The sequence below is a fragment of the Actinoplanes sp. TFC3 genome (assembly GCF_001553785.1).
Taxonomy (GTDB): Bacteria; Actinomycetota; Actinomycetes; order Mycobacteriales; family Micromonosporaceae; genus Actinoplanes.
Genome location: NZ_LOJP01000014.1, coordinates 1 through 113,747, shown reverse-complemented (window position 1 = coordinate 113,747; position 113,747 = coordinate 1). Strand labels below are relative to the sequence as shown.

The window sequence follows — 113,747 nt, the reverse complement described above, 5'->3', positions numbered from 1 at the left end:
CAGGCTTGATCACCCCGCTGTCGCATCGAAGCGTCGAACCGCCAGGTCGCACCCGCCCGCAGCCCCAGCAGCACCCGCAAGAACTTTCAAAGATCCACTTAACAATCTCCCCCGGCAGGCACCGCATGGCGCCGCCGGGCGCCAATTGTGAAGGAATGCATCGCCGGGCAGGCTGGTGCGGGCGACGTGGCCGGCATGCGGCGTGAGGAAACCCGAGGTCCGGCATACCGCGCAGGCGTCAGGCAAGCAGAGCGCAACGCCCCCGCCGATCAAGCCGCCGAAGACCCCACACTCTCCGCGTCCCGCTCCACCTCACTCCCCCGAGCCCCGGCATTGATAGCCGTAGACCCCCGAACCACCAGCTCCGGCGAGAACACGTACTCCGACCGCGGCGCCCCGTGCCCGTTGATCTCATCGACCAGCTGACGAATGGCAGCGTTCCCCATCGCTGCCACCGGTTGCCGCAGCGTCGTCAGCGGCGGGGCGGTGAAGGCGATCAGCGGCGAGTCGTCGAACCCCACCACCGACACGTCCCGCGGCACCGACAATCCCCGGCGGCGGGCCGCTCGGATGGCGCCCAGGGCCATCAGGTCCGATCCGCAGACAAGGCCGGTCACCCCTCGGCCCAGGAGTTGCCCGGCCGCCACCTCGCCGCCCTCCACGCCGAACAAGGTCAGCGCCACCAGCTCGTCGAGTTCGCGGTCGCGCAGGCCGAGTTCGCGGCGCATGGCCGTACGGTAGCCCTCGAGTTTTCTTTGGACGTTGAGGAAACGGTCGGGGCCGGAGACGAAACCGATGCGGCGGTGCCCGAGGGCGACCAGGTGGTTGACCGCGAGCTCGGCGGCCAGGCGGTCGTCGCAGGAGATGAACGGGGCGTCCAGGCCCTCGGCGTAGCCGTTGATGAGCACGATGGGCAGGGGGCGGTCGACGAGCTTCCGGTAGCGCTCATGATCTGCTGTGGTGTCGGCGTGCAGGCCCGACACGAACACGATGCCGGAGACCTGGCGGTCCAGCAGCATCTCCACGTACTCATCCTCGGTGACGCCGCCGGGGGTCTGGGTGCACAGCACCGGGGTGAACCCGGACTGGCTCAGCGCCGACTCGATGGTCTGGGCGAAGGCCGGGAAAATCGGGTTCTCCAGCTCGGGTACGACCAGGCCGACCAGGCCGGCGCTGCGTTTGCGCAAGCGCTCCGGGCGTTCGTAGCCGAGCACGTCGAGCGCCGTCAGCACCGCCTGGCGGGTGTCGGCGGAGACGCCGGGCCGGTCGTTGAGCACGCGCGACACGGTCGCCTCGCTGACCTCGGCCTGGCGCGCGATGTCGGAGAGTCGTGCGCGCATGGGCGTCACTGTAGACCCTGGAAACTCTTGCGGAGAGGTGCAAGGGTCTCCATGGCTTGGAACATCACCGCGACATTGACCGGCTTCAGCGACGGCGATAGCGTTTTCGCCAGCGCCGGGATGCGTACCGGTGTTCGCATCCCGAACATCAGAGAGCATCCCGAAAGACCGTGATCAGGGAGGCTGCGCCATGCCGGTCGACCGTTTCCTGCTCATCGGCGGCGAGGACGTCCCGGCCGCGGACGGGCGCACCACCGAGGATCGCAACCCGCACAACGGCCATCTGCTCGCCCGCGTCGCCGCCGCCGGCCCGCAAGACGTCAAGCGCGCGGTCGACGCCGCCAGCCAAGCATTCCCCATCTGGTCCTCGGCCCCGCCCGCACAGCGCCGCAAGGTCCTCGCCCAGGCCGGCGACCTGCTCGAAGCCCGAGCCACCGAAGCAGCCACGCTGATGGCCGGTGAGACCGGGGGCACGCTGGCCTGGTCGATGTTCAACGTGGGCCTGGCCGCCGCGATGCTGCGCGAGGCCGCCGCCCTGACCACGTTGCCGGTCGGCGAGGTGCTCGCGGGCGACAACCCGGACGCCCTCTCGCTGGCCGTGCGCCAGCCCGCGGGAGTGGTCGCCGCGTTCGCACCCTGGAACGCACCGCTCATCCTCGGCACCCGCGCCATCGCCGCTCCCCTGGCCGCGGGCAACACCGTGGTGGTCAAGGCCAGCGAGGACGCGCCGCTGGCCTGCGCGCTGTTCCTGGCCGACGTGCTGCGCGACGCCGGCCTGCCGCCGGGGGCGCTCAACGTCATCACCAACGACCCGGCCGACGCGGCGCCGGTGGCGCAGGCGCTGATCGCCGATCCGCGCGTACGGCGGGTCAATTTCACGGGTTCGACGACGGTGGGCCGCATCATCGGCGAACTCGCCGCGCGGCACCTGACCCCGGCAGTGCTGGAGCTGGGCGGAAAGAATGCGGTGCTGGTACTCGACGACGCCGACCTGGAGTATGCGGTCGATGCGGTGGCGTTCGGCGCCTACCTCAATTCCGGGCAGATCTGCATGTCGGCCGACCGGGTGCTGGTGGACCGGTCGCTGGCCGCCGAGTTCGCCGCGCGCCTGGCGGACAAGGCCAAGGCGCTACCGTCCGGCGATCCGGCCGATCCGCGTACGGTGATCGGCCCGCTGATCAACCCCGCAGCGGCCGGGCGGGTGGCCGCTCTGGTCGACGACGCGGCAGCCGGCGGCGCCCACGTGCTTTCCGGCGGGGGTACGCCCACAGGTTCCCATTACCCCGCAACAGTCCTGTCCGCCGTCACAGCGGGGATGCGCATCCACACCGAGGAGATCTTCGGCCCGGTCTGCACCGTGCTCAGCGTCGACGGCGATGACGAAGCGGTGGCGGTGGCCAACGACAGCCCGTACGGCCTGACCGCCGGCGTGCTGACCCGCGACCTCTCGCGCGGCCTGGGCGTGGCCCGCCGCCTGCGCACCGGCATCGCCCACGTCAACGACCAGTCCGTGGACGACGATCCCACTGCCCCGTTCGGTGGCGTCGGCGCCTCGGGCTACGGCCGGTTCGGTGGGCGCGCCGGCCTGGAGGCGTTCACCGACCTGCGCTGGATAACCCTTCAGCAGCGCCCCAAGAAGTTCCCGTTCTGAAAGCTCAGTCCATCACCATGGGCGTCCACCGGCCAGGCGCCGCTGGCCGGCCATCCCCTGCGAAACAGAATCTAGGCCCGGTTCTGCCAGGTGCAGATGCATGCCTTGTTGCCGTCGGGGTCGGCGAGCACCCAGAAACTCGGCGCCTCGGCATCGCTGACCAGGGTGCCGCCGGCCGCGAGCGCCGCGTCGATGCGCGGCTGAGCCTGCGCCGGGTCCACCCAGATGTCCGGGTGCCAGTGCTGGCGGGGCTCCTCGGAACCGGACTGCTGGAACCAGAGCGTCGCGACCATGCCGTGCGGGTCGCGTACGTCGTTGCCGTGCGCCTCGCCGCGCAGGATCGCCGCCCAGAACGGGGAGATCGCGGCGTGCGCGGGGGTGTCGAGACCAAATTCGACCTGGGTGAGACCCGCGCACTCGCAGGTGAGGCCGGCCTCGGCGATCAGCGTGGAGATGGTGCGGGCCATGCGGATGTCGCGCCCGGTTACCGCGCCGGTGTCGTGGCTGGTGAGGCGGATGTCCACGTGGGTGTAGCGCAGGTCGAGGTCGGGGTGGTGGTCGGCCCGCTCGGCTGCCTCGCCCAGGGCGTTGACCAGGGCGAGCCCGGCGGCGAAGTCGGGGGTGGGCACGCGGGTGCGCAGGCTGTTCATCAGGTACGCCCACCCGTCCAGTTTTTCGTCGGCTATCTGCTGTGCGCTCAGTCGGGCCATACCGTCATCGTCCCACCGGCGACGATCAGCACCATCCCCAAGGCCACGAACACGACCCGGTTGAAGCGCCCAGCGGGCCGCTCGTTCACGGGCGGCTCAGAGCGCAGTGGGAGGACGCGATGGCGTCATCTGCCCGCACCCTCCCACCACCGGCGGTGATCCGCTCAGCCGAACAGGGCGAACCGCTCCCGGCTGCTCCCGCCCACGGCAGTGAACGCGCCACCGGCGGCGACCTTGCCGTTGCCGGCGGTCAGCACCTGCACGCCGACCTTGCCGTTGAGCCGCGGGTCCCACGCGGTCAGCTTGCCGTTGCTGTCCAGCGCGGCCAGCTTGACCCGGGAGGCGTAGCCGGCCGGGCAGCCAAGCTGCTTGATGGTGCTGGTGGATTTGCAGGCGCGGTCGAAGTGCCCGCCGACGTACGTGGTGGAGCCCAGCACTGCCAGGTTGTGCACGTCGCCGTCGAACAGGTGGGTCCAGCGGACCTTGCCCGTCGCGGTGTAGCCGGCCGCGCGCCCACCCGGGCCGCCGCTGGAGACGCTGATGCCGCTCGGCGAGATGGCGACGTCCATGACGGTGGCCGGGGCGGCGGGCTTGAAGCCCTTGACCAGGCGGCCGTTGGCGGTGGCGACGGCGGCGAGGCGGCGCGCGGGCGAGCCGTTGACCTTGTGGAAGTCGCCGCCCAGGTACAGCCGGGTGCCGGCGGCGGCGAGCGCGCGGATGCGGCTGTCGACCGACGGGTGGAAGGAGCGGTCGAGGGCGCCGGTGGTGTGCCGGAACGCGACCAGGTTGTTGCGGGTGGTGCCGTCCACGGACTTGAACGAGCCGGCGGCGTACACCCGGCCGTTACCGATGGCCAGCGTGCTCACCTCGCCGGAGACCTTGTGCGAGAACGCGGCGAGCTTGCCGGTCGAGGCGTCGAACCGCGCGATCGAGTCGCGGCGCAGGCCGTTGATCTCGTCGAAGTCGCCTGCGGCGTAGATGGCCTGAGGGCCCGAGGAGGTGACGGCCAGCGAGCGCACGGTGCCGTTGGCGGTGGGATTCCAGGGCAACAATGCGCCGGTACGGGCGGAGAACGCGGCCAGTCGTTTGCGCGTGTACGTTTTCCCGTGGGACTTCACCTGCGTGAAAGAGCCCCCGGCATAGATGACATCCCCACGAAAAGCCAGCGCCCACACCGTGGAATTGAATTCCGGGGCGGCGCTGGAGCGCGAAGCAATCGAGGGCGCCGCTGAGGCTGGCGCCGGCAGCAGCGAAACGGCGGCCGTCAGGGCCAGGACGGGAACGGAAAATAGTCGCACGTCTTGATCAACTACTGATGGCGGTATTTGGTTGCGCTCCTTTCGCCGCCTGTATCTGTTCGTAGACCCGCGCCCGCAGAGCGGTGAAGCGCGCATCGGCGCGGGTGTGCAACTGATCGCGCGCGGCGGGCAGGTCCACCAGCAATTCGTCCTGCACCACGGTCGGCGACGCGGACAGCACGAGCACCCGCTGACCCAGGTACACCGCCTCGTCGATGTCGTGGGTGACGAACAGGATCGTCACGCCCAGACGCTGCCACAACGCGCGGACCAGGTCCTCCAGCTCGGCGCGGGTCTGCGCGTCAACAGCGGCGAACGGCTCGTCCATCAGCAGCACGCTGGGCTCGTACGCGACCGCCCGCGCAATGGCCACCCGCTGCTGCATCCCACCGGACAGTTGCCACGGGTTGGACTGCTGCGTGCCGTCCAATCCCACAGCGGTCAACGCCTCGGACACCAATGCGGCCCGCCGCGGCCTGGGCACCCGTTTCTGCCGCAGTGGCAGGTCCACGTTGTCGTGCACGCTCAGCCAGGGAAACAAGCTGCGGCCGTACTCCTGGAAAACGACTGCCATTCCCGGCGGCGGGCCGGTTACCGCATTTCCGGCCAGACGCACTGCTCCCCCGGTGGGGCCGAGCAATCCGGCGACGCAGCGCAGCAATGTGGTTTTCCCGCAGCCCGACGGGCCGACCACGCAGACCAGTTCACCATCGTCCACAGTGAATGTCAGATCGCGTATCGCCTCGACCTCGCGCCGCTGCGAGCGGTACACCTTGCGCAGCCCGCTGACCTCGAGCATGGGTTCCTCCTAGGAGCGTCGCTGCGCCTCGCGGCGACCGTGGTACCAGCCGAGCGCGAACCGTTCGCCGAGCCGGAACAGTTCCGACAGCACGAATCCGAGCAACCCCAGCACGATGATGCCGCTCCACATCTGCGGGATGGCGAAGCTGCGCTGGAACTGCACGATGGTGAAGCCCAGTCCGTTGCTGGCGGCGACCATCTCGCTGATCACCATGAGGATGATCGCCAGCGACAGCGCCTGGCGCAGCCCGGTGATGATCTGCGGTGCGGCACCGGGCAGCAGCAAGTAGCGCAGCCGGGCGAACCCGGTGATGCCGTAGGCCCGGCTCGTGTCGCTGAGCACCGCGTCCACCGCCCGCACGCCCTCGACCGTGTTGAGCAGAATCGGCCACACGCACCCGGACACGATCACGATGACCTTCATGGCGTTCCCGATCCCGGCAAACACCATGATCACCGGTACGAGCACGGGCGGCGGCACCGCGCGGAAGAACTCCAGCACCGGCTCGGCCGCAGCCCGCAACCGCCGGCTCGCCCCCACCGCGATGCCCAGGCCCACACCCAGCAGTGCCGCCAGGAGATAGCCCGCCGCCAGCCGCCCCAGGCTGGGCAGCACGTCGGCTCGCAGGCGCGGCCAGGTCCACGTGTCCCCGAAGGCGACGAGGATGGTCCGCAGCGGCGGGGCATAGAAACTTTCACTGGTGCGGCTGGCGACGTACCAGAAGAGGAAAAGCGTTACCGGCAGCGCAAGAACCGTCAGGAACCGGCGGATCACCCGGCCACCTCCCCGCGCACGGATTGGTGCCAGGACAGCAGCCGGCGTTCGGCCAGCCGGGCGCCGAGGTTGATGGCGACGCCGAGCAGCCCGGTGACCACGATGAGCGCGTCCATGGTGGCGATCGCCCCGGAGCTCTGCGCGACCGCGATGACCGAGCCGAGTCCGGGCGCACCGATGACCAGTTCGGCGGTGACGGCGAGCACGAGCGCGACAGCGGCGGCCAGGCGCAGCCCGGTGAACACGTACGGCAGCGCGGTCGGCCACAGCACGTGCCGCACCCGGGCCCAGGCGCTGAACCGGAAGCTACGCGCGGTTTCCTCGGCAACGGGGTCCACATCGGCCACGCCGTGCAGTACTTGCACGAGTACTTGCCAGAACGCGGCGTACACCACGAGCAGCAGCGTGGATCCGAGCCCGGTGCCGTAGAGCAGCACGGCGAGCGGGATGAGCGCGACGGACGGGATCGGGCGAAGGAACTCGATGGTCGACGCCGTCCATGTCCGCAGGACCGGGACGGCGCCGATCAGCACCCCGGCCGCGACGCCGAGCGTGCAAGCGATGACCAATCCGATCGCCCATGCCGTCAGCGTGTCACCGACCGCTGTCCAGAACGCCGCCGTGCGGGCCTCGGCGGCCAGCGCTGCGACAATGCGGGAGGCCGGTGGCAGATAGTCGTCGTCAACCAGCCCGAGCCGGGGCAGCAGTTCGGCGAGCCCGAGCAGCCCGGCCAGCCCGGACAGGCGCAGCATCACGGCAGGATCTTGGTCAGGTCCGGCGAGGCCGTACCGAAGATGCCGTCCCGCGCGCCCAGATCGGCAAGCGCCTGCACCGACGCCCGGTTGATCTGCGCGGGCCATTCCGGCAGCGTCAGCGTCTCCCGCAGCTTCGGATCGATTTTGGTGTACGTGGCCAGCGCGGCCCGGACCTCGTCGGGATGGGCGCCGGCGTAGGTCAGCGACTCGGTGATCGCCTCGGTGAAGCGTTTGACCAGGCCGGGGTTGTCCGCGGCCAGCTTGGTGGAGGTGAAGTAGGCGGCCACGGTGAGCTCCGGCGCCGCGTCGACGTAGTTCCAGGCGACCACCCGGCCCCCCGCCGCGGTGATCTGCGACAGCGACGGCTCGACCACCCAGGCCGCGTCGACCTGGCCGTTCTGCACCGCGGCGGGCATGTTCGCGAACGGGATCTCCACGAACGAGATGGTGGCCGGGTCACCGCCGGCTTTGCGCACGGACTCCCGTACCGTGGTGTCGCCGATGTTCTTGAGGGTGTTGACAGCTATTTTCTGGCCGGCCAGCCCCGCGGCGTCCTTGATCGGGCTGTCCCCGCGCACCGCCACGCCGCCGAAGTCCTTGCCGGCCTGCCCGGTCGACGCGACCCCGGCCGCCACCGCCTTGACCGGCACGTTCTTGGTCTGCGCGATCAGCAGCGAGGTCAGGTTGCTGAACCCGAACTGGAACTGCCCGCTGACCACGCCGGGCACGATCACCGCGCCGCCCTGGCCGCTCTCCATGCTCAGCTCGATCTTGCGGGAGCCGAAGAAGCCGCGCTGCTGTCCGAGATAGATCGGTGCGACGTCGACGATCGGGATCACGCCGACCTTGACGCGGTCGACGCCGCCGGAGGAATCGGGGCCGGCCGAGGAGCTGCACCCGGCTGCGGCACCGGCGAGGACGAGAACGACCAGCGCGGTCAGCATGCGTCGCATGGGCGACCCTCCTGGAGTTGTGCGCACAACGCACGTAAGTTCACCAAGAGAACGTAAGACTGTGGCGTGGGTCACGTCAATGATCGACTTCGATGGCAGGCCGCGCCGGATCCGGGCCGCGGCGAGGGTTGTGAGCGACCGTGGGAGGACGCCGGTGCCGGGTCGGGAGCCGTACTTCGTGCAGTCGCTGGAACGCGGGCTGGCCGTGATCCGCGCGTTCGACGCCCACCACCGCGAGCTCACGCTCAGCGAGGTCGCCCGGCTGTGCGGGCTGACCCGGGCCGCCGCCCGCCGGTTCCTGCTGACGCTGAGCGACCTGGGGTTCGTACGCACCGATGGCCGGATGTTCTCGCTGACGCCGCGGGTGCTCGAATTGGGGTACGCGTTCCTGTCCAGCCTGTCGCTGCCCGAGGTGGCCCAGCCGCACCTGGAGAGCCTGGCCGCCGACGTGCACGAGTCCTCGTCGCTGTCGGTGCTCGACGGCGACGACATCGTCTACGTGGCCCGGGTGCCCACGCGCCGCATCATGACCGTGGCGATCAACGTGGGGACGCGCTTCCCGGCGTACGCGACGTCCATGGGCCGGGCCTTGATCGCCCACCTGCCCGACGCCGAGGTCGCCGCGTTCCTCGACCGGGTTGCCCTGCACCGGCTCACCGAGCGCACCATCACCTCGGCACCGGCGCTGGCCGCGGAGCTGACCGCCGTGCGCGAGCAGGGCTGGGCCCTGGTCGACCAGGAACTCGAGGAGGGGCTGCGCTCGATGGCGGCGCCGGTGCACGACCGCAGCGGCGCGGTCGTGGCCGCGGTGAACATCTCGGTGCACGCCAGCCGTACTTCGGTGGCCGAGATGCACGCCCTGCTGCCGCGGCTGCTGGCCACCACGGCGGCAATCGACGCCGACCTGCGAGTCACGACCCCGGGCTGAGCCACTCCTCGTGCAGGATGGCAAAGTCCAGCTCGGTGGACCATTCGCCCTTGAACAACTCGTTGCTGACCAGCCGGGCCTCCAGGCGCATCCCGAGCCGGCGCGCCACCTTCGCCGAGGCTTCGTTGCGCTCGTCCAGGCGTGCGATGACCCGGTGCAGGCCCAGCTCGTCGAAGGCCAGCGCGAGCAGCGCCCAGGCCGCCTCGGTGGCGTAGCCCTGACCAGCGAAGCGGGGGTTGAACACGTACCCGAGCTCGCCGCCGCGGTGCTCGCGGCTGCGCCAGAACAGCACCACGTCCCCGGCCAGCTCCCCGGTGGCCGTGATCTCGGCGCCCAGCGTCAGCGCCTGGCCCTCGTCGGTGAGTTCGGTGGTGGCCCACTGGGTGGCCAGCCGGTGCGCGATGACCTCGGCGGTCATCGGCTCGAACGGCACGTACCGGCAGACATCCTCGCGCCCGCGGTACTCCAGCAACGCCTCGGTGTCCGCGCTCGTCAACGGCCGCAGCAGCAACCGCTCAGTCTTGATCATCCCCGGTCCCCCGCTTCCTGAGGTACGCGCGCCGTAGCCCGGCTGCGCGTAGTACGCGAAATTCTCAGTCATCACCTCGTTGGTGTACAACCGGATCTTGTCGCAGCCCTGCCGCGTGGCCTCGGTCTCCGCCCCCGTCATCGCCCCGCCGGTTACCCTGCCGCTCAGCGGTGCGCGGGTTCCGGGGCCGGGGTGCCGGCGGCCGGGCGCGCCTCGCGTTCCAGGGCCGCACCCTCGACGTCGAGCACCGGTAGCCACTGCAGCCACGACGGCAGCCACCAGCCGGAGCGCCCGAGCAGGCTCAGCGCCGCCGGCACCGCGATCATGCGCACGATGAGGGCGTCGAACAGGATGCCGATGGCCAGCGCGAACGCGATCGGCTTGATGGTGTCGTTGCCCTCGGGCACGAAGCCGGCGAAAACCGCGAACATGATGGTCGCCGCGGCCACCACGACCGGGGCGGCCTGGCGGAAGCCGGTGACCACCGCGTCGCGGGGGCTGGCGCCGTGCGCGTGCGCCTCGTGCATCCGCGAGACCAGGAAGACCTGGTAGTCCATGGCCAGGCCGAACAGGATGCCGATGACGATGATCGGCGAGAGGCTCAGCAGCGGCCCGGTGGTCTCGGCGTTCACGATCTGCTGCAGCCAGCCCCACTGGAACACCGCAGTGGTGGCGCCCAGCGCCGAACCGATGGTGAGCAGGAAGCCGAGCACGCCGACCACCGGCACCAGCACCGAGCGGAACACCAGGATGAGCAGCAGCAGCGCCAGCCCGACGACCAGGATCAGGTAGCGCGGCAGGGCGTCGTCCAGCTTCTGCGACACGTCGACGCTGATCGCGGTCTGGCCGGTGACGTACACGCCCCTCTCGCCGTGGAAGGAGTCGCGCATGGCGTGCACGAGGTCGACTGTCTCGGCGCTGTCGGGTTCGGAGGCCGGGATGACGGTGAGCAGCGCGGCCGAGCCGTTCTGGTTGGGCGTGGGCGGGGCCACCACCGCGACGCCGGGCAGCTTCTGCACGCCGGCGGCGATCGTGGTGGCGCGCTGCGGGGCGCCGGTCCCGTCGACCAGCACCAGCAGCGGGCCGGAGAAGCCGGGACCGAAGTGCTTCGCGATCAGGGCGTCCGCCTTGGCCTGGGTGCTGCCGGCGGCGGGCGGCTGGATCAGGGAGGTGCGCATGGAGAAGAACGGAACAGCGATGACCGCGAGTACGGCCACAGCGCCCAGCAGGCTCAGCACCCGGTGCCGGGTGACCGTGGCACCCCAGCCCCGGTAGAAGCCCCGCCCCTCGGTGGCCGGCGCGGCGGCGGCCTCGAGGGCGCCGGGGGCCCGCAACTTGCGGGGCAGCGCGCGGCGGCCGATGAAGCCGAGCACGGCCGGGACCAGCGTGACCGCGACCAGCACGGCCACCACGATGGTGCCGGCGGCGGCCAGACCCATCTCGGTCAGGAACGGGATCCCGGCGATGGCCAGGCCGGCCAGCGCGATCACCACCGTGATGCCCGCGGTGACCACGGCGGAGCCAGCGGTGCCCACAGCCAGCGCGGCGGCGGCTTCGGGCGTACGTCCTTGCCGCAGCTCCTGCCGGTGGCGCGTAACGATGAACAGCGCGTAGTCGATGCCCACGGCCAGCCCGAGCATGACGGCCAGGATCGGGGTGGTGGACTGCAGGTCGACGAAGCCGCTGAGGGTGGTGATGCCCAGCGCGCCGATGCCGACCCCCACGATCGCGGTGATCAGGTTCATCCCGGCAGTCACCAGCGAGCCGTAGGTCAGCGCCAGCACCAGCAGCGCCACGACCACACCGAGAAGCTCGGCCGGCCCCCCGATGTCGGCGGCGTTCTCCTGGCTGGCCTCCCCGCTGACCTCGACGGTCAGCCCGCTCGCCCCGGCCGCGGCGACCGCGTCGTGCAGGGCAGCGCGCTGCTCGTCGGTGATCTGCGCCGCCTCCACCGGGTAGGTCACCGTGCTGTACGCCGCGGCCTGGTCAGCCGACACCGTCGCGGACTTGGGGTCCAGCGGGTTGGAGGCGCCGGCCACGCCGGGCAGCTTGGCGAGCTGAGCGACCAGCGCCGCGACCTTGGCCGCGTTGGCCCGGTCGGTGACTTTGGCGCCGGTCGGGGCGGCCATCACCACCTGGGCGGTAGCGCCGTTGGCGCCGGAGCCGAAGCGCTTGTCGATCAGGGTGAGCGCCGTGCTGGACTCCTGACCCGGGATGCTGAACGAGTTGACCGTCTTGCCGGCCAGCGTCACTGCCCCCACGCCGGTGGCCAGCAGCACCAGGAACCAGACGGCCGTGACCACGATCCGGTGCCGGAACGCCCCCAGCCCGAGTTGGTGCAGAAAGGTAGCCATGACTCAGGTGTGTCCTCTCAGTGCCCGGCCGGGTGCGGATGCCCCAGCGCGTCGTAGCTCACGGTGACAAGGTGCTCGCGCACATTGTCGGGGGGAAGGTTGCGCAGCCCGAGCGCGGTGACCGCCAGCGCTCCGAGCGCGCCGGTCACCCGCGCGAGCCGCAGCACCTCGGGGCGGGTCGGTGCGGGGCGGGCCGGTGCGCTGCCGGTGGGCTGGAGGCCGAACGCGGCGAGCAGCGCGGCCCCGATCTCGTCGAGCAGTGCCGATTCGCCGGGCTCGGTCAGCTGGCTGAATGCACTCAATATCAGCGCGATAAACCCACGGTGGCGCAGCGAGACGTCGGCGAGGGCGCGCAGCACGGCCAGGTCACGCGCCGGGCCGGGCGGAACCGCGGCAGCGGAGGCCGACACCTCACGCACGGTAGCGGTGCAGCGCTCGACCACGGCCGCCCACAGGGCTTCCTTGCTGGCGAAGCGGTGCAGCAGGCCGGTCTTGGAGTAGCCGGTGGCGTCGGCGATGCGTTGCACGGAGGTTTCCTTGTAGCCGTGCCGGGCAAACAGCTCAGCGGCGTGGTCGATGATCGCATCGTCGATTTCCGCTCGGGTGGCCCCGCCGCATACGGACCAAGTTAGTCCTTCGCCGACCATTTTGGTCCGCAAAGGCGCGGAATGGTGGTCACTGCGGTCCCGGGGCTCTACGTGATGGCGTGCGCGCGGCGTTTGGGCGGACAGGTAGTGCCCGGCAGGGCCTCGGCGCTGGTCTTGAGCAAGGCCCGGTTGGCCAGCCCAGTCGGGCAGTCGTGGGTTGCGGCATCCTCGGCCTCGGCCTGGCTGCGGGCCAGCTCGGCGTGCAGCCGGGCGTGCTACCGGCCCGCCACGCCGAGTTGGACACCGCTCCTCGGCCGGCCCTCACCGCCGTCGACCGAGCGCTCGCCGGGTTCCGCCAAGAACTCCAGCGCCGCGCCGCAGTCGTCGAACATGGGGAACAGCCCGTCCACGTGCATGGTGTGCAGCACGGTGATCACCACGCGGGAGGGCGCGGCCAGGCACACCATGCCACCGCGGCGGCGGGCGTTGCGGTGCGCGCGGACCAACTGACCGAGCATCGCGTCGTCGAGCGTGGGCACCTCGGCGAGGTCGACCACCACGTGCGAATGGGTGTCGACGGCGCTGTGCAGTTCCCGGCGCAAGTCGCACCCGGCGCGGGCGCGCACCACCGCGGCACTGCGACCGGCGGCACCGCGGGCGGCGGCTTCAGAGCGGTTCATCGGGCCTCCTCCACCTCGAGGACGTGGTCGACGCGAGCCAGGCCGAGCATTCTGCGGACCCGGTCCACCGGCGCCCGCAGGGTGAGCCGGCCGTCGGTGCGCATCAAGTCGCGGTGCAACTGCAGCAGCAGGCCGATGGCCGCGGCGTCGATGCGCGGGCTGCGGCGCAGGTCCACCACGAGCCGGGCCGGGCGCAGCGCCGCTGCCGCGCTCAGCCGGGGGCGCCACCGTTCCACGGCGGCGCCGTCCAGCGCCTCCGTGACCACGACAGTCGTCTCCTGAGGGTGCACCACCCAAGGGTGGCCGCGCCGTGTGGCAAGCCCTGCGCATCCATGTGACGGTTGCGTGACAAGTGTCCCGGCGACCGGGGCCGGATTCGCCGTTGGCCGTCCCGCCCGGCAAGACTGGGGGCATGTCAGCCGTGCTGGTGATCGAGGACGACGACCGCATCCGGCTCTCCCTGGTGCTAGCGCTGGAGGATGAGGGGTACGCGGCCAGCGGTGCACCCACCGCCGAGGAGGGGCTCGCCGCACAACGCCGCCAGCCGGCCGACACGGTGCTGGTGGACCTGATGCTGCCCGGCGTCGACGGCTTCGAGTGCATCCGGCAGTTGCGCCGCAGCGATGACGTGCCGATCGTGGTGATCAGCGCCCGTGACGACACCCATGACATCGTGGCGGCGCTGGAGGCGGGCGCCGACGACTACCTGGTCAAGCCGGTGGCGGTCAAGGAGCTGACGGCCCGGCTGCGGGCGTTGCGCCGGCGGGCCCGGGTGGCACTGGCCGACGAGCCGCCGGTGCTGCGCTTCGGCGATCTGGAGATCTCGCCCGAGGCCGGCGAGGTGCGGCTGCACGGCGAGGCGGTGGCGGTCACCCGCACCGAATTCCAGCTCCTCTGCGAGTTGGGTGAGCACCCCGGCCGTGTCCTGTCGCGCCAGCAGTTGCTGCAGCGGGTGTGGGGTTACGACGGCGGCGATGAGCGCCTGGTCGACGTGCATGTGGGCCGGCTGCGCCAGAAAATCGAGGACGGCTCGGGGGCACCGAAGCACCTGGTGACCGTCCGCGGCCTCGGCTACAAGCTGCAACGATGAAGAAGGCCGGATTGCGGGTACGGGTCATCGCCGGCTTCGCTGCCGGCGCCCTCGCGCTGTCGGCCACCTTGGCGCTCGTGTCGTTCCAGGTGATCCGGCAGTCGCTGCTCAGCGAGCGGGAACGCACGGCGGTGCGCGCGGCCTACTACGACGCGGCGATCGTGTGGTCCGGGCTCGGTTCGCAGGAGGTCGGCAGCCTGCTGCGCACATTGGACACCGGGGACAGCCGCCGCGCGGTGCTGTACCGCGACGGCGAATGGTATTCGCGCCAGGCCGACACCGGGGTCACCGACGCCATTCCCGTTGCCCTGCAACGCGAGGCGGGCGACGGCATACCCTCGGTGCAACGGGTACGAGCCGAGGGCCGCGCCGCCCTCGTGGTCGCCGTGCCGCTCTCGCCCACCGCGGTGTTCTACGAGGTCGACTCGCTGCAGGAACTCGACCACACGCTCGGGGTGCTGACGGCGGTGCTGACGGCGGTGGGGGTGAGCGTGGCCGCGCTGGGCGCCCTGCTCGGCTGGTACGCGAGCCGCTACGTGCTGCGCCCGCTGACCCGGGTGGCCGACGCGGCGCAGGAGATCGCCGGCGGCGCGGGTAAGTACCGGCTCGACCCGGCCGCCGAGCCCGATCTGGCCCGGCTCACCACCTCGTTCAACCACATGGTCGACGAGCTGCAGGCCCGCCTGGAACGCGACCGCCGCTTCGCCGCCGACGTCAGCCACGAGCTGCGCTCACCGTTGCAGACCCTGGCGAACGCGGCCAGCGTGCTGGAACGCCGCCGCGACCAGCTCGACGCCCGCACGGCCACCGCGGCGGGCCTGATCACCGACGAGATCGCCCGGTTCCAGCACCTGGTGAACGATCTGCTGGAGCTGTCGCGCGGCGACCGCCCGGCCACCCGCGCCCCGGTCGACCTGCCCGAGCTGGCCCGCCGGGTGTGCCGCGACCACCGGATCAGCCCGGACATCGTGACGCTCAGCGGCCCGGCCACGTGGTGCGTGGATCGCGGGCGGGTCGGCCAGCTGATGGGCAACCTGCTGGAGAATGCGCAGGCGTTCGGCGGGGGCGCGGTTGCCGTACGCCTGGCACTGACCGCTTCCACGGGTCGCATCGAGGTGGACGACGAGGGGCCGGGGGTCAGCCCGGACGACAAGCCGGTGATCTTCGACCGGTTCGTGCGGGGGCGCTCGGCGAACGCCCGGGCCGACTCGGCGGGCACCGGGCTGGGGCTGGCCCTGGTCGCCCAGCACGCGGCCGCGCACGGCGGCACCGCCTCGGTGCACGACCGGCCGGGCGGTGGCGCGCGGTTCCGGGTCGAGCTGCCGGAGTGTGCGCCGTGACCCGGCTGGTCGCCGTGCTCGTGGCCGCCGTGCTGGCGCTGGCCGGGTGCGGAGTGCCGCTGGACGACGAGCCCCGCGCCATTGAGACCCCCGGGGTGCTCAACGCCCCGGGCAGCACCGCCCCGGATCAGGCCGGTACGGCGGTGCTGCGGCTCTACCTGGTACGCGACGGCCGGCTTGTGCGCGTACCGCGGAGGGTCCCGGCTCTGCTCGGACCGCACCAGAGCTTGACCGCGCTGCTGGCAGGCCCCACCGCCGATGAGGCCGCGGCCGGTCTGACCAGCGCGTTGTCGACCATGTCGGTGACCGGCCTGCGGCTGGCCGACCACCGGGCGACGGTCAGCATCGCCGATCCGCCCGACCAGTTGGTGCGCAGCGACGACGTGCTCGGCTTCGCCCAGATCGTGTGCACCCTGACCTCGCAGACCGAGGTCGGCACGGTGTCGTTCGAAGCCAACGGTCAGCCCCTGGCCGTACCGCGCGCGGACGGGTCGCTGGCCGACGAGCCGCTCACCATCGCCGACTACAACGGACTGCTATGAACGATCAGTAGTTGCCGTGTGCCTGGAAGTACGACCACGCGCCGCAGGGGGTGCTGTAGCGACCCTTGATGTAGCCCAGGCCCCACTTGATCTGGGTCGCCGGGTTGGTCCGCCAGTCCGAGCCCGCCGAGCTCATCTTGCTGCCCGGCAACGCCTGCGGGATGCCGTACGCCCCGCTCGGGTTCGCGGCCTTGGGGTTCCAGCCGCTCTCCTTGTCCCACAAGTTGCTCAGGCACGGCATCTGGGAGATCCCGAAGCCGCTCTGCAGCACCAGCGCGCAGCCGATCGCCTTGTTGCCGCTGTAGGCGTTGCAGTTGCCCGGGATCTCGACCGTACCGGCCCTCTTCGCGGCAATTTTCCGCTTCTCCGAGGTGCGGGCCTTCTTGGCAGCCGACTGCGCCTCGATCGCCGCCTTCTCGCCCGCCTCGTTCACGGCTTCGCGTTGCAGCGAGCGGGCGGCGGCGTGCTGGTTCTGCCGGGCTCGCAGCAGCACCATCTCGTCAACGTCGGAGCGCAAGGCCAGGGTCGTGGCGTCGCTCACCGGCTGCTGCGGTGGCTCGTCGTGGGCCTGACCGACGTAGAGACCGCCCACCCCACCGGCCACGAGCAGGCCCACCGACGTGGCACGGACGCCGATTTTGCTCCACAGTCGATCCACGCGCGGGCCCCTTCATCGTTGCGACTCGGGCACCTTACAGCACGCCGAGCTGCCCGATCCGGCGCGCGGCCTCGCGGAGACGATCAGGCGCTGCTCACCGGCATCGCCCCGGTGAGCGGCACCGCAGCCCATGGTGTGGGCGGGCATCGTCACGGTGGCGGCCGGGCTGTCGTCCGGGTTGCGCCAGCTATAGTGATGGGCGTCGATTCCAGGGGAGGCACCGATGCGTCCGCTCGCCGCCAGACTCGCCGCTGTTGTCACGCTGGGCGCCGCCGCGTTGCTCGGCACACCGCAGGCCGCGGGGGCCGCTTCCCGGTGCGTCGACAGCTCGCTGCCCGTCACCTATGAGGAGAGCCGGATCGAGACGCCGGCGCTGCCCGGTGGGACGCGGGTGCCCTATGAGCTGGTCGAGCAGGGCGGCTTCACGGCGTACCCCCGGGCTTTGCGTCAGGCTCTGTGTCACGCCCGGTCCGTGAGCGCTGCGGAACGCGTGCTGCAACGGCAGGGAGCGCAGTTGTGGCGCACGGCCGTGGCGCGGGCGCAGGGCCGGATCCAGATGGGCACGATCGAGCGGTACGACGACCGGCCGCTCTACTGGACGAGGTTGCTGGGCACCCGGGACATCCGGCAGTGGGCGCCGCGGTTCGCCGTCACCGGCGCCGAGCGGGCCGGGCTGCTCAAGGCCTACGAGTATGCGGCGCGCGGCATCACCTCCACCGGCTTCGGGCGCGGGGTCACCAAGGTGCTGGTCAGCGGCTTCGACCCGTACCAGCTCAACAATGAGATCCGGCGCTCGAACCCCTCCGGTGCGTCCGCACTGCAGCTCGACGGTCTGACCTACCGCTCGGGCGGGCGCACGGTACGGGTGCAGGCGGTGGTGTTCCCGGTGACCTGGAGCGGCTTCGACGCCGGCGTCGTGGAGGACGCGTTCGGCCCGCACCTGACCCGGCACGCCCGCGAGCGCGCCGATCTGATCATGACGATCAGCCAGGGCAACCGCGGCGTGATGAACATCGAGCAGTGGGCCGGCGCGTGGCGCGGCGGGTCCCCGGACAACAACAACGAGGGTGCGGCCGAGCTGGTCCCGCCGGCGCCGCGCTGGCCGCAGCCGTCGCCGGCCCCGGAGTTCATCGAAACCACGCTGCCCTACCAGGCGATGATCGACGCGGGCACCGGCCCATGGCCGGTCGCGCTCAACCGCCAGATCTGCGAATGGGCCGCCGGTACCCGGCCCACCGGCCCGGTGACGTGCACCGCGAACGGCCCGTCGGCGGGTGGGCAGGCGCAGTCCGGGGGCGGCGGGAACTACCTCTCGAACGAGAGCATGTACCGCTCCAACCGGCTGCGGCTGGAGCTTGGGGCCACCGACATCGCGGGCGGGCACCTGCACATCTCCGCGCTGGTCTATCCGGTCGACCCGCTGGTGCTGATCGACGACGCGTTCGCCGCCGACCGCGCGGCCACCATCGAGCAGACGGTCGCACTGGTCAAAGCGGCGGGTACGGCTGCTTGACGACCCTACGAGATCAGGTCGGGGATGCGCTCGAACAGCTGGGTGGTGTAGGTGACCATCTCGTGCAGCATCCAGTTGCCCGAGAACAGGATGGCGGCGCCCACCCCGGCGGCCTTGGGGACGAACGAGAGCGTCGCTTCCTGAATCTGGGTCACCGACTGGAACAGCGAGATGGCGAAACCGATCACCAGCGCCGTGATGAGCACCGGCGCGCACATCTTGGCCGCGATCGTCATCGCCTGCAGGCCCAGCTCCACGATCTGTGTGTCGGTCATACCCGCCTGTTCGGCCACCCGGCACTCCCGTGGAGTGCAGGACGGTTGCATTCCGGTTCGCAACCGCCGGAATCCTCAAGCCGCGAGTGCACTCCCGTGAGCCCTGCCCGGTAGCGGGGTCGGTGGTGCGCCTGTGACAACCCCTTCGGCGGCCGGGCCGCGAACTTGGGTGCGAAACGGCGGCCTCCGCGCGTGGCCCCTCTCACCGGTGGATCCGGTCAGAAGGCTTCGGGGTGAGGCGACGGGTCAGGTGGCCACGGCGGGGGTCCGTCACCCCGGCACCGCGCCAGCGCGGCAAAAGACCGGTTGCGGGGATCTTGCGGTGTCCTGCCGTATTCGCGGGACCCTCGTTTTCAGGGGCCTCCCGGCCCGATCAGGCGAAGGGGTATCCGCTGCTCAGACAGCATGAAGCGACGCTCGGCCAGCAACCGCGGGCAGCGTGGTGATCGTGGTTGCGGACGCGGGTAGCGTCGGCCGGGCTCTCGCCCCCAAGGAGTTGTCGTCGTGCGCCGTAAACTCGTGGCCCTCACCACGGCCGTCCTGTTCACTTTGACCGGCACCGCCGCGTGCAGCGACGACGACGGTGACGCCAAGGCCGTGCCCACCCGGGGCGGCGACGGCACCGGCAAGGTCGGCGTGATCCTGCCCGACACCACCACCAGCCAGCGCTGGGGCAGCGACGACCCGAAGCTGCTCAAGGCCGCCTTCGACGCCGCCAAGGTCCCGGTGGAGATCGACAACGCGCAGGGCAACCCGGACACCTTCAAAACCATTGGCGACCGCATGATCGCCGACGGTGTGACCGTGTTGATGATCGTAAATCTTGACGCCGGCAGTGGCAAGTACGTTCTCGACAAGGCTCGATCGAACGGTGTGAGGACCATCGATTACGACCGGCTGACCCTCAACGGCGGCGCCGACTACTACGTCAGCTTCAACAACGAAGAGGTCGGTCAGCTACAGGGCAAGGGCCTGGTCTCCTGCCTGAGCGCCGAGGGCGTCAAGACACCGCGCATCGTGTACCTCAACGGCGCGCCCACCGACAACAACGCCTCACAGTACAAGCAGGGCTACGACTCGGTGCTCGGACCCAAGTTCGACGACGGGTCGTACCTCAAGGGACCGGACCAGTCGGTAGCCGGCTGGAAGCGCGAAGAAGCGGTGACGGTCTTCCGCGAGATGTTCAACCAGACCGGCGGCAGGATCGACGGGGTCGTGGCGGCGAACGACACCGTGGCCAGCGCCGCGATCGAGATCCTCAAGGAGCGCAAGCGCAACGGCGAGGTGCCGGTGACCGGGCAGGACGCCGAGGTGCAGGCGCTGCAGAACATCCTGACCGGCGACCAGTGCATGACCGTCTACAAGCCCATCAAGCGCGAGGCCGACGCCGCCGCCAAGCTGGCGATCGGGCTGTTCAGGGGCGACAAGGCCGTCGCCGACGCGCGGGTCAAGGACACCGAGTCCGGGGCCTATGTGCCCGCCGTGCTGGAGTCGCCCATCCAGATCATGAAGAAGGACGTGGCCTCGGTCATCGCCGACGGCTTCGCCACCAGCAAGGCGGTGTGCAGCGGCCGCTTCGCCGTGGCGTGCACCCGGGCGGGGATCGGCTGACGCAACAGATCGATCACGACGAGCACCTCCAGCAAGAGTGTGGCCCCGGGCACTGGTAGCCTTTGCCGCGCTTTCGCCCCTGGAGGAGATCTCGTGCGCCGGAGACTGGTTTCCCTTGTGGCCGCCGGGCTGCTTGCCCTGAGCGGCACTGCAGCCTGCAGTGATGATGGCGGCGACGCCAAGGCCGTGCCCGCGCGCGGCGGCGACGGCACCGGCAAGGTCGGGGTGATCCTGCCCGACACCACCACCAGCCAGCGCTGGGGCACCGACGACCCCAAGCTGCTCAAGGCCGCCTTCGACGCCGCCGACGTCCCGGTGGAGATCGAGAACGCCCAGGGCGACCCGGCGAAGTTCCGCAGCCTCGGCGACAAGATGATCGCGGACGGCGCGACCGTGCTGATCATCGCGGCCCTCGACCCCGACAGCGGCAAGTACGTGCTGGACAAGGCGCGGGCCAATGGCGTCAAGACCATCGACTATGACCGGCTGACGCTCAACGGCGGCGCCGACTACTACGTCAGCTTCGACAACGAGGCGGTCGGCCAGCAGCAGGCAAAGGGTCTCATGCAGTGCCTGAGCAGCAAGAAGGTCAAGACCCCACGGATCGTCTACCTCAACGGCTCGACCACCGACAACAACGCGACGCTGTTCAAGGACGGCGCGGACACGGTCCTCGGTCCCAAGTTCGACGACGGCTCCTACCTCAAGGGTCCCGACCAGGCGGTGGCCGGCTGGAAGCGCGAGGAAGCGGTCACCGTGTTCCGCGAGATGTACGTCCAGACCGGCGGCAGAATCGACGCCGTGCTGGCGGCCAACGACACCATCGCCAGCGCGGCCATCGAGATCCTCAAGGAGCGCAAGCGTAACGGCAAGGTGCCGGTGACCGGGCAGGACGCCGAGGTCCAGGGGCTGCAGAACATCCTGGCGGGCGACCAGTGCATGACCGTCTACAAGCCGATCCGCAAGGAGGCGGACGCCGCCGCCAAACTCGCGATCGGACTGTTCAAGGGCGAGAAGGTCACCGCCGACGACCGGGTCAAGGACCCCGAGTCCGGGGCCTACGTGCCGGCCAAGCTCGAGTCGCCGATCCAGGTCATGAAGAAGGACGTCGCGTCGGTGATCAAGGACGGCTTCGTCACCAAGAAGGCGCTGTGCACCGGCCGCTTCGCGCAGGACTGCAAGTCGGCGGGCATCCTCTGAGCCTGCCGGGCGAGCGGGTCATGACCCTCGGCCGGGCCGGCGCCGCCCTGCTCGCGGGCGTGACGCTGGCGGTCGCCGGGTGCGCACCGACCGGCCCGGCGGGCGCCCCGGCCTGGCACACCGCCGCACCGGCACCCTCGGTCCCCGCGTCGAAGGCACCCGAGGCGGGCAAGAAGCCACGCATCCAGTCCGGCAACGGCGTCAAGGGCCCACTCGGCGAGGTCATCGACCTGGGTGGGTTGAAGGACGGCACCGGCGACCGGTACGTCATCTACGCCGTGACCGGCGGCGCCGTCAACGACACCAGCGACTTCGGCTTCGCCATCGGGGTGCGCCGCCCGGGTAACGTGGTCACCGAGGACCTGACGATCAGCGAATACCAGGGCACCGCCACCACGCCCGGTTTCCACCCGATGCAGGCGCAGATGGATCTGGGGGCCAAGTCGGTGCAGCCCGCGTTCGGCTACTACTCCGGCACGCCGGCGTCGATCACCGTACGCGACACCGGGCGCACGCTCACCGCCCACCTGGCCCGTTGGAGCGAGGACCCGGGCACCACGGTGTTCTGGTTCGACCCGGCCGACGTGCACGACAGCAGCCAATGGTCGGACCTGGGTGCCTATGACGCCTCCGGGGCCCGCCTGCCCGACGGGCACATCGAGCTGTCGACGTTCTGATGCGCCCGCTCGCCGCTCTCGTCCCGATGCTGCTCGCGCTGGCCGCGTGCACCGGCCCCGCCCCGGACAGCACCGGCACCGCGTCTGCGGCGCCGTCGTCCAGCGCGGCCACCGGCGAGTTGCAGCCGGTGTTTCCCGCGCTGACCGGGGACGTGGTCACCAGCGCCAAGCTGCTCACCTTCGACCCGGGCAACCGGGCGGCGATCGTCGAGCCCATCGTGTTCGCGCAGGCCCAGCAGTACTGCGCAAAGATGCACATCGACCCGGTGGACAACCGCTGCGCGCAGGAGCTGATCATCGTCAACAGCAACACCCGGGTGACGCTGGCGATGCGCGCCGGCGTCGAGCTGCGGGGCATGGGTGACGGCACCGGCGACTGCCTCGGCGACATGGACAAGGGCGCCACCTGCAAGGTCACGTCCGCCTACGTGCGCACCCTGGCGCAGAACGATGCCGCAGTGGTGATCACGCTGCGTGACGGCACCCTGGCGCGCATCGCCGAGCTGTATCAGCCCTGACGCGATCAGCCCTGACGCGACCGCCACGACGCCGGCGACAGCAGGCCGTGCTCGGCGAGGCGGTCCCAGAACTTATCCGGTGTGCCGCCCAGCTCGGCCGCGTCCGCCCACGCCTGCTCCCACACCCCGGTGGTCAAGGTGGACCGGCTCGGTGGCTGCCAGATCTGGCCGCGGGCCCGCACCGCCTTGACCGCGGCGCCGGGTAGGCCACCCCAGCTGGTGACGGCGATCTCGGCGGCCCGCAGCAGCCGGTCGTCGGGGTTGGTGGTCATGGCGCGGGCCAGTTCGGGGGCGTCGGCTCGCAGCAGCCGGCCGAGGGCTGATCGCAGCCGCAGCGCCGCCAACTGCGCCGTGCGGGCGGCGGCGATGCCGGGGTTCCTGGCGAGCGGACGCAACGCCGCGGGCAGAGGTGCGTCATGGGTCAGCGGGGTGAGCTTGGGGCGTACCTCCCCGGCAAGCTCTTGAATCGCCGCGGTGAGGGGGCGCCGGGCCGTGGCACTCCACAACTCCCCCACCTCGCCATCGCGGGCGAGCCATTCGCGCACCGCCCGGGTCAGCGTCACGGGCCGCATGCCCTGCTTGATCAGGTCAGTGAGCAGCGGGTTCAGCTCCTGCGCGGCGGCCACCCGGGCCAGCTGAGCACCCCAGGCGCCGGCCCCGCGCATCGTCGCCGACGGGCGCCGGGCCGCCCGCCGTCGAGCCGGAAATTCGGGAAAATTCGCATCTTCCGGTACGTCCACAGCCACGTGGTAGTTCTCGTCACGAAACGCCGCCGCCTCCGGGTGAGCCGGATCCGGCAGCAGAGAAGCCGGGCGGCCGGGACCGGGCGCGACGACACCCTCGGGGTAGCCGTTGAGCCGCGCGATGGCATGGGTCAAATCGGCCAGCCACTCGGTGCCGGTGTCCAGGAACTCCGCCCGCACCTGCGGCGGGATCCGGGTGTCGCCGAGCACTACACAGGCCCGGCGCAGCACCGACTCGCCGTAGTCGCGGGCCACCCTGAGCCGCTCCTCGGCATTTGCCGGGACCAGGTTGCGCAGGTAGTTCGCCGGGCGTGCGGGGTGCCGGGTGAGTCCCTCGACCCGGCGTGCCGATTCGGTGTACTCGCGGGTGGTCAGCAACCCGGCGGCCTCGTCGATGGCGGTGCGGTGCTGCTCCAGGGCCGTGCAGGAATCGGTCAGGGCGGCGGTGATGGCAACGCTGACCAGCACGGCGTCGAGGCCGGCGGGGTCGAGCAGTCCGGCGGCGGAGGCGGCCAGGCGCAGCGCGGCGAAGCGGTGCCCGGCCCGAGCGGCGGCTGCGGCGGCGCCCGACTGTCCGAAAAGGTTCACCAGGATCGGATCGTGGCCGCCGGCCTGCCCGGTGGTCAGCAGCGCGACCAGGGCGTCGCGCCGGTCTCCCGTACCGCCGTCGATGCGGGCTGAGCGGAACCCGTCGCCCAGATCGACGTCGGCGCCGGCCGCAACCACCCCGGCGGTTTCGATGAGCGCTGCGAGCCGGTCCAGGGCGGCCGCGCCGTCCACAGTGGCCGGGCCAACGGCCACGGGAGCGCCGGGGGCCAGTCCGATGAGCGACAGAACCTGGGTTCCCGCGCGTGGGCGCACACCGCCGAGCAGGGTGAACTCCATGCGACCATGATGAACCGGTGCGCCAAGCGAATTACTCGGGCATGAAGGTTCTCCCACGAGTTGACCGCGACCACTAGTTTGTGGCAGTGAAAATCCGGTATATGTTGCACAACGCGTACGGGACTGGTGGCACCATCCGTACGGTCGTCAACCAGGCCAATGCCCTGTGCGCCGAGCATGACGTCGAGGTCGCCAGCGTGTACCGCTCGACCCGGGAGATGGTGTTCCCCCTCGACCCGCGGGTGCGCCTGGTGTCGCTGACGGATCTGCGCGAGGACGGCTCGCGGTGGACCGACAAACCGGGCACGAATTCGCGGTTCTGGCGCAAGACGCGGCGCTTCGCCAACCCGATGCCGCAGCGCCACGACTTCCGCTACCGCCGCTGGGATCCGCTGGTCGACTTCAAGGTGCTGCGCTATGTGCGCGCCCAGCGCGACGCCGTGCTGGTGACCACGCGGCCCGGGCTCAACCTGATGTCGGCCTGGTTCGCGCCGCGCCGGCTGGTGCGGGTGGGTCAGGACCACATGAACCTGAGCAGTTACAAGCCGGCGCTGCGCGAGGCGATCGTGCGCGCCTACCCGCGACTGGACGCGGTCACCGTGCTGACCGAAGCCGATTTGGCCGAGTATCGCGGCGCGGTGGGTGCGAGGGTGCGGCTGGAGCGCATTCCCAACGGCGTTCCGCCGCGTCCGGACGTACCGGGGCAAAAGCGTGCCCCGATCCTGCTCGCGGCCGGACGCCTGAGCCGGCAGAAGGGTTTCGATCTGCTGATCGACGCGTTCGTGCAGGTGCATGCCGTGCACCCGGACTGGCAGCTGCACATCTTCGGCGAGGGCAAGGCGCGGCCCAAGCTGACCGCCCAGATCGAGGAGCGCGGGCTCAAGGGCGTCGTGCGCCTGCGCGGGCTGACCCGCAACCTGGACGCCGAGCTGAACAAGGTGTCGGCGTTCGTGCTCAGCTCCCGCAAGGAAGGGCTGCCGATGGTGCTGCTCGAGGCGATGGGTGCGGGGCTGCCGGTGGTGGCGTTCGACTGCCCGACCGGGCCCGCCGAGGTGGTGGAGAACGAGGTGAACGGGTTGCTGATCCCGGCCGAGGATGTCGATGCCCTGGCCGCCGGGATGATCCGGATGATCACCCAGCCGCACGAGCGGGAGAAGTTCGCCGCCGCCGCCCGCGTGACCAGCGCCGATTATTCGATGCCGGTGATCGCAGCCAGGTGGGAGACGTTGTTCACCGACCTCCGGTCCTGAGGTTTGCGCGCACCGGGTACCCTCCGCCGCGTCCGCACATGAAACGATCTCGGGGAACCGATGCGCCGATCTGACCGCAATTTCTTCACCAACGCCGGCATGCTGACCGTCTGCGGCCTGCTTTCCGGCGTCGTCGTGGCGGCGGCTGCGTTCCCGGCAGTGGCCATGTCCGGGCTGGCCGCCAAGGCCGGCGGCGAGTCGTTCGCCGCGTTGCCCAGCGAGCTGCGCAAGGCCACCGCCCCGCAGGTGAGCCGGGTGGTGGCCGCCGACGGCAAGACCGAGATCGCGGTCTTCTACGATGAGTTCCGCAGCGACGTCCCGCTCAAGGACATCAGCAAGAACATGCTCAACGCCATCGTCGCGGCCGAGGACCACAAGTTCTACAAGCACAACGGCGTCGACCTCAAGGGCGTGGCCCGCGCGATCGTCAGCAACAACAGCGAATCCAACGGCGGTCAGCAGGGTGCCTCCACGCTGACCATGCAGTACGTGCGCATGTCGCTGTCCTACTCGGCGCAGAACTTCCAGGAAGTCGTCGACGCCACCGAGGACACCCCGCAACGCAAGCTCACCGAGATGAAGTACGCGATGCAGGTGGAGAAGGAGCTCAGCAAGGAGCAGATCCTGCAGGGTTACCTCAACCAGGCGCCGTTCGGCAACGGCGCGTACGGCATCTCCGCGGCCTCGCAGGTCTACTTCCAGAAGAAGCCCAAGGATCTCAGCGTGCCCGAGGCGGCGCTGCTGGCCGGCATGGTCAAGGCGCCGACCGGTTTCGACCCGACCACGCCGACGGGCTACCCGGCGGCGCTGGACCGGCGCAACTGGGTGATCGGCAACATGCGCGACCTCAACTACATCACCGCGAAGCAGGCCGCCGACGCCACCAAGGTCAAGCTCGGGCACGAGGCCAAGCGGTCGGGCAACGGCTGCGCGGCGGTCAAGAAGAACGAGTGGGGCTTCTTCTGCGACTACTTCTACCGGTGGTGGCTCAGCCGCGAAGAGTTCGGCAAGAACACCTACGACCGGGAGCGCCGGCTCAAAAGCGGCGGCTACCGCATCCAGGCGTCGATGGACGTGGCGGCCACGGCGTCGACCCGGGCCGCGGTGGCGGATCAGATCGGCATCAACAACCGCGACGCGCTGCTGCTGGCCGCGGTGCAGCCGGGCACCGGCCGGGTCAAGGCGCTGGCTGCGAACCGCCGGTACAAACTCGACGGTGGGCCGCACCCGCAGAACAAGTTGTCCTCGGACCCGAAAAAGGCGGCCAAGAAGATTCGCGGCACCTACCCGAACACCACGAACCCGCTGCTGAGCGGGGGCGGGGACATCACCGGCTACCAGGCCGGCTCGGTGTTCAAGATGTTCACCATGGTCGCGGCGCTGGAGAACGGCTACCCGCTGCCGTACACGATCAACACGACGTACCAGTACAAGAGCTCGCTGTATCTGGACTCCGGGGCTCCGGCGGAGTGCAACGGCCATTACTGCCCGCGCAACGCCTCGCAGAGTGAGAAGGGGCCGTACAACATGTGGTCGGGCTTCGGCAGCTCGGTCAACACCTACTTCGTGCCGCTGGAGGAGAGCGTCGGCGCGGAGAAGGTGGTCGACGTGGCGCACCGCTTCGGCGTGAAGTTCCGCGACCCGCACGACAACGACCTGGCCACCAAGTACGCCCACGACTGGGGGTCGTTCACCCTGGGCGTGTCCTCGTCAACCCCGCTGGACATGGCCAACGCCTACGCCACGCTGGCCGCCGACGGCATGTACTGCGAACCCACCCCGGTGCAACTGATCTCCACCATGACCGGTGAGAAGCTGGACGTGGGCAAGCCGCACTGCAAGCGCGCCACCACCGCCGACGTGGCCCGCGCGGCGATCGACGCGGCCCGCTGCCCGGTCGGTGACTCGGCCCAGCTGGGCTCGTGCGGCGGGCACGCCACCGCGGCGGGGGCCCGCTATGCGGTGGGCCACCCGATCTTCGGCAAGACCGGCACCACCGACAACGACAAGACGGCCTCGCTGATCATCAGCACCCGGTCGATGACGGTGGCGGGCTACCTGGTCAACCCGGACTACCAGAACCACCCGTACAAGATGCGTCACGACGTGGTGAACCCGGCGGTCGAGAAGGCCCTGCACGACATCATGAAGGGCAAGTCCAAGCAGCAGTTCAAGAAGCCGAAGAGTACGAAGATCTCGGTCGGCGAGCAGCGCGACATCCCCGGCGTGAAGTGCACCAGCGTCGAGGAGGCCACCAGCCGCGTGCAGGGGGCCGGATTCGTGGCCGCGGTCGGCGCCGAGGTCGCCTCGGACTGCCCGAAGGGTCAGGCGGCCGGCACCGAGCCGTCCGGGCGCACGATCAAGGGTGGCTTCGTGAGCATCCAGGTCAGCGCGGGTCCCCAGCCCGGCTCGGCACCGTCGGGTGGGCCACAACCGGGCCGTTGATCCTCGAGTCGCCCGCCGGCTCACCGATAACAGCAAGACGCTGGTGCGCCGCTTCCGATACTGATCAGCCGCAGGCACCCCGCTCCGGCGGGGCGCCTGCCCGGTCTCCCCTCCGCCATCGGCACGGCGGTCGATGGGAAGGTAGAGTGCGCACCGCTATGACCATGCCCTTGCGTACCGGCGAACCGGCCCAGCTCGGCGACTACAAGCTGGAGGCCCGGCTGGGGTCCGGCGGCATGGGCACTGTCTACCTGGGCCGGGCCCGCGACGGGCGGCGGGTCGCCATCAAGGTCATCCGCCAGGATCTGTCCTGGGATGACGAGCTGCGCGGGCGGTTCCGCTCGGAGGTCAACCGGGTCCGCCAGGTGCCCTCGTTCTCCACCGCCGCGGTGCTCGACGCCGACCCCGATCACGACCCGCCGTACCTGGTGGTCGAGTACGTGGACGGCCCCAGCCTGGCCACCGTGGTGCGCGAGCGCGGCCCGCTGAGCAGCGACGCGCTGCACAGCATGGCGATCGGCATCAGCACCGCGCTCGTGGCCATCCACGGCGCCGGGGTGATCCACCGCGACCTCAAGCCGGGGAACGTGCTGTTCGCGCTGGGCGGCGTCAAGGTCATCGACTTCGGCATCGCCCGCCCGCTGGAGGTCACCAGCCAGCACACCCGCACCGACCAGATGGTGGGCACGGTGGCCTACATGGCCCCGGAGCGCTTCGACACCGACTCGGCCGGCCCGGTGACCCCGGCCGCCGACATCTTCGCGTGGGGTGTGGTGGTGATGTTCGCCGCCACCGGCCGCACCCCGTTCGGCGCGGAATCCGCCCCGGCCACCGCGATGCGCATCCTCACCCAGGAGCCCGACCTGACCGGGCTCACCGCTCCGTTGCGCACGCTCGTGGCCAGCGCGCTGGCCACGAGCGTGCGCAACGGAGCGGTGAGCCCGGTCAGGTCGGGCTCCTGGGTGAGGATGCGCATCGCGGTGGCCGGGGCGGATTCCGCGCCGAACGGGGTGCGGCCGGTGGCGGCGAACATCACCACCACACCCCACGCGAAGATGTCGGCGGCCGGGGTCACCGGGCCGGCCGAGTCGGTGTCGAAGCGCTCCGGGGCCATGTAGGCCACCGTGCCCACCATCTGGTCGGTGCGGGTGTGCTGGCTGGTGACCTCCAGCGGGCGGGCGATGCCGAAGTCGATGACCTTGACGCCGCCCAGCGCGAACAGCACGTTCCCCGGCTTGAGGTCGCGGTGGATCACCCCGGCGCCGTGGATGGCCACGAGCGCGGTGCTGATGCCGATCGCCATGCTGTGCAGCGCGTCGCTGCTCAGCGGGCCGCGCTCGCGCACCACGGTGGCCAGGCTGGGGCCGTCCACGTACTCGACCACCAGGTACGGCGGGTCGTGATCGGGGTCGGCGTCGAGCACCGCGGCGGTGGAGAACGAGGGCACCTGGCGGACCCGGTTGACCTCCGAGCGGAACCGCCCGCGCAGCTCGTCATCCCAGGACAGATCCTGGCGGATGACCTTGATGGCGACCCGCCGCCCGTCGCGGGCCCGGCCCAGGTAGACAGTGCCCATGCCGCCGGACCCCAGCCGGGCCTCCAGCTTGTAGTCGCCGAGCTGGGCCGGTTCGCCGGTACGCAAGGGCATGGTCATAGCGGTGCGCACTCTACCTTCCCATCGACCGCCGTGCCGATGGCGGAGGGGAGACCGGGCAGGCGCCCCGCCGGAGCGGGGTGCCTGCGGCTGATCAGTATCGGAAGCGGCGCACCAGCGTCTTGCTGTTATCGGTGAGCCGGCGGGCGACTCGAGGATCAACGGCCCGGTTGTGGCCCACCCGACGGTGCCGAGCCGGGCTGGGGACCCGCGCTGACCTGGATGCTCACGAAGCCACCCTTGATCGTGCGCCCGGACGGCTCGGTGCCGGCCGCCTGACCCTTCGGGCAGTCCGAGGCGACCTCGGCGCCGACCGCGGCCACGAATCCGGCCCCCTGCACGCGGCTGGTGGCCTCCTCGACGCTGGTGCACTTCACGCCGGGGATGTCGCGCTGCTCGCCGACCGAGATCTTCGTACTCTTCGGCTTCTTGAACTGCTGCTTGGACTTGCCCTTCATGATGTCGTGCAGGGCCTTCTCGACCGCCGGGTTCACCACGTCGTGACGCATCTTGTACGGGTGGTTCTGGTAGTCCGGGTTGACCAGGTAGCCCGCCACCGTCATCGACCGGGTGCTGATGATCAGCGAGGCCGTCTTGTCGTTGTCGGTGGTGCCGGTCTTGCCGAAGATCGGGTGGCCCACCGCATAGCGGGCCCCCGCCGCGGTGGCGTGCCCGCCGCACGAGCCCAGCTGGGCCGAGTCACCGACCGGGCAGCGGGCCGCGTCGATCGCCGCGCGGGCCACGTCGGCGGTGGTGGCGCGCTTGCAGTGCGGCTTGCCCACGTCCAGCTTCTCACCGGTCATGGTGGAGATCAGTTGCACCGGGGTGGGTTCGCAGTACATGCCGTCGGCGGCCAGCGTGGCGTAGGCGTTGGCCATGTCCAGCGGGGTTGACGAGGACACGCCCAGGGTGAACGACCCCCAGTCGTGGGCGTACTTGGTGGCCAGGTCGTTGTCGTGCGGGTCGCGGAACTTCACGCCGAAGCGGTGCGCCACGTCGACCACCTTCTCCGCGCCGACGCTCTCCTCCAGCGGCACGAAGTAGGTGTTGACCGAGCTGCCGAAGCCCGACCACATGTTGTACGGCCCCTTCTCACTCTGCGAGGCGTTGCGCGGGCAGTAATGGCCGTTGCACTCCGCCGGAGCCCCGGAGTCCAGATACAGCGAGCTCTTGTACTGGTACGTCGTGTTGATCGTGTACGGCAGCGGGTAGCCGTTCTCCAGCGCCGCGACCATGGTGAACATCTTGAACACCGAGCCGGCCTGGTAGCCGGTGATGTCCCCGCCCCCGCTCAGCAGCGGGTTCGTGGTGTTCGGGTAGGTGCCGCGAATCTTCTTGGCCGCCTTTTTCGGGTCCGAGGACAACTTGTTCTGCGGGTGCGGCCCACCGTCGAGTTTGTACCGGCGGTTCGCAGCCAGCGCCTTGACCCGGCCGGTGCCCGGCTGCACCGCGGCCAGCAGCAGCGCGTCGCGGTTGTTGATGCCGATCTGATCCGCCACCGCGGCCCGGGTCGACGCCGTGGCCGCCACGTCCATCGACGCCTGGATGCGGTAGCCGCCGCTTTTGAGCCGGCGCTCCCGGTCGTAGGTGTTCTTGCCGAACTCTTCGCGGCTGAGCCACCACCGGTAGAAGTAGTCGCAGAAGAAGCCCCACTCGTTCTTCTTGACCGCCGCGCAGCCGTTGCCCGACCGCTTGGCCTCGTGCCCGAGCTTGACCTTGGTGGCGTCGGCGGCCTGCTTCGCGGTGATGTAGTTGAGGTCGCGCATGTTGCCGATCACCCAGTTGCGCCGGTCCAGCGCCGCCGGGTAGCCCGTCGGCGTGGTCGGGTCGAAACCGGTCGGCGCCTTGACCATGCCGGCCAGCAGCGCCGCCTCGGGCACGCTGAGATCCTTGGGCTTCTTCTGGAAGTAGACCTGCGAGGCCGCGGAGATGCCGTACGCGCCGTTGCCGAACGGCGCCTGGTTGAGGTAACCCTGCAGGATCTGCTCCTTGCTGAGCTCCTTCTCCACCTGCATCGCGTACTTCATCTCGGTGAGCTTGCGTTGCGGGGTGTCCTCGGTGGCGTCGACGACTTCCTGGAAGTTCTGCGCCGAGTAGGACAGCGACATGCGCACGTACTGCATGGTCAGCGTGGAGGCACCCTGCTGACCGCCGTTGGATTCGCTGTTGTTGCTGACGATCGCGCGGGCCACGCCCTTGAGGTCGACGCCGTTGTGCTTGTAGAACTTGTGGTCCTCGGCCGCGACGATGGCGTTGAGCATGTTCTTGCTGATGTCCTTGAGCGGGACGTCGCTGCGGAACTCATCGTAGAAGACCGCGATCTCGGTCTTGCCGTCGGCGGCCACCACCCGGCTCACCTGCGGGGCGGTGGCCTTGCGCAGCTCGCTGGGCAACGCGGCGAACGACTCGCCGCCGGCCTTGGCGGCCAGCCCGGACATGGCCACTGCCGGGAACGCAGCCGCCGCCACGACGACGCCGGAAAGCAGGCCGCAGACGGTCAGCATGCCGGCGTTGGTGAAGAAATTGCGGTCAGATCGGCGCATCGGTTCCCCGAGATCGTTTCATGTGCGGACGCGGCGGAGGGTACCCGGTGCGCGCAAACCTCAGGACCGGAGGTCGGTGAACAACGTCTCCCACCTGGCTGCGATCACCGGCATCGAATAATCGGCGCTGGTCACGCGGGCGGCGGCGGCGAACTTCTCCCGCTCGTGCGGCTGGGTGATCATCCGGATCATCCCGGCGGCCAGGGCATCGACATCCTCGGCCGGGATCAGCAACCCGTTCACCTCGTTCTCCACCACCTCGGCGGGCCCGGTCGGGCAGTCGAACGCCACCACCGGCAGCCCCGCACCCATCGCCTCGAGCAGCACCATCGGCAGCCCTTCCTTGCGGGAGCTGAGCACGAACGCCGACACCTTGTTCAGCTCGGCGTCCAGGTTGCGGGTCAGCCCGCGCAGGCGCACGACGCCCTTGAGCCCGCGCTCCTCGATCTGGGCGGTCAGCTTGGGCCGCGCCTTGCCCTCGCCGAAGATGTGCAGCTGCCAGTCCGGGTGCACGGCATGCACCTGCACGAACGCGTCGATCAGCAGATCGAAACCCTTCTGCCGGCTCAGGCGTCCGGCCGCGAGCAGGATCGGGGCACGCTTTTGCCCCGGTACGTCCGGACGCGGCGGAACGCCGTTGGGAATGCGCTCCAGCCGCACCCTCGCACCCACCGCGCCGCGATACTCGGCCAAATCGGCTTCGGTCAGCACGGTGACCGCGTCCAGTCGCGGGTAGGCGCGCACGATCGCCTCGCGCAGCGCCGGCTTGTAACTGCTCAGGTTCATGTGGTCCTGACCCACCCGCACCAGCCGGCGCGGCGCGAACCAGGCCGACATCAGGTTGAGCCCGGGCCGCGTGGTCACCAGCACGGCGTCGCGCTGGGCGCGCACATAGCGCAGCACCTTGAAGTCGACCAGCGGATCCCAGCGGCGGTAGCGGAAGTCGTGGCGCTGCGGCATCGGGTTGGCGAAGCGCCGCGTCTTGCGCCAGAACCGCGAATTCGTGCCCGGTTTGTCGGTCCACCGCGAGCCGTCCTCGCGCAGATCCGTCAGCGACACCAGGCGCACCCGCGGGTCGAGGGGGAACACCATCTCCCGGGTCGAGCGGTACACGCTGGCGACCTCGACGTCATGCTCGGCGCACAGGGCATTGGCCTGGTTGACGACCGTACGGATGGTGCCACCAGTCCCGTACGCGTTGTGCAACATATACCGGATTTTCACTGCCACAAACTAGTGGTCGCGGTCAACTCGTGGGAGAACCTTCATGCCCGAGTAATTCGCTTGGCGCACCGGTTCATCATGGTCGCATGGAGTTCACCCTGCTCGGCGGTGTGCGCCCACGCGCGGGAACCCAGGTTCTGTCGCTCATCGGACTGGCCCCCGGCGCTCCCGTGGCCGTTGGCCCGGCCACTGTGGACGGCGCGGCCGCCCTGGACCGGCTCGCAGCGCTCATCGAAACCGCCGGGGTGGTTGCGGCCGGCGCCGACGTCGATCTGGGCGACGGGTTCCGCTCAGCCCGCATCGACGGCGGTACGGGAGACCGGCGCGACGCCCTGGTCGCGCTGCTGACCACCGGGCAGGCCGGCGGCCACGATCCGATCCTGGTGAACCTTTTCGGACAGTCGGGCGCCGCCGCAGCCGCCGCTCGGGCCGGGCACCGCTTCGCCGCGCTGCGCCTGGCCGCCTCCGCCGCCGGACTGCTCGACCCCGCCGGCCTCGACGCCGTGCTGGTCAGCGTTGCCATCACCGCCGCCCTGACCGATTCCTGCACGGCCCTGGAGCAGCACCGCACCGCCATCGACGAGGCCGCCGGGTTGCTGACCACCCGCGAGTACACCGAATCGGCACGCCGGGTCGAGGGACTCACCCGGCACCCCGCACGCCCGGCGAACTACCTGCGCAACCTGGTCCCGGCAAATGCCGAGGAGCGGCTCAGGGTGGCCCGCGACTACGGCGAGTCGGTGCTGCGCCGGGCCTGTGTAGTGCTCGGCGACACCCGGATCCCGCCGCAGGTGCGGGCGGAGTTCCTGGACACCGGCACCGAGTGGCTGGCCGATTTGACCCATGCCATCGCGCGGCTCAACGGCTACCCCGAGGGTGTCGTCGCGCCCGGTCCCGGCCGCCCGGCTTCTCTGCTGCCGGATCCGGCTCACCCGGAGGCGGCGGCGTTTCGTGACGAGAACTACCACGTGGCTGTGGACGTACCGGAAGATGCGAATTTTCCCGAATTTCCGGCTCGACGGCGGGCGGCCCGGCGCCCGTCGGCGACGATGCGCGGGGCCGGCGCCTGGGGTGCTCAGCTGGCCCGGGTGGCCGCCGCGCAGGAGCTGAACCCGCTGCTCACTGACCTGATCAAGCAGGGCATGCGGCCCGTGACGCTGACCCGGGCGGTGCGCGAATGGCTCGCCCGCGATGGCGAGGTGGGGGAGTTGTGGAGTGCCACGGCCCGGCGCCCCCTCACCGCGGCGATTCAAGAGCTTGCCGGGGAGGTACGCCCCAAGCTCACCCCGCTGACCCATGACGCACCTCTGCCCGCGGCGTTGCGTCCGCTCGCCAGGAACCCCGGCATCGCCGCCGCCCGCACGGCGCAGTTGGCGGCGCTGCGGCTGCGATCAGCCCTCGGCCGGCTGCTGCGAGCCGACGCCCCCGAACTGGCCCGCGCCATGACCACCAACCCCGACGACCGGCTGCTGCGGGCCGCCGAGATCGCCGTCACCAGCTGGGGTGGCCTACCCGGCGCCGCGGTCAAGGCGGTGCGGGCCCGCGGCCAGATCTGGCAGCCACCGAGCCGGTCCACCTTGACCACCGGGGTGTGGGAGCAGGCGTGGGCGGACGCGGCCGAGCTGGGCGGCACACCGGATAAGTTCTGGGACCGCCTCGCCGAGCACGGCCTGCTGTCGCCGGCGTCGTGGCGGTCGCGTCAGGGCTGATCGCGTCAGGGCTGATACAGCTCGGCGATGCGCGCCAGGGTGCCGTCACGCAGCGTGATCACCACTGCGGCATCGTTCTGCGCCAGGGTGCGCACGTAGGCGGACGTGACCTTGCAGGTGGCGCCCTTGTCCATGTCGCCGAGGCAGTCGCCGGTGCCGTCACCCATGCCCCGCAGCTCGACGCCGGCGCGCATCGCCAGCGTCACCCGGGTGTTGCTGTTGACGATGATCAGCTCCTGCGCGCAGCGGTTGTCCACCGGGTCGATGTGCATCTTTGCGCAGTACTGCTGGGCCTGCGCGAACACGATGGGCTCGACGATCGCCGCCCGGTTGCCCGGGTCGAAGGTGAGCAGCTTGGCGCTGGTGACCACGTCCCCGGTCAGCGCGGGAAACACCGGCTGCAACTCGCCGGTGGCCGCGCTGGACGACGGCGCCGCAGACGCGGTGCCGGTGCTGTCCGGGGCGGGGCCGGTGCACGCGGCCAGCGCGAGCAGCATCGGGACGAGAGCGGCGAGCGGGCGCATCAGAACGTCGACAGCTCGATGTGCCCGTCGGGCAGGCGGGCCCCGGAGGCGTCATAGGCACCCAGGTCCGACCATTGGCTGCTGTCGTGCACGTCGGCCGGGTCGAACCAGAACACCGTGGTGCCCGGGTCCTCGCTCCAACGGGCCAGGTGGGCGGTGAGCGTGCGCCCGGTGTCGCGTACGGTGATCGACGCCGGCGTGCCGGAGTAGTAGCCGAACGCGGGCTGCACCGACTTGGCCCCCAGATCCATCTGCGCCTGCATCGGGTGGAAACCGGGCGTGGTGGCGGTGCCCTGGTATTCGCTGATCGTCAGGTCCTCGGTGACCACGTTACCCGGGCGGCGCACCCCGATGGCGAAGCCGAAGTCGCTGGTGTCGTTGACGGCGCCGCCGGTCACGGCGTAGATGACGTACCGGTCGCCGGTGCCGTCCTTCAACCCACCCAGGTCGATGACCTCGCCGAGTGGGCCCTTGACGCCGTTGCCGGACTGGATGCGTGGCTTCTTGCCCGCCTCGGGTGCCTTCGACGCGGGGACCGAGGGTGCCGGTGCGGCGGTGTGCCAGGCCGGGGCGCCCGCCGGGCCGGTCGGTGCGCACCCGGCGACCGCCAGCGTCACGCCCGCGAGCAGGGCGGCGCCGGCCCGGCCGAGGGTCATGACCCGCTCGCCCGGCAGGCTCAGAGGATGCCCGCCGACTTGCAGTCCTGCGCGAAGCGGCCGGTGCACAGCGCCTTCTTGGTGACGAAGCCGTCCTTGATCACCGACGCGACGTCCTTCTTCATGACCTGGATCGGCGACTCGAGCTTGGCCGGCACGTAGGCCCCGGACTCGGGGTCCTTGACCCGGTCGTCGGCGGTGACCTTCTCGCCCTTGAACAGTCCGATCGCGAGTTTGGCGGCGGCGTCCGCCTCCTTGCGGATCGGCTTGTAGACGGTCATGCACTGGTCGCCCGCCAGGATGTTCTGCAGCCCCTGGACCTCGGCGTCCTGCCCGGTCACCGGCACCTTGCCGTTACGCTTGCGCTCCTTGAGGATCTCGATGGCCGCGCTGGCGATGGTGTCGTTGGCCGCCAGCACGGCGTCGATTCTGCCGCCGGTCTGGACGTACATCTCGCGGAACACGGTGACCGCTTCCTCGCGCTTCCAGCCGGCCACCGCCTGGTCGGGACCCTTGAGGTAGGAGCCGTCGTCGAACTTGGGACCGAGGACCGTGTCCGCGCCGTCCTTGAACAGCGTCGCGTTGTTGTCGGTGGTCGAGCCGTTGAGGTAGACGATCCGTGGGGTCTTGACCTTCTTGCTGCTCAGGCACTGCATGAGACCCTTTGCCTGCTGCTGGCCGACCGCCTCGTTGTCGAAGCTGACGTAGTAGTCGGCGCCGCCGTTGAGCGTCAGCCGGTCATAGTCGATGGTCTTGACGCCATTGGCCCGCGCCTTGTCCAGCACGTACTTGCCGCTGTCGGGGTCGAGGGCCGCGATGATCAGCACGGTCGCGCCGTCCGCGATCATCTTGTCGCCGAGGCTGCGGAACTTCGCCGGGTCGCCCTGGGCGTTCTCGATCTCCACCGGGACGTCGGCGGCGTCGAAGGCGGCCTTGAGCAGCTTGGGGTCGTCGGTGCCCCAGCGCTGGCTGGTGGTGGTGTCGGGCAGGATCACCCCGACCTTGCCGGTGCCGTCGCCGCCGCGCGCGGGCACGGCCTTGGCGTCGCCGCCATCATCACTGCAGGCTGCAGTGCCGCTCAGGGCAAGCAGCCCGGCGGCCACAAGGGAAACCAGTCTCCGGCGCACGAGATCTCCTCCAGGGGCGAAAGCGCGGCAAAGGCTACCAGTGCCCGGGGCCACACTCTTGCTGGAGGTGCTCGTCGTGATCGATCTGTTGCGTCAGCCGATCCCCGCCCGGGTGCACGCCACGGCGAAGCGGCCGCTGCACACCGCCTTGCTGGTGGCGAAGCCGTCGGCGATGACCGAGGCCACGTCCTTCTTCATGATCTGGATGGGCGACTCCAGCACGGCGGGCACATAGGCCCCGGACTCGGTGTCCTTGACCCGCGCGTCGGCGACGGCCTTGTCGCCCCTGAACAGCCCGATCGCCAGCTTGGCGGCGGCGTCGGCCTCGCGCTTGATGGGCTTGTAGACGGTCATGCACTGGTCGCCGGTCAGGATGTTCTGCAGCGCCTGCACCTCGGCGTCCTGCCCGGTCACCGGCACCTCGCCGTTGCGCTTGCGCTCCTTGAGGATCTCGATCGCGGCGCTGGCCACGGTGTCGTTCGCCGCCACGACCCCGTCGATCCTGCCGCCGGTCTGGTTGAACATCTCGCGGAAGACCGTCACCGCTTCTTCGCGCTTCCAGCCGGCTACCGACTGGTCCGGTCCCTTGAGGTACGACCCGTCGTCGAACTTGGGTCCGAGCACCGAGTCGTAGCCCTGCTTGTACTGTGAGGCGTTGTTGTCGGTGGGCGCGCCGTTGAGGTACACGATGCGCGGTGTCTTGACGCCCTCGGCGCTCAGGCAGGAGACCAGGCCCTTGCCCTGTAGCTGACCGACCTCTTCGTTGTTGAAGCTGACGTAGTAGTCGGCGCCGCCGTTGAGGGTCAGCCGGTCGTAATCGATGGTCCTCACACCGTTCGATCGAGCCTTGTCGAGAACGTACTTGCCACTGCCGGCGTCAAGATTTACGATCATCAACACGGTCACACCGTCGGCGATCATGCGGTCGCCAATGGTTTTGAAGGTGTCCGGGTTGCCCTGCGCGTTGTCGATCTCCACCGGGACCTTGGCGGCGTCGAAGGCGGCCTTGAGCAGCTTCGGGTCGTCGCTGCCCCAGCGCTGGCTGGTGGTGGTGTCGGGCAGGATCACGCCGACCTTGCCGGTGCCGTCGCCGCCCCGGGTGGGCACGGCCTTGGCGTCACCGTCGTCGTCGCTGCACGCGGCGGTGCCGGTCAAAGTGAACAGGACGGCCGTGGTGAGGGCCACGAGTTTACGGCGCACGACGACAACTCCTTGGGGGCGAGAGCCCGGCCGACGCTACCCGCGTCCGCAACCACGATCACCACGCTGCCCGCGGTTGCTGGCCGAGCGTCGCTTCATGCTGTCTGAGCAGCGGATACCCCTTCGCCTGATCGGGCCGGGAGGCCCCTGAAAACGAGGGTCCCGCGAATACGGCAGGACACCGCAAGATCCCCGCAACCGGTCTTTTGCCGCGCTGGCGCGGTGCCGGGGTGACGGACCCCCGCCGTGGCCACCTGACCCGTCGCCTCACCCCGAAGCCTTCTGACCGGATCCACCGGTGAGAGGGGCCACGCGCGGAGGCCGCCGTTTCGCACCCAAGTTCGCGGCCCGGCCGCCGAAGGGGTTGTCACAGGCGCACCACCGACCCCGCTACCGGGCAGGGCTCACGGGAGTGCACTCGCGGCTTGAGGATTCCGGCGGTTGCGAACCGGAATGCAACCGTCCTGCACTCCACGGGAGTGCCGGGTGGCCGAACAGGCGGGTATGACCGACACACAGATCGTGGAGCTGGGCCTGCAGGCGATGACGATCGCGGCCAAGATGTGCGCGCCGGTGCTCATCACGGCGCTGGTGATCGGTTTCGCCATCTCGCTGTTCCAGTCGGTGACCCAGATTCAGGAAGCGACGCTCTCGTTCGTCCCCAAGGCCGCCGGGGTGGGCGCCGCCATCCTGTTCTCGGGCAACTGGATGCTGCACGAGATGGTCACCTACACCACCCAGCTGTTCGAGCGCATCCCCGACCTGATCTCGTAGGGTCGTCAAGCAGCCGTACCCGCCGCTTTGACCAGTGCGACCGTCTGCTCGATGGTGGCCGCGCGGTCGGCGGCGAACGCGTCGTCGATCAGCACCAGCGGGTCGACCGGATAGACCAGCGCGGAGATGTGCAGGTGCCCGCCCGCGATGTCGGTGGCCCCAAGCTCCAGCCGCAGCCGGTTGGAGCGGTACATGCTCTCGTTCGAGAGGTAGTTCCCGCCGCCCCCGGACTGCGCCTGCCCACCCGCCGACGGGCCGTTCGCGGTGCACGTCACCGGGCCGGTGGGCCGGGTACCGGCGGCCCATTCGCAGATCTGGCGGTTGAGCGCGACCGGCCATGGGCCGGTGCCCGCGTCGATCATCGCCTGGTAGGGCAGCGTGGTTTCGATGAACTCCGGGGCCGGCGACGGCTGCGGCCAGCGCGGCGCCGGCGGGACCTGGCCGGCCGCCCCCTCGTTGTTGTTGTCCGGGGACCCGCCGCGCCACGCGCCGGCCCACTGCTCGATGTTCATCACGCCGCGGTTGCCCTGGCTGATCGTCATGATCAGATCGGCGCGCTCGCGGGCGTGCCGGGTCAGGTGCGGGCCGAACGCGTCCTCCACGACGCCGGCGTCGAAGCCGCTCCAGGTCACCGGGAACACCACCGCCTGCACCCGTACCGTGCGCCCGCCCGAGCGGTAGGTCAGACCGTCGAGCTGCAGTGCGGACGCACCGGAGGGGTTCGAGCGCCGGATCTCATTGTTGAGCTGGTACGGGTCGAAGCCGCTGACCAGCACCTTGGTGACCCCGCGCCCGAAGCCGGTGGAGGTGATGCCGCGCGCCGCATACTCGTAGGCCTTGAGCAGCCCGGCCCGCTCGGCGCCGGTGACGGCGAACCGCGGCGCCCACTGCCGGATGTCCCGGGTGCCCAGCAACCTCGTCCAGTAGAGCGGCCGGTCGTCGTACCGCTCGATCGTGCCCATCTGGATCCGGCCCTGCGCCCGCGCCACGGCCGTGCGCCACAACTGCGCTCCCTGCCGTTGCAGCACGCGTTCCGCAGCGCTCACGGACCGGGCGTGACACAGAGCCTGACGCAAAGCCCGGGGGTACGCCGTGAAGCCGCCCTGCTCGACCAGCTCATAGGGCACCCGCGTCCCACCGGGCAGCGCCGGCGTCTCGATCCGGCTCTCCTCATAGGTGACGGGCAGCGAGCTGTCGACGCACCGGGAAGCGGCCCCCGCGGCCTGCGGTGTGCCGAGCAACGCGGCGGCGCCCAGCGTGACAACAGCGGCGAGTCTGGCGGCGAGCGGACGCATCGGTGCCTCCCCTGGAATCGACGCCCATCACTATAGCTGGCGCAACCCGGACGACAGCCCGGCCGCCACCGTGACGATGCCCGCCCACACCATGGGCTGCGGTGCCGCTCACCGGGGCGATGCCGGTGAGCAGCGCCTGATCGTCTCCGCGAGGCCGCGCGCCGGATCGGGCAGCTCGGCGTGCTGTAAGGTGCCCGAGTCGCAACGATGAAGGGGCCCGCGCGTGGATCGACTGTGGAGCAAAATCGGCGTCCGTGCCACGTCGGTGGGCCTGCTCGTGGCCGGTGGGGTGGGCGGTCTCTACGTCGGTCAGGCCCACGACGAGCCACCGCAGCAGCCGGTGAGCGACGCCACGACCCTGGCCTTGCGCTCCGACGTTGACGAGATGGTGCTGCTGCGAGCCCGGCAGAACCAGCACGCCGCCGCCCGCTCGCTGCAACGCGAAGCCGTGAACGAGGCGGGCGAGAAGGCGGCGATCGAGGCGCAGTCGGCTGCCAAGAAGGCCCGCACCTCGGAGAAGCGGAAAATTGCCGCGAAGAGGGCCGGTACGGTCGAGATCCCGGGCAACTGCAACGCCTACAGCGGCAACAAGGCGATCGGCTGCGCGCTGGTGCTGCAGAGCGGCTTCGGGATCTCCCAGATGCCGTGCCTGAGCAACTTGTGGGACAAGGAGAGCGGCTGGAACCCCAAGGCCGCGAACCCGAGCGGGGCGTACGGCATCCCGCAGGCGTTGCCGGGCAGCAAGATGAGCTCGGCGGGCTCGGACTGGCGGACCAACCCGGCGACCCAGATCAAGTGGGGCCTGGGCTACATCAAGGGTCGCTACAGCACCCCCTGCGGCGCGTGGTCGTACTTCCAGGCACACGGCAACTACTGATCGTTCATAGCAGTCCGTTGTAGTCGGCGATGGTGAGCGGCTCGTCGGCCAGCGACCCGTCCGCGCGCGGTACGGCCAGGGGCTGACCGTTGGCTTCGAACGACACCGTGCCGACCTCGGTCTGCGAGGTCAGGGTGCACACGATCTGGGCGAAGCCGAGCACGTCGTCGCTGCGCACCAACTGGTCGGGCGGATCGGCGATGCTGACCGTCGCCCGGTGGTCGGCCAGCCGCAGGCCGGTCACCGACATGGTCGACAACGCGCTGGTCAGACCGGCCGCGGCCTCATCGGCGGTGGGGCCTGCCAGCAGCGCGGTCAAGCTCTGGTGCGGTCCGAGCAGAGCCGGGACCCTCCGCGGTACGCGCACAAGCCGGCCGTCGCGTACCAGGTAGAGCCGCAGCACCGCCGTACCGGCCTGATCCGGGGCGGTGCTGCCCGGGGCGTTGAGCACCCCGGGGGTCTCAATGGCGCGGGGCTCGTCGTCCAGCGGCACTCCGCACCCGGCCAGCGCCAGCACGGCGGCCACGAGCACGGCGACCAGCCGGGTCACGGCGCACACTCCGGCAGCTCGACCCGGAACCGCGCGCCACCGCCCGGCCGGTCGTGCACCGAGGCGGTGCCGCCGTGCGCGGCCGCGTGCTGGGCGACCAGGGCCAGCCCCAGCCCGGTGCCCGCCGAGTCGGCCCGGGCGTTCGCCGAGCGCCCCCGCACGAACCGGTCGAAGATCACCGGCTTGTCGTCCGGGCTGACCCCCGGCCCCTCGTCGTCCACCTCGATGCGACCCGTGGAAGCGGTCAGTGCCAGGCGTACGGCAACCGCGCCCCCGCCGTACGCCTGCGCATTCTCCAGCAGGTTGCCCATCAGCTGGCCGACCCGCCCGCGATCCACGCACCACGTGGCCGGGCCGCTGAGCGTCACGATGTCCGGGCTGATCCGGTGGTCGCGGCACACCCGGCGGGCCAGCTCGGGCAGGTCGACCGGGGCGCGGGTGGCCGGGCGGTCGCCGCGCGACAGCTCCAGCAGATCGTTCACCAGGTGCTGGAACCGGGCGATCTCGTCGGTGATCAGGCCCGCCGCGGTGGCCGTGCGGGCGTCGAGCTGGTCGCGGCGGCGTTCCAGCACGCTGGCCGCGTTCGCCAGGGTCTGCAACGGTGAGCGCAGCTCGTGGCTGACGTCGGCGGCGAAGCGGCGGTCGCGTTCCAGGCGGGCCTGCAGCTCGTCGACCATGTGGTTGAACGAGGTGGTGAGCCGGGCCAGATCGGGCTCGGCGGCCGGGTCGAGCCGGTACTTACCCGCGCCGCCGGCGATCTCCTGCGCCGCGTCGGCCACCCGGGTCAGCGGGCGCAGCACGTAGCGGCTCGCGTACCAGCCGAGCAGGGCGCCCAGCGCGGCCACGCTCACCGCCACCGCCGTCAGCACCGCCGTCAGCACCCCGAGCGTGTGGTCGAGTTCCTGCAGCGAGTCGACCTCGTAGAACACCGCGGTGGGCGAGAGCGGCACGGCGACCACGAGGGCGGCGCGGCCCTCGGCTCGTACCCGTTGCACCGAGGGTATGCCGTCGCCCGCCTCGCGTTGCAGGGCAACGGGAATGGCGTCGGTGACCCCGGTGTCGGCCTGGCGCGAATACCATTCGCCGTCGCGGTACAGCACCGCGCGGCGGCTGTCCCCGGTGTCCAATGTGCGCAGCAGGCTGCCGACCTCCTGCGAACCGAGCCCGGACCACACGATCGCCGCGTCGTAGTAGGCCGCGCGCACCGCCGTGCGTTCCCGCTCGCTGAGCAGCGACTGCCGGATCACCTGGAACGACACGAGCGCCAAGGTGGCCGACAGCGCGAGGGCGCCGGCAGCGAAGCCGGCGATGACCCGTACCCGCAATCCGGCCTTCTTCATCGTTGCAGCTTGTAGCCGAGGCCGCGGACGGTCACCAGGTGCTTCGGTGCCCCCGAGCCGTCCTCGATTTTCTGGCGCAGCCGGCCCACATGCACGTCGACCAGGCGCTCATCGCCGCCGTCGTAACCCCACACCCGCTGCAGCAACTGCTGGCGCGACAGGACACGGCCGGGGTGCTCACCCAACTCGCAGAGGAGCTGGAATTCGGTGCGGGTGACCGCCACCGCCTCGCCGTGCAGCCGCACCTCGCCGGCCTCGGGCGAGATCTCCAGATCGCCGAAGCGCAGCACCGGCGGCTCGTCGGCCAGTGCCACCCGGGCCCGCCGGCGCAACGCCCGCAGCCGGGCCGTCAGCTCCTTGACCGCCAACGGCTTGACCAGGTAGTCGTCGGCGCCCGCCTCCAGCGCCGCCACGATGTCATGGGTGTCGTCACGGGCGCTGATCACCACGATCGGCACGTCATCGCTGCGGCGCAACTGCCGGATGCACTCGAAGCCGTCGACGCCGGGCAGCATCAGGTCCACCAGCACCGTGTCGGCCGGCTGGCGGCGTTGTGCGGCGAGCCCCTCCTCGGCGGTGGGTGCACCGCTGGCCGCGTACCCCTCATCCTCCAGCGCTAGCACCAGGGAGAGCCGGATGCGGTCGTCGTCCTCGATCACCAGCACGGCTGACATGCCCCCAGTCTTGCCGGGCGGGACGGCCAACGGCGAATCCGGCCCCGGTCGCCGGGACACTTGTCACGCAACCGTCACATGGATGCGCAGGGCTTGCCACACGGCGCGGCCACCCTTGGGTGGTGCACCCTCAGGAGACGACTGTCGTGGTCACGGAGGCGCTGGACGGCGCCGCCGTGGAACGGTGGCGCCCCCGGCTGAGCGCGGCAGCGGCGCTGCGCCCGGCCCGGCTCGTGGTGGACCTGCGCCGCAGCCCGCGCATCGACGCCGCGGCCATCGGCCTGCTGCTGCAGTTGCACCGCGACTTGATGCGCACCGACGGCCGGCTCACCCTGCGGGCGCCGGTGGACCGGGTCCGCAGAATGCTCGGCCTGGCTCGCGTCGACCACGTCCTCGAGGTGGAGGAGGCCCGATGAACCGCTCTGAAGCCGCCGCCCGCGGTGCCGCCGGTCGCAGTGCCGCGGTGGTGCGCGCCCGCGCCGGGTGCGACTTGCGCCGGGAACTGCACAGCGCCGTCGACACCCATTCGCACGTGGTGGTCGACCTCGCCGAGGTGCCCACGCTCGACGACGCGATGCTCGGTCAGTTGGTCCGCGCGCACCGCAACGCCCGCCGCCGCGGTGGCATGGTGTGCCTGGCCGCGCCCTCCCGCGTGGTGATCACCGTGCTGCACACCATGCACGTGGACGGGCTGTTCCCCATGTTCGACGACTGCGGCGCGGCGCTGGAGTTCTTGGCGGAACCCGGCGAGCGCTCGGTCGACGGCGGTGAGGGCCGGCCGAGGAGCGGTGTCCAACTCGGCGTGGCGGGCCGGTAGCACGCCCGGCTGCACGCCGAGCTGGCCCGCAGCCAGGCCGAGGCCGAGGATGCCGCAACCCACGACTGCCCGACTGGGCTGGCCAACCGGGCCTTGCTCAAGACCAGCGCCGAGGCCCTGCCGGGCACTACCTGTCCGCCCAAACGCCGCGCGCACGCCATCACGTAGAGCCCCGGGACCGCAGTGACCACCATTCCGCGCCTTTGCGGACCAAAATGGTCGGCGAAGGACTAACTTGGTCCGTATGCGGCGGGGCCACCCGAGCGGAAATCGACGATGCGATCATCGACCACGCCGCTGAGCTGTTTGCCCGGCACGGCTACAAGGAAACCTCCGTGCAACGCATCGCCGACGCCACCGGCTACTCCAAGACCGGCCTGCTGCACCGCTTCGCCAGCAAGGAAGCCCTGTGGGCGGCCGTGGTCGAGCGCTGCACCGCTACCGTGCGTGAGGTGTCGGCCTCCGCTGCCGCGGTTCCGCCCGGCCCGGCGCGTGACCTGGCCGTGCTGCGCGCCCTCGCCGACGTCTCGCTGCGCCACCGTGGGTTTATCGCGCTGATATTGAGTGCATTCAGCCAGCTGACCGAGCCCGGCGAATCGGCACTGCTCGACGAGATCGGGGCCGCGCTGCTCGCCGCGTTCGGCCTCCAGCCCACCGGCAGCGCACCGGCCCGCCCCGCACCGACCCGCCCCGAGGTGCTGCGGCTCGCGCGGGTGACCGGCGCGCTCGGAGCGCTGGCGGTCACCGCGCTCGGGCTGCGCAACCTTCCCCCCGACAATGTGCGCGAGCACCTTGTCACCGTGAGCTACGACGCGCTGGGGCATCCGCACCCGGCCGGGCACTGAGAGGACACACCTGAGTCATGGCTACCTTTCTGCACCAACTCGGGCTGGGGGCGTTCCGGCACCGGATCGTGGTCACGGCCGTCTGGTTCCTGGTGCTGCTGGCCACCGGCGTGGGGGCAGTGACGCTGGCCGGCAAGACGGTCAACTCGTTCAGCATCCCGGGTCAGGAGTCCAGCACGGCGCTCACCCTGATCGACAAGCGCTTCGGCTCCGGCGCCAACGGCGCTACCGCCCAGGTGGTGATGGCCGCCCCGACCGGCGCCAAAGTCACCGACCGGGCCAACGCGGCCAAGGTCGCGGCGCTGGTCGCTCAGCTCGCCAAGCTGCCCGGCGTGGCCGGCGCCTCCAACCCGCTGGACCCCAAGTCCGCGACGGTGTCGGCTGACCAGGCCGCGGCGTACAGCACGGTGACCTACCCGGTGGAGGCGGCGCAGATCACCGACGAGCAGCGCGCTGCCCTGCACGACGCGGTCGCCGCGGCCGGGGCGAGCGGGCTGACCGTCGAGGTCAGCGGGGAGGCCAGCCAGGAGAACGCCGCCGACATCGGGGGGCCGGCCGAGCTTCTCGGTGTGGTCGTGGCGCTGCTGGTGCTGGCGCTGACCTACGGCTCGCTGGTGACTGCCGGGATGAACCTGATCACCGCGATCGTGGGGGTCGGCATCGGCGCGCTGGGCATCACCACCCTCAGCGGCTTCGTCGACCTGCAGTCCACCACCCCGATCCTGGCCGTCATGCTCGGGCTGGCCGTGGGCATCGACTACGCGCTGTTCATCGTTACGCGCCACCGGCAGGAGCTGCGGCAAGGACGTACGCCCGAAGCCGCCGCCGCGCTGGCTGTGGGCACCGCTGGCTCCGCCGTGGTCACCGCGGGCATCACGGTGGTGATCGCGCTGGCCGGCCTGGCCATCGCCGGGATCCCGTTCCTGACCGAGATGGGTCTGGCCGCCGCCGGCACCATCGTGGTGGCCGTGCTGGTCGCGGTCACGCTGGTCCCGGCCGTGCTCGGCTTCATCGGCCGCCGCGCGCTGCCCCGCAAGTTGCGGGCCCCCGGCGCCCTCGAGGCCGCCGCCGCGCCGGCCACCGAGGGGCGGGGCTTCTACCGGGGCTGGGGTGCCACGGTCACCCGGCACCGGGTGCTGAGCCTGCTGGGCGCTGTGGCCGTACTCGCGGTCATCGCTGTTCCGTTCTTCTCCATGCGCACCTCCCTGATCCAGCCGCCCGCCGCCGGCAGCACCCAGGCCAAGGCGGACGCCCTGATCGCGAAGCACTTCGGTCCCGGCTTCTCCGGCCCGCTGCTGGTGCTGGTCGACGGGACCGGCGCCCCGCAGCGCGCCACCACGATCGCCGCCGGCGTGCAGAAGCTGCCCGGCGTCGCGGTGGTGGCCCCGCCCACGCCCAACCAGAACGGCTCGGCCGCGCTGCTCACCGTCATCCCGGCCTCCGAACCCGACAGCGCCGAGACAGTCGACCTCGTGCACGCCATGCGCGACTCCTTCCACGGCGAGAGGGGCGTGTACGTCACCGGCCAGACCGCGATCAGCGTCGACGTGTCGCAGAAGCTGGACGACGCCCTGCCGCGCTACCTGATCCTGGTCGTCGGGCTGGCGCTGCTGCTGCTCATCCTGGTGTTCCGCTCGGTGCTGGTGCCGGTGGTCGGCGTGCTCGGCTTCCTGCTCACCATCGGTTCGGCGCTGGGCGCCACCACTGCGGTGTTCCAGTGGGGCTGGCTGCAGCAGATCGTGAACGCCGAGACCACCGGGCCGCTGCTGAGCCTCTCGCCGATCATCGTCATCGGCATCCTGTTCGGCCTGGCCATGGACTACCAGGTCTTCCTGGTCTCGCGGATGCACGAGGCGCACGCGCACGGCGCCAGCCCCCGCGACGCGGTGGTCACCGGCTTCCGCCAGGCCGCCCCGGTCGTGGTGGCCGCGGCGACCATCATGTTCGCGGTTTTCGCCGGCTTCGTGCCCGAGGGCAACGACACCATCAAGCCGATCGCGTTCGCGCTGGCCATCGGCATCCTGTTCGACGCCCTCATCGTGCGCATGATCGCGGTGCCGGCGGCGCTGAGCCTGCTCGGGCGCTCCGGCTGGTGGCTGCCGTCGTGGCTGCAGTGGCTACCGGTGCTCGACGTCGAGGGTGCGGCCCTGGAACGCGAGGCGCGCCCGGCCGCCGGCACCCCGGCCCCGGAACCCGCGCACCGCTGAGCGGCAGGGTAACCGGCGGGGCGATGACGGGGGCGGAGACCGAGGCCACGCGGCAGGGCTGCGACAAGATCCGGTTGTACACCAACGAGGTGATGACTGAGAATTTCGCGTACTACGCGCAGCCGGGCTACGGCGCGCGTACCTCAGGAAGCGGGGGACCGGGGATGATCAAGACTGAGCGGTTGCTGCTGCGGCCGTTGACGAGCGCGGACACCGAGGCGTTGCTGGAGTACCGCGGGCGCGAGGATGTCTGCCGGTACGTGCCGTTCGAGCCGATGACCGCCGAGGTCATCGCGCACCGGCTGGCCACCCAGTGGGCCACCACCGAACTCACCGACGAGGGCCAGGCGCTGACGCTGGGCGCCGAGATCACGGCCACCGGGGAGCTGGCCGGGGACGTGGTGCTGTTCTGGCGCAGCCGCGAGCACCGCGGCGGCGAGCTCGGGTACGTGTTCAACCCCCGCTTCGCTGGTCAGGGCTACGCCACCGAGGCGGCCTGGGCGCTGCTCGCGCTGGCCTTCGACGAGCTGGGCCTGCACCGGGTCATCGCACGCCTGGACGAGCGCAACGAAGCCTCGGCGAAGGTGGCGCGCCGGCTCGGGATGCGCCTGGAGGCCCGGCTGGTCAGCAACGAGTTGTTCAAGGGCGAATGGTCCACCGAGCTGGACTTTGCCATCCTGCACGAGGAGTGGCTCAGCCCGGGGTCGTGACTCGCAGGTCGGCGTCGATTGCCGCCGTGGTGGCCAGCAGCCGCGGCAGCAGGGCGTGCATCTCGGCCACCGAAGTACGGCTGGCGTGCACCGAGATGTTCACCGCGGCCACGACCGCGCCGCTGCGGTCGTGCACCGGCGCCGCCATCGAGCGCAGCCCCTCCTCGAGTTCCTGGTCGACCAGGGCCCAGCCCTGCTCGCGCACGGCGGTCAGCTCCGCGGCCAGCGCCGGTGCCGAGGTGATGGTGCGCTCGGTGAGCCGGTGCAGGGCAACCCGGTCGAGGAACGCGGCGACCTCGGCGTCGGGCAGGTGGGCGATCAAGGCCCGGCCCATGGACGTCGCGTACGCCGGGAAGCGCGTCCCCACGTTGATCGCCACGGTCATGATGCGGCGCGTGGGCACCCGGGCCACGTAGACGATGTCGTCGCCGTCGAGCACCGACAGCGACGAGGACTCGTGCACGTCGGCGGCCAGGCTCTCCAGGTGCGGCTGGGCCACCTCGGGCAGCGACAGGCTGGACAGGAACGCGTACCCCAATTCGAGCACCCGCGGCGTCAGCGAGAACATCCGGCCATCGGTGCGTACGAACCCCAGGTCGCTCAGCGTCAGCAGGAACCGGCGGGCGGCGGCCCGGGTCAGCCCGCACAGCCGGGCGACCTCGCTGAGCGTGAGCTCGCGGTGGTGGGCGTCGAACGCGCGGATCACGGCCAGCCCGCGTTCCAGCGACTGCACGAAGTACGGCTCCCGACCCGGCACCGGCGTCCTCCCACGGTCGCTCACAACCCTCGCCGCGGCCCGGATCCGGCGCGGCCTGCCATCGAAGTCGATCATTGACGTGACCCACGCCACAGTCTTACGTTCTCTTGGTGAACTTACGTGCGTTGTGCGCACAACTCCAGGAGGGTCGCCCATGCGACGCATGCTGACCGCGCTGGTCGTTCTCGTCCTCGCCGGTGCCGCAGCCGGGTGCAGCTCCTCGGCCGGCCCCGATTCCTCCGGCGGCGTCGACCGCGTCAAGGTCGGCGTGATCCCGATCGTCGACGTCGCACCGATCTATCTCGGACAGCAGCGCGGCTTCTTCGGCTCCCGCAAGATCGAGCTGAGCATGGAGAGCGGCCAGGGCGGCGCGGTGATCGTGCCCGGCGTGGTCAGCGGGCAGTTCCAGTTCGGGTTCAGCAACCTGACCTCGCTGCTGATCGCGCAGACCAAGAACGTGCCGGTCAAGGCGGTGGCGGCCGGGGTCGCGTCGACCGGGCAGGCCGGCAAGGACTTCGGCGGCGTGGCGGTGCGCGGGGACAGCCCGATCAAGGACGCCGCGGGGCTGGCCGGCCAGAAAATAGCTGTCAACACCCTCAAGAACATCGGCGACACCACGGTACGGGAGTCCGTGCGCAAAGCCGGCGGTGACCCGGCCACCATCTCGTTCGTGGAGATCCCGTTCGCGAACATGCCCGCCGCGGTGCAGAACGGCCAGGTCGACGCGGCCTGGGTGGTCGAGCCGTCGCTGTCGCAGATCACCGCGGCGGGGGGCCGGGTGGTCGCCTGGAACTACGTCGACGCGGCGCCGGAGCTCACCGTGGCCGCCTACTTCACCTCCACCAAGCTGGCCGCGGACAACCCCGGCCTGGTCAAACGCTTCACCGAGGCGATCACCGAGTCGCTGACCTACGCCGGCGCCCATCCCGACGAGGTCCGGGCCGCGCTGGCCACGTACACCAAAATCGATCCGAAGCTGCGGGAGACGCTGACGCTGCCGGAATGGCCCGCGCAGATCAACCGGGCGTCGGTGCAGGCGCTTGCCGATCTGGGCGCGCGGGACGGCATCTTCGGTACGGCCTCGCCGGACCTGACCAAGATCCTGCCGTGATGCTGCGCCTGTCCGGGCTGGCCGGGCTGCTCGGGCTCGCCGAACTGCTGCCCCGGCTCGGGCTGGTTGACGACGACTATCTGCCACCGGCCTCCCGCATTGTCGCAGCGCTGGCCGCCGAGGCCCGCACGGCGGCGTTCTGGACAGCGGTCGGTGACACGCTGACGGCATGGGCGATCGGATTGGTCATCGCTTGCACGCTCGGCGTCGCGGCCGGGGTGCTGATCGGCGCCGTCCCGGTCCTGCGGACATGGACGGCGTCGACCATCGAGTTCCTTCGCCCGATCCCGTCCGTCGCGCTCATCCCGCTCGCCGTGCTGCTCTACGGCACCGGGCTCGGATCCACGCTGCTGCTCGTGGTGTACGCCGCGTTCTGGCAAGTACTCGTGCAAGTACTGCACGGCGTGGCCGATGTGGACCCCGTTGCCGAGGAAACCGCGCGTAGCTTCCGGTTCAGCGCCTGGGCCCGGGTGCGGCACGTGCTGTGGCCGACCGCGCTGCCGTACGTGTTCACCGGGCTGCGCCTGGCCGCCGCTGTCGCGCTCGTGCTCGCCGTCACCGCCGAACTGGTCATCGGTGCGCCCGGACTCGGCTCGGTCATCGCGGTCGCGCAGAGCTCCGGGGCGATCGCCACCATGGACGCGCTCATCGTGGTCACCGGGCTGCTCGGCGTCGCCATCAACCTCGGCGCCCGGCTGGCCGAACGCCGGCTGCTGTCCTGGCACCAATCCGTGCGCGGGGAGGTGGCCGGGTGATCCGCCGGTTCCTGACGGTTCTTGCGCTGCCGGTAACGCTTTTCCTCTTCTGGTACGTCGCCAGCCGCACCAGTGAAAGTTTCTATGCCCCGCCGCTGCGGACCATCCTCGTCGCCTTCGGGGACACGTGGACCTGGCCGCGCCTGCGAGCCGACGTGCTGCCCAGCCTGGGGCGGCTGGCGGCGGGCTATCTCCTGGCGGCACTGCTGGGTGTGGGCCTGGGCATCGCGGTGGGGGCGAGCCGGCGGTTGCGGGCTGCGGCCGAGCCGGTGCTGGAGTTCTTCCGCGCGGTGCCGCCGCCCGTGCTCGTACCGGTGATCATGGTGTTTGCCGGGATCGGGAACGCCATGAAGGTCATCGTGATCGTGTCCGGGTGCGTGTGGCCGATTCTGCTCAACACGGTCGAGGGCGTGCGGGCGGTGGACGCGGCGCTCAGCGACACGAGCCGGGCCTACGGCATCACCGGGTTCGCCCGGCTGCGCTACTTGCTGCTGCCCGGTGCCGCACCGCAGATCATCACCGGGCTGCGCCAGGCGCTGTCGCTGGCGATCATCCTCATGGTGATCAGCGAGATGGTCGCCGCCAGCAACGGACTGGGCTTCACCATCGTGCAGTTCCAGCGCAGCTTCGCCATCCCGCAGATGTGGAGCGGCATCATCGTGCTGGGGTTGCTCGGATTCGTGCTGTCGGAACTGTTCCGGCTCGGCGAACGGTTCGCGCTCGGCTGGTACCACGGTCGCCGCGAGGCGCAGCGACGCTCCTAGGAGGAACCCATGCTCGAGGTCAGCGGGCTGCGCAAGGTGTACCGCTCGCAGCGGCGCGAGGTCGAGGCGATACGCGATCTGACATTCACTGTGGACGATGGTGAACTGGTCTGCGTGGTCGGCCCGTCGGGCTGCGGGAAAACCACATTGCTGCGCTGCGTCGCCGGATTGCTCGGCCCCACCGGGGGAGCAGTGCGTCTGGCCGGAAATGCGGTAACCGGCCCGCCGCCGGGAATGGCAGTCGTTTTCCAGGAGTACGGCCGCAGCTTGTTTCCCTGGCTGAGCGTGCACGACAACGTGGACCTGCCACTGCGGCAGAAACGGGTGCCCAGGCCGCGGCGGGCCGCATTGGTGTCCGAGGCGTTGACCGCTGTGGGATTGGACGGCACGCAGCAGTCCAACCCGTGGCAACTGTCCGGTGGGATGCAGCAGCGGGTGGCCATTGCGCGGGCGGTCGCGTACGAGCCCAGCGTGCTGCTGATGGACGAGCCGTTCGCCGCTGTTGACGCGCAGACCCGCGCCGAGCTGGAGGACCTGGTCCGCGCGTTGTGGCAGCGTCTGGGCGTGACGATCCTGTTCGTCACCCACGACATCGACGAGGCGGTGTACCTGGGTCAGCGGGTGCTCGTGCTGTCCGCGTCGCCGACCGTGGTGCAGGACGAATTGCTGGTGGACCTGCCCGCCGCGCGCGATCAGTTGCACACCCGCGCCGATGCGCGCTTCACCGCTCTGCGGGCGCGGGTCTACGAACAGATACAGGCGGCGAAAGGAGCGCAACCAAATACCGCCATCAGTAGTTGATCAAGACGTGCGACTATTTTCCGTTCCCGTCCTGGCCCTGACGGCCGCCGTTTCGCTGCTGCCGGCGCCAGCCTCAGCGGCGCCCTCGATTGCTTCGCGCTCCAGCGCCGCCCCGGAATTCAATTCCACGGTGTGGGCGCTGGCTTTTCGTGGGGATGTCATCTATGCCGGGGGCTCTTTCACGCAGGTGAAGTCCCACGGGAAAACGTACACGCGCAAACGACTGGCCGCGTTCTCCGCCCGTACCGGCGCATTGTTGCCCTGGAATCCCACCGCCAACGGCACCGTGCGCTCGCTGGCCGTCACCTCCTCGGGCCCTCAGGCCATCTACGCCGCAGGCGACTTCGACGAGATCAACGGCCTGCGCCGCGACTCGATCGCGCGGTTCGACGCCTCGACCGGCAAGCTCGCCGCGTTCTCGCACAAGGTCTCCGGCGAGGTGAGCACGCTGGCCATCGGTAACGGCCGGGTGTACGCCGCCGGCTCGTTCAAGTCCGTGGACGGCACCACCCGCAACAACCTGGTCGCGTTCCGGCACACCACCGGCGCCCTCGACCGCTCCTTCCACCCGTCGGTCGACAGCCGCATCCGCGCGCTCGCCGCCGCCGGCACCCGGCTGTACCTGGGCGGCGACTTCCACAAGGTCAACGGCTCGCCCGCGCGCCGCCTCGCCGCCGTCGCCACCGCCAACGGCCGCCTGGTCAAGGGCTTCAAGCCCGCCGCCCCGGCCACCGTCATGGACGTCGCCATCTCGCCGAGCGGCATCAGCGTCTCCAGCGGCGGCCCGGGTGGGCGCGCGGCCGGCTACACCGCGACGGGCAAGGTCCGCTGGACCCACCTGTTCGACGGCGACGTGCACAACCTGGCAGTGCTGGGCTCCACCACGTACGTCGGCGGGCACTTCGACCGCGCCTGCAAATCCACCAGCACCATCAAGCAGCTTGGCTGCCCGGCCGGCTACGCCTCCCGGGTCAAGCTGGCCGCGCTGGACAGCAACGGCAAGCTGACCGCGTGGGACCCGCGGCTCAACGGCAAGGTCGGCGTGCAGGTGCTGACCGCCGGCAACGGCAAGGTCGCCGCCGGTGGCGCGTTCACTGCCGTGGGCGGGAGCAGCCGGGAGCGGTTCGCCCTGTTCGGCTGAGCGGATCACCGCCGGTGGTGGGAGGGTGCGGGCAGATGACGCCATCGCGTCCTCCCACTGCGCTCTGAGCCGCCCGTGAACGAGCGGCCCGCTGGGCGCTTCAACCGGGTCGTGTTCGTGGCCTTGGGGATGGTGCTGATCGTCGCCGGTGGGACGATGACGGTATGGCCCGACTGAGCGCACAGCAGATAGCCGACGAAAAACTGGACGGGTGGGCGTACCTGATGAACAGCCTGCGCACCCGCGTGCCCACCCCCGACTTCGCCGCCGGGCTCGCCCTGGTCAACGCCCTGGGCGAGGCAGCCGAGCGGGCCGACCACCACCCCGACCTCGACCTGCGCTACACCCACGTGGACATCCGCCTCACCAGCCACGACACCGGCGCGGTAACCGGGCGCGACATCCGCATGGCCCGCACCATCTCCACGCTGATCGCCGAGGCCGGCCTCACCTGCGAGTGCGCGGGTCTCACCCAGGTCGAATTTGGTCTCGACACCCCCGCGCACGCCGCGATCTCCCCGTTCTGGGCGGCGATCCTGCGCGGCGAGGCGCACGGCAACGACGTACGCGACCCGCACGGCATGGTCGCGACGCTCTGGTTCCAGCAGTCCGGTTCCGAGGAGCCCCGCCAGCACTGGCACCCGGACATCTGGGTGGACCCGGCGCAGGCTCAGCCGCGCATCGACGCGGCGCTCGCGGCCGGCGGCACCCTGGTCAGCGATGCCGAGGCGCCGAGTTTCTGGGTGCTCGCCGACCCCGACGGCAACAAGGCATGCATCTGCACCTGGCAGAACCGGGCCTAGATTCTGTTTCGCAGGGGATGGCCGGCCAGCGGCGCCTGGCCGGTGGACGCCCATGGTGATGGACTGAGCTTTCAGAACGGGAACTTCTTGGGGCGCTGCTGAAGGGTTATCCAGCGCAGGTCGGTGAACGCCTCCAGGCCGGCGCGCCCACCGAACCGGCCGTAGCCCGAGGCGCCGACGCCACCGAACGGGGCAGTGGGATCGTCGTCCACGGACTGGTCGTTGACGTGGGCGATGCCGGTGCGCAGGCGGCGGGCCACGCCCAGGCCGCGCGAGAGGTCGCGGGTCAGCACGCCGGCGGTCAGGCCGTACGGGCTGTCGTTGGCCACCGCCACCGCTTCGTCATCGCCGTCGACGCTGAGCACGGTGCAGACCGGGCCGAAGATCTCCTCGGTGTGGATGCGCATCCCCGCTGTGACGGCGGACAGGACTGTTGCGGGGTAATGGGAACCTGTGGGCGTACCCCCGCCGGAAAGCACGTGGGCGCCGCCGGCTGCCGCGTCGTCGACCAGAGCGGCCACCCGCCCGGCCGCTGCGGGGTTGATCAGCGGGCCGATCACCGTACGCGGATCGGCCGGATCGCCGGACGGTAGCGCCTTGGCCTTGTCCGCCAGGCGCGCGGCGAACTCGGCGGCCAGCGACCGGTCCACCAGCACCCGGTCGGCCGACATGCAGATCTGCCCGGAATTGAGGTAGGCGCCGAACGCCACCGCATCGACCGCATACTCCAGGTCGGCGTCGTCGAGTACCAGCACCGCATTCTTTCCGCCCAGCTCCAGCACTGCCGGGGTCAGGTGCCGCGCGGCGAGTTCGCCGATGATGCGGCCCACCGTCGTCGAACCCGTGAAATTGACCCGCCGTACGCGCGGATCGGCGATCAGCGCCTGCGCCACCGGCGCCGCGTCGGCCGGGTCGTTGGTGATGACGTTGAGCGCCCCCGGCGGCAGGCCGGCGTCGCGCAGCACGTCGGCCAGGAACAGCGCGCAGGCCAGCGGCGCGTCCTCGCTGGCCTTGACCACCACGGTGTTGCCCGCGGCCAGGGGAGCGGCGATGGCGCGGGTGCCGAGGATGAGCGGTGCGTTCCAGGGTGCGAACGCGGCGACCACTCCCGCGGGCTGGCGCACGGCCAGCGAGAGGGCGTCCGGGTTGTCGCCCGCGAGCACCTCGCCGACCGGCAACGTGGTCAGGGCGGCGGCCTCGCGCAGCATCGCGGCGGCCAGGCCCACGTTGAACATCGACCAGGCCAGCGTGCCCCCGGTCTCACCGGCCATCAGCGTGGCTGCTTCGGTGGCTCGGGCTTCGAGCAGGTCGCCGGCCTGGGCGAGGACCTTGCGGCGCTGTGCGGGCGGGGCCGAGGACCAGATGGGGAATGCTTGGCTGGCGGCGTCGACCGCGCGCTTGACGTCTTGCGGGCCGGCGGCGGCGACGCGGGCGAGCAGATGGCCGTTGTGCGGGTTGCGATCCTCGGTGGTGCGCCCGTCCGCGGCCGGGACGTCCTCGCCGCCGATGAGCAGGAAACGGTCGACCGGCATGGCGCAGCCTCCCTGATCACGGTCTTTCGGGATGCTCTCTGATGTTCGGGATGCGAACACCGGTACGCATCCCGGCGCTGGCGAAAACGCTATCGCCGTCGCTGAAGCCGGTCAATGTCGCGGTGATGTTCCAAGCCATGGAGACCCTTGCACCTCTCCGCAAGAGTTTCCAGGGTCTACAGTGACGCCCATGCGCGCACGACTCTCCGACATCGCGCGCCAGGCCGAGGTCAGCGAGGCGACCGTGTCGCGCGTGCTCAACGACCGGCCCGGCGTCTCCGCCGACACCCGCCAGGCGGTGCTGACGGCGCTCGACGTGCTCGGCTACGAACGCCCGGAGCGCTTGCGCAAACGCAGCGCCGGCCTGGTCGGCCTGGTCGTACCCGAGCTGGAGAACCCGATTTTCCCGGCCTTCGCCCAGACCATCGAGTCGGCGCTGAGCCAGTCCGGGTTCACCCCGGTGCTGTGCACCCAGCCCCCCGGCGGCGTCACCGAGGATGAGTACGTGGAGATGCTGCTGGACCGCCAGGTCTCCGGCATCGTGTTCGTGTCGGGCCTGCACGCCGACACCACAGCAGATCATGAGCGCTACCGGAAGCTCGTCGACCGCCCCCTGCCCATCGTGCTCATCAACGGCTACGCCGAGGGCCTGGACGCCCCGTTCATCTCCTGCGACGACCGCCTGGCCGCCGAGCTCGCGGTCAACCACCTGGTCGCCCTCGGGCACCGCCGCATCGGTTTCGTCTCCGGCCCCGACCGTTTCCTCAACGTCCAAAGAAAACTCGAGGGCTACCGTACGGCCATGCGCCGCGAACTCGGCCTGCGCGACCGCGAACTCGACGAGCTGGTGGCGCTGACCTTGTTCGGCGTGGAGGGCGGCGAGGTGGCGGCCGGGCAACTCCTGGGCCGAGGGGTGACCGGCCTTGTCTGCGGATCGGACCTGATGGCCCTGGGCGCCATCCGAGCGGCCCGCCGCCGGGGATTGTCGGTGCCGCGGGACGTGTCGGTGGTGGGGTTCGACGACTCGCCGCTGATCGCCTTCACCGACCCGCCGCTGACGACGCTGCGGCAACCGGTGGCAGCGATGGGGAACGCTGCCATTCGTCAGCTGGTCGATGAGATCAACGGGCACGGGGCGCCGCGGTCGGAGTACGTGTTCTCGCCGGAGCTGGTGGTTCGGGGGTCTACGGCTATCAATGCCGGGGCTCGGGGGAGTGAGGTGGAGCGGGACGCGGAGAGTGTGGGGTCTTCGGCGGCTTGATCGGCGGGGGCGTTGCGCTCTGCTTGCCTGACGCCTGCGCGGTATGCCGGACCTCGGGTTTCCTCACGCCGCATGCCGGCCACGTCGCCCGCACCAGCCTGCCCGGCGATGCATTCCTTCACAATTGGCGCCCGGCGGCGCCATGCGGTGCCTGCCGGGGGAGATTGTTAAGTGGATCTTTGAAAGTTCTTGCGGGTGCTGCTGGGGCTGCGGGCGGGTGCGACCTGGCGGTTCGACGCTTCGATGCGACAGCGGGGTGATCAAGCCTGTAAGAAACATCCGGCAAGATGGGACATTAGCCGCGAGAGCATCGAGGGGTATCGCTTTACCGGTGTGAAACACGCTGCTAACTTCCACGGCACTGCGCAAGAAATTTCAGGCGCAGGGAGATCCGGCGCTTCCCCCGCGTCCCCCTGGAGGCTTCCCATGCGTAACCGGAAGGTCGTTGCCAGCGCGGCGACCGCCATCGTCACCGCTGCGGTCGGCGCATACGGCATCATCGGCGGTGTCACTGCGCCGGCAGCAGCGTCGCTCACCGGCGCCGCGGCGCTTTCGCCAGCGAGCCCGGGTGCGAAGGACACCATCGTTCATCTCTTCGAATGGCCGTGGGCCTCGGTTGCCAGCGAGTGCACCTCCGTCCTGGGCCCCAAGGGCTTCGGTGGCGTGCAGGTCTCCCCGCCGCAGGAACACGTTGTGTTACCCGGCTCCGGTTACCCGTGGTGGCAGGATTATCAGCCGGTCAGCTATCAGCTCACCACGCGCCGGGGTAACCGGACGCAATTCGCAAACATGGTGTCGACATGTCATGCGGCCGGCGTCAAGATTTATGTGGATGCCGTTGTCAATCATATGGCCGGTGGCGGTTCGACGGGTGCGGGCAGCGCCGGTTCGACCTACAGCCACTATGCGTACCCGTCGGTGCCGTACGGCAATGACGATTTTCACCACTGCGGGCGCAACGGTAATGACGATATCGCCAACTATGGTGACCGCTGGGAGGTGCAGAATTGCGAGCTCGTTGACCTCTCCGACCTGAGGACCGAATCAACGTACGTGCGCGGCAAGCTGACGGCGTACCTCAATGATCTGGTTTCCCTGGGGGTCGACGGTTTCCGGGTGGACGCCGCGAAACACATGCCCGCCGCCGACATGTCCGCGTTCATCAACCCGGTTACCGGTGACCCTTACGTGTTCTCCGAGGTTATCGAGGGCGGTAGCGGTGAGCCGGCGCCGCAGGAGTACACCGGGATCGGCGATGTGACGGAATTCCGGTATGGCGATGTGGTGGGGGCAGCGTTCAAGAATGGCAGCCTGTCGAACCTGAACAATGTTCCCAGCTCCATGCTGTTGAGCAGTGGCGACGCGGTCGCTTTCATTGACAATCACGACACCCAGCGCAATGGGCGGGCGACGCTGACCTACAAGGACGGCAGTTCGTACGCGTTGGCCGAAGCCTTTATGATCACCTATCCGTATGGCGTGCCGCAGGTCATGTCGAGCTTCACCTTCAGTAACGCCGACCAGGGGCCGCCTTCATCGAGCAACGGCACGACGAACGCGGTGAGTTGCGGTAGCGGCTGGCAGTGCGAGCACCGGGCGCGTACCACGGCGAACATGGTGGGCCTGCGCAATGCGGCGGCCGGCGCAGCGGTGACGAACTGGTGGAGCAACGGGTCCAATCAGATCGCGTTCGGGCGTGGCAGCAACGCGTATGTGGCGTTCAACCGCTCGGGCTCGGCGCTGACCCGCACCTTCCAGACCTCGCTGCCCGCGGGCACCTACTGCGACGTCATGACCGGCGACTTCACGAACGGCACGTGCGGTGGGACGGCGTACACGGTTGACAGCTCTGGGCAATTCACGGCAACAGTCGGGGCCAACGCGGCGCTCGCTCTGCATATCAATGCCCGGGGCGGAAATGCCAATCCCACCGGGTGTACGACCGCAGCAGTCAACGTGGAAGCCACTGTGACAACCACGTTCGGCCAGAACGTCTTCGTTACCGGTAACACCGCTGCACTGGGTAACTGGGACCCGGCTCAGGCGGTGGCGCTGTCCTCGGCGTCGTACCCGGTATGGAAGGCGACTGTGAACCTGCCGGGCAGCACCTCGGTGCAGTACAAGTACATCAAGAAGGAGGGCTCGACGGTGACGTGGGAGAGCGACCCCAACCGCACCCGGACGACGCCGAATGCAAGCCCTTGCAGCGCCACGTGGGCAGATTCCTGGCGATGAGAGTGACGCTTCTCTCCGGGGCCGGTCGCACAGCCGGTGCGGCCGGCCCCGCTCGCTCACCCGGATGCTGGGCCAGCGCTCATTGATCGTTCTCACTGATCGGCCCCGTTCCGTCGCCGCGACACCCCAGCCGCCGGGCCGGGAGGGGCCGCCTCGACCGCGGGAGGTAAACGCATGCCGGAAATGGACGTCGCTCTCCAGGACTCGATGCAGATCGACGGAGCGATCGGCGTTGCGCTTGTCGACTACACCAGCGGCATGGCGCTGGGCATCGCGGGCGGCACCCCGGAGTTGGACCTGGCGGTGGCGGCGGCCGGCAACACCGATGTGGTCCGGGCCAAGCTGCGGGCCATGGAGATGCTGGGCATCCGCGAGCAGATCGAGGACGTGCTGATCACGCTGGAGACGCAGTACCACCTGATCCGGCCGCTCAAGGGCCGCGCGGGCGAAGGGCTGTTCCTCTACCTGGCGCTGGTGAGGTCGAAGGCCAACCTGGCAATGGCCCGCCACCAGCTCCGGCGCATCGAATCCGGCCTCGACGTCTGAGCCCGTCCTCGGAATATCGACGGTACGCCAGCGCCGAGCTGCCCCGGCATCCATGGTGAGCTGTGGGCCGCGGACGCGAAGATCTACCTCTTCGACTACGCGCGGCACCGGCGCGGCGTGGGGCCGCGCCTGGTCGAGCTGATCGGTGGGGCCGCCGGCCCTGCCTGGTTCGTGGACGTGCGTCGCCGGCTCGGGGAGCATCTCGCCGGGCAGTGGCGAGCCGGCCCTGCATCTGCAACGCAATCCGGTGGGTTGAGGCGCCCCCGTCAGAGCTGAGCCGGGGGTCATGCCCGGACGCGCACCGCGATGCGGGAAAATGGGGGTTGACGAGACGACAGGGGAAGTTGGAGATCGTGGCTGAAGTTGCAGGACCCGTCGACTGGGTGAGCCGGTTCGCCGACGAGGTGATCGCCGCCGCGGAGCCGGGGCGGCCCGTGGTGTGCGCGTCCGGGCTGAGCCCGTCCGGGCCGATCCACCTGGGCAACCTGCGTGAGGTGATGACCCCGCACCTGGTCGCGGACGAGATCCGCCGCCGGGGGCACGAGGTGGTGCACCTGATCTCATGGGACGACTACGACCGGTTCCGCAAGGTGCCGGCCGGGATCCCGCCGGAGTGGGCCGAGCACATCGGCAAGCCGCTGACCGCCGTGCCCGCGCCGCCCGGCAGCCGGTTCCCGAACTGGGCCGAGCACTTCAAGGCCGCGATGATCGACTCGCTCGCCGAGATGGGTGTCGAGTACCGGGGCATCAGCCAGACCGAGATGTACACCTGCGGGGCGTACCGGGACCAGGTTCTTCTGGCCATGCGCGAGCGTGCCCGCATCGACGAGATCCTGGACCGCTACCGCACGAAGGGCCGGCCGGCCAAGGGGCCCAAGCAGAGCCAGAAGCTCGACGAGGCGGAGGCGGCAGCGGCAGCGGCGGCCGAGGAAGGCTCGGGCGCGGCCGACGAGGACGACGGCACCGCGACCACCGGCTACTTCCCCTACAAGCCCTACTGCGGCGAGTGCGGCAAGGATCTGACGACGGTCACGGCCTACGACGACCAGAGCACCGCCATGGCGTACGAGTGCACGCTCGACGGCTTCACCGAGACCGTCCTGCTGTCGGAGTTCAACCGGGGCAAGCTGGTCTGGAAGGTCGACTGGCCGATGCGCTGGGCGTACGAGGGCGTGCTCTTCGAACCCTCGGGCGTCGACCACTCCTCGCCCGGGTCGTCCTTCGTGGTCGGCGGGCAGATCGTCAGCGAGGTGTTCGGCGGACGGCAGCCGATCGGACCGATGTACGCGTTCGTGGGCATCAGCGGCATGGCCAAGATGTCGAGTTCGCGTGGCGCCGTGCCGACCCCGGCCGACGCGCTGGGCATCATGGAGCCGGCCTTGCTGCGCTGGCTGTACGCGCGCCGCCGGCCGAATCAGTCGTTCAAGATCGCGTTCGATGCCGAGATCCAGCGCATGTACGACGAGTGGGACGCCCTGGCGGCCAAGATCGCGGCCGGCACCGCCGCCCCGGCCGACGAGGCCGCCCACGACCGCGCGGTCCGCACGGCGGGCACGACGCTGCCGGTGACGCCGGTGCCGATCGCGTACCGCACCCTCGCCTCGATCGTCGACATCACCACCGGCGACGACGAGCAGACCCTGCGCATCCTGCACGACCTCGACCCGCAGCGGCCGGTGACCGCGCTGGCCGAGGTGCGCCCCCGCCTCGACAAGGCGCAGGTGTGGGTGAACACCCAGATGGACGCCGACGCCCGCACGCAGGTACGCACCGAGCCCGACAAGGAGCTGCTCGCCTCGCTCGAGGAGGACCAGCGCGAATCCCTGCGCCTGCTCGCCGCGGGCCTGACCGGCAACTGGTCGCTGAGCGGGCTCACCACGCTGCTCTACGGGGTGCCCAAGACGATGGCCGGCCTGCCCGCCGACACCAAGCCGACGAACGAGCTCAAGGTCGCCCAGCGCGCGTTCTTCGTGCTGATCTACCGCCTGCTGATCGGCAAGGAGACCGGCCCCCGGCTGCCCACGCTGCTGCTGGCGGTCGGCGCGGACCGGCTGCGCACCCTGATCGGGCAGTAGCCGGACGTGGCGGAGGGCGACTCGATCAGGCGTCTCGCCACCCGCCTGCACACCACGTTCGCCGGCGCGCCGGTGCTCGACAGCGAGTACCGGCGCGGTGGTGAGGTGCCGGTGCGCTTCGCCGGCGACACGCTCACCGAGGTCGCGGCGGTGGGTAAGCACCTGCTGATGCGTTTCGCCAGCGGCCGTACGCTGCACAGCCATCTGCGCATGCAGGGTTCCTGGCGCACCCACCGCCCGGCGTGGCGCCCCCGGCCGGTAGCCGATCGGCTCGGTGCCTGGCTGGATCTGGGCGAGCGGGGGGTGCTCGCGGCGCACGACATGCCGGTGCTGGAGGTCGTCGCAACCACGCGCGAGCACACGGTGATCGGCCATCTCGGCCCGGACATCCTGGCCGCCGACTGGGCGGAGCGGATCGGCGAGGCGGTGGCGAACGTGGCGGCAGCCCCGGACCTGCCCATCCGGCAGGCGCTGATGGATCAGCGCAACCTCTGCGGGATCGGCAACCTGTGGGCGGTCGAGTCGCTGTTCATCGGGGGGATTCATCCGTACGCCCGCAGCGGCGCCATCGACATTGCGGCAACGCTCGACCGGGCGCACCGCATGATGCTGCTCGGCCTGCGCAACGCCACCCAGTCGACCACCGGGGATCTGCGCCGCGGCCGTACGCACTGGGTGTACGGGCGATACCGCCGGCCCTGCCTGCGCTGCGGCACCCCCGTCGCGTTCCGGGCCGCCGGTGCCGACCCGTACGACCGGGAAACGTGGTGGTGCCCGCACTGCCAGAGCACGCGCAGGCAGGTGTGAATGGCTGACCCGAAACGGGGGACTGCAGCCAGGACACCTGCGCCGACGGTGAATTATTCTTCCAGCACCGGCAAGGTGATGCGAAAACAGGCGCCCTCCTCGACCCTGGTGTCCAGCGTGACCGTGCCGCCGTGGTATTCGACGATCTTCTTCACGATGGCCAGTCCGATGCCCGTGCCCTCATAGGCCTCGCGCGGGTGCAGACGCTGGAAGATGACGAAGACCTTGTCGGCAAATTCCGGTTCGATGCCGATGCCGTTATCCCGTACGGTCACAGCCCAGTGGTCGTCCTCGCGAACGCCGGTGACGCTGATTTTCGGCGGCACCCCGGGGCGGCGGAACTTGAGCGAGTTGCCGATCAGGTTGGTGAACAGCGTGGTCAGCAACGGCTCCTCGCCGCGTACCGTGGGCAGGCCCGACCAGCTGATCTCGGCATCCGCACCGGCGCGTTCCTCCAGTTGCGAGCGTACCTGGGTGAGCACGCGGCCGAGGTCCACGGCGGTGAAGCCGGTGGTGAGCCGGCCGATGCGGGAGAACGCCAGCAGGTCGTTGATCAGCCGTTGCATGCGTTCGGCCCCGTCCACGGCGAACGCGATGTACTGGTCGGCGCGTGCGTCGAGCTGGCCGGCGTACCGGCGTTGCAGGAGCTGGCAGAAACTTGCGACCTTGCGCAACGGCTCCTGCAAGTCGTGCGAGGCGACGTACGCGAATTGCTCAAGATCGCGGTTGGAGCGGGTCAGCTCCTCGGCCTGCACCTTGAGCTGCGCGTTGCCCCACTCGATCTGCGCCCGCGCTTGCTGCACCTCGCGCAGCTCAGCGGCGATCTTGCGCCGCATGGCGTCGACGTCGCGGGCCAAAGCGCGGAACTCCGGCGAGCCGCGCCCGGTGATGTCGTGGTCGTAGTCCCCGGCGGCCACCGTGCGGATCTGGCCGGCCAGGTGCAGCACCGGCCGGTTGACCAGCCGGTCGAGCAGCACCATCAGCGCCGCCCCGGCCAGGGCGACGGCCGCCGCCGCAAGAAGTTCCAGCGCGACCAGCGACCCGCCGGTGTCCTTGGCACGTTGCACCGCAGCGTTGCGCACGGTCGAGATGTCGCCCTGCAGTTGCGCGACGGCGGCGCGGACAGCGTCGAACTGCTGGGTGCTGGAAGCGCCGGGAAGTGCTTGCCCCGCTTGCGGTCCACCGCTGCGCACCGCCGCGATGACCGCCTCGGCGACGGTGGTGCGCCACTGGGTGGACCGCTGCCGGACCAGGTCGAGGTCGGCCGTGACCGCCTTGTCGCTGCGGCCACTGGCGTTCAAGGTGGCGATCTGGTCCAGCAGCTGGGTCTCGGCTGCGCGGCCGCGGTCGTACGGGGAGAGGTTGTCCTGTCTGCCGCTGAGCAGGAACCCGCGCATCCCGGTCTCCTGGTCCACGAAGGCCGCGTCCAGGCTCTGCCCCGCCGTGCGCATCGGGCCGGTCTTGTTGACCAGCACGTCGATGCGCCCGCTGCTGTCCTCGGCGATCAGCGCCGCCGCGACGCTGAGCGCGACCAGCAGCAGGCTCAGCCCCCCGCAGATGGCCATGACGCGGCTGCGCAAGGTCCACGAACGAAAACGCGTCGCGGGCATGACCGGCTCCCCAGGTGTGCGGACGAGGTCATGAGTATCCACAACGCCGCAAACCGGCCGCTGGGCGGGATTGCTCGTCAAGGTCGCGCGGCGCCAGGTCAGGACCGGGTGTACGCACCCGCCTCGATGTCCTCGATCAGCGTCGGGCCGCTCGGGTGCCAGGAGAGCGACTCCCTCGTGGCGATGCTGGTGGCCTGCATGTCCATGGCGAAGAACCGGCCGATGAAACCGAAGTGCTCGACCGCGTCCTGCGGCGCCACCGAGGTGACCGGCAGGCCCAGCGTGCGCCCGATGGCCTCGGCGATCTCGCGGGTGGGGATGCCCGGCTCGGCCGCAGCGTGCGGGCGGGTGCCGGCCGGGGCATGCTCCAGGCCGAGGCGCACCAGGCGGGCGGCGTCCGAGCGGTGCACGGCGGACCAGGCGTTGGTGCCCTCACCGATGTACGCCGAGACGCCGTGCTTGCGGGCCGCGGCCACGATCAGCGCGATGAAGCCGTGGTCGCCGGTGCCGTGCACGGTCGGGGCGAAACGGGCGGCGATGGTGCGCACGCCGCGCGAGACGGAGTCCAGGGCCAGGTTCTCCCCGCCGCCGCGCGCTGATTCCGGGCCGGTGAACGGCGACGGATCCTGCTCGGTCGACGGACGCCCCTCGCTGAGCCCGGCCAGGCCGGAGGCGAGAACGAACGGGCGGTTGGTGCCGGCCAGCGCCTCGGTGAAGGTCTCCACGGCGGCGCGCTCGGCGCGGTTGGACTCGGCCGGGTTGGCGAAGTCGTGCTTGTTGGCCAGGTGGATGACCGCGTCGGCCTCGGTGGCGCCGCGGCGCAGGGCCTCCAGATCGTCGAGGTCGGCTTGCAGCACGGTGGCGTGCTGGGCCTTGAGCGCCGCGGCGCCCTTGTCGGAGCGAGCCAGCCCGACGACGTCGTGGCCGGCCGCGATGAGCTCGTCGACGGTGGCAGAGCCGATCCAGCCGGTGGCTCCGGTGACGAATACCCGCATGAGGGTGACCTCCTGATGTCAGTGACTGAAATCAGCGTACACCCTGATGTCAGAGTCTGACATCGGTAGTCTCCGGTCCGGACTCAGGCGTTTAGGATGGGGCCCATGGCTAGGTGGCAAGGTGGTGCGGACGCGCGCCTGGGGCAAGCGGCGCTGGAGTTGTTCGCCGACCGCGGGTTCGACGGCGTGACGGTCGCCGAGATCGCCGCCCGGGCCGGGCTGACCGAGCGCACCTTCTTCCGCTACTTCACCGACAAACGCGAAGTGCTCTTCTCCGGGCAGGCCGACTTTCAGAACGCGTTCCTCGACCAGCTCGGCAACACCGGTGACCCGATGGCCATGGTCGAGCGGGCTCTCGACGGCGCGGCCACCCTGTTCCCCGAGGAGCGCCGCGCCTGGTCCCGCGCGCGGCAAGGTGTCATCGACGCGGACGAGGCCTTCCAGGAACGCGAGCGGCACAAGCTGTCCTCGGTCGCGGCTGCCCTGACGACGGCCCTGACCGAGCGCGGGATCGACCCGGTGACAGCGGCGCTGGCGGCCGAGAGCGGTGTGACGGTGTTCCGTACGGCCTTCATCGCCTGGCTCACCGAGGGGGAGCAGCGGCCATTCGCCGAGATTCAGCGCGCGGTGTTCGAGAAGCTGGTCGCGCTGACATCCGGCCGCTGAGCGCCGCACGCCGGTGCTACGGTGTCGGCCTACTCGAGGAGGTGAACCCCGTGAACGTCGTAACCATGTGGGTGCCTCCTCGCGTTGCCCAGCCTGGGAGCTGAGCCGGGGGCGCCCCGTTCTCGAAGGGCCACACCTGTGCAGACACTGCGATTCACCGCCGAGTCCTCGTTGGACGCCATCATCGAGCGGGACTTCACCCTCGGATCGATTCCCGGCGTGCTGTGGTCGCCGCCCTCGGCTGCCGGCCGGGCACCGCTGGTGCTGATGGGCCACGGCGGCGGCACCCACAAGAAGGCCCCGGCCATGAGCGGGCGGGCGCGGCTGCTGGTGGCCGGGTGCGGCTTGCATGTTGCCGTCATCGACGCCCCCGGCCACGGCGACCGGACGCGCTCGGAGCACGACGAGAAAGAGATCGCCGAGCTGTTCCGGGCTCGGGCGGCAGGGGAGCCGGAGGGCCCGATCGTGGTGCGCTACAACACTTGTCTGGCCACTCTGGCCGTACCCGAATGGCATGCAGTCCTGGACGCTCTGCTCTGCTGGCTGGGCGGGGAACGGCGGGTCGGGTACTTCGGGTTGAACATGGCCACCGCTATCGGGGTGCCGTTTGTGGCCTCCGAACCGCGCATCTCGGCGGCTGTCTTCGGGCAGCACTGGCCTGACGCGTTAGCCGAGACAGCCCGGCGGATCACCGTGCCGATCGAGTACGTGATGCAGTGGGACGACGAGCACATCCCTCGCTCCTCGGCGCTGGAGCTGTTCGACGCCTTCGGTTCACCGGAGAAAACGCTGCATGCCAATGCGGGACGGCACAAGGACTTACCGCGCTTCGAGGCCGAAAGCGCGGTCCGGTTCTTCGCCCGGCACCTCAGCGCGCCCCCTCCATCAGCCGGCTGATCGGGCGCACCGCCGTGCCCAGCGCGACCGACAGCGACAGGTCGACCGGGGGCAGCAGCAGCTCGGCGAGGCTGGCGCTGGCACAGGCGGGTTGCGCAGTCATGGGCGTCGACTGACCGCCGCGCCCGGTGGTCAAACCGCCGAGGCCACCTGGTCGCGTCCGGCGTGCTTGGCGGCGTACAGGGCACGGTCGGCGGCCAGCACCAGGTCGTCCACGCTCAGGCAGGGATCCGGGATGCCGGCCAGGCCCACCGACACCGTGACGGTGCGCAGCCGCCCCGGACCCACGGCGATCGGGGCGGCGGCAATGCCCCGGCGGACCCGCTCACCGACCAGGCGGGCCTCGGTCAGGTCGGTGCCGGGCAGCACAACCGCGAACTCCTCGCCGCCGTAGCGCGCCACCAGATCCCCGGGCCGCACGAGCCGGCGCAGGCGATCAGCCACCTCCATGAGCACCTGGTCGCCGACGCTGTGGCCGTACGTGTCGTTGACGGTCTTGAAGTGATCGACGTCCAGCAGCAGCATCGCGACCGGCGCGCCCGAGCGCACCGAACGGGCGGTCTCGGTGTGCAGGGCCTGCGTGAGGTAACCGCGGCTGCGCAGCCCGGTAAGGCCGTCGGTGATCGCCGCGATCCGCTGGGCCTGCACGAGACCGGCCATGCGGGCGAGCACGAGCAGGAACAGCAGCGCGCACACGATGGTGCCGGACAGGATCGGGGCCCCGGCGCCACGCAGATGCTGCACCAGCATGGTGCCGGGCGCCAGCAGCGCTGCGGCGGCGAGCAGAGCCAGCCGCCCCGGGGTGGCGTCCGGGGTCATCACCGGGCTCGGCGCGATCATCGTGGTCATGGACGGGTGCAGCAGGCCCGCGGCGAGAATGAACTAGGCGGCCATCCAGATCGCGTCCACATAGGTCGCTACCATGTACGAGCCGCTGAGCGCCTGCACGCTGTAGGTGATGTCGGCGACCAGGGTGAGGGCGAGGCAGGTGCCCACCGTGGCGAGCGACACCGTACGCGGCCCGGCCCCGATCAGCAGCCGGGCGCCCACCGCGATCAGCAGCAGGTCGCCGATCGGGTACGCCAGCGCGACCAGGGTGTCGCTGCGCTCGCCGCCGGCCGCCAGCGTGGGCGAGATGACCAGCGCGTACACCAGGAAACCGGCGCCTACCGCGACGATGGCGGTGTCCACCAGCCCGGCCAGATCCCAGCCCGGGGTGCGCCGGCGCACGAGCACGACGAGCCCGGCGGCCAGCAGCAGGTACGTGGTCAGGTAGGCCAGGTCGGACAGGTTGAGGTAGGTGACGCGCTCGGTGGTCAGCGTGGTGATCCAGAACATCAGGTCACCGATCACCCCGGTCACCGCGCCGGCGGCGATGAGCAGCAGCCCGCCGCGGACCTGCAGGTGCCGGCGCGCGGCCAGCAGCGCGGCGACGGCCATGCTCGCGTCCGCGCTGGCGTACATCATGGCCTGCTCGGGTTCCCAGCCCGGACCGTGCGAGAGCAGCGCGTAGTACAAAGCGATGGTGACGGGCGCCGCGACCAGGAACCACTGCCAGCCGGCCAGGCGCCGGGGCAGGGCGAGGACGTCGGATCTGCTCATGGCCTCCAGCGTGGGGCCGGAGGGGGTCTCACAACGGTCCGGGACGGGTGCGAATCAGGTGTGCGGGCAGCTACCGGATCCAGCGGTAACGGTAGGGCTGGTACGCGCTACGCACCGCCGCGATCGTCACGACTTTGCGGCGCATGTCGTAGCGGCGGCTGCTCTGCTCGATGACCCACAGCCGGGTGCGGGCCGGGTTCGCCCAGGCCTGCACCAGCTGCACGTGCTCCTGCGAGCGGTCGCGGGGCACCAGGTGCAGCAGCGCGTCGCCGCGGCGCACGTCGGCCCAGCGGACCCGGTTCGCCACCGCCGGGATCTCCCAGGTGACCAGAGCGCGGCCCAGACCGGGTGCGGCCGGGTCGATCGCCCAGGCCATCGACACCATGCCGGAGCAGTCGGGGCGGTAGCGCCGGCCGCGGTTGACGTCCCAGCGCGCGTCGGCGTTGCTCTGCGAGTACTGGATGCCGCGCCGCAGCCAGTCGGCGGCGCGGGCGATGACCTGGTTGCGGGTGATCGTCCCGCCGTAGTGCACGGCCGCCGCGGCTGCGGGTGGCGGGGCCGCCAGCACGGCGCCGGCGGTGGCCAGGGTCAGGATCCAGGACAGGCGATGTCGTACGGGCATGCCTGTCAGCATGTCGCGCCGGGCCCGGCGGTGGGTCAGCTTTGCGTGATCCAATCCGGATGGGCCTGCAGGAAGGTGGCCACGGTGTCCTTCTTGACCGAGCGCAGCAGGTCCATGGTGTCGTCGCTGAGGATCTCGACGTCGCCCAGGCCCGCGATCGAGTCGGAGTTGAAGGTGCCGGCGTTGGTCTTGATGGTGACCAGGTCGTCGGGGTTGGTGTTCTTCATCGCGAATGCCCAGTCCTCCAGCGGGATCCCGCCGCCGTCGACGGTCATGGTCTTGCCGATCGCCGACAGCAGGCTGGGCAGCTTGGTCGGCTGGTTGAAGCCCGACTTGACCGCCTGCTTGAGGATCGCCTTGAGCAGCTGCTGCTGGTGGCGCTGGCGGCCGTAGTCGGAGTCCTTGTTGGCCAGCAGATCACGCTGGCGGGCGTAGTCGTGCGCCTCGACCGGGGTGAAGCAGTGGTCGCCCTTCTTGTAGAAGTTGGCGGTCACCCCCGGCACCTTGCGCGGGTGCAGCCCGGCCGAGTCGGTGGTGTACGGCACCGCCTGCTTGCCGTCGGCGGTGTGCCCCACGTGGATCGACGTGACGTCCTCGTCGACGTACATGCAGACCTGGCCCAGGACGTTCACCACATCCTTGAAGCCGGTGAAGTCGATGATCGCGCCCGCGTCGGGGGTGATGCCGGTCAGCTTCTGCACGGTCAGGGTGAGCAGCTCGAAGCCGTGCGCCTCAGCCGCGGCGCCTTCCAGGCCACGGCTGCCGTACGCGAACGCTGAATTGATCTTGTTGTGCCCGCCGGCGTATTTCTGCTTGCCGTTGTCGTAGGCCGGGATCTCGACGTAGCTGTCGCGCGGCAGTGACACCAGATAGACCGGTGAATGGTCGGCCGGCAGGTGCAGCAGGATGATCGAGTCCGACCGGCTCGGTTCTTTGTTCTTCCAGCTCGGCCGGGTGTCCAGCCCGACCAGCAGAATGTTCTTGGCGCCCTTGACGTCGGCGTGCTGGCGCTCGACGGCGGGATTCTGCGGCAGCAGGGGCGTCTCGTTGACCGCGCCGGTCGCCGAACTCAGCACCACGTTGGCAGCGACGATCGAGCCGCCGCTGGCCACCACCAGCACGACACCCAGGCCGACGAGCCACCGCGCCCACAGGGGCGAGCGGCGGCGTTTGGAACGCGCGGTCTTGCTCACGGTGTTCCCTTCGGCAGACGGGCCGACCCTCTGAAGATTGCAGCTGATCGGAGGAGTCGCGCGGCGGCGAATGCTAGCTGACGACTCTGAGCATCATGATCGGCGGCAGCAAGCGGCGGAAACGGCCTTTTATCAGTCAATTCGGCGGCTGGCAGGCCGACACAGACGGGCGATTCGGGCGCGAAGATTCACAGTTGTGACTTGCATCTCTGTCCGGAAATTCGAACCGGTCGCCGGGCCGCGTTCGTACCTGGGGCATGGGGAACGCGCCGGAGCCGGGCGGCGAACACGCCGAGCTGAGCGAAGCCATGCTGCTGGACGGCCCACCCGAGGGCGCCGACCTGCTGCTGCAGCGCACGCTGCGCCGCATCCGCTCCGAGCGGCGAGGCGTTGATCCACCGCGATCTCCGCGGCCTCTATAGTCCTTGCGGCGGGACGGGGCCGGGAGGGCGCGGGGTCATGAGTCTGCTCATACGACGGGCCGGTGCAGCACGATCCCTGCTGGCTGCCGCCGGTGCCCTGGCCCTGATCGCGACCCTGCTGCTCACCGGGCTCGTAGCCTACAGCCGTGAGGTCGTGCGCGCCGGCGCGGCCAGCACCCTGGCCGCCTCGGCTCCCCCCGAACGCGCCGTGCTGGTCCGCGGCTCCGCCGGACGCGACCCGGCCGACCTGGATCGCCGCGACGCCGCCGTGCGCCAGCGCTTCGCCGCCGGTCTGGGCGGGCGCGACGTCGCCGTCTCCGCCGCCGGATACGCCACCGGCCGCGCGTTCTCCGGCCCCACCGGCGACGCCGTGCCCGACTCCGGCGGCGTGGTCTACGCCTCGGTCATGTTCCTCGGCGACCTGAGCGCCCACGCGGTGCTCACCGACGGCGCCTGGCCCGAACCCGGCGCGCAGCAACCGCAGACCGCGGTGGGCGCCGGGGTGGCCCGCGCGCTCGGCCTGGCCGTCGGCGACCGGGTGCCGGTGGTCAACCGCATCAACCAGAAGGTCACCACGCTGCGGGTCAGCGGCATCTGGCGCCCGCACGAGGCCGCCGACCCCTACTTCCAGCTGGCCCCCGACGTGGTCGCCGGGGTGGCACCGAGCTCTGCCACGTACGGGCCGCTGGTAGTGGACCGGGCCGACTTCGCCCGCTCCTTCGCCGGCAACGCCTCGGCCGCCTGGCTCGCCGCTGTCGACCTGAGCGGCGCCGGGGTGACCCAGGTCCGCCGGGCAGCCGACGCCGCCGCCGCCGAACGCGCGGAGCTACCCGCCAAGAGCGGGCTGGGCACCTCGGCCGTGGTCGACACCGGGCTGAGCGGGCTGATCGACCGGCTTGAACGCGCCGACCTGGTGGGCCGCTCCGCACTGGTCACCCCGGTGCTGCTGGTCGCCGTGCTCAGCGGGCTGGCTCTGGTGCTCATCGCCGCGCTGCTCACCGAGCACCGCCGCGCCGAGTCCGCGCTGCTGCGCGCCCGCGGGGCGACCTCCCGCCAGCTCGCCGGGCTGACCGCCGCCGAGGCCCTGGCCGTCGTGGCGCCGGCCGGGCTCATCGCCGCACCGCTTGCCGCCGCCGCCGTGCACCTGGCGGGGCAGCGGCGCTGGTTCGGGCTCACCGAACCCTCCGGGTGGCAGCCCGGCCCGCTGCTCTGGATTGTCGCTGCACTGGCCGCGATCGGGTGCGCCGCCGCCATCACCGTGCCCGTGCTGCGCGGTGGCACCTACGTCGAGGACCTGCAGGCGCGCTCACGGCCCAACCGCCGCGCGGCGCTGCAGCGGGCCGGAGCCGACGTGCTGCTGATCGCGCTGGCCGTGCTCGGCTGGCTGCAGCTGCGCCGCTACGCCTCCCCGCTGTCCGGCGGCCCCAGCGGCGGGCTGGGCATCGACCCGCTGCTGGCTGCGGCGCCTACCCTCGGCATCCTCGCCGGGGCCACGCTCGCGCTGCGGCTGCTGGCCCCCGCCGCGCGGCTGACCGAGCGGCGACTAACCGGCGGTCAGCGCTTCGCGCCGCTGTTCGGCATGTGGCAGGCCGGTCGCCGCCCGCACGCCGGTCCGGTGCTGCTGCTCGCGCTGGCCGTGGCGGCCAGCACTGTCGGCTGGTGCCTGGCCGGGACGGCGAGCCGCTCGGTCAGCGATCAGGCCGACCACGGCGTTGGCGCGGACCTGCGGCTCACTGAGATCTCCGGCGCCGCCCCGGCCGGGCGAGCACAGCGGCTGGCCGCGCTGTCCGGGGTCACCGACGTGCGGCGCGGCTGGCGCGAAAGCGTGCAGGCAAGCATCGGCGAGAGCGCCGCCGACCTGATCGCCATCGACGGCATCGCAGCCGGGGGCAGCGTGCAGATCCGCTCCGATTTGTACGGCGGCGGCGCGAAAGCCCTCAGCACGGTGCTGACCGGGGCCCGGCCCGACGTGTCGCTGGACGCGCTGCCCGCCGGCACCCGGCTGACCGGCCGGGCCGAGGTCATCGGCTCGATGGGAGTCCCCACGATCACCGCCATCGTCGTCGACAGCACCGGCGAGGCGATCCGCATCCCCCTGAGCCCGGGCCGCTTCACCGCGGCCCTGCCCGGCGACGGCACCGGGCTGCGCCTGGCCGGGTTCGTGGCCGACGCCGACGCGTCCTATGTGGCAACCACCATCGAGTTGCGGCTGTCCCAGCTCGCGATCGACGGTAAGGCGCTGCCGCTGGGTGACAAGTGGGCGCTGATGAGCGTCGGGCAGCAACCCGACTCGGTGGTCGTCAGCGGCGCGGCGATCGGCGCCACCGTGCCGGCCGGGGGCCTGGGCCGCGCCAAGGTCACCATCGTGCGGCCGGTGAAGGTGCCACCGGTGCCCATCGTGGCCACCCCCGGCGCCCAGCAGCGCCTGCACCTGAGCGGCGACCGGCCGGTGACCATGCGCATCGGCGGCGCCGACGTGCCGGTGCGCCTGGCCGGCAGCATCGTGGCGGTGCCCGGCTCCGACGACCCCGCCGCGGTGCTGGCCGACCTGCCGACCCTGCAGGCGTACCTGCTGTATCAGGCCGGGATCGTGCACGAGACCCAGGAATGGTGGCTGTCCGTGCCGGCGAGCACCCACACCCAAGCGGCCATGCAGGCCCTGCGGCTCGGCGGGCTGCAGGTGAACGACCGCCGGGAACAGGCGGCGGCCTCGGCTGTGGACTCGTACGGGGTGGGCGGGCGCACCGCGCTGTTCGCCGCCGCGATCGGGGCGCTGCTGCTGGCCGCGGCGGGCGTGCTCGTCGACGTGCGCACCACCACCCGCCGGCGCATCAGCGAGCTGGCCGTGCTGCACACCCTGGGCGCCGGGCCGCGGCTGCTGGCCCGCTCGCTGATGACCGAGCAGGCGTTCCTGGCCGGGACCGGGGTGCTGGCCGGGCTCGCGGTCGGCATCGGGGTGGCCGCGGCGATGGCCCCGCTGATGATCCTCACCCCGCAGGCATCGCGCCCGGTGCCACCGCCGTACCTGGTTGTGGACTGGGTGCGGGCTGGCGGGACCGCGTTGCTGTTGTTCGTGCTCGCCGCAGGGCTCAGCGCGCTGGCCGGGATCACGCTGCGGCGCCGGCTGGCCGCGGCCCGGCTGTACCTGGGAGCCGACAGATGAGCGCGGTGCTGCGCCGGATCCGGGCCTTCGGCGGGCATCTGGGCCTGCTGGCTGCGCTCGCGCTGGTGGCGGCGCTGCTGGTCGCCGGGGTGCCCCGGGTGGCCAACCACTACACCGATCAGGGGCTGCGCTCGGACCTGAGCCGATTGTCGTACCTCAACCGCGACATCGTGTTCGGTTCTGGCTACGACGCGAGCGACAAAAGCCTGCCCTCCGGGGGCGATGCGCTGCTGCCCAGCTACGAACACGACCTGCCCGACCCGCTGCCCGCGCTGGTCGAGGACCGCTGGTACACCGCAGACAGCGAAGTGCCCGGGCAGAACTTGAGCGGCCCGGCGCCGTACACCGGGGTGTGCCGCCCGTCGCTGCGGGTGCGCTACCAGAGCGGCGAGGCCGGGGCCGTACGCGTGGTCGAGGGCGCGGCACCGGTCAGTGACACCACCACCGTGCGAGCAATGGTGTCGCGCGCGGACGCCAAGCAGCTCGGGCTGAAGGTGGGCACCAAGCTGACCGCGGCCGGCACCACCACCGTGCTCATCAGCGGGCTGTTCGAGCCGCTCGACGACGACGCGCCGTACTGGGACACCCAGCGCGTCGAACGCATCGGCTGCCCGCAGGCCGACGACGGGATGACCTGGCAGGGCACCGTGCTCACCGACCTTGAGGGCAGCCGGCTGGCGGTCAAGCAGACCGAGCTGTTCGAGGGCCGGTGGCGCTACCGCCTGGATGTGGACCGCATCACCGCGCCCGGCCTCGACGCGCTGACCACCGCCGTCGTCGACGCCCGGCGCAACCCGCCCCAGGGCCGCACCCTGCGCTCCAATGCAGAACCAGCGCTGCTGGCCTTCGCCAAGGCCCAGTCCGGAGCGCAGGCCACCGTGGCGGTCGTCGAGTCCGGCCTGATCGCCACCGTGCTCGGGCTGATCCTGCTGGCCGCGCTGCTGATGGTCGAACGCCGCCGCGCCGAGTACGCCCTGCTGCGCGCCCGCGGTGCGATCGCCGGCACGGTGGCGCTGCGCACGCTCGCCGAAACCGTGCTGGTGGTCGCCCCGACCGTGCTGCTCGGCTGGCTGTTCTGTGCCCTGCTGCCCGGCCGCGCCGCCGGAAGCGAACCGGCGCTGATCGCTGCGTTGCTGCTGCTCGCCGTCGGGGTGGCTCCGCTGCTGGCCGCGCTGGTCGGGGGCACCGGCGGGCGCCGGCCCGGGCGGCCCGGGTCGCGCCGGCTCGCCGGTGAGGTGTTCGTGCTGCTGCTGGCCGGGCTCGGCGTGGTACTCGTGCGTCAGCGGGGGGTGCAGGACGGCGTGGACCCGTTCCTGTCGGTGGTGCCGGTGCTGCTGGGCGCGGCTGCGGCGCTGGCCGTCGTACGGCTGCTGCCCTGGCCCCTGCGCAAAGCCGGTCGGTTGGCGGCCCGCGCCCGGGGACTCGTCGCCTTCCTCGGGCTGGCCCGCGCCGGCCGCGGCACCCCGCTGTCCGCGGGCCCGGTCGCCGTGCTCATCGTCGCCGCGGCCACCGGCGTGTTCACCGTCGCGGTCAACTCCACCATCAGCGACGCCCGCGACCGGGCCACCGACCGCGCGGTCGGCGCCGACGCCCAGGTGACCGGGTTCGGCTTCGCCGCCGGCACCGACCGGCTGCTCACCCAGGTGCCCGGCGTGGATGCGGCCGTCCCGCTGCTGGCCGGCTCGGGCGCCCAGCTCACCGCAACCTCCGGGCGCCGCGCCCAGGCCCAGCTGGTGATCATCGACGGTGCCGCCGCGAACGACCTGCTGCGCCGCAGCGGCGTGACCGCCCGCATGCCCGGGCCGCTGGCCTCGGCCACCACCAGCGGCCCGATTCAGGCGGTCGTCTCCCCGGACGTCGCCGCCGACATCGGCGCCGGTGGCTCGGTGTCCGTGCAGGGCCGCAGCTACGAGTTCCGCGTCGCCGAGACCACCGCGGAGATCCCCGGCCTGGGAACCGGCACCCGACGGTTCATTGCGCTGCCGTGGCGCTCGGTGCCCGCGCCGGATTTCCAGCCGCTCGTGCCCACCCGCTACCTGCTCGCCGGGCACGACTTCGACAACGACGCGGTGCGCAAGGCGGCCGACGCCGGGCAGCGCGAGTACTACCTCGCCCTGCTGCGGCGCACCATCGACGCCGGCATCACCCAGGTCACCGATCAGCAGCTGCCCCGCCTGGCCGAGATCATCACCTGGGAGCAGCACCGCCAAGAGCTGGAGGACAGCGGTGTGAACGCGCTGCTGACCTTCGTCTTCCTGGCCGGGGCGGTGGGCGCAATCGTGCTGGCCCTGCTCGCCGTCGGGCTCGCGGTGCTGGCCGACGCCCCCGGGCGCGGGCAGGCGCTGTCGCGGCTGCGCACCCTCGGGCTGTCCGGGCGCCAGGGCCGCAACCTGCTGATCCTCGAACTGACCCCGCTGCTGGCGGTCGCCTTTCTGGCCGGTACGGCGGTGGGCTGGCTGCTGCCCCGGCTGATCGGCCCGGCGCTTGGGCTCGACGCGTTCACCGCCGGGGTCGCGCCGCGGGTGGCCGTCGACCCGTGGCTGGCCGTACAAGCCCTGGCGCTGCTGCTGGCCGGGCTTTCCACCGCCGTGCTCGTGGAGACCGCGGCGCACCGCCGGATGGGCCTGGGGGCCTCACTCCGCCTGGGAGAGGACATCTGATGACCGGACCGGATCTCGGCGAGCTGCAACGCCGGGCAGCCCAGCGGGCCGCGGCCCGGGCCGGGGGCACCGACCGGCTGCGCGGGCACATAGTCTGCGACGGGCTGGTGCGCATCTTCAAAACCGAAGGTGTCGAGGTGGTGGCGCTGCAGGGCCTCGACCTGGTCGTGGATCAGGGCGAGCTGCTGGCGATCGTGGGCGCCTCCGGCTCGGGCAAGTCGACGATGCTCAACATCCTGTCCGGGCTCGACGTGCCGACCGCCGGCATCGCCCGGGTGGCCGGCTTCGACCTGCTGACCATGACCTCGCGGCGCCGGCTGCGCTACCGCCGCAAGGTGGCCGGGTTCGTGTGGCAGCAGACCGGGCGCAACCTGCTGCCGTACCTGTCCGCCCGCGAGAACGTCGAGCTGCCGATGCGCCTGGCCGGGCGGGCCAGTCGCAAACGGGCCCTGGAACTGCTGGACATGACCGGGGTGGCGCACTGCGCCGACCGGCGGCCCAACCAGATGAGCGGCGGCGAGCAGCAGCGCACGGCGGTGGCGGTCGCGGTGGCCAACGACCCCGAGGTGCTGTTCGCCGACGAGCCGACCGGCGAGCTGGACGAGGCCACCGCCGCCGACGTGTTCGTCGCGCTGCGCACCATCAACGCCGAACTGGGCGTCACCATCGTGATCGTCACTCATGACCATGCGGTGTCGGGCCAGGTCCGGCGCACGGTCGCGATCCGTGACGGCCGCACCGCATCCGAGGTACGCCGCAGCGCCCGCACCGGCGCCGGCGGTGCCGAGGAAATCGTCTCCCAGGAGTACGCGGTGCTCGACCGGGCCGGGCGCATGCAGCTGCCGGCGGGCTTCGTGGACGCGCTGAGCCTCAAGGACCGGGTGCAGTTGACGCTGGAAACCGACCACGTGCAGGTGAGGCCGGGCGATGAGTGACACGCTGATCACAGTCAAGCAACTGAACCGCCACTACGGTACGGGGGACCGCGCCGTGCATGCCGTACGCGACGTGTCCTTCGAAACCGGGCGCGGGGAGCTCGTCGCCGTGCGAGGCCGCTCCGGCGCGGGCAAGACCACGCTGCTCAACCTGATCGGCGGGCTGGACCGCCCCAGCAGCGGCACCATCGAGGTCGACGGGCACGACGTATCCGGCGCGAGGGAGAACGACCTGCTGGGTCTGCGCCGCACCACCATCGGCTTCGTGTTCCAGTCCTTCGGGCTGATCCCGATCCTCAGCGCAGCCGAGAACATCAGCGTGCCGCTGCGCCTGGCCGCTCAGAACCCCGAGGAGCGCGAGGAACGGGTCAGCCTGCTGCTCGAACTGGTTGGGCTCGGCGCCCAGGCCAACCAGCGGCCGTACGAGATGTCCGGCGGTCAGCAGCAGCGCGTGGCGGTGGCCCGCGCCCTGGCCAACGACCCGCCGCTGCTGATCGCCGACGAACCCACCGGCCAGCTCGACTCCGAAACCGGGCGGGCCATCATGGACCTGCTCCGCGCGCTGGTCGACGCCCGCGGCATGACCGCCCTGGTGGCCACGCACGACCCCAGCCTGATGGACCGCGCCGACCGGGTTCTCACCCTGCGCGACGGGCGCCTCGAACCGTGAGGTAAAGTTCTGCACGCAGCACGCGGACGTAGCGCAGCTGGTAGCGCATCACCTTGCCAAGGTGAGGGTCGCGAGTTCGAATCTCGTCGTCCGCTCGTGATGATGTCCCGTCCGGGACATCGCAACCCCTGAATCCGCACCGCGGGTCCAGGGGTTTTCGCGTTCCAGCTCGCTGCGCAGAGCTGTCTCGTGGCCGATCCGGGCTTTGGCGGGCCAGGGCTTGGGCCACGCCGGGTTTCGGCCGGGCCCCAGGTGAGCTGCGGTCAGGCGTCGCCGCAGTCGAGGCCGAGCACGGTCAGGACGTGGCGGACCTGCGGCTGCATGCCGGTGATCGCGATCGGCACCGAGGCCAGCGCCGCCGCCACCGCCATGTCGCGCAGCACCGCCGCCCCCGCCGCGTCCACCAACGGCAGCCGGGTCAGATCCACCACCAGCCCCGATGGCGGGGCGTGGGCGATTGCCTCGTGCAGCCGCAGCCGGGCCTGCTCGGCGGTGTCCCGGTCGATCTCCCCGGACACCAGCACCGTCGCCCCCGCCACCGTCCGGCGGACCCGGATCCACAGCTTGCTGTGATCGTCGTCGGCCACCACACCCGTCCACGGCGGCGGGACGTCGCTCAGCATCGCCGCCCGCAGCCAGCTCAGCGCCTGACCCAGCAGCCGCGACACGTGCATCTGCGAAATGCCCAGCCGCTCGGCGATCTCGGCCTGCGTCAGGTTGCCGTAGAAGCGCAGGCTGATCATCCGCTGCACCCGGGCCGGCAGGCGGCGCACCAGCCCGGCCACGGTCATCCGGTCGGCCATCGACTCGATCGAGGCGTCCCGCATGCCCAGCATGTCGCCCAGCTCCTGCTCATCGTCGCCGACCGGCAGGGCCAGCGACAGGGCGGTGTGATCGGCGGCGCCGCACTGGGCCCGGCATACGTCATCCTCGGTCATGCCCAGGTGCACGGCGATCTCCGCCGTGGTCGGGTCGCGGGCCATGGCGTGCCCGAGCGCCTCGGTGGCCGCCTTCACCTCCAGGGTCAGATCCTGCAGCCGGCGCGCCACGTGCAGGCTCCACGTACGGTCGCGGAAATGGCGTTTGATCTCGCCGTTTATCGTGATGACCGCGAACGCCGTGAAGGAACCGCGCCCGGGGTCGTACCGGTCGATGGATTTGACCAGGCCCATCCGCGCGACCTGCTGCAGATCGTCGAGCGGTTCGCCGCGCAGGCGGTACCGCCGGGCCAGCCGGTCGGCGAACGGCAGCAGCACGGTGATCACCTTGTCGCGCAGTGCGGCCCGGCCGGACGGGCCGGCCACGGCCCAGCGTTCGGCGTAGGCGACGGCGATCTGGTCCAGGTCTTCCCGCGCGTTGCCCGGCGGGTGTGTAGCGGTCATCGGCACCTCCTTGAGGTGAGCTGCCCGGCCGCGTTCTGGCTGACCGTAGTCCCGCCCGCCGAGGGTGCGCAATGCCCTGGAGTGCCGATAAACACCCCGTGTGAAACGCGCTGGATGCGGTACTCGGGCTGCTCGCCACGGCAGCAGGCACGGCGGGAGGGCAGCTCATGGATGTGCCGGCGCAGGTGCGCGGCGGCCCGGCTCACCTGATCGAAGGACGGCGATGACCGCCGTCGGGTTACCCGCCCCGCTCGCCGCCCACGCGATGTGCCCGGACAGCCTCGGCCGGGGGCTGCTGGCCGCAGCCGCCCGCGCGTTGCACCAGCAGGACAGCCGAGGGCTCGACCGCGTCCCGATCCTCGGCCGGCACCCCCGCGCACCGGCGCGGCGCCGCGCCACCGAACTGGCGTGTGACGCCGCCGCTGCCGCGCTGCCCCCGGAGATGGCGGCGGCCCTGGATACCGACGCGGTGGCACAGTGGATTGTGGACCATTACCCGGGCGCCTCCTACCCGGCCATGGTGCTCGGATCGGCGCACGGCGGCGCGGTGCACCTGGCGGCCGCGCTGGGAGCGCCCTGGCTGCCGTCCGGGTTCGTGGTCACTGTGCGCTGGCCTGGCGCGGTGCAGGACTGGCGGGGAGCCCGCGACTACGGCCGCGACATCGCCGCCTGCATCCTGGGCGGCAACCCGGGCGTCAGCGTGCGCCAGGTGCACGATCCGGTGCAGCGCGGCCCGCTGTGCGGCAGCACGCTCACCTTGCACGTGCGGTGGCGGCGCATCCCGCACGCGTACCGGTTGTTCCTGCGCACCCGCCTGGCCGGCGGACCCGCGCTGATGGTGCGCGACCTGCGCAACTGGACGGTCGAGGACCTCACGCCCGGGTACGGGTTCCAGGTCGGCAGCCCGGTGTCCGGCTGGACCAGCGCCGACTACACCACCGCCAACCCGGCGTTCGGCGACCTGCTGGCCACCCTCGGCGTCACGAGCTGGGCCACCCCGGGCGCCGGCGCGGTCAGCCGGTACGCCGAAACCGCAGGGGAACCCGATTTCGACAACGAGCTGCGGCGCTGGGTCACCCCGGCGTACCGGATCTGCTATCCGCGGCCCGGGGCGCTGAGCGCGTTCGTGGCCGATTTGTACCGGCAGTGGTGGCGGGCGGCCGGGGCGGTCACCGAACACTGCGTGGTGGAGACCGGCACGCTGTTCGATCCGTGGCGGGTGCACGCCGGTGCGCTGGTGCCGTACTGGTGCGAGTCGGCGGCGCGCCGCGGCGTGGAAGCGGCGGAGATGTGGCTGGCCGGGGCCGAGCCGTTCGAGGCGATCAGCGTGCTGCCGCAAGCGCCCGGGGTGGCCGCCGAGTCGTACGCGCCGGCCGAGCTGTGGCGCTCGCTGGCCCGCTTCGCCCGGCACCGGCCGCTGCTGGACCAGCTTGCGATGAGCCGGTACCCGACGCTGCCGCTCGCCGCCTCGCACGCCACCACCGCGCTGACGATCGCCGCGCTGTGGGAGGACCGGCACCCGGTGCGGCTGTCCGGCGAGCATCTGATCGCGGCGTTGCGCTCGGCCGGACCGGTGCTGGGGCTGCTGGTGTCGTAAGCCTCAGTGTGCTCGTACCTTGAAAGGGGTCGGCTGGTGCGGAGCCTGACCCCCGACCCGCGTGACGATGTCGACGGCCAGGTCCCGCAGCTTGCGGTTACGACGTTGTGAAGCCGCGCGCAGCATGGCGAACGCGGTGTCACCCGGGCAGCGCTGCTGGGCCATGATGATGCCGATCGCCTGGTCGATGACCCCGCGCGAGTCCAGGGCGTGACGCAGCTGATCCTCGACCTCGGTCAGCCCGGCCAGGCGCTGCACCACCCCCAGAGCTGCCGCGCAGGCCCCCGCGAACATCTCGAACTGCTGGCGCTGCTGGCTGGCGAACGCGTGCGGCTTCTGCGAATAGACGGTCAGCGCGGCCCGTGAACGGCCCTGCGCCGGCAAGGGCGCCGCCAGCACACTGCGCACACCCAGATCCATCGCGTACGGCCGGTACGCCGCCCAGCGCGACTCCTCGGCAAGATCATCCACCTCGACCAGCGAGCCCGCCTGCATCGCCTCCAGCCCCGGGCTCTCGATCCCGCCGTAACCCGCCTCGTCGGCCCGTAACGCCAGATCACTGCTGGCCGCGGTGGTCCACCCGTGCTCGTCACAGCACACGGCAAGCCCGCACGAGCCGCCCCCGGATAGGTCGCGCGCGGCGATGCGTACCGTCTCGCGTAGGAACGTCTGCAGGTCGGGGCCCTCACTCAGGGTGTCGAGCATGGTCAGGTACGGCTGCTGCGTCATCGTCGCCGCATTCGCCGGACACGGCGGGCCTAAACGTCGTACCCGGGTTCTAAGCTTTGCGTCATGGCCGATGACGAGCCGAGCTTCGAGAAGATCGTGGCCAACCTGCACCGCGAGGATCCGGGCTTCACCGCGGCGTTCCACGAACAGCGGCGCCCGCCCGGCCGTGTCCCGCTGATCATCGGCGTGGTGCTGTGCCTGGTCGCGCTCGGCATGCTCGCCTTCGGCGGGGTCAAGGGCGCGGTGCTGTCGGTGCTGCCCTGGTTGGCCGGCATGGCGTTCGTGCTCAAGGGTCGTGGCTGAGTCACTGAGAGTTGCGGTCCAGCGCGGCGAGCGTGGCGTAGGTGACCGCGCCGTACACCAGGTGGGGGAGCAGGTCACTGACCCAGTCGGTCGCCGACCAGCTACGCGGATCGGTGACCCGTAACCGGGCCATCGACAGGTCGGTCAGGCCCATCACGCTCACCCCGGTCAGCACCGCCCCCACCGGCACCGGCGGGCGGAAACCGGCGCGGCGAAGCACCCCGTAGGCGACCCCGATGCCCACGCCGGTGAGCACCCCGGTCAGGCTGGCAATCCCGCTGACCCGGTTCTGCCGCGTGTCACCCTCGCCCGGCACGTCCACCGGCAACCGGGTCTCCATGGCTTCGATGGTCTTCTCCGGGGTGCTGCTCGCCGCCCGCCCCCGCACGGCCATGTCGAGATAAGTGGCAGCGTTGAGGGCCGCCGTACCCGCCGCACCCGCCGCCGCACCGCTCAGGAATCCGATACCCATGTCCTGCGGGTGCCCGCCGCCGGGGCAAGCAAACCGGCGGTAGGTTGGCTCCCATGACTGTGTTGCCGATCAAGCTGGTGGGAGATCGGGTGCTGCGCACCCCGGCCGCACCGGTCACCGACTTCGACGCCGAGCTGCGCAAACTCGTCGACGATCTGAGCGAAACCCTCGCCGACAGCCAGGGGGCTGGGCTGGCCGCGCCGCAACTCGGCGTCAGCCTGCGCGTGTTCGCCCTGGCCCCGCAACTCAGCGACGGCAAGGTCGACCACCTGGTCAACCCGGTGCTCGAGTTCCCCGACGAGGAAGATCAGGACGGCTTCGAGGGCTGCCTGTCCATCCCCGGCATCTACCTCGACACCCGTCGCCGGATGAACGTGGTGGCCAAGGGCTACACCAAGCGCGGCGACCCCCTCCAACTCGTCGGCGAAGGCCTGCTGTCGCGCTGCATCCAGCATGAAACCGACCACCTCGACGGCGTGCTGTTCATCGACCGCCAACGCCCGGGCCAGCGCGAACGCCTGCTGACCACGATCCGCGAGGCAGCCTGGGCGCAGGGCGTGCCGATGCCCGAGGTGCGCACCAGCCCGCACTGAGCAACCCCGCATCAAGGGTGGCCGATGTGCGGGACCCGCCGCGATCGGAGGATCACGGCCCACCCGATTGGACGATGGCGAGCCCATCGACTATGGTGTGTATGACGCCGTTGCGAGTTCTTCCCCCGTGGAATTCGCAGCGGCGTTTTAACTGCCCTCAGGCTTTACTGCCCTCAGGCTTTACCGCCCTCAGGCTTTACCGCCCTCAGGCTTTACCGCCCTCAGGCTTTGCTGTTCTCAGGCTTTACTGCCCTGAGGCTTTACTGTCCCCAGGCCGGGTCTCTGCGTGCGGCGTTCCCGGTAGGCGTGCATTTTGGCGCGGCTGCCGCAGATGCTCATCGTGCACCACCGGCTGCGCCCCGCCGTAGTGCCGCCCCCGCCAGGAGATTCCGGGCCTCTTCATCCACCGGTACGCCCACCTGTCCCTCGCACGCGTCCCGGATCGCCTCGCGCACCGGTGTGGCAGTCTCCACCGTCCCCATGCCCACCCGCCGGATCCGCCGCCTGCGGCACACCTAGTCGGCTGTGGACGCGCCGGGAACCCCGCTGCGTCAGGGTGCCGGGCCGGGTGAGGCGCTGGTCTAAGGTGAATTCAGCCCACCTTCGGTTCTGTTTCCGGGAGTCCAACCACCATGAGTGACACCACCCGATGAACGACACCGCTCGATGAACGACACGGCGCCGGTGGAGGACCTGGCCCGGCTCGTCGGCCTGGCGCTCGAGGGCAACCATCCCGCGTGGAACCGCATCGTCGACCGCTACAGCGGGCGGGTCTGGGCGATCTGCCGGATCCATGGCCTCGGTACGGCGGACTCCGCCGACGTCTTCCAGCAGACCTGGCTGCGGGCGCTGGAGAACCTGAGTGCGCTGCGCGACCCGGAACGCTTGGGGGCCTGGCTGGGCACCACCGCTCGCAACGAGGCCCGGGCCACGCTGCGCCGGGGCCGGCGGACGCAGCCGGTTGACGATCTGTGGCTGCTCGACCGTGAGGCCGGCCCGGATCATGACCCGGAGCGCCCGGTGCTCACGGCCGCGCGCGATGCCGAGCTGTGGGACGCCTTCGGCCAGCTGGGCAAGCGCTGCCAGGAGGTGCTGCGGGTGCTGATCGTCGACGCCGAGGACCGCCGCCCGTCGTACGAACTGGCCGCCGCGGCGCTCGACATGCCGATCGGCAGCCTCGGCCCCACCCGCAAACGCTGCCTGAATCAGTTGCGCCGATTCCTGACAGAAGGTATCGACGGCCAAACTCGGGAATCGTGACAGTGACGAACGCGCCACGCAACGCGTTTTCCCCCCGCCCCGAGGAGACACCGTGACGGATTCAGTCGAGCCCGGCGACGACCTCGCCCCGGACGACGAACGGCTGCTCGCCCGTCTGGAAGCGATGTTCCGCGACGTGGATCCGGCCCCGGCCGACCTCGTGACGCTGGCCCAGCAGAGCTTCATCCTGCGCGCCCTCGACGCCGAGTTCGCCCAGCTCGTCGAGGACTCCGCCACCGCCCCCGCCGAGCCCGCCGGCAGCCGTGCCATGGCGGTTCGCGGCCCCGGTGCAGCCCCGCCGCCCCGCCAGCTGACCTTCCAGGTGGTCGACGAGCGCGGCAACGACGAGGTGGTCATCGCCGTCCAGGTCGAGTCGATAGGCGGTCGCCGCCGCCTCACCGGCCACCTGGCCCCCCGAGGCCCAGCCGCCATCGAGGTCCGCCAGCCCGCCGCCACCGACTCCCGCCACGTGGACGCCGACGGCCGCGGTCTGTTCGTCGTCGAGGACGTCCTGCCCGGTCCGATGAGCCTCACCCTGCGCCGCGAAGGCTTCCCCGCCGTGGCCACCCAATGGACCTTGGTCTGAGCCGCTGGGTTCTGTTTCGCAGGGCCTGCGAAACAGGCCTAGTCATCGAGGACGAAACTCACTTCCTCCACGCCGTCCCCGGCCGCCGGCGCCTGCGCCACCCGCCGGAACCCGCACTTCTCCAACACCCGTATCGACCCCCCGTTGTGCGCAGCAACATGAGCACCCAAGGGCCGATCCTCGATTTCCCGTACGAACAAAGCCAGCGCCCGGCTCGCCACACCCCGCCCCCAGAACTCCCGCCCAACCCAGTACCCGAGCAGCCGCATCCCCTCGCCGGGCCAGCTCGTGAGGTAACCGGCAACCTGGTCGCCGACGTCGATCGTGCGCATGACGACGCCGGGGGCGGGGCGGATCTTCGCCCAGTGCGCGTCGAAGGTGGCGCGGTCCCGGGCGGGGAAGGCTGCCATTGCGGTGGCCTGCGGGTCGGATTGGTGCTGGAAGAAGACGTCCAGGTCGCTGTCGGCTACTTGGCGCAGGCGGATGCTTGGTTCTGGGGCTAATGACATTTGTGGTTTCCCCGCTTGGTTGGTGGTGCGTGGGTGCGGCGGGGTCATCATGCCGGGTTGCGGGGCCGGGCCGGCCGGACACCCAGCGAGAAGCGGCCGGATCCCTGCGGCGAACAGCGGCGTTGAGGTGACCGTCCCCAGCGAGGTCGCGGGTGAGCTGGGGCTTGGCAGGCGGGGTGGAAGGGCAGTTGGGGTCCACGGGGCCGCAGGGGCACCCGCCAGCGATCACCAAGGCGCAAACCCGTACAAAGAGCCGGGAGCCGGCGGCCTCACCCCTCCGAGAGGCCGCCGGCTGGTCTGCTCAGACCGGGGTGCCGGGCAGGATGTGCACCACTGCGCCCAGCCCCGGTGCCGTGGGCCGTCCGGCGATGAGCTGGTTGAACGCCTGGTGCGGGGTCAGGGACGGGTCTTCGCCGCACAGGGCTGCTACCGCGCCGCTGATCTGGGGGGCGCTGAAGGAGGTGCCGCTCCAGGTGGCCCAGGAGTCGGGGCCGAAGGTTACGTCGGTGCCGATGTTGTCCTCCGGGGGGAGTTTGCCCTCGACGAAGGTGCTGATGATGCCCACTCCCACCGCTGCGCAGTGGACCCAGGTGCCGCGGTTGGTGAACGTAGCGGGGGTGAGGTCGCTGTTGAGGGCCCCCACCGCTTTCACGCCGGGGAAGGCTGCCGGGTAGAGGGGCAGGTCACGGCCGTCGTTGCCGGCGCTGGCCACGATCAGGGTGTTGGGGTGTTCGGCGGCGATGTGTGCCACCGCCTCCTGCATGGCCAGCGGGGGGATGCCGTCGACCGCTGGGGCGCCGAAGGAGGCGTTGATGATCAGGCGTTCGCCGCCCGCGTCCTCGGCGGCCTTGATGAGCATGTCAGCGGCGGCTTCGTCGGTGCCCAGGCCGTCGGTGGTGGTGAACCGGTACACCGACACGTCGGCGTCGGGGGCGATCTGGCGCACGATGCCGGTGCTGAACGTGCCGTGCCCGGCGAACCAGTCGATGCGGTCGAACGGGGCCAGCACGTTGATCGGGTCGGTGCCCTCGCGGACCACCCCGCTGTCCCAGCCGTCGTCGCGGGGCTGGGCGGTGATGCCGGTGTCGATGAGGGCCACCCGGACCGGGGCGGTGGCGCCGTTGGTGGCGAACGGGGCCGGGGCGACGGTGCTGCCCGGGTAGGAGTTGCCCTTGGTGACATAGCCGAGCGGGACGATCGCGTTGATGTTCGCGGTCACGCCGTCCTCGCGGCACAGCCGGCGGGCGTCGGCGCGCAGGGCTGCGGCGTTCTTGCCCCGGCTGCGGAACACCCGGGTGCGCCGGTGCCGGCTGCGGCCGGGGCGGTCGGCGGGCTCGTAGTCGCGCAGCAGGTCCGCCAGGCGCCGCGCGGCCTGCGGGGTGGCATCGACGACCAGGTCACCGGCGGCGGCCAGGCTGGCGCGGTCGCCGCCGGGTTCGAGCAGGAAGTGCACGAAGTCGGTGGCCTGGGCGGCGTCGGCGGCGCGCTGGCGGCGCAGAATCCGCTGGACGAACACGTCCTGCTCCTGACGGGCGGCCGGGTCCACGTTGGCGGCGGCCAACTTGCTGACCTGGCGGCGTACATCCTCCTGGTCCTGCGCGAGCTGCGCGGCGGTTCGCCGGTCGGGGAGCGGCCAGCGGGACGCGACGGTCATGGATTCTTCTCCCTTGTCATCGGTACTCTCGTGCTTCTGGGGAAGGCGGGGCGGCTTTCATGTATGCAAATCTGCGAGATCAGGCTGACGCTGCCTACAACAGAGTCGTGGTCGATCCGGCCAGATACGCCGCGGAGGCCGAGAAACTGGTGGCGTACGCCACGGCGGCCGGCGACACCGAGGCGTTGGTGGCGAGCCTGCGGGCCGTCGCGTACGTGCGTCACGTCACCTTGGACAATGAGGGCGCCCGCCGGCTGCTCGACCGCGCGGTGCGGCTGGCGGACCGCAGTGTACTGTCCCGCCGGCTCGCCGATGTGCTGGTCACCCGTTCGGTGGCGCTGCAGGAGCTGGGCCGCTATGACGCCGCGGCCCGCGACCTGCGCCGTGCCGGGGACCTCGCCGACCCGGCCGGGCGGCCCGAGATCCGCTTCCAGCTAGCCGTGCTCGATCACAACCGGGGCCGGCTGGAGGACGCCGCGGGGGCGTACACGCAGGTGCTCGACGATCCGGCCAGCCCGCCGGTGGTGTGGGTCAAGGCGGCCAACAACCTCGCCAACATCCACACCCTGCGCGGGCGCCCGGACGACGCGCTGGGCTACCTGGACCGCGCCGCGGGGCTGGCCCGGGAGCTGGGGGCCCGCTACACCGCGATCGTGGCCAACAGCCACGCCTGGTCGAGCTATCACGCCGGGCGCCTGGCCGAGAGCGTGCGCCGCTTCGAGGAGGCCGGGCGTCTGCACGCCGAGGCCGGGCTGCCGCTGGGCGAGCATCACGTCGAGTATGCCGATGTGCTGCGTGACCTGCGTCTGCTCAACGAGGCGACGGTGGCGGCCCGCTCGGCGCGGGTGGAGTTCGAGAAGCACGGCGCCCGGTTGATGGCCGCCGAGGCGCGGCTGCGGTGCGCCCGGCTGGCGCTGGAACTCGGGGATTCGGCGACTGCCGTGGCGGATGCACAGGCGGCGGTGCGCGATTTCCGCCGGCAGCGGCGCCCGGCCTGGGCGGCGCGGGCCGCGGTGGTGGAAGCGGAGGCCCGCGCGGCTGTGGACGGTACGTCCGCAGCTGTCCTGCACCGTCTGCGCCGGGCGGCTTCCACGTTGGAACGCCAGGGCCTGCGCGAGGAAGCCGCCTATGCCCGGCTGGCAGCCGGGCGCGCCGCGCTGGCGCTGCACCGCCATGACACCGCCCGCAGCGAACTGGTGGCGGTCGGCGAACTCGCCAAGGGTCAGTCGCTGCTGGTGCGTCTGCGCGGTCACCTGGCCCGGGCCCTGCTGGCCGAGGCGGAGAACCCTGATCACGTGCTGCGAGCCTGCGTACGAGGTCTGCGCGATCTTTCCCGGCACCGCGCGGCGCTGCCCTCGCTGGAGTTGCGTGTCCTGGCTTCCGGGCACGGCGCCGAGCTGGGGGAGGTCGGGCTGCGCACCCTGCTGCCCGGCGGCTCGCCGGGGCGGATCTTCGAGTGGCTGGAACGCACCCGGGCCGCGGCGCTGCTGCGGGTGCATCCCCCGGCGACCGGGGTGGACGAGGACGTGGTCGCGTTGCGGCACGTCGAGCAGGAGTTGCGTGACGCCAGGCTGGACCGTGGTGAGGAACCGGCGGCGCTGCTGAGCCGGCAGAGCGCGCTGGAGGCCCGGATCCGCCGCCGCTCGTGGTCGGGGGAGCAGGGTGACGGCGGGGAGGCCACGGCCCCGGCGAGCCTGCCCGAGCTGCGGCGCTCGCTGGACGGGCAGTGGCTGGTCGAGTATGCGGTGATGGGGGAGCGGGTGCTGGCCGTGGTGGTGGCCCCGCGCCGGACGCGGGTGATCGAGCTGGGCACGGTGGCGGCGGTGCAGGGGGAGCTGGCGGCGGCCGAGTTCGGGCTGCGGCGGCTGCTCAGCGGCACCCGGTTCGGTGCGGCTGCGCGCACAGCCACCCAGGACGCGGTGGACGAGCTGGCCCGGCTGCTGGTCGAGCCGCTGGGGGTGCCGGCGGACGTACCGCTGGTCGTGGTGCCCTCGACGCAGTTGCTCGGTGTGCCGTGGTCCGCGCTGCACTCGGCGCCGGTGTCGGTGGTGCCGTCGGCGGGGCTCTGGGCGCACGCCCGCCGGGGCCGGGCGAGCGGGACGAAGCCGCCGGTCGTGGTGATCGCCGGCCCGGATCTCGACGGCGCGGGTGCTGAGGTCAAGGCGGTTGCGGGCGAGTACGACGGGGCCCGGGTGCTGCTGCCGCCGCAGAGCACCGCCGAGGCAACGCTGGCGCTGGTGAAGAACGCGGGGCTGGCTCACTTCGCGTGCCACGGCCGGTTCCGCTCGGACAGCCCGTTGTTCTCCGCGCTGCAACTGGCCGACGGGCCGGTCACCTTGTACGAGATGCTGGCTCACGGCATCGCCCCGCACCGGGTGGTGCTGGCGTCATGTCACTCCGGGGCGCAGCAGCCGTACATGGGAAATGAAGTGCTGGGTTTTGCCAGTGCCCTGATGTCGCACGGCAGCACCGGGGTGGCCGCGGCCGACGTGCCGATCCCGGATGGCGCGTCGGCGGGCGCGATGACCGTGCTGCACCAGCAGTTGGCCCGCGGTGAGACCATGCCCAGCGCGGTGTGGCATGCGCGCAGTGCCCTGGCCGAGGGCGGTGCCGAGGAGTACGTCGCCTGGTACGGCCTGACCGCTTATGGCCCCGGATAACGCCGTGCAAGCCGCGTCACAAGGGGCAGGCCAACGCCCGGCGAACGGTTCGTTAAGCATATTAAACCTATAGGAAATGCGGGTCGGTACCGGGTAGGCTGAGTCCCATGACCGTCACCTCGGCCCGCCCTGACGTGCAAGCCCGCACCGCCACCGACGCCGCGTTCCGCCATCAGTTGGAACGCGACGCTGTCTGGAGCCGCATGATCTCCCCGGGTGCCCAGGTGCCCGATCTGCCCCTGGTGGAAGCCGACCTGGGCCCGATCTTCCTGCGCCGCCTGCTGCACACCGGCCCGCTCGTGCTGATCTTCTTCGCCCATGCCGGTGCCGCCGGCTGCGAACAGGCTCTCACCGCGTACGAGAAGAGTCTTTCCGGAATCGACGCGCACATCGTCGCGGTCAGCCCTCAGCGCCCCGAGCGCCTCGCCGAGCTCAAACACCGCGCCGGGCTGAGCATGCTGGTCGCCTCCGACCCCCGCCACGCGCTGATCGACGCGTTCAACATCGGCTTCAGCAGCCCGGCCACCACCGCGGCGCTGGGCACCGGACGCTCCACCCTGCCCTACCCGGCGGTGGTGGTGGCCGGCCGCACCGGCGTGGTCCGCCTCGTTGACGTCCACTCCGACCGGAGCACCCGCACCGGCGCCCCGGCAATCGCCGAGGCGTTGCGGAACGGCTGAGCCGAGGCGTTGCGGATCAGCTGATCAGGGGGCTGCGACGTTCCAGCAGGACGACGTCGCGCCACACGCCATCGAGCCGGGCGACCCGTTCGCGGGTGCCCACCCGGCGGAAACCGCAGCGGTCGTGCAGGGCCAGGCTGGCCTTGTTCTCCGGGAAGACGCCCGACTGCACCGTCCAGATGCCGGCCGCCTCGGTGGAGGTGATCAGCTTCTGCAGCAACAGGCGTCCCACCCCGCGACCGGCGGCCGCCGGATCCACATAGATCGAGTGTTCGACCACACCGGCGTAGGCGCGCCGGGCCGACGCCGGTGAGCAGGCCACCCAGCCGAGCACCGGGCCGTCGCCGTCGAGCGCTACGAAACTGTGGCCGGTCAGCTTGGTGCGCTCGAAGGCGGCCCAGTCCGGCACCTCGGTCTCGAAGGTGGCGTCCCCGGTGGCGATGCCCGCCGCGTAGATTGCCAGCACCGCCCCGGCGTGCGCGGCGGTCATCGCCACCGGGTGCACGCTCATGGCTTGCGGCCGACCCCCGACCACACGTTCACCTCGTTGTCGGCGAACGCGGGGTCGCCGGGGCCCGGGCGCCACTTGCTGGCCGGGACAACACCGGGGTCGATGAGCTCCAGACCCTCGAACAGCTCGGCGACCTCGTCGCGGGGGCGGGTCCACACGTCACTGCGCCCCTGCTCGACCATCTGCTGGTAGAGGGCCGCCTGCTCCGGTGTACCGAAGTCGGAGGTCGCATGGGTTGCCACCAGGAAGCTGCCGGCGGGCAGATCCGCAAGCAGGCGCTGCACGATCGGCTTGGCCGCACCGTGACCGTGCACGAAATGCAGCACCGCGATGAGCATCAGCGCAACCGGTTGGCTCAGGTCCAGGGTGTCACGCAACGTGCGGTCGGCCAGGATCGCGTCCGGGTCGCGCAGGTCCGCCTCGATGTAGGAGGTGCGGCCCTGCGGGCTGGTGGTCAGCAGGGCCCGCGCGTGCACCATGACCAGCGGATCATTGTCGACATAGACGATCCGGCTCTCCGGCGCGACGCTCTGCGCCACCTCATGGGTGTTGTCGGCGGTCGGCAGGCCGGTGCCGATGTCCAGGAACTGCCGGATGCCCGCCTCGGCGGCCAGGAAGCGGGTGGCCCGGCGCAGCATCGCCCGGTTGGCCAGTGCTCCCTTGCGGACATTGGGGAAAGCAGCCTCCAGTTCGTCACCGGAAGCGCGGTCGGCGGCGAAGTTGTCCTTGCCGCCGAGCCAGTAGTTGTAGCGGCGGGCCGGGTGCGGAACCGTCGAGTCGATCGCCGTCATGGCGACCATCATGGCACCCCCCGCCCGCCGTTACGAACCGGCCCTTCAGGTGGCCCAGCGCAGTCCGAGCGGTGCGACGGCCACGGTGAAAAGATCCAGAACACCGGTCACCTGCAGGACGGTACGAACAATGCCCCGCGCGTTGACGATCTCCACTTGCTTGCCCGCGTCCCGGGCGCGCAGACAGCCTTCCAGCAGCGCCCCGATCGCCTCCGACGCCAGGAACCGGGTCTCGCCCAGGTCCACCACGAACTGCGGGGCACGGTTGTTGCGTGCCGTGGCCAGCTCGCGGCGCAGGTCGTCGAGGCAGTCCACGTCCAGCTCACCGAAGAGCCGCACGCACACCTCCCGACCACCGTCGATCATCACCCGGACGACGCCGTACTGTGGGGACCGCATGACCCTTTGTAGCAGCCGGCCGGTCGGCGGTCCCTCGATCGAGCGACGCTTCCCGGTGGCACAAAAGGGGTAAGCCCCCCGGGTTCTGTTTCTACTACCAGCAGGAGCCGCACAGCATGGTTCCCGAAGTCCTGTCCGTCCCGCAGTTCCGCACCGAGCCCGTCGGCGACGACGCCACCCCGCGCCTCGTCGCGGCCGACCACAGCGACGAGGCGATGGCCCGGCTGCGGCACCCGTTCGACCTGCAGCCCGCCCCGGCATCGCCCGGCGAGGCCGGCTGATTCTCCGGCGGTGCGACGCCCGGATCGCCGATCGAGCCGGACGGCTCTGGTTGATCCGGCCTGACGCGAGCCGTGTTCCGGTTAGCCTGCAGGCTATGGCAGATCGGGCGCCCACGATCTACGACGTCGCCAGGTCCGCCGGGGTGGCCGCGTCGACGGTTTCGCGTGCCCTGACCCGCCCCGGCCGGGTGGCCGACAGCACCGTGGCGCGCATCAGGAACGCCGTCGACGAGCTCGGCTTCCGGATGAACCCGCTGGCCCGGGCGCTGCCCACCGGCCGTACCTCGATGCTCGCCCTGATCGCCAGCGACGTCACCGACCCGGTCACCGCCGAGGTGATGCGGGGCGCGCAGGACGCCGCGGGCGAGGCCGGGTACATCACGGTGGTTGCCCACGGCCCGGGCGAGGCGTTCGACCGGGCCCTGGCCACCGTCGACGGCGCGCTGATCATGTCCGGCACCCCCGGCGACGACGACCTGCTCCGGCTGGCCGCCCAGCGCCCGGCGGTGCTGGTCGACCGGCTGTGCGCCGCTGTGCCGGCCGTCATCGCCGACATCGCCGACGGCATGCGCCAGGTGATGGCCCACCTGGCCGCCCTGGGCCACGAATCGGTCACCTATGTGGGCGGCCCGGCCGGATGCTGGGCGGACGGCATGCACCGGCGGGCGCTGCGCCAGGCCGGCTGCGAGTACGGCGTCCAGTCGCGGCGCATCGGCCCGTTCCCGGCCACCACCGCCGGGGGCATGGCCGCTGCGGGGGAGTGGCTGCACCATCCGGCCACGGCGATCATCGCGTACGACGACCTGATCGCGATCGGGCTCATCCGCGCCCTGACCGCCCGTGGCATCCAGGTCCCGCAGGAGGTGAACGTGGTCGGCTTCGGCAACGTGGCGGCGGCGGAGCTGATCACTCCGGGGCTGACCACTGTGGCGGCGCCGCTGCGGGAGATGGGGGCTGTGGGCGTACGGCGGCTGCTGAATTTGATCGAAGGATCGCCGGTTGCCGGGCCGGTGTTGTTGCCGGTGCGGCTGGTGGAACGCGGGTCAACAGGGATTCGCCGGCGGGGACGGTTCGGGCCGCTGCCGAGCTTCGCGGGATCTCTCTGAGAGGTGTAGTCAGGCGGCTCACCTTTTGTCGCACGGCCTGCAAGCCTGCCCCGGACGCCGGATAGCGTGCCACGTATGACGGCTTCGGTTCAGGCGGCGCTCGATCTGCGGCTCGTGGTAGCGGATATGGACGGCACGCTGCTCGACGAGCACGGGCAGGTCCCGGACGGGCTGTGGCCGTTGCTGGCGGACATGCGGGCCCGGGGAGTCCTGTTCGTGCCGGCCAGCGGGCGCCAGTACGCGACGCTGCACCGCGAGTTCGCCCACGCCGCCGAGGGGATGCCGTTCATCGCCGAGAACGGCTCGTACGTGGTCCGCGACGGCGTGGAGATCAGTTCCGATCCCCTCGATGGCGCGTTCGTCCGGGGGGTGCTGGTGGCCCTGGACGAACTGGCCGCGGACGGGCCGGACCTCGGCGTGGTGGTGTGCGGCAAGCGGTCGGCGTACGTGTCCCGCACCGACGACGCGTTCCTGGGCGAGGCCCGCAAGTACTACGCCGCCCTCGAGGTGGTTTGCGACCTGGCGGCCGTCGACGACGAGATCCTCAAGGTCGCCGTGTACGACTTCGGCAACGCCGAGCAGCAGACCGCGCCGCACCTGAGCCGCTTGCGCTCGGACAAGAACCGCGTGGTGGTCTCCGGGGTGCACTGGATCGACTTGATGAGCGCGACCGCCGACAAGGGCGCGGCGGTGCGGGCCCTGCAGTCGGCGCTGGGCATCACACCGGCGCAGACCGCGGCGTTCGGCGACTACCTCAACGACCTGGAGATGCTCGACGCCGCCGAATGGTCGTTCGCGATGGCCGACGCCCATCCGGAGGTGGCGCGGCGGGCGCGCTTCCAGGCGCCTTCGCATCGGGAGTACGGCGTGGTCACCACCCTCACGCGCCTGCTGGCCCAGCAAGCCTGACCCACCGGTCACCGGCCTGGCTCAGCGGCCCGGCATCGGCGGCGGGGCCCGGGGGCTGACTGGCAGTGATGATGGCGGTGCGCAGGCGGGTTATGGCGTCGGTGCGGGCTCCGGTCAGGGACGGTTCGGCCGTCACGGTGGCCGCGTGCAGGGGGACCGGGCGGGGCTGGCGGGCGACCACCGCGCTGACAGCGTCGAGGATGGCCGGGTGCGGGCCCCAGGAGCCGCCGAGGATCACTTCGGCCGGGTCGGTGAGCGCCACCACCGCCGCCACCACCCCGGCCACGGCGCGGGCGATCAGCGAGCGGGTGGCCGAGGCGTCCGGGTCGTCACCGGTGACCGCGGCCAGCAGCCGGGCGGTGTCGATGGCGGTCGAACCGGGCAGGCGCAGGCCGAGTTCGCCGAACACCTGAATGAAGCCGGTGGCGTCGCCGTTCGGGCCGGTGGTCACCAGGTGGGCGAGTTCGCCGGCCAGGCCGCCGTGACCGCGCCGCACCTCGCCGTCGCTGACCACCGCGCCGCCCAGGCCCACGCCCAGGTGCAGGTAAGCGAAGTCGGTGCGCCCCTCGGTGGCGTCGCGTTCGGCGCGGGCGGCCCAGTTGACGTCGTTGTCGACGGTGATCGGACCGGCGACGTACGGTGACAGCACCGCCACCGGATCGAGGTCGCCGAGCAGGAACGGGGCGTCGGGCATCTTGCGCAGGCGCCCGGTACGCCGGTCCACCGGGTCGGCGGCGCTGACCACCGCCAGCCGGGGCAGCGGTCCGGCAAGCGCGGTCAGCTCGTGCAGCGCCGCGGCGACCGCTTCGGGCTCGGTGGGGGTGCGCAGCGGACGCCGGGCGCGGGCCACCGTGTCGCCGTAGGCGTCGACCTGTTCGGCCACCGCGCCGGAGGGGCCGATGCTGACGGCCAGCGCGGTGCCGGCGTCCGGGGTGAGGGCGTAGTAGGAGCCCACCCGGCCCTTGCCGCGCCCGCCGGGGGTGCGTTCGCCGGTGTCGGCGAGCAGGCCGGCGGCGCTCAGACGGCGCACGCTTTCGCCCGCTGTGGGCTTGGAGATGCCGGTGTGCGCGGCGAGCTCGGCGCGGGTCAGGCGGCGGTGCTGCATGAGGGCACGCAGCACGGTCTCGTCGGTCATCGAGCGGGCCAGGTCCACCTGCCAATTCTAGTCAGGGGACTTGCTTTGTATGGGGAGGGTCCGTACGTTGCTCAAGTAAGGGAGCCTGACTTGAAAGGTTGACATGATGACGCTGCCGCATTGGGAGAGCCCGCCGGACGACCTCGGGGCGGCGATCCGCGAGGTCAAGACCGCTCTACGGGCCCGGATCGCGAGCTCCGGCCGTACCGTCGACGAGGTCTTCACGGTCGTCGAGGGCCGCATCGATGCAGCGGTCGAACAGGTCGAGGCGGCCAAGGCCCGCGGGGAAGAGGTGTGGCCCGTCATCCGGTACGACGACATCGCCGCCGGCACCGTGAGCAGCGAGCAATTCGACCTGGTGCGGCGGCGTGGCTGTCTGGTCGTGCGGGGCCATTTCGAGCGCGAGCAGGCGCTGGGCTGGGACCGCGACATCGTGCGGTACGTGGAAGGCAACCGGTTCTTCGAAAACTACCGCGGCCCCGGCGACGACTTCTTCGGCAGCGTGGGCTCCAAGCCCGAGATCTACCCGATCTACTGGTCGCCGGCGCAGATGCAGGCCCGCCAGAGCGAGCGGATGGCTGCCGTCCAGGCCTTCCTCAACAGCCAGTGGAAGCACGAGTCCGGGGGCACCACCTGGTTCGACCCCCAGCGCGACTCGCTGTACCCCGACCGCATCCGGCGCCGGCCCGAGGGCGCCGACTCCGGCGGGCTGGGCACCCACCTGGACCCCGGCACGCTGGACCTGTGGCTGACCTCGGCCTACCAGAAGGCGTTCCGGCACCTCTTCGACGGCTCGGTCGAGCAGTACGACCCCTGGGACCCCGCCTACCGCACCGCCGGACCGCAGTACCCGGGCAGCACCATGTGCTCGGCGTTCCGCACGTTCCAGGGCTGGACGGCGCTGTCGGACATGGACCACGACCAGGGCGTGCTGCACACCGTGCCCATCCCCGAGGCGATGGCGTACCTGATGCTGCGCCCGCTGCTGAGCGACGTGCCGGACGACGACATGTGCGGGGTCACCGTCAACCAGGTGTTCCCGGCCAACGAGAAGTGGCATCCGCTGCTGATGCGCGCCCTCACCGGCATCCCGGACGTCAAGGCAGGCGACTCGGTGTGGTGGCACGCCGACATGATCCACAGCGTGGCGCCGGTGACGAACCAGCGCGGCTGGGGCAACGTCATGTACATCCCGGCAGCACCGTGGTGCCCGCGCAACGAGCGGTACGCCGCCGAGGTGCGTGAGGCCTTCCGCACCGGCTCCAGCCCCAGCGACTTCCCCGAGGAACACTACGAACGCGACTGGGCGGACCGTTTCCAGCCGGCCGACCTGAACGAAACCGGCCGGCACGGGCTGGGCCTGTCCTGAGCGCCCGGCCCGTTTCAAGCGCCCGGCCCGTTTCAAGCGCCCGGCCCGTTTCAAGCGGCCGGCCCGTTTCAAGCGCCCGGCCCGTTTCAAGCGCCCGGCCCGTTTCAAGCGCCCGGCCCGTTTCAAGCGGCCGGTCCAGCGCTAGGGGCGAGGCCGGGTGCGGCGGTTGCGGGCGGCGATGCGCGCCGCCCCACCACCGATGATCATCAGCACGGCGAGCAGGATCAGGCCGGTCAGGTCCTGGCCGGTCTTGGCCAGGTTGTCGCTACCACCCGAGCCGCCGTTATCCCCATTGCCCCCGTTTCCATCATCACCGGACTTGTCGGAATCGTCCGCATCGCTGGGGTCGCTGGTGGAGGGTGAACCGGCAACTGTCAGCTGAGCCGTAGCCGTGTTGTTGACGACGTTACCCTCGGCGCTGGTCGTGCTGATCATGACGTTCACCGGGTACGTACCCGCCTTCGCGGTCTTCGCGATCGCCAGGTACAGCCACAGCTCGCTGTTCGACCCGACCGAGGCATCCGGCCCGGTGCACGTCACCGTGTTGGCGTCCGCGTCCGGCGCCGGCTCGCAGTCGATGTCGACGGTGCCGGCCGACGTGGCGGCCGCGGTGAACTCCGCCGCCGAGGCGTCCAGCAGCACCGCCGCGTTGGTCAGCGTCGTGTTCGCCGGCGGGTCGATCAGGAACGTGACATCCGCGGCGCTCTGCGAGCCGTTGTTGCTGTACGGCAACCGCAGCAGCACCGTCGCACCCTTGGCGCCGGAGGGCCTGGGGTTGCTGTAGCTGATGTCCAGGTCCACCGTCGCCTTGCTGACCACCAGGCTCGGTAGCGCCAGGTCGGTGTCCGAGCCGCACGTACCGCTGGCGTCGCCGTCGAAGCACCCGCCGCTGATCGTCGAACCGGGCGTCGCGCCGCCCCCGATCACCAGCGGCAGATCGAGGTCGGTGCTCTCGCCCGCCGCCAGCGACACCGTGCACGTCACGATGCTCGCCGTCGCGCCCTCGGCGCAGCGGTCCGGCAGCGTGCCGTGTGTCGTGCCGGGGGGCAGCACGAACGTCGCGGTGTACGGGTCGGCATCCAGCGGCCCGCTGTTGGTCAACGTGATCGGCAGCACCGTGGTCTGACCGGGTGCCGGCTTGAGGATGGACGGTGCGCCGGCCGTGGCCGTCACCGTGTAGCCGACCGCCGAGGTGGTCACCAGCACGCCGCCGGCCGAGCGGAAGTCGCTGGGGTTGGCGTTGTTGCTCAGCTTGACCCCGGTGACGTTCCAGGTCGTGGCGGTGGCGACCGTCGCGGCCACGCTGACCGCGATCTGCACGGTGGCATCGGTGCCGGCGATCAGCGCGTCGACCGCGCAGGTGATGGCCGTGGCGGAGACCGGGCAGCCGGTGCCCCCGATGCTGGCGCCGTCGACGGTCAGGCCGGCCGGCAGGGTGCCCAGCGGGACGGTCAGCGTCAGCGCCGACTCGTCGACGGCGGTGCTGAGAGTGATCGTGGCGGTGCCGGACCGCCCGGCCGCGATGGTGCCGGGGGCCAGCGTCACGTCGGTGGTCTCGCTGACCGGCCGGTCGGCGGCCTGGCTGACCACGGTGGCCGAGCCGCCACACACCCCGGATGCGCCCGCGATGCTCACGCAGCCGTTGCCGACCGGGTCCTGGTCCTGCGCGGCCGCCGACACCTGCACCGGGATGGTCCACGTCTTCGCGGCGCCCACGGCCTGGTCGAAGCGGCAGGTCAGCGCGGTGGTGCCGCTCGGGCTGCAGTCGATCGCGGCCTGGCCCGAGAGCGCGCCGAACGTGCTGTTGGTGGGCGCGGACACGGTGGCGGTCACGCCGGTGGCGTCCGACGGGCCGGGGTTGCTGAGCGTGACGGCCATCGAGGTCAGCTCGCCCGGATCGAGGTTGCCGGTCGGACCGGTGACCGTGGCGGTGAGCGCGGAGACCGGGGCGCCGGTGGTGGCCAGGGTGCCGCTGCCGGTGACGCTTTCGGTGCCCGAGGTCAGCGTGATGCCGCTCGCGATCCAGGCGACCCCGGCGCGCAGGGCGGGCGTGGCGGTGACGCTCAGCGAGATGACGTCGGTGCTACCGGCGGCCAGGGTGACGCCGCTGCAGGTGATCGCCGAGCTGGTCCGCGTACAGGTGGATCCGGCGGGACCACCGAATCCCGTGACCGTCAGTCCGGCGGGCAGAGCTGCGAGCGGGAGCGAGACCGTGGCGCCGGTGACGGCTGCGCTGCTGGTTGCGCGGACCACAGCATTGCCGGTACGTCCAGGAGTGACCGTTGCGCCTGCCACGCTTACCCGCACCCGCCCGCTCAGCGGCGTACCCAACTCGATCGGCGGGACCGGGCTGTCGCAGGTGCCGTCGCTGTCGGTGTCCACGCAGCCGCCGCCCAGCGCAGTGCCCGGGTCGGCGGTCGCGGACACGGTGACCGGCAGCGTGAACTGCAGCGAAGCGGCCGCGGCCACATCAACCGTGCACGTGGCCGTGGTACCCGCCGCGTCCACCGAGCAGTAGTCCACCGGCGGCGTGCCGAACGTGGTGCTTCCCGGCGCGGTGAAGGTGAGCCGGTGCGCCAGCGCGTTGGACGGCCCGCTGTTGCGGACAGTCACAGCCAGGGTGCCGGTGCCGCCGGGCTGGACCGTACCGGCGGCCGGGGGCACGACCGTCACGGTCAGCGTCGAGGTCGCGGTGCCCACGGTGGCCGCGGTGACGGTGCGGGTGACCCTGGCGGCGGCCTGCGAGATCGCCACGGCCGGGGACCAGGCCGCGCCCGGCGTCGCGTTCGCGGTGGCCGACAGCGACAAAGCGATGCCGGTGCTCGCCCCGGCCGCGAGGGTGACGCCCGAGCACGTGACGTCGGTGGTGCCGATGACGCAGTCCGTACCGCCCTGGCGGGCCGCGGTGACGCTGAGACCGGCGGGCAGATCCGCGAACGGGATCGTGACGTCCAGGCCGCTGCGCGCATCGGCCGAGGCGACGGTGACGGTGGCTGTGCCGGTACGTCCCGGGGTGATCGCGGCGTTGCCGGCGATGACGGTCAGCGCCTGTCCCAGCGTGCGGCGCAACGCGATGCCCGGCAGCGGGTCGTCGCCGGTGCCGCAGGTGTTGTCGCCGGAGCGGTCCAGGCACCCGCCGCCCAGCGTGGTGACCGGGTCGGCGGTGGCCGCCACCAGCACCGGAATCGACCAGATCAGCGGTTGTGCGCTCGCGGCGAGGTCGAAGCGGCAGTCCAGCCGGGTGTCGCCGGCCGGGGTGCAGTTCGTCGCGGCCTGCCCGGTGAGCGTGCCGAACGTGGTGCTCTGCGGCGCGAGCACGCTGGTGGTGACCCCGGTGGCGTCGGAGGGCCCGGCGTTGCGCACGGTAACGGTGAGCGTGGTGGTGGCGCCCGGCTCGGTGGTCCCGGCGGTGGTGCCCAGCGCGTATGAAACCGGCGCGACCGGCGTCCCGGTGCTGATCAGCGTGCCGGTGGCCGAGGTGCTCCGGCCGTCGGAGCTGCGCAGGGTCACCTGCGGCGCCCAGGTGATCCCGGCGGGCAGGTTCGCCGCCGCGGTGGCGGTGACCGCGATGACCCGGTGCTGCCCGGCGGCCAGGTCCACGCCGGTGCACGAGATCGCGGTGCCGCTGATCGTGCACACCGAGCCGTCGGGGCCGGTGACCCTTGTGATCGTCAGGCCAGCCGGTACGGCGGTGGCCGCGACGGTGGCGGTCAGCCCGGTGATCGCCCGGTCGGCGTCGACCACAACGTAACCGGTGGTGGCCGCCCCACCCGGTACGGCGGTGCCTGCTTCGGTGCTGACCCGCGCGTCGGCGCTCAGCGGCGAGGCCAGCACGATCGGCGGGAAGTAGCCGTCCGGCGGGGAGGTGCAGTCGCCGTCGAGGTTGAGGTCGGCGCACCCGTCGTCCAGCGGGCTGTCCGGGTCGGCGGTACCCGGCACCAGCAGCGTGAGGGTGAACTCGCGGTCCCCGGCGGGCAGGTCGGCGGTGCAGTCGACCAGCGCGGCGGTGCCCGTGCAGAACGTGGCTGCCGGGACGCCCAGCGGGCCGAAGGTGGTGCCGGTGGGCGCCTTGAACTGCACCCGGGCCTGGCGGTACAGCGAGGGTCCGTCGTTGGTCAGGGTGACCGCGAGTTCGCCGGTGCCGCCGGGCAGCAGCGTTCCGGGCGCCGGGACCTCCACGTCCACGCTCAGCGGGTGCACCGGCGCGCCGATCGTGGCGGTGGCCGGGCTGCGGTCGACGGTTTCACCGCCGCCGGTGATGGTGACCGCCGGGGTCCACCCGGCCGGGTCGGCGTCGGCGGCGGCGCTCAGGGCCAGCGGGACGGCGAAGGTGCCGCCGGCCGCGATGCCGACGCCGGTGCAGGTGACCGCGCCGGTCGTCACGGTGCAGGCCGGGCCCGCGCCGGTGATGCTCAGCCCGGCGGGCAGGGTGGTGGTGTCCACTGCGACGCTCAACCCGGTGCGTTCCTGGGTGGCGGCGACGCGCAGGTTGGCCGTACCGGTGGCGCCGGGGGTGATCGACGGGTTGCCGGCGCTGACCGTGAGCACCGAGCCCAGCGGCGCGCGCAGCGAGATGTCGGGCAGCACGAGGTCGTTGGTGCCGCCGCACGCGTTGTCGCCGTCCAGGTCGGCGCAGCCACCGGTGATCGCCACCGAGGCGTCGGCGCCGGCCGGGATCTGCACCGGCAGCGTCCACACGACCGGGTCGGCGGTCGCCGGCAGGGTGAGCCGGCAGCTCAGCGTGGTACTGGTGGTGGCGGTGCAGCTCCGCGCGGCCGGGCCGGCGAGGTCACCGAACGTGGTGCCGCTGGGCGCGGTCACGGCGACCGGGGCGTCGGTGGCATCCGACGGGCCGGTGTTGCCCAGGGTGAGCGTCACGTCGGCGGTTCCACCGGGCAGCACCGTCCCGGCGTCCGGGCCGCTGGCCGAGCCGGTCAGCGTGTACGCGGCCGGGCCGGTGCGTAGCAGCACGCCGCTGCCGGTGGCGGTGTCGCCGCCCGGGTTGCTCGCGGTGATGCCGGTCGCCGTCCACGTCTGCCCAGCGGCCGCCGCCGCGGTGACCGACAGCGGGATGGCCACCCGGGCGGCGCTGCCGGCGGCGAGGTCCACGCCGGTGCAGCGGATCGCGGTGGCGTCGCTGGTGCAGGTGCCGCTGGGCGCCACGCTGGGGGTGCCGACGATGACCTCGCCGGGCCGGTCGGCGAGCGGGATGACGATGCTCAGGCCGCTCTGCTGCGGGTCGGTGCCCACCACGACGCGGGCCACCCGGGTGCGGCCCGGGGTGACGGTGACCGGGTCGGTGCTGATGGTGACCTGCTGGGTGAACGGGGTGGCCAGCTCGAGACCGGGAATTGGCTGGTCGGCCGGTTCGGCGCAGGCGCCGTCGTTGTTCAGGTCGACGCAGCCGCCGGTGAGCGGCTGGCCCGGGTCGGCGGTGGCGCTCACCCTCAGCGGCACGTCCAACCGGCGGGGCGTGTCATCCGCAGCGAGCGGGAAGGTGCAGGTCAGCCGGGTGCCACCGGCGTTCGCGGTGCACACCTGGGAAGTCGGGGCGCTCAGTGAGCCCAGGGTGGCGCCGGTGGGCACGTCGATGCCGATGGTGGCGGCGGCCAGGTCGGACGGACCGAGGTTGTCCACGTCGACGCGCAGGGTGCCGGTGCCGCCTGGCAGGATCGCCGGGTCGGGGGCGGTGGTGGTCGCGGCGAGGGTGGCCTGCGGCGCGCCGACCCGGGCGAGCTGGGGGTCGCCGGTCAGCTGGTTGTCGCTGCCGGCGTCGGCCACGACCCCCGTGGCGGTCCAGGCGGTGCCGGGGGACGCGGCGGCGGTCGCCCGTACGCGCAGGGTCACCCCGGCGGTCTGCTGGTCGGTGACGTCGAGCCCGGTGCACACGATCTGGCCCGGAAAGGCGGTGCAGGCGGCGTCGGCGGGCGTGACGCTCAGCGAGGCGGGCACCGAGGCGAGCGGGATGGTCAGCCTCAGGTTGCTCAGGTCGCCGTGCAGCGCCTTGATGCCCACGGTGGCGGTGTCCTCGGTGCCGGGGGCGGGCGCTGCGCTGGTGGTGACCAGTTGCGCGCGCCGGGCGAAGGGCACCTTCAGCACGATCGGGTCGATGCTCCTGTCTCCGGTGCCCGAGCAGCCGGCGCTGCCCGACAGGTTGACGCAGCCGCCGGTCAGCGCGGTGAACGGGTCGGCGCCCGCGGCCACCACCAGGGACAGCGCCAGGTCGGGCGTGCTGGTCCCGGCCGGCAGGCTGACGGTGCAGGTCACCGACAGCGCGTCCCCGGCGACCTGGCAGCGACTCGCCGCGTCCCCGGTGAGCGTGCCGAACGTGGTGTCGTGCGGTGCGGTGACGGTGAACGCGCGCCCGGTGGCATCCGACGGCCCGGCGTTGGCCGCGACCACGGTCAGGGTGGTGGTGTCCCCGGCCGGGACGGTGCCGTCGGCCGGGCCGGTCACGGTGGCGGTGACGGCGGTGACGGGTGCACCCGCTGCAGCGATCGCGCCGTTCGCGGTGACGTTGTCGGTGCCGTCGGTCACCGAGATGCCGGTGGCGGTCCAGGTCAGCGGTGGCACCACTGCCGAGTCCAGCGCCACCTGCACGATCACGTCCTTGCGTACCCCGGCGGTGAGGTCCACGCCGGAGCAGGTGATGTCGGTGGCGCTGGTCGAGCAGGAACCGCCGTCGACGAGAGCGCCTGGGGCGGTGAACCCGGCCGGCAACTGGCTCAGCGGGATGCTCACGGTCAGCCCGCTGACCGGCCGGTTGGCCCGCAGGGTGACGCGCCCGGTGCCGGACTCGCCGGGCACGACCGTGCCCGCGTCGGTGCCGATGGTGATGATCTGGCTCAGCGGGGTGGCCAGCCAGATGTCGGTGACGGCCGGGTCGCCGGACCCGCACACGCCGTCGGCGTCCAGGTCGATGCACCCGCCGGTCAGCCGCTGGCTGGGGTCGGCGCCCGCGTCGATGGTGAACGGGAACGCGAAGTCCAGCGGTGCGCCCGCCGCGGTCAGGTTGAACGTGCAGGTCGCTCGGGTCGCGGTGACCAGGCTGCAGGCGGCGTCGGCGGGCGTGCCGAGCGTCGCGCCGGTCGGGGCGAGCACCCCGATGGTGGCGGCGGTGGCATCGGAGGGTCCGAGGTTGTCCACCTGTACGCCCAGGGTGCCGCTCTGCCCCGGCTCCAGCGTCCCCTGGTCGGGCACGGTCACCGTGGCGCGCAGCGTGTACTCGGCAGCGCCAATGGTGGCGAGCTGCTCCGACGCCGTGATCGACTCGCTGCCCTTGGCGACCGTGATGCCGGCCGCCGTCCAGGAGGTGCCCTGGGCCGCGTCCGAGGCGGCGTGCACGGTGATGGCGATGGCGGCGCTGGCGCCGTTCCCGACCGCGACGTCGCTGCACACGATCTGGCCCCCCAGCACCGGGCACGCCGAGCCGCCCACCGTGGCCCGGCTGACCGTCACCCCGCTCGGCAGCGCCAGCGGCACCGTGATGGTCAACCCGCTGAGGTCACCGTGCACCGCGTTGACGTTCAGCGTCGCGGCGTCGTCGTCGCCAGGCGTCACCGTGGCCGGGGCCGCAGTCACCGTTACCTGCTGGGCGAACGGCACCTTGAGCTCGATCGGGTCGAACCGCACGTCGGGTGCGCCCCCGCAGGAGCCGTTGTTGTCCAGGTCCACGCAGCCGCCGCCGAGCGGGGTGTTGACGTCCGCGCCGGCCGGGATGTTCACCGGCAGCACGAGCTGCGGTGTGCTGACCCCGGCGGCCAGCGTGACCGTGCAGGCGGCGCTGGTGGAGTCCGCGGACAGCCGGCACGCGGTGGCCGATTCCCCGGCGAGCGGGGCGAACGTGGTGCCGGCCGGGGCCAGCACGCCGAACGGGGCGGCGGGCGCGTCCGAGGGCCCGGCGTTGCTGACGGTCAGCGCCAGGCTGGTGGTCTGCCCCGGCTCGACGGTGTTGTCGGCCGGCCCGCTGACCTCGGCGGTCAGCTGGTACACCGGGGTGCCCGCGCTGGCCAGCGCGCCGCTGGTGCTCAGCTGCTCCCCGCTGTCGGACACGGTCAGCGGGCTGACGGTCCAGGTGGCCGGCGGGGTCACCGCGGACGCCAGCGCCACCGGCACATCGATGGTGGCCGCGCGGCCCGCGCTCAGCCGCACCCCGGTGCAGGTCAGCGCGGCGGATCCGGCGGTGCACGACGACCCGGCCGGGCCGGTGGCGGTGCTCGCGGTGAACCCGGCCGGCAGGCCGGTGAGCGGGATCGTGACCGTCAGGTCGTCCTCGTCCTGGGTCGAGGTCAGGGTCACCACGCCGGTGTCCGAACGGCCCGGGACGACGGTGGCGGGGGTGGTGGTGACGGTGAGCCGGTTGGCGATGGGCGTGCGCAGCTGGATCGAAGGCAGCGCGACGTCGCTCGTACCGGCGCAGTCGGTGTCGTTGTCCAGGCTCACGCACCCGCCGGTCAGCGGGACGGCAGGGTCGGCCGAGGCGGACACGGCCAGCGGGACGCTCAGCGTCACCGCCGGGCCCGCCGCCGGGATGTCCTGGGTGCAGCGCAGCGTGGTGGGGGAGAGCTGGGTGCAGGCCGCGGCAGCCCCGCTCAGCGTGCCGAACGTGGTGCCCTGCGGGGCCACCACCACGAAGCCGGCGCCGCGCGCGTCGGACGGGCCGTTGTCCCTGACGGTGATCGTCATCGTGGCGTTCTGACCGGGGCGCACGGTGCGCGCGGCCGGGCCGGTGGCGCTGGCACCCAGGGTCCAGCGCGGGTCGGCGGTGACGATCGTGCCGGTGACCGTGCCGGTGGAATCCCCGCTCGTTGCGGTGACCGGGGCGTCTGCCGTGGCCGTCCACGGCGCCGTGACCCCGGCACCCAGCGTCACCGGGAGGGACACGGTGATCGAGCCGGTGGCCGGGACGGTGACGCCGGTGCAGCGGATGCCGGCGGTGGTGGTGCAGGTGCCCCCACCGGTCGTGGTGACCGTGCCGGCGGTGTAGCCGGCCGGGGGCGCGGGCAGCGTGATGGTGGTGCCGGTGGCCGGGATGATGCCCAGGTTGGCCACTCTGACCTTCGGCGTTGCCGGGCCGCCGCCGGGGACCGCGGTGGCCGGGGTGATCGAGACGCCGGTGTCGAGGTTGACGTCGGGGTCGCTGACGGTGAGCACCCGGCCCTGCCCGCTGATCGCGGTGCCGTTGAGCGTGGCCTGCATGCCGGTCACGGTCCAGGTGGTGCCCGGCGCGGTGGTCGTGGTGGCCGCGGCCCGCACGGCGATGGTGGCGCTGCCGCCGCCCGGGACGGTGACCCCGGAACAGGAGATCGCGGTGGCGTCCACCGAGCACGCGGTGCCGCCGACGGTCGCCGAGGCGATCGAGACCCCGGCTGGCTTACCCGCCAGCGGGATGCTCACCGTGGTGGTGGCATCCGACGGGCCGTCGTTGTTCACGGTGATCGTGGTGGTGGTGGCCTTGCCCGCGGCCACCGTCATCGGGTCGGCAGTGATCGAGCCGCCGGTGCTGCGCGCGGGCTGGCGGGTGACCAGGGTGCCGCCGCCGGTCACGCTGATCGTGGTGCCGGTGACGCCGCTGATCGGCGTGCTCACCGCGGTGATGGTTCCGGCCGCCGGGGCCCAGTTCGCCGCCGAGCCGGCCGAGGAGGCCAGCGCGACGGGCAGCGACACGACCGCGTTGCCGCCGCCCGGCACGGTCACCGCGGTGCAGATGACGTGGGTGGTGCTGGTCGTGCAGGTGCCGCCGCCGGTGACGGTGGGCGTGCCCAGCGTGTAGCCGGTGGGCGGCAACGGAATGCGGATCGTGGTGGCCGGCGCCGCGATGTCGCCGGTGTTGGTGACGGTGACCTTCGGGGTGCCGTTCTCGCCCGGGGCCAGCGCGGCGGCGGCCAGGTTCACCGCGCCGAGCTTCACGATGCCCGAGCACTTGGATTCGCCCACAATCACCGAGCCGTTGACCACCGGGCCCTCTTCGAGCAGGCTCAGGTCGATCGCCCGCACGGTGTAGTCCAGCCGCCCGCTCGCGGCGTTGTACGCGGCAATCCGCTTGTCGATAATGGCGTTCAGCACGCCGGGCAACCCGATCGCCAGGTTGACGTCCGGGTTGACGTTCGCCCCGGCCAGCGTCAGGTTGGCGACGTCGGTGGTCGTCGCGATCGTGGAAGCCGACATGGTGCAACTGGTGCTGACTGCGCCCACGTTGAGCAGGCCCAGCACGCTGAGCCCGGCGGTGCCCGCGGTGGCCGTGGCACCCCCGGTGACCGGGCCGGCCGACGCGGTGACCGCTGCGAGGTTGAGCACGCTGGAAATCGTGGCGCCCGCGACGCTGGCGGTGCTGGCGGCGCCGCCGGTGGAGGTCGACCAGGTCTTGGCGGGGTCCGGCTGGTTGATGGTGACCGGCGCCACGCCGCCCAGCACGTTGACCGCGATGCGCGCCCCCTGCGCGCTCACGCTCACCGGCCCCACATCGGCATACGCGGCTAATGGCGGGCCCGCCAGCGCGGCGACCAGCAGTGTCGCGGTGGCCGCCGCCACCTTTTTCATCGTCCCGGAACCCAGCGGCCGGGAAGCCCTCGTTGCCACGAGCGAACCCTAGAACGGACTTATGCGAGCAGTCCTCAGTTTCCGGATTTTACGGACACCTGGCCGATGCGGGGTGCACCTTGCCGGCGCGGGCACCCGGCGGTGGCGGGCGCTATGGGCGTACCGGATGAAAGCCGTAGGGAAGCTCCAGGCGGTGGGCATGCAGCAAGGTCTCATCGGCCAGGATCTGCGGGGTTGGGCCGTCCGCGACGATCAGGCCGCCATCGAGAATGACCGAGCGGGGGCAGAGCTGCATCGCGTACGGCAAATCGTGCGTCACCATCAGCACGGTCACCGGCAGCCGCTCGAGGATCTCGGCCAGTTCGCGCCGGCTCGCCGGGTCCAGGTTGGACGACGGCTCGTCGAGCACCAGCAGCTCGGGGCGCATCGCCAGCACCGTGGCCACGGCAACCCTGCGGCGCTGACCGAACGACAGGTGGTGCGGCACCTGATCGCGGTGTGCGGCCATCCCCACCGCCTCGAGCGCCTCGTCCACCCGCGCCTGCAGCTCGGCACCGCGCATCCCCAGGTTCGCCGGTCCGAACGCGACATCCTCGGCCACTGTGGGCATGAACAGCTGATCATCGGGGTCCTGGAAGACGATCCCGACCCGGCGGCGGATCTCGGCGAGCCGGGCGCGGTCACGGGCCTCGACGCGCAACCCTCCGACCTCGACCGTGCCCGCACCGCCGTGCAGCACACCGTTGAGGTGCAGCACCAGCGTGGTCTTGCCGGCGCCGTTCGGGCCCAGCAGCGCCACCCGGTCGCCGTCACCCACCTCGAGGTTCACGCCGCGCAACGCGACGCTGCCATCGGGGTAGGCAAACGTCAGGTCCTTGATGGACAGGCTCAACTGGCCATCACCGCAATGGCCGCGGCCGCCACGGGCAACGCCGCCGACTGCACCCACTGGCGGGGCGTGGCCTTGTCGCGCCCCGCGCGCGGCAGCCGCCCGTCGTAGCCGCGCGACACCATCGCCAGATACACCCGTTCACCTCGTTCGTAGGCCCGCAGGAACAGTGACCCGACGCTCACCGCGAACGCCTTGACCTGCCACAGGAACCTCGGATCGTAGCCGCGTGAGAGCCGGGCGACGCGCATGCGCCGCGCGTCGTCGGCCAGGATGTCGAGGTAGCGCAGCATGAACGTGGCGATCTGGGTGAAAACGGCGGGGCAGCGCAGCCGGTCCAGCCCGAGGATGAGGTCACGCATCGTGGTCGACGCGGCCAGCAACAGCGAGGCGACCACGCCCAGGGTGCCCTTGGCGAAAATGTTCCAGGCGCCGTACAGCCCGTCGACCGACAGCGACATGCCCAGCCACGTCACCCGCTCGCCATGCCCGGCGAACGGCAGGGCGATCGCCAGCAGCACCAACGGCAGTTCGATGGAGGCGCGCTTCAGAAGCCAATTTCCCGGTACGCGGGCCACGGCCGCCACGACCGCCAGCAGCACCGCGTAGCCGCCGAACGCCCAGAACTCCTCGCGTGGCGTGGCCACCACGACGATCGTGAACAGCAGCGTGGCCGCGATCTTGACCTCGGGGGCGAGCCGGTGCACCGGGCTGGGCCGGTCGAGATGCAGCGGATGCGCGTGCCCGGCGCCCACTCAGACCCCGGCCTTCTCGCTGCGGTCCAGCCCGGCGGCTTTGGTGCCGCGCCGGCGCGCCAGCCAGAACACCCCGCCGCCGATGCCAAAGGTGATCAGCACGCCCAGCACCCCGGACAGCCCGGTCGACAGGTACGGGTTGTCGATGCCCTTGATGCCGTAGCCGGCCAGGGGGCTGCCGGCCATCTGGTGGTTTTTCTCCTGCTGGGCCATGCAGGTGCCGCCGGTGATCTCGCCGTCGGCGTTGACCGTGCAGCCCTCGCGGGCCGTGGCGTCCAGGCCGTCCGGGCTGCCCGAGGCGAAGTTGCTGACCACCCCGGCCAGCAGCAGCGCGATCAGCAGGCCGCCGGCCAGGAACCAGCCGAGTCGCTTGCTCATGCCGCGGGCTCCTTCACGGGAACGGGCTTGGGCGCCGGGGCGGCCGGGCGGAAACGGCGCAGCGCGTACACCAGGTCGGGGCGCACCCGGGCCACTGTCGCCACGGTGGTGGCGGCGATCAGGCCCTCCCCGATGCCGATCAGCACGTGCACCCCGGCCATCGTGCCGGAGACGGTGGCGAGCGAGAGGTGGGTGGTGCCGCCCAGCCAGTACTCGAACACGAAGCCCTGCGAGGCCAGCACGACCCCGATGACCGAGGCGACGAACGCGGTGGCGCCGACGCCGGCCGGGGTCTTCGGGAGCAGGCGCATGAGCGCGGCGACCAGCAGGTAACCTGCGGCCGTGCCGATCAGAGCCATGTTCGTGATGTTGAGACCCAGCGCGGTGAGCCCGCCGTCGGCGAACAGCAGGCACTGCACGATCAGCACGGTCGACACGCACAGCGCGCCCACCCACGGGCCGACCAGCACCACGGCCAGCGCGCCGCCCAGCAGGTGCCCCGAGACGCCCGGCAGGACCTGGAAGTTGAGCATCTGCACGGCAAAGATGAAGGCCGCGACCAGCCCGGCCATCGGGGCGAGGCGGTCGTCGAGGTCCGCCCGGGCCCGCCACACGCAGAACGCGAGCGCCAGCGCGGCGAACACAGCAAACATCGCCGAGACCGGCCCGTCCACGATCCCGTTGGCGATGTGCATCGCCTGTACCTGCATCGATTCCTCCCCAGGAACGCGCTCGTTCCCGCAGCATATGGCGCTACTGTTGTTGTTGCATAGTATTGGCAACTACGTCACATGCGTACGGCACAATGACGTCCCATGCGGACCCAGGTGACCTTTGACTGCGCAGATCCCCACGCCCAGGCCCAATTTTGGGCAGCCGTGCTCGGGTGTGTCGTGGAAGATCACTCGGCGCTGGTCGACCAGCTCGTGGCCTCGGGCCGCATGCCCGCCGAGGACCGCGTGCAGATCGGGGGTCGCCCGGCCTTCCGCGAGGTGGCAGCGGTCAGCGACCCCGCCGGCACGGAACCCCGGCTGTACTTCCAGCGCGTGCCCGAGGGCAAGACCGTGAAGAACCGCGTGCACCTGGACATCCACGTACCCGACGAGAAGAAGACCGACGAGGTGGAACGGCTGATCGGGCTGGGGGCGTCGCTGTTCGAGGCGCACAGTGACCGGGGACCGTTGACGTACGTGCTGCGCGACCCCGAGGGCAACGAGTTCTGCCTGCACTGAAGTGGCTGTGCTAACCTCCGGGTGCGCCCCAGATGGGCCTACCCCCGGAGGTTCTGGCTTCTTCAGCCGCCACGCACAGTGCGTGGAATTTCCGGGTGCGTGGCATCCGGGTCTTTTCCGTGGTTGGGGTCGCTGTGAGCGTCCGGCCGGGTTCTTTCACCGACCGGGAAGACGGTACGCATGCCAGTCCGCTTCAACCACACCATCATCGCCGCCAAGGACAAAGCCGTTTCGGCGCAGTTCTACCGTGACCTGTTCGAGCTGCCGGAAGCCCCGTCGTGGGGCCTGTTCCTCAACGTGCAACTCGACGAGGGAGTCCTGCTGCAGTTCGCCGAGCCGCCGGTGGATATCCAGATGCAGCACTACGCGTTCCTGGTCGACGACGACCTGTTCGACCGCTGCCTGGCCACCATCGCCGGGCGGGGCATCACCTACTGGGCGGACCCCCAGATGAAACGACCCGGTGAGGTGAACGCCGAGCACGGCGGCCAGGGCTTCTACTTCAAGGACCCCGCCGGCCACGCGATCGAGATCATCAGCCGGCCGTACCTCTGAGGTGGTGCAGCCCCGGACCTCTCATCGGTCCGGGGCTGCACCTCGGTGAGCTCTGTTCGTTGCGGCTATTTCGTTGCGGCCAGGGCCTGGGCGCGTTCGGGCCAGAAGGCGATGGTCGGCGCGAGGCGCATCCCGGCCGCGGTGATGGTCGCCTTGAGCGTGCCCACGTCAGCAGCGGCCAGCTCCTCGAACGTGGTGATGCCACCGGCCGCGAGAGCCATGGCCATCTTCGGCCCGATGCCCGCGATCCTGGTCAGGTCGTCCGGCTCATGCGTGAGCACGGGGTGCGGCTCGACGCTGAGAGCGGCTTGCGGGGCGATGGCCGCGGGTTGGTTCCCGTCGGGGCTGGTGGCCTGCGCCGGGATGAACGGCGCTGCGGTGGTCGTGACGGGCTTCGGGGCCACTGGCTCGAGGGAGACGGCTGTGGGTTCGGGGGCCTGCGCGACCGGGATCGGCTCGGGCCTCGGCTCGCTCACGGGTACGGGCTCTCGGTCCTGCACCTCGGCGGCGCGCTCTGCCTCCGCGGCCCGTTCCTTTTCGGCGGCGCGCTGCGCCTCCGCGGCTTGTTCCGCTTCTGCCGCGCGCCGCGCTTCCGCGGCCCGCTCTTGCGCGGCCTGCTCTGCTTCCGCGACGCGCCGTTCCTCGGCCTCGCGCTGTTCCTCGGCCTCGCGCTCCACTTCCGCGACGCGCCGTTCCTCGGCCTCGCGCTGTTCCTCGGCCTCGCGCTCCACTTCCGCGGCGCGCTCTTCCTGGGCGGCGCGTTCCGCTTCGGCGGCGCGTTCTTCCTCGGCCGCGCGCTCGCCTTCCGCTGCGCCTTCCGCTTCCGGGTCCCGCTCCCCATCAACGGAATCCGCCACGGCCACCGCGCCCTGCTCCACCGCAACGCCCGGCTCCGCCGCAACGCCCCGCACCGGCGCAGCCACAGCAGCCGGCGCACCACCTGATTCGGAGCCAGCAGACGTGCCCGAGGCGGAGGGGACCGGCCGGGCGGCAGGGGCGGGTCGGGCGCCGCGGGCGAACCAGCCGGCTATCCCCCCGACCACGAGCCCGCCGACGAGGAAGAGAAACGGTTGCACGGCTTGCCTCCGGACGGCTACGGGTGCTTGATGTAGCGCGCATCATAGGGGAGCGTCGCTGCATCGCCGTCCCCGGCCTCGGGGTGCGGCGGTCCGGGTGCCCGGGAAGTCCGGTTCGCTCGCCGGTCTGCCGACATGGTGGCCCTGGACAGCAAGCGGCCACTTGGGCTTGTCCTGAGCCCGCGTCCGCCTCGAGAACGGCCGGTGTGGACGCCCGATGGCGTCGGCATCCCGCGCCGGCGTCAGGAGACGGTCAGTGCGGATACCCCGGCCGCTGCGTCGACGTCCACCCGGTCAGCCGCATCATCCCAGGCCAGCGAGGTGAACGTACCCCCAGCAGCCACGCCTTCATGGGTTTTGCCGGCCAGCACCACCTGCCCGGCCCCGCGCGCCACCCGCACGCGCACCGGCACAGCGTGCGAGGTTCGCACCTCCAGCAAACTCGCCCCGCCCGACATGCGCACGGTCAAAGTCCCGTCCGGCGGCGGCAACGCCACGCTGATCCGGCTCGCGCCCCCGGTCAGCGCCACCACCCCGACC

At 71.3% G+C, this 113,747-nt stretch carries 102 protein-coding genes, 1 tRNA gene and 3 pseudogenes (1 of these 106 running past the window's edge); 53 read left to right on the top strand and 53 right to left on the bottom strand.

What is annotated here, in order from left to right; all coding sequences use genetic code 11:
- Together TFC3_RS34235 and TFC3_RS34240 are read right to left on the bottom strand one after the other, a co-directional pair.
- On the bottom strand, positions 1-74 hold the 5' portion of the coding sequence (locus TFC3_RS34235; protein ID WP_236718634.1) for a carbohydrate-binding module family 20 domain-containing protein. It extends 1,966 nt beyond the left edge of the window; 74 of the gene's 2,040 nt are visible here — the first part of the coding sequence; it begins with the start codon at positions 72-74; its stop codon lies off the left edge, out of view.
- Positions 75-269: 195 nt separating this feature from the next.
- The gene (locus TFC3_RS34240; protein ID WP_067510497.1) at positions 270-1,340 is read right to left on the bottom strand and encodes a LacI family DNA-binding transcriptional regulator; all 1,071 of its coding nucleotides are present in this window, start codon (positions 1,338-1,340) and stop codon (positions 270-272) included.
- Between the two features lie 190 nt (positions 1,341-1,530).
- Between TFC3_RS34240 and TFC3_RS34245 the strand changes: the two genes are divergently transcribed.
- On the top strand, positions 1,531-2,991 hold the full coding sequence (locus tag TFC3_RS34245) for an aldehyde dehydrogenase family protein (protein ID WP_067510450.1): 1,461 nt from the start codon (positions 1,531-1,533) through the stop codon (positions 2,989-2,991).
- Positions 2,992-3,062: 71 nt separating this feature from the next.
- On the opposite strand, the gene TFC3_RS34250 is transcribed toward TFC3_RS34245, so the two are convergent.
- The 6 genes from TFC3_RS34250 to TFC3_RS34275 all read right to left on the bottom strand — a co-directional run bounded on the left by TFC3_RS34250 (position 3,063) and on the right by TFC3_RS34275 (position 8,283).
- Positions 3,063-3,701: a 4a-hydroxytetrahydrobiopterin dehydratase gene (locus TFC3_RS34250; protein WP_067510452.1), complete on the bottom strand. Its 639-nt coding sequence runs from the start codon at positions 3,699-3,701 to the stop codon at positions 3,063-3,065.
- A 164-nt stretch (positions 3,702-3,865) separates the two neighbouring features.
- Positions 3,866-4,999 (bottom strand): hypothetical protein, encoded by a 1,134-nt coding sequence (locus TFC3_RS34255; protein WP_067510454.1) that lies wholly within the window; start codon positions 4,997-4,999, stop codon positions 3,866-3,868.
- Between the two features lie 7 nt (positions 5,000-5,006).
- The gene (locus TFC3_RS34260) at positions 5,007-5,798 is read right to left on the bottom strand and encodes an ABC transporter ATP-binding protein (RefSeq protein ID WP_067510456.1); all 792 of its coding nucleotides are present in this window, start codon (positions 5,796-5,798) and stop codon (positions 5,007-5,009) included.
- A gap of 9 nt (positions 5,799-5,807) precedes the next feature.
- The gene (locus TFC3_RS40270; protein WP_067510494.1) at positions 5,808-6,575 is read right to left on the bottom strand and encodes an ABC transporter permease; all 768 of its coding nucleotides are present in this window, start codon (positions 6,573-6,575) and stop codon (positions 5,808-5,810) included.
- Entirely contained in the window at positions 6,572-7,327 is a 756-nt protein-coding gene (locus tag TFC3_RS34270; RefSeq protein ID WP_067510531.1) for an ABC transporter permease, read from the bottom strand. Before TFC3_RS34270 ends, TFC3_RS40270 begins: the two co-directional genes overlap by 4 nt.
- Complete coding sequence (locus TFC3_RS34275; RefSeq protein ID WP_067510460.1) at positions 7,327-8,283, bottom strand: ABC transporter substrate-binding protein; 957 nt, start codon at positions 8,281-8,283, stop codon at positions 7,327-7,329. The genes TFC3_RS34270 and TFC3_RS34275 overlap by 1 nt, the downstream gene beginning before the upstream one ends.
- Before the next feature lie 154 nt (positions 8,284-8,437).
- Between TFC3_RS34275 and TFC3_RS34280 the strand changes: the two genes are divergently transcribed.
- The gene (locus TFC3_RS34280; protein WP_236718635.1) at positions 8,438-9,211 is read left to right on the top strand and encodes an IclR family transcriptional regulator C-terminal domain-containing protein; all 774 of its coding nucleotides are present in this window, start codon (positions 8,438-8,440) and stop codon (positions 9,209-9,211) included.
- Here TFC3_RS34280 and TFC3_RS34285 read toward each other — a convergent pair.
- From TFC3_RS34285 to TFC3_RS38395, 5 genes are all read right to left on the bottom strand, one after another.
- Complete coding sequence (locus tag TFC3_RS34285) at positions 9,195-9,881, bottom strand: GNAT family N-acetyltransferase (protein ID WP_369819736.1); 687 nt, start codon at positions 9,879-9,881, stop codon at positions 9,195-9,197. The two genes, TFC3_RS34280 and TFC3_RS34285, sit on opposite strands and share 17 nt — an antisense overlap.
- 23 nt (positions 9,882-9,904) lie before the next feature.
- Positions 9,905-12,094: an MMPL family transporter gene (locus TFC3_RS34290; RefSeq protein ID WP_067510462.1), complete on the bottom strand. Its 2,190-nt coding sequence runs from the start codon at positions 12,092-12,094 to the stop codon at positions 9,905-9,907.
- A 17-nt stretch (positions 12,095-12,111) separates the two neighbouring features.
- Positions 12,112-12,753, bottom strand: a complete 642-nt coding sequence (locus TFC3_RS34295) for a TetR/AcrR family transcriptional regulator (RefSeq protein ID WP_236718636.1) — start codon at positions 12,751-12,753, stop codon at positions 12,112-12,114.
- 203 nt (positions 12,754-12,956) lie between these two features.
- Positions 12,957-13,361, bottom strand: a complete 405-nt coding sequence (locus tag TFC3_RS34300) for an STAS domain-containing protein (protein ID WP_067510466.1) — start codon at positions 13,359-13,361, stop codon at positions 12,957-12,959.
- Complete coding sequence (locus TFC3_RS38395) at positions 13,358-13,651, bottom strand: STAS domain-containing protein (protein ID WP_161952737.1); 294 nt, start codon at positions 13,649-13,651, stop codon at positions 13,358-13,360. Before TFC3_RS38395 ends, TFC3_RS34300 begins: the two co-directional genes overlap by 4 nt.
- Positions 13,652-13,773: 122 nt before the next feature.
- On the opposite strand from TFC3_RS38395, the gene TFC3_RS34310 reads away from it, so the two are divergent.
- The 3 genes from TFC3_RS34310 to TFC3_RS34320 are packed head-to-tail and all read left to right on the top strand — an operon-like array spanning position 13,774 to position 16,333.
- Entirely contained in the window at positions 13,774-14,451 is a 678-nt protein-coding gene (locus tag TFC3_RS34310) for a response regulator transcription factor (RefSeq protein WP_067510493.1), read from the top strand.
- Positions 14,448-15,791, top strand: a complete 1,344-nt coding sequence (locus tag TFC3_RS34315; protein WP_067510491.1) for a cell wall metabolism sensor histidine kinase WalK — start codon at positions 14,448-14,450, stop codon at positions 15,789-15,791. The genes TFC3_RS34310 and TFC3_RS34315 overlap by 4 nt, the downstream gene beginning before the upstream one ends.
- Positions 15,788-16,333: a GerMN domain-containing protein gene (locus TFC3_RS34320; protein ID WP_236718637.1), complete on the top strand. Its 546-nt coding sequence runs from the start codon at positions 15,788-15,790 to the stop codon at positions 16,331-16,333. Before TFC3_RS34315 ends, TFC3_RS34320 begins: the two co-directional genes overlap by 4 nt.
- A gap of 4 nt (positions 16,334-16,337) precedes the next feature.
- On the opposite strand, the gene TFC3_RS34325 is transcribed toward TFC3_RS34320, so the two are convergent.
- On the bottom strand, positions 16,338-16,991 hold the full coding sequence (locus TFC3_RS34325) for a transglycosylase SLT domain-containing protein (RefSeq protein WP_067510474.1): 654 nt from the start codon (positions 16,989-16,991) through the stop codon (positions 16,338-16,340).
- Positions 16,992-17,214: 223 nt separating this feature from the next.
- Here TFC3_RS34325 and TFC3_RS34330 point away from each other — a divergent pair, with 223 nt between their 5' ends.
- Positions 17,215-18,504, top strand: coding sequence for a hypothetical protein (locus TFC3_RS34330; RefSeq protein WP_067510489.1), 1,290 nt, complete (start codon positions 17,215-17,217; stop codon positions 18,502-18,504).
- 5 nt (positions 18,505-18,509) lie between these two features.
- Here the strand turns inward: TFC3_RS34330 and fliQ (TFC3_RS34335) are convergent, their stop codons facing one another.
- Positions 18,510-18,779 carry a flagellar biosynthesis protein FliQ gene (gene fliQ / locus TFC3_RS34335; protein WP_067510539.1) on the bottom strand — a complete coding sequence of 90 codons (270 nt, stop codon included), beginning with the start codon at positions 18,777-18,779 and terminating at the stop codon, positions 18,510-18,512.
- A 504-nt stretch (positions 18,780-19,283) separates the two neighbouring features.
- Here fliQ (TFC3_RS34335) and TFC3_RS34340 point away from each other — a divergent pair.
- The 4 genes from TFC3_RS34340 to TFC3_RS34355 all read left to right on the top strand — a co-directional run bounded on the left by TFC3_RS34340 (position 19,284) and on the right by TFC3_RS34355 (position 22,785).
- Complete coding sequence (locus TFC3_RS34340; protein WP_067510477.1) at positions 19,284-20,390, top strand: sugar ABC transporter substrate-binding protein; 1,107 nt, start codon at positions 19,284-19,286, stop codon at positions 20,388-20,390.
- A 93-nt stretch (positions 20,391-20,483) separates the two neighbouring features.
- Positions 20,484-21,590 (top strand): sugar ABC transporter substrate-binding protein, encoded by a 1,107-nt coding sequence (locus TFC3_RS34345; protein WP_067510479.1) that lies wholly within the window; start codon positions 20,484-20,486, stop codon positions 21,588-21,590.
- A gap of 20 nt (positions 21,591-21,610) precedes the next feature.
- A complete protein-coding gene (locus TFC3_RS34350; RefSeq protein ID WP_067510481.1) occupies positions 21,611-22,267 on the top strand; it encodes a hypothetical protein in 657 nt (218 codons plus the stop codon).
- Positions 22,267-22,785, top strand: coding sequence for a hypothetical protein (locus TFC3_RS34355; RefSeq protein WP_067510483.1), 519 nt, complete (start codon positions 22,267-22,269; stop codon positions 22,783-22,785). Before TFC3_RS34350 ends, TFC3_RS34355 begins: the two co-directional genes overlap by 1 nt.
- 5 nt (positions 22,786-22,790) lie before the next feature.
- On the opposite strand, the gene TFC3_RS34360 is transcribed toward TFC3_RS34355, so the two are convergent.
- On the bottom strand, positions 22,791-24,413 hold the full coding sequence (locus TFC3_RS34360) for a hypothetical protein (RefSeq protein WP_067510485.1): 1,623 nt from the start codon (positions 24,411-24,413) through the stop codon (positions 22,791-22,793).
- An 86-nt stretch (positions 24,414-24,499) separates the two neighbouring features.
- Here TFC3_RS34360 and TFC3_RS34365 point away from each other — a divergent pair, with 86 nt between their 5' ends.
- The 3 genes and pseudogenes from TFC3_RS34365 to TFC3_RS34375 form a co-directional block, all read left to right on the top strand.
- Positions 24,500-25,663, top strand: a complete 1,164-nt coding sequence (locus TFC3_RS34365; protein WP_067510541.1) for a glycosyltransferase family 4 protein — start codon at positions 24,500-24,502, stop codon at positions 25,661-25,663.
- Positions 25,664-25,723: 60 nt separating this feature from the next.
- Positions 25,724-28,108 (top strand): transglycosylase domain-containing protein, encoded by a 2,385-nt coding sequence (locus tag TFC3_RS34370; protein WP_067510486.1) that lies wholly within the window; start codon positions 25,724-25,726, stop codon positions 28,106-28,108.
- 158 nt (positions 28,109-28,266) lie between these two features.
- A pseudogene (locus TFC3_RS34375) lies at positions 28,267-28,902 on the top strand (serine/threonine-protein kinase); the annotation flags it as partial.
- Here the strand turns inward: TFC3_RS34375 and TFC3_RS34380 are convergent.
- The 3 genes from TFC3_RS34380 to TFC3_RS34390 all read right to left on the bottom strand — a co-directional run bounded on the left by TFC3_RS34380 (position 28,803) and on the right by TFC3_RS34390 (position 33,529).
- Positions 28,803-29,684: a serine/threonine-protein kinase gene (locus tag TFC3_RS34380; RefSeq protein ID WP_369819737.1), complete on the bottom strand. Its 882-nt coding sequence runs from the start codon at positions 29,682-29,684 to the stop codon at positions 28,803-28,805. The pseudogene TFC3_RS34375 and the gene TFC3_RS34380 sit on opposite strands and share 100 nt — an antisense overlap.
- 236 nt (positions 29,685-29,920) lie before the next feature.
- Complete coding sequence (locus tag TFC3_RS34385) at positions 29,921-32,305, bottom strand: transglycosylase domain-containing protein (protein WP_067510486.1); 2,385 nt, start codon at positions 32,303-32,305, stop codon at positions 29,921-29,923.
- Positions 32,306-32,365: 60 nt separating this feature from the next.
- Positions 32,366-33,529 (bottom strand): glycosyltransferase family 4 protein, encoded by a 1,164-nt coding sequence (locus tag TFC3_RS34390; protein ID WP_067510541.1) that lies wholly within the window; start codon positions 33,527-33,529, stop codon positions 32,366-32,368.
- 86 nt (positions 33,530-33,615) lie between these two features.
- On the opposite strand from TFC3_RS34390, the gene TFC3_RS34395 reads away from it, so the two are divergent.
- A complete protein-coding gene (locus tag TFC3_RS34395; RefSeq protein ID WP_067510485.1) occupies positions 33,616-35,238 on the top strand; it encodes a hypothetical protein in 1,623 nt (540 codons plus the stop codon).
- Positions 35,239-35,243: 5 nt separating this feature from the next.
- On the opposite strand, the gene TFC3_RS34400 is transcribed toward TFC3_RS34395, so the two are convergent.
- The 4 genes from TFC3_RS34400 to TFC3_RS34415 all read right to left on the bottom strand — a co-directional run bounded on the left by TFC3_RS34400 (position 35,244) and on the right by TFC3_RS34415 (position 38,745).
- Positions 35,244-35,762 carry a hypothetical protein gene (locus tag TFC3_RS34400; RefSeq protein WP_067510483.1) on the bottom strand — a complete coding sequence of 173 codons (519 nt, stop codon included), beginning with the start codon at positions 35,760-35,762 and terminating at the stop codon, positions 35,244-35,246.
- Entirely contained in the window at positions 35,762-36,418 is a 657-nt protein-coding gene (locus TFC3_RS34405) for a hypothetical protein (protein ID WP_067510481.1), read from the bottom strand. The genes TFC3_RS34400 and TFC3_RS34405 overlap by 1 nt, the downstream gene beginning before the upstream one ends.
- A gap of 20 nt (positions 36,419-36,438) precedes the next feature.
- Positions 36,439-37,545, bottom strand: a complete 1,107-nt coding sequence (locus tag TFC3_RS34410) for a sugar ABC transporter substrate-binding protein (protein WP_067510479.1) — start codon at positions 37,543-37,545, stop codon at positions 36,439-36,441.
- A 93-nt stretch (positions 37,546-37,638) separates the two neighbouring features.
- The gene (locus tag TFC3_RS34415) at positions 37,639-38,745 is read right to left on the bottom strand and encodes a sugar ABC transporter substrate-binding protein (protein WP_067510477.1); all 1,107 of its coding nucleotides are present in this window, start codon (positions 38,743-38,745) and stop codon (positions 37,639-37,641) included.
- A gap of 504 nt (positions 38,746-39,249) precedes the next feature.
- On the opposite strand from TFC3_RS34415, the gene fliQ (TFC3_RS34420) reads away from it, so the two are divergent.
- A complete protein-coding gene (gene fliQ / locus TFC3_RS34420; RefSeq protein WP_067510539.1) occupies positions 39,250-39,519 on the top strand; it encodes a flagellar biosynthesis protein FliQ in 270 nt (89 codons plus the stop codon).
- 5 nt (positions 39,520-39,524) lie between these two features.
- Here fliQ (TFC3_RS34420) and TFC3_RS34425 read toward each other — a convergent pair whose 3' ends face one another.
- Positions 39,525-40,814: a hypothetical protein gene (locus TFC3_RS34425; RefSeq protein ID WP_067510475.1), complete on the bottom strand. Its 1,290-nt coding sequence runs from the start codon at positions 40,812-40,814 to the stop codon at positions 39,525-39,527.
- 223 nt (positions 40,815-41,037) lie between these two features.
- Between TFC3_RS34425 and TFC3_RS34430 the strand changes: the two genes are divergently transcribed.
- Complete coding sequence (locus tag TFC3_RS34430; RefSeq protein WP_067510474.1) at positions 41,038-41,691, top strand: transglycosylase SLT domain-containing protein; 654 nt, start codon at positions 41,038-41,040, stop codon at positions 41,689-41,691.
- Between the two features lie 4 nt (positions 41,692-41,695).
- Here the strand turns inward: TFC3_RS34430 and TFC3_RS34435 are convergent, their stop codons facing one another.
- Genes TFC3_RS34435 through TFC3_RS34445 form a run of 3 tightly spaced genes read right to left on the bottom strand, consistent with a single transcriptional unit; the run spans position 41,696 to position 44,255 of the window.
- Entirely contained in the window at positions 41,696-42,241 is a 546-nt protein-coding gene (locus tag TFC3_RS34435; protein ID WP_236718637.1) for a GerMN domain-containing protein, read from the bottom strand.
- Positions 42,238-43,581 (bottom strand): cell wall metabolism sensor histidine kinase WalK, encoded by a 1,344-nt coding sequence (locus TFC3_RS34440; RefSeq protein ID WP_067510472.1) that lies wholly within the window; start codon positions 43,579-43,581, stop codon positions 42,238-42,240. The genes TFC3_RS34435 and TFC3_RS34440 overlap by 4 nt, the downstream gene beginning before the upstream one ends.
- The gene (locus TFC3_RS34445) at positions 43,578-44,255 is read right to left on the bottom strand and encodes a response regulator transcription factor (protein WP_067510470.1); all 678 of its coding nucleotides are present in this window, start codon (positions 44,253-44,255) and stop codon (positions 43,578-43,580) included. The genes TFC3_RS34440 and TFC3_RS34445 overlap by 4 nt, the downstream gene beginning before the upstream one ends.
- 122 nt (positions 44,256-44,377) lie before the next feature.
- Here TFC3_RS34445 and TFC3_RS38400 point away from each other — a divergent pair, with 122 nt between their 5' ends.
- The 5 genes from TFC3_RS38400 to TFC3_RS34470 all read left to right on the top strand — a co-directional run bounded on the left by TFC3_RS38400 (position 44,378) and on the right by TFC3_RS34470 (position 48,834).
- Positions 44,378-44,671 carry an STAS domain-containing protein gene (locus tag TFC3_RS38400; RefSeq protein ID WP_161952737.1) on the top strand — a complete coding sequence of 98 codons (294 nt, stop codon included), beginning with the start codon at positions 44,378-44,380 and terminating at the stop codon, positions 44,669-44,671.
- Positions 44,668-45,072 (top strand): STAS domain-containing protein, encoded by a 405-nt coding sequence (locus TFC3_RS34455; RefSeq protein ID WP_067510466.1) that lies wholly within the window; start codon positions 44,668-44,670, stop codon positions 45,070-45,072. Before TFC3_RS38400 ends, TFC3_RS34455 begins: the two co-directional genes overlap by 4 nt.
- A gap of 203 nt (positions 45,073-45,275) precedes the next feature.
- A complete protein-coding gene (locus tag TFC3_RS34460; RefSeq protein ID WP_236718636.1) occupies positions 45,276-45,917 on the top strand; it encodes a TetR/AcrR family transcriptional regulator in 642 nt (213 codons plus the stop codon).
- A gap of 17 nt (positions 45,918-45,934) precedes the next feature.
- Positions 45,935-48,124 (top strand): MMPL family transporter, encoded by a 2,190-nt coding sequence (locus TFC3_RS34465; RefSeq protein WP_067510462.1) that lies wholly within the window; start codon positions 45,935-45,937, stop codon positions 48,122-48,124.
- Positions 48,125-48,147: 23 nt separating this feature from the next.
- Positions 48,148-48,834, top strand: a complete 687-nt coding sequence (locus TFC3_RS34470; RefSeq protein WP_369819736.1) for a GNAT family N-acetyltransferase — start codon at positions 48,148-48,150, stop codon at positions 48,832-48,834.
- Here the strand turns inward: TFC3_RS34470 and TFC3_RS34475 are convergent.
- The gene (locus TFC3_RS34475) at positions 48,818-49,591 is read right to left on the bottom strand and encodes an IclR family transcriptional regulator C-terminal domain-containing protein (protein WP_236718635.1); all 774 of its coding nucleotides are present in this window, start codon (positions 49,589-49,591) and stop codon (positions 48,818-48,820) included. The two genes, TFC3_RS34470 and TFC3_RS34475, sit on opposite strands and share 17 nt — an antisense overlap.
- 154 nt (positions 49,592-49,745) lie before the next feature.
- Between TFC3_RS34475 and TFC3_RS34480 the strand changes: the two genes are divergently transcribed.
- From TFC3_RS34480 to TFC3_RS34505, 6 genes are all read left to right on the top strand, one after another.
- Entirely contained in the window at positions 49,746-50,702 is a 957-nt protein-coding gene (locus TFC3_RS34480; protein WP_067510460.1) for an ABC transporter substrate-binding protein, read from the top strand.
- Complete coding sequence (locus tag TFC3_RS34485; RefSeq protein ID WP_067510531.1) at positions 50,702-51,457, top strand: ABC transporter permease; 756 nt, start codon at positions 50,702-50,704, stop codon at positions 51,455-51,457. The genes TFC3_RS34480 and TFC3_RS34485 overlap by 1 nt, the downstream gene beginning before the upstream one ends.
- Positions 51,454-52,221 (top strand): ABC transporter permease, encoded by a 768-nt coding sequence (locus tag TFC3_RS40275; RefSeq protein ID WP_067510458.1) that lies wholly within the window; start codon positions 51,454-51,456, stop codon positions 52,219-52,221. The genes TFC3_RS34485 and TFC3_RS40275 overlap by 4 nt, the downstream gene beginning before the upstream one ends.
- Before the next feature lie 9 nt (positions 52,222-52,230).
- Entirely contained in the window at positions 52,231-53,022 is a 792-nt protein-coding gene (locus TFC3_RS34495; protein ID WP_067510456.1) for an ABC transporter ATP-binding protein, read from the top strand.
- Between the two features lie 7 nt (positions 53,023-53,029).
- Entirely contained in the window at positions 53,030-54,163 is a 1,134-nt protein-coding gene (locus TFC3_RS34500) for a hypothetical protein (protein ID WP_067510454.1), read from the top strand.
- A 164-nt stretch (positions 54,164-54,327) separates the two neighbouring features.
- Positions 54,328-54,966, top strand: coding sequence for a 4a-hydroxytetrahydrobiopterin dehydratase (locus TFC3_RS34505; protein ID WP_067510452.1), 639 nt, complete (start codon positions 54,328-54,330; stop codon positions 54,964-54,966).
- Between the two features lie 71 nt (positions 54,967-55,037).
- Here TFC3_RS34505 and TFC3_RS34510 read toward each other — a convergent pair whose 3' ends face one another.
- Positions 55,038-56,498 (bottom strand): aldehyde dehydrogenase family protein, encoded by a 1,461-nt coding sequence (locus TFC3_RS34510; RefSeq protein WP_067510450.1) that lies wholly within the window; start codon positions 56,496-56,498, stop codon positions 55,038-55,040.
- Positions 56,499-56,688: 190 nt separating this feature from the next.
- On the opposite strand from TFC3_RS34510, the gene TFC3_RS34515 reads away from it, so the two are divergent.
- The 5 genes from TFC3_RS34515 to TFC3_RS34535 all read left to right on the top strand — a co-directional run bounded on the left by TFC3_RS34515 (position 56,689) and on the right by TFC3_RS34535 (position 63,422).
- On the top strand, positions 56,689-57,759 hold the full coding sequence (locus TFC3_RS34515) for a LacI family DNA-binding transcriptional regulator (RefSeq protein WP_067510448.1): 1,071 nt from the start codon (positions 56,689-56,691) through the stop codon (positions 57,757-57,759).
- Between the two features lie 195 nt (positions 57,760-57,954).
- Positions 57,955-59,994 (top strand): carbohydrate-binding module family 20 domain-containing protein, encoded by a 2,040-nt coding sequence (locus TFC3_RS34520; protein ID WP_236718634.1) that lies wholly within the window; start codon positions 57,955-57,957, stop codon positions 59,992-59,994.
- Between the two features lie 174 nt (positions 59,995-60,168).
- Positions 60,169-60,540: a hypothetical protein gene (locus TFC3_RS34525; protein ID WP_067510444.1), complete on the top strand. Its 372-nt coding sequence runs from the start codon at positions 60,169-60,171 to the stop codon at positions 60,538-60,540.
- A gap of 353 nt (positions 60,541-60,893) precedes the next feature.
- Positions 60,894-62,615, top strand: coding sequence for a lysine--tRNA ligase (gene lysS / locus TFC3_RS34530; protein ID WP_067510529.1), 1,722 nt, complete (start codon positions 60,894-60,896; stop codon positions 62,613-62,615).
- A gap of 6 nt (positions 62,616-62,621) precedes the next feature.
- Positions 62,622-63,422: a DNA-formamidopyrimidine glycosylase family protein gene (locus TFC3_RS34535; RefSeq protein ID WP_067510442.1), complete on the top strand. Its 801-nt coding sequence runs from the start codon at positions 62,622-62,624 to the stop codon at positions 63,420-63,422.
- Positions 63,423-63,475: 53 nt separating this feature from the next.
- Here the strand turns inward: TFC3_RS34535 and TFC3_RS34540 are convergent, their stop codons facing one another.
- Both TFC3_RS34540 and TFC3_RS34545 read right to left on the bottom strand, forming a co-directional pair.
- The gene (locus tag TFC3_RS34540; RefSeq protein ID WP_067510441.1) at positions 63,476-65,032 is read right to left on the bottom strand and encodes an ATP-binding protein; all 1,557 of its coding nucleotides are present in this window, start codon (positions 65,030-65,032) and stop codon (positions 63,476-63,478) included.
- A 98-nt stretch (positions 65,033-65,130) separates the two neighbouring features.
- On the bottom strand, positions 65,131-66,027 hold the full coding sequence (locus TFC3_RS34545) for an SDR family oxidoreductase (protein WP_067510439.1): 897 nt from the start codon (positions 66,025-66,027) through the stop codon (positions 65,131-65,133).
- 105 nt (positions 66,028-66,132) lie between these two features.
- Here TFC3_RS34545 and TFC3_RS34550 point away from each other — a divergent pair, with 105 nt between their 5' ends.
- Complete coding sequence (locus TFC3_RS34550; protein WP_067510438.1) at positions 66,133-66,693, top strand: TetR family transcriptional regulator; 561 nt, start codon at positions 66,133-66,135, stop codon at positions 66,691-66,693.
- A 138-nt stretch (positions 66,694-66,831) separates the two neighbouring features.
- A complete protein-coding gene (locus tag TFC3_RS34555) occupies positions 66,832-67,590 on the top strand; it encodes a S9 family peptidase (protein ID WP_067510436.1) in 759 nt (252 codons plus the stop codon).
- Here TFC3_RS34555 and TFC3_RS40135 read toward each other — a convergent pair.
- From TFC3_RS40135 to TFC3_RS34575, 5 genes are all read right to left on the bottom strand, one after another.
- Positions 67,562-67,693 (bottom strand): hypothetical protein, encoded by a 132-nt coding sequence (locus TFC3_RS40135; RefSeq protein ID WP_255363823.1) that lies wholly within the window; start codon positions 67,691-67,693, stop codon positions 67,562-67,564. The genes TFC3_RS34555 and TFC3_RS40135 overlap by 29 nt on opposite strands.
- 29 nt (positions 67,694-67,722) lie before the next feature.
- Entirely contained in the window at positions 67,723-68,439 is a 717-nt protein-coding gene (locus TFC3_RS34560) for a GGDEF domain-containing protein (RefSeq protein WP_067510434.1), read from the bottom strand.
- Between the two features lie 33 nt (positions 68,440-68,472).
- A complete protein-coding gene (locus tag TFC3_RS34565; RefSeq protein ID WP_067510432.1) occupies positions 68,473-69,192 on the bottom strand; it encodes a hypothetical protein in 720 nt (239 codons plus the stop codon).
- 70 nt (positions 69,193-69,262) lie between these two features.
- Positions 69,263-69,814, bottom strand: a complete 552-nt coding sequence (locus TFC3_RS34570) for a hypothetical protein (RefSeq protein ID WP_153040632.1) — start codon at positions 69,812-69,814, stop codon at positions 69,263-69,265.
- Between the two features lie 35 nt (positions 69,815-69,849).
- A complete protein-coding gene (locus tag TFC3_RS34575) occupies positions 69,850-71,007 on the bottom strand; it encodes an LCP family protein (RefSeq protein ID WP_067510428.1) in 1,158 nt (385 codons plus the stop codon).
- A 257-nt stretch (positions 71,008-71,264) separates the two neighbouring features.
- Here TFC3_RS34575 and TFC3_RS38925 point away from each other — a divergent pair, with 257 nt between their 5' ends.
- The 6 genes from TFC3_RS38925 (at position 71,265) to TFC3_RS34600 (ending at position 78,952) form a co-directional block, all read left to right on the top strand.
- Positions 71,265-71,429: a hypothetical protein gene (locus TFC3_RS38925; protein ID WP_201787316.1), complete on the top strand. Its 165-nt coding sequence runs from the start codon at positions 71,265-71,267 to the stop codon at positions 71,427-71,429.
- Between the two features lie 37 nt (positions 71,430-71,466).
- On the top strand, positions 71,467-74,592 hold the full coding sequence (locus TFC3_RS34580; protein WP_067510426.1) for an ABC transporter permease: 3,126 nt from the start codon (positions 71,467-71,469) through the stop codon (positions 74,590-74,592).
- Positions 74,589-77,252 (top strand): FtsX-like permease family protein, encoded by a 2,664-nt coding sequence (locus tag TFC3_RS34585; RefSeq protein ID WP_067510424.1) that lies wholly within the window; start codon positions 74,589-74,591, stop codon positions 77,250-77,252. The genes TFC3_RS34580 and TFC3_RS34585 overlap by 4 nt, the downstream gene beginning before the upstream one ends.
- The gene (locus TFC3_RS34590) at positions 77,252-78,187 is read left to right on the top strand and encodes an ABC transporter ATP-binding protein (protein ID WP_082772761.1); all 936 of its coding nucleotides are present in this window, start codon (positions 77,252-77,254) and stop codon (positions 78,185-78,187) included. The genes TFC3_RS34585 and TFC3_RS34590 overlap by 1 nt, the downstream gene beginning before the upstream one ends.
- Positions 78,180-78,857 carry an ABC transporter ATP-binding protein gene (locus TFC3_RS34595; RefSeq protein ID WP_067510422.1) on the top strand — a complete coding sequence of 226 codons (678 nt, stop codon included), beginning with the start codon at positions 78,180-78,182 and terminating at the stop codon, positions 78,855-78,857. Before TFC3_RS34590 ends, TFC3_RS34595 begins: the two co-directional genes overlap by 8 nt.
- A 22-nt stretch (positions 78,858-78,879) precedes the next feature.
- Positions 78,880-78,952 (top strand) — tRNA-Gly (locus tag TFC3_RS34600).
- A 168-nt stretch (positions 78,953-79,120) separates the two neighbouring features.
- Here the strand turns inward: TFC3_RS34600 and TFC3_RS34605 are convergent.
- Complete coding sequence (locus tag TFC3_RS34605; protein ID WP_067510420.1) at positions 79,121-80,239, bottom strand: sigma-70 family RNA polymerase sigma factor; 1,119 nt, start codon at positions 80,237-80,239, stop codon at positions 79,121-79,123.
- Positions 80,240-80,462: 223 nt separating this feature from the next.
- Between TFC3_RS34605 and TFC3_RS34610 the strand changes: the two genes are divergently transcribed.
- Positions 80,463-81,836 carry a hypothetical protein gene (locus TFC3_RS34610; RefSeq protein WP_067510418.1) on the top strand — a complete coding sequence of 458 codons (1,374 nt, stop codon included), beginning with the start codon at positions 80,463-80,465 and terminating at the stop codon, positions 81,834-81,836.
- A gap of 3 nt (positions 81,837-81,839) precedes the next feature.
- Here TFC3_RS34610 and TFC3_RS34615 read toward each other — a convergent pair whose 3' ends face one another.
- Positions 81,840-82,565, bottom strand: a complete 726-nt coding sequence (locus TFC3_RS34615; protein ID WP_067510416.1) for a GAF and ANTAR domain-containing protein — start codon at positions 82,563-82,565, stop codon at positions 81,840-81,842.
- A gap of 63 nt (positions 82,566-82,628) precedes the next feature.
- Between TFC3_RS34615 and TFC3_RS34620 the strand changes: the two genes are divergently transcribed.
- On the top strand, positions 82,629-82,868 hold the full coding sequence (locus tag TFC3_RS34620; RefSeq protein ID WP_067510414.1) for a DUF3040 domain-containing protein: 240 nt from the start codon (positions 82,629-82,631) through the stop codon (positions 82,866-82,868).
- A gap of 1 nt (position 82,869) precedes the next feature.
- Here the strand turns inward: TFC3_RS34620 and TFC3_RS34625 are convergent, their stop codons facing one another.
- Entirely contained in the window at positions 82,870-83,340 is a 471-nt protein-coding gene (locus TFC3_RS34625; protein WP_067510412.1) for a hypothetical protein, read from the bottom strand.
- A 53-nt stretch (positions 83,341-83,393) separates the two neighbouring features.
- Between TFC3_RS34625 and def the strand changes: the two genes are divergently transcribed.
- On the top strand, positions 83,394-83,933 hold the full coding sequence (def, locus tag TFC3_RS34630; protein WP_067510410.1) for a peptide deformylase: 540 nt from the start codon (positions 83,394-83,396) through the stop codon (positions 83,931-83,933).
- A 237-nt stretch (positions 83,934-84,170) separates the two neighbouring features.
- Here def and TFC3_RS40615 read toward each other — a convergent pair.
- Positions 84,171-84,287 (bottom strand): annotated as a pseudogene (locus tag TFC3_RS40615) (CGNR zinc finger domain-containing protein); the annotation flags it as partial.
- 312 nt (positions 84,288-84,599) lie between these two features.
- Between TFC3_RS40615 and TFC3_RS34635 the strand changes: the two are divergent.
- Positions 84,600-85,193 carry an RNA polymerase sigma factor gene (locus TFC3_RS34635; RefSeq protein WP_067510408.1) on the top strand — a complete coding sequence of 198 codons (594 nt, stop codon included), beginning with the start codon at positions 84,600-84,602 and terminating at the stop codon, positions 85,191-85,193.
- A gap of 52 nt (positions 85,194-85,245) precedes the next feature.
- On the top strand, positions 85,246-85,779 hold the full coding sequence (locus TFC3_RS34640; protein WP_067510406.1) for a hypothetical protein: 534 nt from the start codon (positions 85,246-85,248) through the stop codon (positions 85,777-85,779).
- Positions 85,780-85,817: 38 nt separating this feature from the next.
- Here the strand turns inward: TFC3_RS34640 and TFC3_RS34645 are convergent, their stop codons facing one another.
- Positions 85,818-86,288 (bottom strand): GNAT family N-acetyltransferase, encoded by a 471-nt coding sequence (locus TFC3_RS34645; protein ID WP_153040631.1) that lies wholly within the window; start codon positions 86,286-86,288, stop codon positions 85,818-85,820.
- Positions 86,289-86,589: 301 nt separating this feature from the next.
- Entirely contained in the window at positions 86,590-87,942 is a 1,353-nt protein-coding gene (locus tag TFC3_RS34650; protein WP_067510404.1) for a S8/S53 family peptidase, read from the bottom strand.
- A gap of 107 nt (positions 87,943-88,049) precedes the next feature.
- Between TFC3_RS34650 and TFC3_RS40280 the strand changes: the two genes are divergently transcribed.
- Positions 88,050-90,602: a CHAT domain-containing protein gene (locus TFC3_RS40280; RefSeq protein ID WP_067510507.1), complete on the top strand. Its 2,553-nt coding sequence runs from the start codon at positions 88,050-88,052 to the stop codon at positions 90,600-90,602.
- Positions 90,603-90,709: 107 nt separating this feature from the next.
- The gene (locus TFC3_RS34660) at positions 90,710-91,282 is read left to right on the top strand and encodes a redoxin domain-containing protein (RefSeq protein ID WP_067510403.1); all 573 of its coding nucleotides are present in this window, start codon (positions 90,710-90,712) and stop codon (positions 91,280-91,282) included.
- A gap of 16 nt (positions 91,283-91,298) precedes the next feature.
- Here TFC3_RS34660 and TFC3_RS34665 read toward each other — a convergent pair whose 3' ends face one another.
- From TFC3_RS34665 to TFC3_RS38405, 3 genes are read right to left on the bottom strand one after another with little or no spacing between them, the layout of a single operon-like run.
- Entirely contained in the window at positions 91,299-91,793 is a 495-nt protein-coding gene (locus TFC3_RS34665) for a GNAT family N-acetyltransferase (RefSeq protein ID WP_067510401.1), read from the bottom strand.
- On the bottom strand, positions 91,790-92,584 hold the full coding sequence (locus TFC3_RS34670) for an SAM-dependent methyltransferase (protein ID WP_236718633.1): 795 nt from the start codon (positions 92,582-92,584) through the stop codon (positions 91,790-91,792). Before TFC3_RS34670 ends, TFC3_RS34665 begins: the two co-directional genes overlap by 4 nt.
- Before the next feature lie 45 nt (positions 92,585-92,629).
- Positions 92,630-92,983, bottom strand: coding sequence for an STAS domain-containing protein (locus tag TFC3_RS38405; protein ID WP_161952736.1), 354 nt, complete (start codon positions 92,981-92,983; stop codon positions 92,630-92,632).
- Between the two features lie 116 nt (positions 92,984-93,099).
- Here TFC3_RS38405 and TFC3_RS38410 point away from each other — a divergent pair, with 116 nt between their 5' ends.
- The 3 genes from TFC3_RS38410 to TFC3_RS34685 all read left to right on the top strand — a co-directional run bounded on the left by TFC3_RS38410 (position 93,100) and on the right by TFC3_RS34685 (position 95,279).
- Positions 93,100-93,264, top strand: coding sequence for a hypothetical protein (locus TFC3_RS38410; RefSeq protein ID WP_161952735.1), 165 nt, complete (start codon positions 93,100-93,102; stop codon positions 93,262-93,264).
- Between the two features lie 95 nt (positions 93,265-93,359).
- A complete protein-coding gene (locus tag TFC3_RS34680) occupies positions 93,360-94,370 on the top strand; it encodes a LacI family DNA-binding transcriptional regulator (protein WP_067510394.1) in 1,011 nt (336 codons plus the stop codon).
- A gap of 75 nt (positions 94,371-94,445) precedes the next feature.
- The gene (locus tag TFC3_RS34685; RefSeq protein WP_067510389.1) at positions 94,446-95,279 is read left to right on the top strand and encodes a Cof-type HAD-IIB family hydrolase; all 834 of its coding nucleotides are present in this window, start codon (positions 94,446-94,448) and stop codon (positions 95,277-95,279) included.
- Here the strand turns inward: TFC3_RS34685 and TFC3_RS34690 are convergent.
- Positions 95,251-96,432, bottom strand: coding sequence for an ROK family transcriptional regulator (locus TFC3_RS34690; RefSeq protein ID WP_067510387.1), 1,182 nt, complete (start codon positions 96,430-96,432; stop codon positions 95,251-95,253). The two genes, TFC3_RS34685 and TFC3_RS34690, sit on opposite strands and share 29 nt — an antisense overlap.
- An 88-nt stretch (positions 96,433-96,520) precedes the next feature.
- On the opposite strand from TFC3_RS34690, the gene TFC3_RS34695 reads away from it, so the two are divergent.
- The gene (locus TFC3_RS34695) at positions 96,521-97,783 is read left to right on the top strand and encodes a DUF1479 domain-containing protein (RefSeq protein WP_236718632.1); all 1,263 of its coding nucleotides are present in this window, start codon (positions 96,521-96,523) and stop codon (positions 97,781-97,783) included.
- Between the two features lie 141 nt (positions 97,784-97,924).
- Here the strand turns inward: TFC3_RS34695 and TFC3_RS34700 are convergent, their stop codons facing one another.
- The 5 genes from TFC3_RS34700 to TFC3_RS34720 form a co-directional block, all read right to left on the bottom strand.
- On the bottom strand, positions 97,925-108,361 hold the full coding sequence (locus TFC3_RS34700; RefSeq protein ID WP_153040630.1) for a hypothetical protein: 10,437 nt from the start codon (positions 108,359-108,361) through the stop codon (positions 97,925-97,927).
- A gap of 112 nt (positions 108,362-108,473) precedes the next feature.
- Positions 108,474-109,214 (bottom strand): energy-coupling factor ABC transporter ATP-binding protein, encoded by a 741-nt coding sequence (locus tag TFC3_RS34705; protein WP_067510381.1) that lies wholly within the window; start codon positions 109,212-109,214, stop codon positions 108,474-108,476.
- Positions 109,211-109,966, bottom strand: a complete 756-nt coding sequence (gene cbiQ / locus TFC3_RS34710; RefSeq protein WP_067510379.1) for a cobalt ECF transporter T component CbiQ — start codon at positions 109,964-109,966, stop codon at positions 109,211-109,213. The genes TFC3_RS34705 and cbiQ overlap by 4 nt, the downstream gene beginning before the upstream one ends.
- Positions 109,967-110,344 carry a PDGLE domain-containing protein gene (locus tag TFC3_RS34715; RefSeq protein WP_067510377.1) on the bottom strand — a complete coding sequence of 126 codons (378 nt, stop codon included), beginning with the start codon at positions 110,342-110,344 and terminating at the stop codon, positions 109,967-109,969. It abuts the gene before it with no gap.
- Positions 110,341-111,054, bottom strand: a complete 714-nt coding sequence (locus TFC3_RS34720) for an energy-coupling factor ABC transporter permease (protein ID WP_067510375.1) — start codon at positions 111,052-111,054, stop codon at positions 110,341-110,343. The genes TFC3_RS34715 and TFC3_RS34720 overlap by 4 nt, the downstream gene beginning before the upstream one ends.
- A 105-nt stretch (positions 111,055-111,159) precedes the next feature.
- Between TFC3_RS34720 and TFC3_RS34725 the strand changes: the two genes are divergently transcribed.
- Positions 111,160-111,576 (top strand): VOC family protein, encoded by a 417-nt coding sequence (locus TFC3_RS34725; protein ID WP_067510373.1) that lies wholly within the window; start codon positions 111,160-111,162, stop codon positions 111,574-111,576.
- A 180-nt stretch (positions 111,577-111,756) separates the two neighbouring features.
- A complete protein-coding gene (locus TFC3_RS34730; RefSeq protein ID WP_067510371.1) occupies positions 111,757-112,131 on the top strand; it encodes a VOC family protein in 375 nt (124 codons plus the stop codon).
- A gap of 65 nt (positions 112,132-112,196) precedes the next feature.
- Here TFC3_RS34730 and TFC3_RS36630 read toward each other — a convergent pair whose 3' ends face one another.
- Both TFC3_RS36630 and TFC3_RS38415 read right to left on the bottom strand, forming a co-directional pair.
- On the bottom strand, positions 112,197-113,054 hold the full coding sequence (locus TFC3_RS36630; RefSeq protein ID WP_067510370.1) for a helix-hairpin-helix domain-containing protein: 858 nt from the start codon (positions 113,052-113,054) through the stop codon (positions 112,197-112,199).
- Between the two features lie 395 nt (positions 113,055-113,449).
- Positions 113,450-113,747 (bottom strand): annotated as a pseudogene (locus TFC3_RS38415) (hypothetical protein); the annotation flags it as partial.

Bases quoted from the DNA above. Each gene is read 5' to 3' on its own strand.
- TFC3_RS34650 (WP_067510404.1), bottom strand. From the start codon at position 87,942: ATGACCGTCGCGTCCCGCTGGCCGCTCCCCGACCGGCGAACCGCCGCG.
- TFC3_RS34240 (WP_067510497.1), bottom strand. From the start codon at position 1,340: ATGCGCGCACGACTCTCCGACATCGCGCGCCAGGCCGAGGTCAGCGAG.
- TFC3_RS34680 (WP_067510394.1), top strand. From the start codon at position 93,360: ATGGCAGATCGGGCGCCCACGATCTACGACGTCGCCAGGTCCGCCGGG.
- TFC3_RS34515 (WP_067510448.1), top strand. From the start codon at position 56,689: ATGCGCGCACGACTCTCCGACATCGCGCGCCAGGCCGAGGTCAGCGAG.
- TFC3_RS34730 (WP_067510371.1), top strand. From the start codon at position 111,757: ATGCCAGTCCGCTTCAACCACACCATCATCGCCGCCAAGGACAAAGCC.
- TFC3_RS34250 (WP_067510452.1), bottom strand. From the start codon at position 3,701: ATGGCCCGACTGAGCGCACAGCAGATAGCCGACGAAAAACTGGACGGG.
- TFC3_RS34455 (WP_067510466.1), top strand. From the start codon at position 44,668: ATGAACCGCTCTGAAGCCGCCGCCCGCGGTGCCGCCGGTCGCAGTGCC.
- TFC3_RS34585 (WP_067510424.1), top strand. From the start codon at position 74,589: ATGAGCGCGGTGCTGCGCCGGATCCGGGCCTTCGGCGGGCATCTGGGC.
- TFC3_RS38925 (WP_201787316.1), top strand. From the start codon at position 71,265: ATGGGGAACGCGCCGGAGCCGGGCGGCGAACACGCCGAGCTGAGCGAA.
- TFC3_RS34395 (WP_067510485.1), top strand. From the start codon at position 33,616: ATGGAGTTCACCCTGCTCGGCGGTGTGCGCCCACGCGCGGGAACCCAG.
- TFC3_RS34270 (WP_067510531.1), bottom strand. From the start codon at position 7,327: ATGCTGCGCCTGTCCGGGCTGGCCGGGCTGCTCGGGCTCGCCGAACTG.
- TFC3_RS34605 (WP_067510420.1), bottom strand. From the start codon at position 80,239: ATGACCGCTACACACCCGCCGGGCAACGCGCGGGAAGACCTGGACCAG.
- TFC3_RS34545 (WP_067510439.1), bottom strand. From the start codon at position 66,027: ATGCGGGTATTCGTCACCGGAGCCACCGGCTGGATCGGCTCTGCCACC.
- fliQ (WP_067510539.1), bottom strand. From the start codon at position 18,779: ATGACCGACACACAGATCGTGGAGCTGGGCCTGCAGGCGATGACGATC.
- TFC3_RS34440 (WP_067510472.1), bottom strand. From the start codon at position 43,581: ATGAAGAAGGCCGGATTGCGGGTACGGGTCATCGCCGGCTTCGCTGCC.
- TFC3_RS34275 (WP_067510460.1), bottom strand. From the start codon at position 8,283: ATGCGACGCATGCTGACCGCGCTGGTCGTTCTCGTCCTCGCCGGTGCC.
- TFC3_RS34260 (WP_067510456.1), bottom strand. From the start codon at position 5,798: ATGCTCGAGGTCAGCGGGCTGCGCAAGGTGTACCGCTCGCAGCGGCGC.
- TFC3_RS34385 (WP_067510486.1), bottom strand. From the start codon at position 32,305: ATGCGCCGATCTGACCGCAATTTCTTCACCAACGCCGGCATGCTGACC.
- TFC3_RS34505 (WP_067510452.1), top strand. From the start codon at position 54,328: ATGGCCCGACTGAGCGCACAGCAGATAGCCGACGAAAAACTGGACGGG.
- TFC3_RS34425 (WP_067510475.1), bottom strand. From the start codon at position 40,814: ATGCGTCCGCTCGCCGCCAGACTCGCCGCTGTTGTCACGCTGGGCGCC.
- TFC3_RS34610 (WP_067510418.1), top strand. From the start codon at position 80,463: ATGACCGCCGTCGGGTTACCCGCCCCGCTCGCCGCCCACGCGATGTGC.
- TFC3_RS34495 (WP_067510456.1), top strand. From the start codon at position 52,231: ATGCTCGAGGTCAGCGGGCTGCGCAAGGTGTACCGCTCGCAGCGGCGC.
- TFC3_RS34300 (WP_067510466.1), bottom strand. From the start codon at position 13,361: ATGAACCGCTCTGAAGCCGCCGCCCGCGGTGCCGCCGGTCGCAGTGCC.
- TFC3_RS34590 (WP_082772761.1), top strand. From the start codon at position 77,252: ATGACCGGACCGGATCTCGGCGAGCTGCAACGCCGGGCAGCCCAGCGG.
- TFC3_RS34355 (WP_067510483.1), top strand. From the start codon at position 22,267: ATGCGCCCGCTCGCCGCTCTCGTCCCGATGCTGCTCGCGCTGGCCGCG.
- TFC3_RS34665 (WP_067510401.1), bottom strand. From the start codon at position 91,793: ATGAGCGTGCACCCGGTGGCGATGACCGCCGCGCACGCCGGGGCGGTG.
- TFC3_RS34685 (WP_067510389.1), top strand. From the start codon at position 94,446: ATGACGGCTTCGGTTCAGGCGGCGCTCGATCTGCGGCTCGTGGTAGCG.
- TFC3_RS34620 (WP_067510414.1), top strand. From the start codon at position 82,629: ATGGCCGATGACGAGCCGAGCTTCGAGAAGATCGTGGCCAACCTGCAC.
- TFC3_RS38405 (WP_161952736.1), bottom strand. From the start codon at position 92,983: ATGCGGTCCCCACAGTACGGCGTCGTCCGGGTGATGATCGACGGTGGT.
- TFC3_RS34595 (WP_067510422.1), top strand. From the start codon at position 78,180: ATGAGTGACACGCTGATCACAGTCAAGCAACTGAACCGCCACTACGGT.
- TFC3_RS34315 (WP_067510491.1), top strand. From the start codon at position 14,448: ATGAAGAAGGCCGGATTGCGGGTACGGGTCATCGCCGGCTTCGCTGCC.
- TFC3_RS34580 (WP_067510426.1), top strand. From the start codon at position 71,467: ATGAGTCTGCTCATACGACGGGCCGGTGCAGCACGATCCCTGCTGGCT.
- TFC3_RS34465 (WP_067510462.1), top strand. From the start codon at position 45,935: ATGGCTACCTTTCTGCACCAACTCGGGCTGGGGGCGTTCCGGCACCGG.
- TFC3_RS34380 (WP_369819737.1), bottom strand. From the start codon at position 29,684: ATGGGCACTGTCTACCTGGGCCGGGCCCGCGACGGGCGGCGGGTCGCC.
- TFC3_RS34525 (WP_067510444.1), top strand. From the start codon at position 60,169: ATGCCGGAAATGGACGTCGCTCTCCAGGACTCGATGCAGATCGACGGA.
- TFC3_RS34715 (WP_067510377.1), bottom strand. From the start codon at position 110,344: ATGAGCAAGCGACTCGGCTGGTTCCTGGCCGGCGGCCTGCTGATCGCG.
- TFC3_RS34470 (WP_369819736.1), top strand. From the start codon at position 48,148: ATGACGGGGGCGGAGACCGAGGCCACGCGGCAGGGCTGCGACAAGATC.
- TFC3_RS34405 (WP_067510481.1), bottom strand. From the start codon at position 36,418: ATGACCCTCGGCCGGGCCGGCGCCGCCCTGCTCGCGGGCGTGACGCTG.
- TFC3_RS34360 (WP_067510485.1), bottom strand. From the start codon at position 24,413: ATGGAGTTCACCCTGCTCGGCGGTGTGCGCCCACGCGCGGGAACCCAG.
- TFC3_RS34510 (WP_067510450.1), bottom strand. From the start codon at position 56,498: ATGCCGGTCGACCGTTTCCTGCTCATCGGCGGCGAGGACGTCCCGGCC.
- TFC3_RS34330 (WP_067510489.1), top strand. From the start codon at position 17,215: ATGCGTCCGCTCGCCGCCAGACTCGCCGCTGTTGTCACGCTGGGCGCC.
- TFC3_RS34645 (WP_153040631.1), bottom strand. From the start codon at position 86,288: ATGTCATTAGCCCCAGAACCAAGCATCCGCCTGCGCCAAGTAGCCGAC.
- TFC3_RS34695 (WP_236718632.1), top strand. From the start codon at position 96,521: ATGACGCTGCCGCATTGGGAGAGCCCGCCGGACGACCTCGGGGCGGCG.
- TFC3_RS34485 (WP_067510531.1), top strand. From the start codon at position 50,702: ATGCTGCGCCTGTCCGGGCTGGCCGGGCTGCTCGGGCTCGCCGAACTG.
- TFC3_RS34625 (WP_067510412.1), bottom strand. From the start codon at position 83,340: ATGGGTATCGGATTCCTGAGCGGTGCGGCGGCGGGTGCGGCGGGTACG.
- TFC3_RS34670 (WP_236718633.1), bottom strand. From the start codon at position 92,584: ATGACGGCGATCGACTCGACGGTTCCGCACCCGGCCCGCCGCTACAAC.
- def (WP_067510410.1), top strand. From the start codon at position 83,394: ATGACTGTGTTGCCGATCAAGCTGGTGGGAGATCGGGTGCTGCGCACC.
- TFC3_RS34565 (WP_067510432.1), bottom strand. From the start codon at position 69,192: ATGAGCAGATCCGACGTCCTCGCCCTGCCCCGGCGCCTGGCCGGCTGG.
- TFC3_RS40135 (WP_255363823.1), bottom strand. From the start codon at position 67,693: ATGACTGCGCAACCCGCCTGTGCCAGCGCCAGCCTCGCCGAGCTGCTG.
- TFC3_RS34350 (WP_067510481.1), top strand. From the start codon at position 21,611: ATGACCCTCGGCCGGGCCGGCGCCGCCCTGCTCGCGGGCGTGACGCTG.
- TFC3_RS34310 (WP_067510493.1), top strand. From the start codon at position 13,774: ATGTCAGCCGTGCTGGTGATCGAGGACGACGACCGCATCCGGCTCTCC.
- TFC3_RS34285 (WP_369819736.1), bottom strand. From the start codon at position 9,881: ATGACGGGGGCGGAGACCGAGGCCACGCGGCAGGGCTGCGACAAGATC.
- TFC3_RS34445 (WP_067510470.1), bottom strand. From the start codon at position 44,255: ATGTCAGCCGTGCTGGTGATCGAGGACGACGACCGCATCCGGCTCTCC.
- TFC3_RS34720 (WP_067510375.1), bottom strand. From the start codon at position 111,054: ATGCAGGTACAGGCGATGCACATCGCCAACGGGATCGTGGACGGGCCG.
- TFC3_RS38410 (WP_161952735.1), top strand. From the start codon at position 93,100: ATGGTTCCCGAAGTCCTGTCCGTCCCGCAGTTCCGCACCGAGCCCGTC.
- TFC3_RS34245 (WP_067510450.1), top strand. From the start codon at position 1,531: ATGCCGGTCGACCGTTTCCTGCTCATCGGCGGCGAGGACGTCCCGGCC.
- TFC3_RS34660 (WP_067510403.1), top strand. From the start codon at position 90,710: ATGACCGTCACCTCGGCCCGCCCTGACGTGCAAGCCCGCACCGCCACC.
- fliQ (WP_067510539.1), top strand. From the start codon at position 39,250: ATGACCGACACACAGATCGTGGAGCTGGGCCTGCAGGCGATGACGATC.
- TFC3_RS34725 (WP_067510373.1), top strand. From the start codon at position 111,160: ATGCGGACCCAGGTGACCTTTGACTGCGCAGATCCCCACGCCCAGGCC.
- TFC3_RS34635 (WP_067510408.1), top strand. From the start codon at position 84,600: ATGAACGACACGGCGCCGGTGGAGGACCTGGCCCGGCTCGTCGGCCTG.
- TFC3_RS34550 (WP_067510438.1), top strand. From the start codon at position 66,133: ATGGCTAGGTGGCAAGGTGGTGCGGACGCGCGCCTGGGGCAAGCGGCG.
- TFC3_RS34570 (WP_153040632.1), bottom strand. From the start codon at position 69,814: ATGCCCGTACGACATCGCCTGTCCTGGATCCTGACCCTGGCCACCGCC.
- TFC3_RS34370 (WP_067510486.1), top strand. From the start codon at position 25,724: ATGCGCCGATCTGACCGCAATTTCTTCACCAACGCCGGCATGCTGACC.
- TFC3_RS34290 (WP_067510462.1), bottom strand. From the start codon at position 12,094: ATGGCTACCTTTCTGCACCAACTCGGGCTGGGGGCGTTCCGGCACCGG.
- TFC3_RS34615 (WP_067510416.1), bottom strand. From the start codon at position 82,565: ATGACGCAGCAGCCGTACCTGACCATGCTCGACACCCTGAGTGAGGGC.
- TFC3_RS34480 (WP_067510460.1), top strand. From the start codon at position 49,746: ATGCGACGCATGCTGACCGCGCTGGTCGTTCTCGTCCTCGCCGGTGCC.
- TFC3_RS34540 (WP_067510441.1), bottom strand. From the start codon at position 65,032: ATGCCCGCGACGCGTTTTCGTTCGTGGACCTTGCGCAGCCGCGTCATG.
- TFC3_RS34560 (WP_067510434.1), bottom strand. From the start codon at position 68,439: ATGACCACGATGATCGCGCCGAGCCCGGTGATGACCCCGGACGCCACC.
- TFC3_RS34400 (WP_067510483.1), bottom strand. From the start codon at position 35,762: ATGCGCCCGCTCGCCGCTCTCGTCCCGATGCTGCTCGCGCTGGCCGCG.